Source organism: Enterobacter sp. MGH 33, assembly GCF_000534535.1.
Taxonomy (GTDB): domain Bacteria; phylum Pseudomonadota; class Gammaproteobacteria; order Enterobacterales; family Enterobacteriaceae; genus Enterobacter; species Enterobacter hormaechei_C.
In genome coordinates this window covers 4,685,638-4,800,980 of sequence record NZ_KI973212.1, presented here as the reverse complement: position 1 = coordinate 4,800,980, position 115,343 = coordinate 4,685,638, and the positions used below count along the sequence as shown (strand labels likewise).

Below are 115,343 nucleotides of genomic sequence, written 5' to 3'. Positions count from 1 at the left end.
CGGGCGCAGGGCGTTACGGTGCGGCAAAGCGCTGGCGTTCTGCATCGGTCAGGCGGGCGGGCGTCAGTTGGTGGCGGGAGAGGGCGATATCCGTCGTGTCGCCCTGCTTATCGTTCAGGCGAATCGATTCCAGATAGATCGCGCCCTTCAAATCAAGGGTGGAGAAAATCTTGTCCAGCGGCGTGGTGACGGGCGTCAGCACCAGTGACCAGCGGCCTTCACCCAGATCTTTGAAATCGACGCGGAAGTTCTCTTCCAGCACCTTGCGGTCGGCCTGGAACAGCGCCCGCAGCAGATGGTTGAACTGGAACATCTGCGGGTTAGTGTCGGCGGTAATGGTCTGCGGCGACTGACCGTTGACGATCTGCACCATCCGTTTGTCATCCAGCAGCAGCGTCATCGGGAACGGCGCTTTTTGATCCCACAGCAGGCCATTGTCACGGGCGATCAGCATCTCCCCCTGCGAGCGCAGGGGCTGCGGCATATCCTTGATCGTGCGGATCTGTTCGAAGTGTGCGCGTACCACTGGTTGCTCCGCAAACCGCTGTTGCAGTTCATCCAGCGTGATCGCGTTCACCAGCGGGCTTACCAGCAGCGCGAGTAGCGTTATCCATTTCATGGCGCGATCCCCATGCGTTCGAACAGAATGGCCGGGCTGACAAAGCACATCTCCCGGCTTGCTTCTTCCACCGCCACCTGAATCGTGTAGCCGGTGGTGGTGCGTTTCCCGGTTTGCGCGTCGAAGATTTGATAGGCGATGCGCAGACGGTTTTCAACCTCTTCAATGTGGGCGCGGACGCGAATGCGCTGCTCGAAGGTCACCGTGTCGCGGTATTTCACCCGGGTATCCACCACCGGCCAGACGTAGCCGGACGCTTTCATCTGGCGATAGCCGTAATCAAACTGGTTGAGCAGCGCTTCGCGGGCAATCTCAAAGTAGCGGAAGTAGTTGCCGTGCCACACCACGCCCATCATATCGACGTCGTGGAACGGAACGGTGATTTCAACTTCAGCCGTAAAGCGGGGATCGGTCAGCACCCTTTACTCCTTCTCGTTGACCTCTGGCAGCTGCCAGAAATCGAAAAAATTAAACCAGTCGAGCGGCGACAAGAGCGCGTAATGCTCCAGCCGCTGCGCATAGCGGTCGACGGTCTGCTGTAGCGCCTGCTGGCGTTCGCCGCGCGGCAGCAGCAGCGGGTCGGCAAACGGCTCGCAGTGCAGGGTCAGCTTTCCCTGCTGACAGAGGGCAAAAATCAGCACCACCGGGCAGCGCAAAATGGACGCCAGGATAAACGGCCCCTGCGGGAACGGCGCGGGCTGGCCCATAAATTCGCTCCATATCACCCGCCAGCTACCGCCGCGCTGCGGGGTGACGGCGATGCGATCGCCCACGATCGCCACCCATTCGCCGCGATCCAGCTTCTCTTTAATGAGGATCGCAGTCTCCGGGCCAATGTCGGTGACCGGCATCAGGTGAATGCCCGCCTGCGGTGCCATCTCCTCCATCACCTGCTTAAAGCGTCTGGCGTTGTCGCTAAAGACCAGCGCGTTGATGGTTTTTGCCCCTTCGCGCTGGGCCAGCGCCCGACAGGCTTCCACATCGCCAAGATGCGACGCGAGCAGCAGTTTGCCCTGAGGATCGTCGAGCCCCAGCGCCTCCTGCGCGCCTGGCGCAAAGACCAGATCGCGATGGAGTTTCATTTCGCCGCGCCAGCTGGCCACTTTATTCAGCATGGCATGACCGAAGCGCAGGAAGTGGGAAAAACTGTTTAGCCGCGCGAGGGGCGGCATTTGCCGCTGTGCCATCACCGTTTTAACCCGCGCCAGCCACTGCTGCGACGCCTGACGCGCAGAGCGGGCGGTCAGCCAGTAGACGGCGGTAACCGGCCACAGCAGGGCGGTAAACGCCTTTCGCCCCAGCAGCTGCCAGACGCGCAGCATCAGGCGCATGCCCCATAATCCTTTCACCTCCTGCTGCTGCGCCCAGTGCTGCGAGCGGCGACGCATCAGCAGGGAAGGAATGCGCGGCAGCATGCCGAGAAACAGACGGGTATGCATCAACGAGATGCGCACGTTGTCTTTCAGGGCATCGAAATGGGATACCCCGTCCGGCGGATAGGTTACGCGGGTGGGCAGAAAATAGCTGGTGTTGCCCTGCCAGTAGAGGCGCACCATCACTTCGGTATCAAAATCCATTCGCCTGCCGAGCGGCGTGGTTGCTGCAAGGCGCAGAACCGGGGCTATCGGGTAAACGCGAAACCCGCACATGCTGTCTTTCAGTTGCAGGGAGAGGGTTTCAATCCAGACCCAGACGTGCGTTATCCAGCGCCCGTACAGGCGCGAACGGGGGATCGAGTCATCGTAAACGGGCTGCCCGGAAATGAGCGCATCGGGATGACGCCCGGCCAGCGCCAGCAGTTTGGGAATGTCCTCGATAGCGTGCTGGCCGTCAGCGTCCACCTGAACGGCGTGGGTGAAGCCGCGATCGGCGCAGGCTTTCAGCCCCTGCATCACCGCCGCGCCTTTGCCGCTGTTTTCGGCCAGCCGCAGCAGCGTAACCTGCGGACGATCCGCCGCCAGCGCTTCAAGCGTGCGGCGCGTGGTTTCATCGCTGCCGTCGTCCACCACCAGACAGGGCAGATCGAAAGGCGCCAGGCGCGCCAGCACCGAAGCCATCATCGCCCCGTGGTTGTAGCAGGGGATCAGCACGCAGGGACGGAAGGTTACTGACATAAGCGAATCTTCCCGCTGCTGGCGGTGTGGCGCTCGTTACCTGCATGGCGCTGGTAGCTAAAGGTCAGCATCTGGCGTTCAGGCTGCCAGGCAAGGAGCAGCGTGACCGTGTTCTCCGGCAACAGCGGGGCGGCGAACTTCACGTTCTGAATACTGTGAAAACGGTAGCCCGGCGCCAGCGCGGCGGCGTAATGCATCACCCAGTCGAGCTGGGCCACGCCCGGCAGCAGCGGCTGTACGGCGAAATGTCCCTTAAACCAGAGCAGGTCAGGATCAAGATAAAGGATTATCTCCAGATGCTGTGGATCGGGCTGGAGGCGCCCGATTTCAGGGATCTTCATGAAACAACTCCTGTAGCTGCGCAGTCACGCGCTTGTTCATGCTGTTGACCGGGATTTCATCAACGATCCGCCAGTAGCGCGGTACGGCAACCGGTTCAAGCCAGGGGCGAAGGGCGCGTCGCCAGGCGAGCTCCTGCGCTGTTTTGCTCTGTTCGTGTTGCTGACGCACCGCTTCATTCAGCACCAGCAATACGCCAATGCCCTGACGCCCGCCGCGCGTCACCGTCAGCGCGGCGGCCTCCCGGATGCCGTCCAGCGCCAGCAGGCGGTGCTCAATGTCATCGAGTGAAATGCGCTTATCTTCAATTTTGACCACCCGACCACGACGCCCGACGAGGCTGAACTGCCCGTCAGCCGTGAAGTGCAGGATATCATCCAGCAGGACCCCCTCCGCCTCGGGGATCAGCGGCGATATCACGCGATCGCCGTGAAACGTCACGCCGGTAAAAGGCTGCCAGCGCGTGCTTTCCTCCTGACGGTAGCGCCAGGCCATTACGCCCGTTTCCGTGCTGCCGTATATTTCATCCGGCCAGACGTTGAGCCAGGCCTGAACCGCGGCGACCTCCTGCCAGGGCAGCGCGCCGCCGGCGGAGACGAGCAGGTTAACGGGGGGCGGCGTCAGCGACGCGTCCAGCCGCTTGAGAAACGCCGGACTGCTGATGAAAAGGTAGCGTTTATCGTCGGGAAGGGCAGAGAGTTGCTCGGCATAGTTGAGCAGGCTGGCATGCAGCGGCAGGCCGAGCGCCATGGGTAAGACGACACGAAACGTCAGGCCATACAGGTGGTGCAGCACCACGGAAGCCACGACGTGACAGCCCGCCAGACGCTCGCCAAAATGCGCCGCCAGCAGACGAGCCTCACGATCAAGGCTGACCACCGGCTTACTTACCCGCTGCGGCGTGCCGGTCGAGCCGGAGGTGTAAAGCTCGATCGTGCGCATCTCACCGATGGCAGGCAGCGGTGAAAAGGGATGGCCTGCCCGCTGCGCGGAAGCCACCCGCAGCTGTCGCCCCTGAAAATCGAGCGTGGTGTCGCTCAGGACGCCGCTGAACAGCGCCCGCTGTTCGTTAAGCTGCGCCGCCCGGCTGTGCCCGGGGAGGACCGGCGTTTTACCCGCATGCAGCGTCGCCAGCAGCGCGACAATAAACAGATAACCGTTTTCGATGCACAACGCCCAGCGCTCGCCATCTTCACGACGCAGCGTGTCGACCAGCTGAGTGACGTCGTGGCGCAGATCGCCAAGCGTCCAGAGATGGTCGTCCTGCCAGGCGACAGGGGTGTCGTCAGGGCGGGGCGCACTGAGCCACTGGCTAAGCGGAAGAGGGTTAAGCATCGTTTTTCATCACCCGTTGTCGCACCAGCCACTCGCCAGCCATCAGCGTGCCCATCAGGAGATAGGCAATCATCCCATTCCACAGCGTCCACAGACGGATATCGGCGTGTAATACGGTAAACAGCGCGATCGCCCCGTTGATAATAAAAAAGCCGCACCAGACCTGGGTAACCCGGCGCGTGTAACGTACCCCGACGGGGGAGAGATCCGGTTCACGCAGGCGCGCCAGCCGTTCAACGACAGGCATTGCCGTCCACAGCGAACCGCCAAACACCACCAGCATCACCAGATTCACCACCACCGGATATAACAGCACCCACTGGTGCGCGTGCAGGACGTAGCTCGCCGCGCAAAGCGCTATGCCAGCCAGCGCCACGCTCACGAACAGATAACGCAGGGGGCCGCCCTGCCGACGGGCCTGGCAGACGCGCAACAGCAGCACCAGCGCCATCACGGGCAGTATCCCGTGCAGGCTATTATTCGCCAGCCCGAAGCCGATCAAAAACGGCCATGCCAGCAGCATCAGCCCCGTCAGGGCGGGAAGAACTGGAATCGAACGCACGTTACGCGTCGCGCTGAAGCTGTTCCACAACGTCCACGACGTCCTGCACCGTGCGCACCGCTTTGAAGGTTTCGGGCTTGATTTTATGGCCCGTTTTCTTTTGCAGGTGCACCACCATATCGACGGCATCAATGCTGTCGAGATCCAGATCCTCGTAAAGACGTGCCTCAGGGGTAATATCCTCCGGGGCGATTTCAAACAGCGTAATAAGAAGCGCAGAGACTTCCTGATAAATCGTTTGTTGTTCTGTCATAGCGGTCATTCTCAGGCGCGTTGTTGATGGATAAAAGCCGCGAGCGTGGCAACGGAATAGAAGTGCTGACGCATCTCGTCACTTTCGGCAGAAAGCACTACGCCGTACTGATTTTTTACCGCCAGCCCCAGCTCAAGGGCGTCGATTGAGTCCAGACCGAGGCCGTCGCCAAAGAGCGCGGCGTCTGTATCAATATCCTCTGGGGTAAGTTCTTCCAGATTCAGCGTAGAGATAATGAGATTCTTAATTTCAAGATAGAGCGCTTGCATCTTTCGTTCCTGACAAAGATTGAAGACCGGTTGTTAACTGATGCTGCATATGCCGGTTTAAATGCCTTGCTGCCAGCGCGGGTTCGTGCTGACTCGCATCATAAAAATCATGAATGTTGATGCGTTCGCGAACATCCACGGTGAAAACAGGTTTGTTGGGGGGCACGTTATACCAGCTGCTCTGTTTATCCAGCATCCGTTCGCTACAGTGGATCACCACCACGCGCACGGCGCTGTTGCAGCGAACGGCGATATTCGCCGCCCCACGTTGCAGGGTCATGGCTTCCCCCACCCGGGTGCGGGTGCCTTCAGGGAAGATAAGCAGGGTATCGCCCTGGGCCAGACGCTGCTGGCTTGCGGCAAGCAGCGTGTCGGCTTCGCTGTTAATCAGATAGTCAGCCGCGCGGATCACGCCGCTGACGAACGGGTTACGAAGCAACGCGCTTTTCACCAGACAGTCGGTTTCGTTCATCACCGACGCCAGCAGAACGTAGTCCAGCAGCGAGGGATGATTCGCAATCACCAGACAGCCCCGCTCGGCGCGCAGAACGTCCAGGTTGTTGAAACGGTAATCCAGTACCCCTGCACCGCGTACCACCGCGAGGAACAGGCGAAAACTGGCAGAAATAGTGCGGCGTGCCAGGCGGCGACGTTGAGTGCGGTCGCGCTGGAAAATCAGCAGCAGGTTAAACCACACCAGCGACAGCGTCAGCCCGCCGAGGCCGAACAGGACGAAGCACAATCCGGTCATCAGCATCCGCCATATCCGATCGAGGCGGGAACGTAACCCTCTCATTGGCGCGTCCATTGCCACAGCAGGCGCTCGCCCGGCAGGGTAAACTGGCGCTCGTCCCGCAGGTAATGGCGCAGGAACTGGAGGCTTTGCGGCAGCGCGGGCTCTTCAGGCGTGCGGTTGATGTGCGTTTCACAGCTGAGCGTATTTCCCGCCTCAATCACCAGCGCCAGCGCGTAGGGCCAGACGGGCATCTGCGGCGGCAGCCCGGCGTGATAAAAATCAGGCAGCAGACCGTCGAAATCCACCAGCAACACGCGGGAGTAGCCCGCATGCAGCAGGCTCAGCACGTCGCACAAGCTCTGCTGGAAGGTATCCATACCGGCGGAAACCGACGAAGAGACAACAGGCTGACGCGCGGCGATAGTGAGATTGCCGACCGCCGAGTTGTGTACCGACATGGCAAAATCGGTGGGGGAAACGGGCTGTTCTGCCGCCAGGGCCTGGAGAATACGGAAATTGCGCTCCAGCTCCCCATGACGGCTGCTGTAGACGACGGCATCGATGCGGTGTTTGCGCAGCATCATCAGGCCAAGATCGACGGCCAGCCTGCTGCCTGAATTCAGGCGGCGGGCGGTCATCATCGGCAGATCGGTCAGTTTCGCCAGCGGTGCAGCGGGATCGATGGCGTCAGACCGGCGTGACCATGCCTGCCATTCGTCGGCATCGCTGAGTCCTGGCGCTCTTGCCTGCCAGTCGATAAGGGTAAGTGTAAATTTCATCTACGCGCGTCCGCGATAAACCTGTTTCTGTGACTTTTTCTTCGCCAGCGCGATTTGCTGCGCACATCGTACAATGTTGTCGTCGCGCTGGCGAATAAACGTCACTTTTGACCCTTTCCACCCGGTTATCCCGGCAAACGGCTTTTTGGCCGACCCGGACCCAGAAGAATGGCGAGTTTACTGCCTCCTTTCGTGGTTTCCATCCAGATTTTACAGACGCTGGTGAGCGGCACGGAGAGCAGCATGCCCACCGGACCCAGCAGCCATCCCCAGATCAGTAACGATAAAAACACCACCATCGTCGACATGCCCAGACGGTGGCCCATCATGCGCGGCTCGAGAATGTTACCCAGCACCATATGCACGACAAGGAACAGCGCCCCTACCAGCATGCACTCATAAAAACCGTTAAACAGGAACGCCTGGATCATCGGCGGAACGGCGGAAAGCACCGCGCCGATATTGGGTACGTAGTTCAGTAAAAACGCCAGCACGCCCCACATCAGCGCGAACTGCACGTCCAGCAGTACCAGCCCCAGCCAGACGATCACGCCGGTCCACAGGCTTAACAGCGTTTTCAGCGCCAGATACTTGGATACGCCCTTCAGCGCGCGGTGCAAGCCGGCAATGTGGATCTGAGGATTGTTCAGGGCAAAACGCAGTTTATACGGCACGTGGCGCACTTCGAACAGCATAAACACCACCGTCATCACCAGCAACAGAATGCTGGCCATTGCCCCGGAAAGCCCGGTCATCAACGTGGTGGCGTAGGTCATCACCTTCTCGGAATCCATCCGACGCAGCATCCGTTCCGGTGAGATATGCAGATTCACGAACGGCAACGTGCGCTGAAGATCGACCAGCTTGCGCGTCAGCTCTTTATTGTACTGCGGCAGCATGGTGGAAAATTCACTCAGCGAGGCGGCGAGCACGCCGAACAGCGCCGTCAGGACAACCAGCATCACCATCACCACGATGGTAATCGCGACCGGGCGGCTGATGCCCCGGCGTAAAAACCATGTCACTAGTGGGTTGAGCACAATGGCGAAAAACAGCGCCAGCAGAAGCTGAACAATGATATCCGCCGCCGCGTGGATACCCGCAAGGATAACCACCAGACAGGCAAGTTTTAATAAAATATGAAGTCCGGCTTTGTCGGGCGGGCTGGCAGTCATAAGAATTCCTTTTTCCGGGGGGCGTGTTAATTGTAGTGCGCCGGATGGGCTTCGTCTGGCGTGTTAGTCTGAAAGTCGTGGCAAAAAAATGGCCCCCGGCGCAAGCGACGGAGGCCACGGCATCCTGGTGAACGATTACTGGATCACAAGGGTGTTAATGATGTTTTCAGCGGCGGTCTGCGCTTTCTGCTGATTGTCTGCCGGCAAGGTGATCTGCATGGTCAGCAGTTTATTGTCCACCTTGCCGAGCACCACGGAGGAGTACGCGGTCTGGCCTTTGGCAGAGATGATGCTGTCCAGCTGTTGCAGCGTGTGGCCTTTCAGTTCAACAGACTTGTTGGTGACCACCTGAAGCTGCGGGTCGCGGCTGCGCTGCTGATCTTCCAGGCGTTTGGCCAGCACGCCCAGATCTTCGCTGGTATCGTCACCGACGATCACAATCACCGCTTTTTGGCCGGTGGCATCGGAATAGACGTGCATATTGTTCGCCTGGGTGCCCAGCTTACCGCTCTGGTCGGTCATGTCCGCAGGCAGAGAGAAACTGAGTTTGCCATCCATCAGGCTCACCGGCTGACCGGTGGCGTTGCTTTCTGCTGACGCGCCCTGAGCAGGCGTTTTGGTGTCGCTGTTATCACAGGCTGCAAGGCCAACAACCAGCAGGCCAATCCCGACATATTTAACCAGATTGCGCATTGACTTCTTCCTTTCGATAAACGGCCATAACGGCTCATTCGTTCATCTTATCACAACTGATAAAGCGAACCCTTAACCTGCCTGCAATGCGGAGATTTCAGATTTATCTGCCAGCCTTTTCAGCAGCATATTCAACAGTACGCCGTACATCGGCAGGAAGAAAACCAGGCTGATAAGCACCTTAAAGGCGTAGTCCACCAGAGCAATTTCCATCCAGTGTTCTGCCATGAAGGCGTCCGGGCTGCGCCAGAAGGCGATGAAGAAGAAGGCCAGCGTATCGCTCACGTTACCGAACAGCGTGGAGGCCGTTGGTGCCATCCACCAGCGATGGTTTTGACGCAGACGGTTAAACACGTGGACATCGAGGATCTGCCCCAGGGCATAAGCCATAAAGCTGGCGGTGGCAATACGCGCGACGAACAGGTTGAAGTGCGTCAGCGCTTCGAAGCCCTGCCAACTGCCCATGTAAAACAGCGAGGAGATGGCGTAGGAGACAAACAGTGCCGGGATCATCACCGCAAAAATAATCCGCCGCGCCAGCGGTGCGCCAAAAATACGCACGGTTAAATCCGTCGCGAGGAAAATAAACGGGAAACTGAACGCGCCCCAGGTGGTATGGAAACCAAAGATGGAGATCGGGAGCTGTACCAGATAGTTACTGGAGATGATCACCAGCAGATGAAATAGCGAAAGCCAGAACAACGCCTTGACGCGTTGCGATTGTGTAAAGGAGTTCATATTGTACCTTTTTGATTAATATTTGGGGTGAGGGAACCCAATAAAGCCGCCGCATGATACTGCTTTGACGACACTTTGCAATGGCTAATTTTCACGCAATCGTTAACCTGGTTTGCATTGGCGATAGCGGGGCGTAAACTACAGCCGTTTTTACCTGAACGAGAAGAAAATGACCGACCTGTTTTCCAGCCCAGACCACACGCTTGATGCTCAGGGCCTTCGTTGCCCGGAGCCGGTAATGATGGTGCGTAAAACCGTCCGTAACATGCAGAGTGGCGAAACGCTGCTGATCGTCGCCGATGACCCGGCTACCACCCGTGATATCCCCGGCTTTTGTACCTTTATGGAACATGAACTGGTGGCGCAGCAAACCGAGACCTTGCCGTACCGGTATTTGATTCGTAAGGGGTAAGTGCGGCCTGACGCCCGGCGGCGCTTCGCTTGCACGGGCCTACGGGTGTAGTAGGTCGGGTAAGGCGCAGCCGCCACCCGACAAGTACTCATCACAATTTCGAACCATCGTTTCAAAATTTCGCGCTTTTGTGAGGCGCTTCACCCTCCCTTTTCCAGCCGTAGTCTAATTTTTAAGCGTCAAAAACTAAAACACCGTTTTAACGCTTATCTCACTACCCTGGAGTTGACTCAATGAAAACGACCCTCAAGCCGTTACTGGCCGCGCTGTGCCTGTCTGCTTTTGCCTGCACCGTTTCTGCCCAGACCATCAAAGCCGCCGATGTGCATCCCGAAGGCTACCCGAACGTGGTGGCGGTTCAGCACATGGGTGAAAAACTCAAACAACAAACCGATGGCAAGCTGGAGATTAAGGTCTTCCCCGGCGGCGTGCTGGGGGATGAAAAGCAGATGATTGAGCAGGCGCAGATGGGGGCGATCGACATGATCCGCGTCTCCATGGCGCCGGTGGCTGCCATTCTGCCGGATATCGAAGTGTTTACGCTGCCCTACGTATTCCGCGATGAAGACCACATGCACAAGGTGATCGACGGGGATATCGGCAAGCAGATCGGCGACAAACTCACCGCCAACCCGAAATCGCGTCTGGTCTTCCTTGGCTGGATGGATTCCGGCACCCGTAACCTGATCACCAAAGAGCCGATCGTCAAACCGGACGATCTGAAAGGGAAGAAAATCCGCGTGCAGGGCAGCCCGGTGGCGCTGGCCACGCTGAAAGCGATGGGGGCGAACTCGGTGGCGATGGGCGTCAGCGAGGTTTACAGCGGCATGCAGACCGGGGTGATCGACGGCGCGGAGAACAACCCGCCAACCTTTATCGCCCACAACTATATGCCGGTCGCCAAAAACTACACGCTGAGCGGCCACTTCATCACCCCGGAAATGCTGCTCTATTCCAAAGTGAAATGGGACAAGCTCAGCGCTGACGAACAGCAAAAGATCCTGGTGCTGGCCCGCGAAGCGCAGTTCGAGCAGCGCAAGCTGTGGAATGCGTATAACGACCAGGCGCTGGCGAAAATGAAGGCCGGCGGGGTGCAGTTCCACGACATCGATAAAACGGTGTTTATCAAGGCGACAGAGCCGGTGCGCGCGCAGTATGGCGATAAGCATCAGGATCTGATGAAAGCCATCGCTGACGTCCAGTAAACCGGAGTACGTATGTCCGAACTCTACCTGAAGTGGATGGACCGTCTGTACCTGTTCGCCATGGCGGTGGCAGGTATTTCGCTGTTGGTGATGACGATTGTCATCCCCATCGGCATTTTTTCACGCTACGTGCTTAATCGCGGCGAATCCTGGCCGGAGCCGATCGCCATTATCTGCATGGTGACGTTTACCTTTATCGGCGCGGCGGTGAGCTACCGCGCCGGGTCGCATATTGCGGTCAACATGCTCACCGACCGCCTGCCCGCGTCGCTGCAAAGAGTGTGCGCGCGGATGGTGGATCTGCTGATGCTGCTGATTTCAGGCCTGATGTGCTGGTACAGCTACTGGCTGTGCGTCGAGCTGTGGGAGCAGCCGGTGGCGGAGTTTCCGCTTCTGACCTCCGGCGAAAGCTATCTGCCGCTACCTGTCGGGTCGGCCATTTTGATCCTGTTTGTGCTTGAACGCCTGCTGTTTGGCTCGCAGGAAAACCGTCCGGTCGTGCTGATCGGCAATCACAGTTAAGGGGTGAACAATGGATGCGTTTGTTTTGTTATTCACCCTCGCCATTTTGCTGGCGCTGGGGATGCCGGTGGCCTTCGCCGTCGGCTTAAGCGCCGTGGCGGGCGCGCTGTGGATTGACCTGCCGCTGGAGGCGCTGATGATCCAGATCACCAGCGGGGTGAATAAATTTACCCTGCTGGCGATCCCGTTCTTCATTCTTGCCGGGGCGATCATGGCGGAAGGGGGCATTGCCCGACGGCTGGTCAACTTCGCGTACGTTTTTGTCGGCTTTATTCGCGGCGGGCTGTCGCTGGTGAACATCGTGGCATCAACGTTCTTCGGCGCGATTTCCGGCTCGTCGGTGGCGGATACGGCGTCTATCGGCAGCGTGATGATCCCGGAGATGGAGAAGAAGGGCTATCCGCGCGAATACGCGGCGGCGGTGACGGCCAGCGGGTCGGTGCAGGCGATCCTGATCCCGCCCAGCCACAACTCGGTGATTTACTCCCTGGCGGCAGGGGGAACGGTCTCCATCGCCACGCTGTTTATCGCGGGCGTGCTGCCGGGCCTGCTGCTGGGCGTGAGCCTGATGGTGCTCTGCCTGTGCTTCGCCCGCAAGCGCGGCTATCCGAAAGGGGACAAAATCCCGTTCAGGCAGGCGCTGAAAATCATGCTCGATGCTCTGTGGGGGCTGATGACGGTGGTGATTATCCTCGGCGGGATTTTGTCCGGGATATTCACGGCGACCGAATCTGCCGCCGTGGCCTGCCTGTGGGCGTTCTTCGTCACCATGTTCATTTACCGCGATTACAAGTGGAATGAACTGCCGAAGCTGATGTGCCGTACGGTGAAAACCGTCACCATCGTGATGATTTTGATTGGCTTTGCCGCGGCGTTTGGCGCGGTAATGACCTACATGCAGCTGCCGATGCGCATCACCGAATTCTTCACGTCGCTCTCCGATAACAAATACGTGATCCTCATGTACCTCAATATCATGCTGCTGTTGATTGGCACGCTAATGGACATGGCGCCGATCATCCTGATCCTGACCCCGGTACTGCTGCCGGTGACCAACTCGCTGGGGATCGATCCGGTGCATTTCGGAATGATCATGATGGTGAACCTGGGGATTGGGCTGATCACGCCGCCGGTCGGGTCGGTGCTGTTCGTGGCGAGCGCGGTGAGTAAGCAGAAGATCGAGCACGTGGTGCGGGCGATGCTGCCGTTTTACGGTATGTTGCTGGTGGTGCTGGGGATGGTGACGTACATCCCGGCGATATCATTGTGGTTGCCGGGGGTGCTAGGGATGCAGTGACGCCGTTTTATGCCGGGTGACGGCTACGCCTTACCCGGCCTACGGTTACGGTTCGGAGATGTTGTAGGCCCGGTAAGGCGTAGCCGCCACCGGGCATTTTTACCGACGGCGCAACAGCCGCAACGCGTTCGCCGTAACCAGCACCGTCGCCCCCGTATCCGCCAGCACCGCCAGCCACAGGCCGGTCATGCCGAGCAGCGTGGTGACGAGGAATATCCCCTTCAGCCCCAGCGCAATCCCAATGTTCTGGCGGATGTTGGCGCGCGTCGCCCGCGCCAGGCTAATCATCTGCGCCAGCCCGGTCAGGCGGTTGTGGGTCAGCGCCGCATCCGCCGTCTCCAGCGCCACATCGGTGCCGCTGCCCATCGCAATGCCGATGGTGGAAGCCTTCATTGCCGGGGCGTCGTTTATCCCGTCCCCGACCATCGCCAGCGGGGCATGACCGTTCAGCTCGGTTACCGCGCTGACTTTATCCGCAGGCAACAATCCGGCCTTAAACTCCAGCCCCAGCTCGCCAGCAATCGCCGCCGCCGCACGCGGGTTATCACCGGTCAGGATCACGCCCTGTACCCCCAGCCTGTGCAGCGCGTCGACGGCGTCTTTCGCATCGTCACGCAGGGTGTCGCGCAGCGCCAGCATGCCCATCGGTACACCGTCCTGCATCACGGCAACGACCGTCTGCCCGGCCTGCTCTAATGTCTCAACCTGTGGATTCGCGAACGCGCCTGCCGCGGCGATCAACACTTTTTTGCCTCCGACCACAGCCTCAATCCCTGACCCGACCAGCGCTCGCTGGGCGGTTGCCGGAGGGATGTTCAGCCCGCGCCCCTTCGCTTCACGCACGATCGCCTGCGCCAGCGGGTGGGTGGAGCCCTGCTCCACGGCGGCGGCCAGCGTCAGCAGGGCGTCTTCACTGATGTCCTGCGGATACACGCCGGTCACCTGCGGCTTGCCGACGGTCAGCGTGCCGGTTTTATCGAAGGCGATGTGCTGAACCTGGCTCAGCTGTTCCAGCGCCGCGCCGCCCTTAATCAGCGCCCCGCGACGTGCCGCCGCCGCCAGCCCTGAGGTAATCGCCGCCGGGGTGGAGATCACCAGCGCACACGGACAGCCGATCAGCAGCAGCGTCAGCCCTTTGTAAATCCAGCCCTCCCACGGCGCGCCGAAGAACAGCGGCGGCACGACGGTGACCAGCAGCGCCACCAGCATGATGGCGGGGGTGTAAATCCGGCTGAAGCGATCGATAAAGCGTTCTACCGGCGCGCGGCGCTCCTCGGCTTCTTCTATCAGCCTGAGGATGCGGTCGATGGCGCTGTCGCCCGGTTCGGAAAGGACCGTCAGCAGCACCAGTCGGTCGACGCTGGTGGCGCCCGCAGGCACCTTCTCGCCTGCCGCGCGCGCTACCGGGATGGATTCCCCGGTCAGGGCGCTTTCGTCAAAGCTCGCGGTGGCGGTAATGAGGGCCCCATCGGCTGGCAGACGTCCGCCTGCTGGCACTTCAATCACGTCGCCCGGGCGCAGGGTATTGATGGCGACCGTTTCACGCTGACCATGAATAACCCGCGTGGCGGTTTCCGGCTTCAGCGCCATCAGCGCGCTCACCCCTTTACGCGCCCGGCTCGCCGCCCAGCCCTCAAGGCGTTCGCCAATTAAGAACAGCAGCAGCACCATCGCCGCTTCGGCCGTCGCGCCAATAAACAGCGCCCCGATAGCCGCCACGCTCATCAGCGTTTCGATGGCAAACCAGCTGCCGCTTCTCATCAGACGCAGCGCCTGACGCGCAATAGGGAACAGGCCAACCAGCGTGGTGGCGATAAACGCCAGGTTGCCGAACGGGTGGTTGATTTGCTCCAGCCCCCAGCTCAGGGCCATCATGATGATGAGGGTAATGAGCGGCAGATTTTCTTTTAGCGGGGACGTTTTTTCTGCGGGCGCCGTTTCGCTGCGCAGGGTATAACCCGCTTTGCTGACGGCGGCTTCAACCTGTCTGCTGACGTCGTTTTCGGCGCTGACCAGCAGCTTTTCGGTAGCGAACAGCACCTGAACGTGTTTCACACCCGGCACCTGCTTCACCGCATTTTCCACTTTGCGGGCGCAGGCCGCGCAGTCCATGCCGTTGACCACCCAGCTATAGTGATTGCCGTTTTCAGGCAGCGCTTCGGTCTGGGTTTCGCACGCGACCTCGCAGCAGCAGTCCTCTTTTGGCGGAACCGGGCTGAGCTTAAGTGCCGAGAATTGGGGAACTTTTTTAGGTATTTCTGGAGTCGACATGGCAGTCTCCGGTAATGATAATTTTCTCATTAACCGCAGCATACACTCTGGAGTCGACTCCAGAGTCAAGCGTTATTTAGATATACAGCGAACGTACAATCAGGAAGTGTCCGGCAAAGTAACAGGCGGCGGAAATCGCATTATCCGCACGGAAGCGGCGGCGATAGTGGCTGCCCAGCCAGACGATATTACCCAACAGCAACAGTGCGGCACCAAAGAACGCAGACATTGCCGGAGCGGTCGGACGGAAGAACCACAGCTCGCCCGCCAGCCACACCATCACCAGCGTCATGGCGATAAACGTACAGACCGGGAGACGCATCTCTTCCAGACGCGACCAGATCACCGCGATCAGCAGGGCGCCAATCACCAGCAGCACCAGCGGCAGCGGCCAGAAGAAGGAGAGCGTCATCTGGCTGGCAAAGTAGATGGTATAGAGCAGATGCGACAGGAAGAACGCCCCCACGGCGTACAGCAGGCGCTGGCGCGGCAGCAGGGTTAAGGCATCGCCAATCAGGGAAGCACACAGCCCCGCGAGGACAAGATAGCTAACGGCGTTAAACATCGGGGCCTGCCAGGCAAGCAACAGCAGGAGTAATAGCGTGACGGGTTTAAACAACCAGCGCTGCCAGGCTGGGCCACGGTAAGACGCATCGACGTAAAGCCATGCGGAAAAACAGACAGCGATAAATGACCAAAGCATATTAACTCCCTGTAACTGTTGAGGCTGAATGATCAGTTCCTGATCCAGTGTAGTGACGCGAGCGGGCGTTTGGCAATGCCGGGGCAGGCGAGGTATCCTGAATTCCGCATAATCTGATGGGATTTTTCAATGAGCAAGATGCCGCTGTTTTTCATTATCGTGGTGGCGATTATCGTCATTGCCGCCTCGTTTCGCTTCGTGCAGCAGCGCCGTGAGAATGCCGACAATGACGCCGCGCCGCTGATGCAAAAGCGCGTGGTGGTGACGAACAAGCGTGAGAAGCCGCTTAACGACCGCCGCTCCCGCCAGCAGCAGGTGACGCCAGCGGGCACAATGATGCGCTATGAAGCGAGCTTTAAGCCGGAAACCGGCGGGCTGGAGATGACCTTCCGCCTGGAGGCGCAGCAGTACCACCAGCTGACGGTGGGGGAGAAAGGCACGCTGAGTTACAAAGGGTCGCGGTTTGAAGGTTTTACACCTGAGCAGTAATGCCGGGCGGCACTGCGTTTGCCCGGCCTACGGGGTTACGTAGGCCCGGATCGCTGCGCGCCACCGGGCAATAGCGCACCTTACTTCTTCACCTGCGCCTTAAACTTCTTCATCCACACCAGCAGCTCAAACACGCCGAAAATAAACACCCGCAGCTGCTGCCAGCCGGTCATCGGTGGGCCATCTTTAGGCAGACCGTTTTTCAGCATCACCATCTGCAAGGCATGCATGAACGCGGTAAAAATCAGCGCCACGTTAATAAAGATATTCAGCGGACGCGGGAACGGGTGCACCAGATTCAAAATCAAAAATGCCCAGACGCACAGCATCAGCACGCGCCCTACGTTAATCAGTACTGGCATCGGATCCTCCTTGTGCCTGACGGTGATACAGACGATAAGCCACCTGGCCGGCGACCTTCTCGCGGTGTAGATCCCAGTGAACGGGAACGGGCGGCAGGCCATTTTCCACTTCGCTTTCAACGTAAATCAGCGCGTCGTCTGCCAGCCAGCCATTTTTTTCCAGCAACGATAATGTCTCTTCCAGCAGCCCTTTACGGAACGGCGGGTCAACAAACACCACGTTGAACGGCGTCCCCTGTTGGGCGAGGAAGCTCAGCGTGTTGGTATTCACCACTTTCGCGTTGGTTGCCTTCAGCGTAGCCAGATTTTGCTGCAATGTCTGCGCGACGCCGCGCTCCATCTCCAGCAGCGTGGCGCTGGCGGCATAACGCGACAGCGCTTCCAGCCCCAATGCACCGCTTCCGGCGAAGCAGTCCAGGCAGTTGGCGTCTACCATAGACGGGGCGAGCCAGTTAAACAGCGTCTCGCGAACGCGGTCCGTGGTGGGGCGTAAACCGGGGCTGTCCGGCACCGGTAATTTCCGGCCTCGCCACTGACCGCCGATAATGCGAATTTGACCGGCCGGGGCGCGGGTGGGTTTCTTCATCTCAGGAAAGCTCTGTTAACCATTGCCCTGCGATTGCGGGCGGTGATGTCAATTAAGTAAAGTGTTAGACTATTTCATCATTTTTTTAGCTTCCCTGTATATAGCGCCGCGAGGAGTGTAGTCGCAGATGGCAAAACAAAAAAAACGTGGCTTCTTTTCCTGGTTGGGTTTCGGTGAAAAAGAGCAAGAAACAGAACAGAAAACCGAAGAACAGCAGGTTGTAGAAGAGCCGTCACAGCCTGAAACGCCTGTCGAAACCGCTGCGGTTGTCGAAGCGGAAGAGCCAGCCCACAGCAAAGAAGAGATTGAATCCTTTGCCGAAGAGGTGGTTGAGGTTACTGAACAGGTTCAGGAGAGCGAAAAACCAGAGCCGGTTATCGTTGAAACCCTTAACGAAGCGCCGCAGGCCACTATCGAACACGAAGAGCTGCCGCTGCCGGAAGAGGTGAAAGCTGAAGAGGTTTCTGCCGAAGAGTGGCAGGCCGAAGCGGAAACCGTTGAAATTGTTGAGGCGGTGGAAGAAGAAGCGGCCCTTGAGCCAGAGTTGACCGACGAAGAGCTGGAAGCCCAGGCGCTGGCGGCGGAAGCGGCTGAAGAAGCGGTCATCGTCGTGCCGGTGGAAGCGCAGGCCGAAGAAGAGATCGTTCAGGAGCAAGAAAAACCGACCAAAGAAGGTTTCTTCGCGCGCCTGAAGCGCAGCCTGCTCAAAACCAAAGAAAACTTAGGTTCCGGATTTATCAGTCTGTTCCGCGGCAAAAAGATCGACGACGATCTGTTTGAGGAGCTGGAAGAGCAGCTGCTGATTGCGGACGTGGGCGTGGAAACCACCCGGAAGATCATCGCCAACCTGACCGAAGGGGCGAGCCGCAAACAGCTGCGTGACGCCGAGGCGCTGTACGGCCTGCTGAAAGACGAGATGGGTGAAATTCTCGCAAAAGTTGACGAACCGCTTAATATTGAAGGCAAAATGCCGTTTGTTATCCTGATGGTTGGCGTCAACGGCGTGGGCAAAACCACCACCATCGGCAAGCTGGCGCGCCAGTTTGAGCAGCAGGGCAAATCGGTGATGCTGGCGGCGGGCGATACCTTCCGTGCGGCAGCGGTGGAACAGCTTCAGGTGTGGGGCCAGCGCAACAATATTCCGGTTATTGCTCAGCACACCGGCGCGGATTCCGCGTCCGTGATTTTCGATGCCATCCAGGCGGCGAAGTCGCGTAACGTGGACGTGCTGATTGCGGATACCGCAGGGCGTTTGCAGAACAAATCGCACCTGATGGAAGAGCTGAAGAAAATCGTTCGCGTCATGAAGAAGCTGGACGAAGATGCACCGCATGAAATTATGCTGACTATCGACGCCAGCACCGGACAGAACGCCATCAGCCAGGCGAAACTGTTCCATGAAGCGGTAGGACTGACCGGGATCGCGCTGACCAAGCTGGACGGGACCGCGAAAGGCGGGGTGATCTTCTCCGTGGCCGACCAGTTCGGCATTCCTATCCGTTACATCGGTGTGGGCGAGCGTATTGAGGATTTACGTCCGTTTAAAGCGGACGACTTTATTGAGGCACTATTTGCCCGAGAGGACTAACAATGATTCGCTTTGAACACGTCAGCAAGGCCTATCTCGGCGGGAGACAAGCGCTACAGGGGGTGACATTCCACCTCCAGCCAGGCGAGATGGCATTCCTGACCGGCCATTCCGGCGCGGGGAAAAGTACCCTGCTCAAGCTGATCTGTGGGATCGAGCGGCCAAGCGCCGGGAAAATCTGGTTCAGCGGCCATGAAATTAGCCGTCTTAAGAACCGTGAAGTGCCGTTCCTGCGTCGTCAGATTGGCATGATTTTCCAGGATCACCACCTGCTGATGGATCGCACGGTTTTCGATAACGTCGCGATCCCGCTGATTATTGCTGGCGCCAGTTACGATGATATCCGCCGTCGCGTTTCGGCGGCGCTGGATAAGGTCGGGCTGCTGGACAAAGCGAAGAACTTCCCGATCCAGCTCTCCGGCGGTGAGCAGCAGCGCGTGGGTATCGCCCGCGCGGTAGTGAACAAGCCTGCCGTTTTGCTGGCGGATGAACCGACCGGTAACCTGGACGATGCCCTCTCTGAAGGGATCCTGCGTCTGTTTGAGGAATTTAACCGCGTGGGGGTCACGGTACTGATGGCGACGCACGACATGGGGCTGATCTCCCGCCGTTCGTACCGCATGCTGACCCTGAGCGACGGGCATTTGCACGGAGGCCACGGTGAATAAGCGTGATGCAATGAACCAGATTCGGCAGTTCAGCAACCGGTTTGACCGTTTCCGCAAGCCTCAGGGCGGCGGGGACGGCAATCGCAATGCGCCTAAGCGTGCCAAAACGGCACCGAAACCGAACTCCCGCAAAACCAACGTCTTTAACGAGCAGGTGCGGTACGCCTTCCAGGGCGCGTTGCAGGATCTGAAAAGCAAACCGCTGGCGACGTTCCTGACGGTGATGGTGATTGCCATCTCCCTGACGCTGCCCAGCGTCTGCTACATGGTTTACAAAAACGTAAACCAGGCGGCGTCCCAGTACTATCCGTCGCCGCAGATCACCGTTTATCTGGATAAAGCCCTCGACGATAACGCGGCGGCTCAGGTGGTGGGGCAGATTCAGGCCGAGCAGGGCGTGGAGAAGGTGAACTATCTTTCCCGCGATGAAGCGCTGGGTGAGTTCCGCAACTGGTCCGGATTCGGCGGCGCGCTGGATATGCTTGAAGAGAACCCGCTGCCCGCGGTGGCGGTGGTGATCCCGAAACTCGATTTCCAGGGCACGGATTCGCTCAACACCCTGCGCGACCGCATTACCCGCATTAACGGGATTGATGAAGTGCGCATGGACGACAGCTGGTTTGCCCGTCTTGCCGCCCTGACCGGGCTGGTAGGACGCGTGTCGGCGATGATCGGCGTGCTGATGGTGGCGGCGGTGTTCCTCGTCATCGGTAATAGCGTGCGCCTGAGCATCTTCGCCCGTCGCGATACCATCAACGTGCAGAAACTGATTGGCGCAACGGATGGTTTCATCCTCCGCCCGTTCCTTTACGGCGGCGCGTTATTAGGTTTTTCTGGTGCATTTCTTTCATTGATATTGTCAGAAATTTTGGTGATGCGGCTGTCGTCTGCCGTGACTGAAGTGGCGCAGGTTTTCGGAACTAAGTTTGATATCAGTGGCTTAGGGTTCGATGAGTGCCTGCTGTTGCTGCTGGTGTGCTCCATGATCGGCTGGGTGGCGGCATGGCTGGCAACGGTTCAACATTTACGCCACTTTACTCCCGACTAATAAAAGCGTGATATAATCTTTCCCTGCACCGAGATGTTCGCTTGCAGGGAAAGCGTCCCTGTTGTCTCTTCCCCTGTAATCATCTTCATGTCACATTTTGTGCGTAATTTATTCACTGTTGCACCTGGAACTTGTGGATAAAATCACTGTCTGATAAAAGAGTGAATGCTAATCTCGTTGCTCAAACGCTTTGGCATGGTTGTTGCCTGACGGGGACAACCTGGACCAGAAGAAACATTGAGAGGAATGAATGACCAAAGAAATGCAAACTTTAGCTTTAGCCCCTGTTGGTAACCTGGAATCTTACATCCGGGCTGCGAACACCTGGCCGATGTTAACGGCTGAGGAAGAAAAGGAGCTTGCTGAAAAGCTGCATTACCAGGGCGATCTGGAAGCAGCTAAAACGCTGATCCTGTCTCACCTGCGCTTTGTTGTTCACGTTGCTCGTAATTATGCGGGCTACGGCCTGCCGCAGGCGGACCTGATTCAGGAAGGTAACATTGGCCTGATGAAGGCGGTACGTCGCTTTAACCCGGAAGTGGGTGTGCGACTCGTCTCCTTCGCCGTGCACTGGATCAAAGCGGAAATTCACGAATACGTCCTGCGTAACTGGCGTATTGTGAAAGTCGCCACGACGAAAGCGCAGCGCAAACTGTTCTTCAACCTGCGTAAAACCAAGCAGCGTCTGGGCTGGTTCAATCAGGATGAAGTGGAAATGGTGGCGCGCGAGCTGGGCGTTTCCAGCAAAGACGTCCGCGAGATGGAATCCCGTATGGCCGCGCAGGACATGACGTTTGATATGTCTGCCGACGATGACGCGTCCGACAGCCAGCCGATGGCCCCGGTTCTGTATCTACAGGATAAAACCTCTAACTTTGCTGACGGCATTGAAGAGGATAACTGGGAAGACCAGGCGGCGAACAAGCTGACCTTCGCGATGGAAGGCCTCGACGAGCGTAGCCAGGATATTATTCGTGCCCGCTGGCTGGACGAAGATAACAAGTCCACGTTGCAGGAACTGGCCGACCGCTACGGCGTCTCCGCTGAACGTGTGCGTCAGCTTGAGAAAAACGCCATGAAAAAACTTCGCGCCGCTATCGAAGCGTAATTTCCGCGAAGTACACCGAGAACCCTCGAATGCAAATTCGGGGGTTTTGTTTTTTTAGCGCCCGCTCTGGCGAATTTCTTCCCCCTGGCAAACACTTACTGATGCGCTAAGCAGGCGACTTTCAGAGGGTGACAGGGTGAAAAATAACGAACTGAACGACCGGCGTTTACAGGCGACGCCGCGCGGTATCGGCGTCATGTGTAACTTCTATGCCGATAAAGCCGAAAACGCCACGGTGTGGGACGTGGAAGGTAACGAGTATATTGATTTTGCCGCCGGGATCGCCGTGCTGAATACCGGGCATCGTCATCCTAAAGTTATCGCCGCCATCGAAAAACAGCTTCACGCCTTTACCCATACCGCTTATCAAATCGTCCCCTATGAAGGTTATGTGGCGCTTGCCGAGCGCATCAACCAGCGCGTACCCATAGAGGGGCCAGCCAAAACCGCCTTCTTCTCAACGGGGGCGGAAGCGGTCGAAAACGCGGTGAAAATCGCCCGCGCGTACACCAGACGTCCCGGCCTTATCACCTTCGGCGGCGCGTTCCACGGCCGTACCTTTATGACCATGGCGATGACCGGCAAAGTGGCGCCCTATAAGCTCGGCTTCGGCCCGTTCCCCGGCTCGGTGTACCACGCGCAATTCCCCAACAGCCTGCACGGGGTTAGTACCGCCGAAGCGCTAAAAAGCCTGGAGCGCATCTTCAAAGCCGATATCGCGCCCGATCAGGTGGCGGCAATCATTATTGAACCGGTTCAGGGCGAGGGCGGGTTCAACGTCGCGCCCGCTGATTTTATGCAGGCGCTGCGTGCCCTGTGCGATACCCACGGGATTTTACTGATTGCCGACGAAGTGCAAACCGGCTTCGCGCGTACCGGCAAGCTGTTCTCCATGGAAAATCACTGCGTGAAGCCCGATCTGATCACCATGGCGAAAAGCCTGGCGGGCGGGATGCCGCTCTCTGCCGTCTCTGGCCGGGCGGAGGTGATGGATGCGCCCGCGCCGGGTGGGTTGGGCGGCACCTACGCGGGTAACCCGCTGGCGATTGCGGCGGCCCATGCGGTGCTGGATGTGATTGACGAGGACGATCTCTGCACCCGCGCGGCGCATCTCGGGCATCATCTGGTCGAGGTGCTGAATAAAGCGAAGGATGGCTGTCCGTATATCGCCGATATCCGTGGGCAGGGCTCGATGGTGGCGGTAGAATTTACCGATCCGCAAACCGGACAGCCGTCGCCCGAATTTACCCGTCAGGTTCAGGAGCGCGCGTTGAACGAAGGGCTGCTGCTTTTGAGCTGCGGCGTTTACGGCAACGTTATTCGCTTCCTCTACCCGCTCACCATCCCCGAAGTGCAGTTCCGTAAAGCGCTGGATATTATTTCCGCCTCGCTGACACGATAAAGCCAAAAGCCCGGCTGAAATGACAGTTGGGCTTATCATATTTTCATTTCAAATTAGCTATTCCAAAATCATAAAAATGGGGTATGTTTTAGCAGAGTATGCTGAAAAAGCGCGAACAGCACGCCTATAACTGAAATAAAGCGCTACACAACAACATCACAACAATCGTTATAACCATAATAATGGGGAATCTCAGGATGAACATGAAGGGTAAAGCGTTACTGGCAGGATGTATCGCGTTGGCATTCAGCACTATGGCCCAGGCCGATATTAAAGTGGCCGTGGTGGGCGCGATGTCCGGTCCGGTAGCACAGTACGGCGACCAGGAATTTACCGGCGCGGAACAGGCGGTTGCAGACATTAATGCTAAGGGCGGCATCAAGGGCGAAAAGCTGCAAATCGTAAAATATGACGATGCCTGTGACCCGAAACAGGCGGTCGCGGTGGCGAACAAAGTGGTAAACGACGGGATCAAATACGTTATCGGTCACCTGTGCTCCTCTTCCACCCAGCCCGCGTCTGACATCTACGAAGACGAAGGCATTCTGATGATCACGCCGGCCGCGACGGCGCCAGAGCTGACCGCGCGCGGCTATAAGCTGATCCTGCGTACCACCGGTCTGGACTCCGATCAGGGGCCAACCGCCGCGAAATATATCGTGGAAAAAGTGAAGCCGCAGCGCATCGCGATTGTTCATGACAAACAGCAGTACGGCGAAGGCCTGGCCCGTGCGGTGCAGGATAACCTGAAAAAAGCGAACGCCAACGTGGTGTTCTTTGACGGTATCACCGCCGGTGAGAAAGACTTCTCGACCCTGGTCGCGCGTCTGAAGAAAGAAAATATCGATTTCGTTTACTACGGCGGCTACCACCCGGAAATGGGGCAGATCCTGCGCCAGGCGCGTGCGGCGGGTCTGAAGACGCAGTTCATGGGGCCAGAAGGTGTCGCGAACGTTTCCCTGTCTAATATCGCGGGTGAATCCGCTGAAGGGCTGCTGGTGACCAAACCGAAGAACTACGACCAGGTGCCTGCGAACAAACCTGTTGTCGATGCCATCAAGGCGAAGAAACAGGATCCAAGTGGTGCGTTCGTCTGGACCACCTACGCAGCGTTGCAGTCTCTGCAAGCGGGCCTGAACCAGTCAGCCGATCCGGCGGAGATTGCCACCTGGCTGAAAGCGAACTCGGTGGAAACCGTGATGGGGCCGCTGTCCTGGGATGAGAAGGGCGATTTGAAGGGCTTCGAGTTCGGCGTGTTTGACTGGCATGCCAACGGCACGGCGACTGACGCAAAATAAACGCAAAAAGGCAACGCAAGTTGCCTTTTTTAATGTTTTCTCCCTCTCCCCGTGGGAGAGGGCCGGGGTGAGGGCATCAGCCCGCTCAGCCCTCTTTTGCCCGGTGGCGCTTCGCTTACCGGGCCTACTATGAGCACCTCGCAGCCGCCACCCGGCTTTCTTTTAGCGCTTCTCCCACCCGTTCGCCTGCGCCGTAAACCCTAACGCCTGCATAAACGCCGCCATCACGCCGCGATCCTCTACGCCCACGTCGGCCATCCACCAGGAGGTTACGCTCGGGTTTTCGCGGATCACCTCTTCAATCAAATACTGCCCGACCCCGCGACGGCGGGTCACGTCGCGCACGCGCAGGGAGTCCAGCGCCCCTTCCGTGCCGCTCAGCGTTACGCGGACGGCGGCCAGCAGACGTTCATTAAAACGCGCGGCATAGATGCGGTGGTTTTCATCGACGGCCAGCGATGAAGGGGAATATTCCGGCCAGATCTTGCCCAGGTCGATACGATCCTGGTCGCTAAAGGTCACCAGACGCACGATAGTCAGTTTCATTAGCTGCTTGTCCAATTCAAAAAGAGTAGGGCCAGTGTACTCAATTTATTTGCTCAGGCGCTTTCTCTTTTTCTTCCCATTTACCAGGTGATTAGTTTTTTGGCAGCGCGATGGGCAGTTTGAAAACACATGGATCGAAAAATAAGCAGAATTTTAGCCTGAAGGGCAGTGATTTATTCGGCGCTTTGTACCGTTATTTTATGCTGCAAACCGCGCTTTTATTTGTTTATCTCCGCCTGATTTCAGAATATTATCTTTGCTTAATCGCCTGAAAAATAGAGATTTTAGTCTGGTTTTTGACAAAAAACTGCGCTAAACCATTAAAGGCACTGGTAAAAATAGCGTTGTTCATAAAAAGTACAGAATGCTTTTTAACCATAATAAAACAAAATATAAACATGACATCACGAATGGGGATTCAGAGATGAAAAGGAACGCGAAGACGTTAATCGCGGGGATGGTCGCACTGTCGATCTCGCATGCCGCTATGGCAGACGACATTAAAGTTGCGGTAGTGGGGGCGATGTCCGGCCCTGTTGCCCAGTGGGGTGACATGGAGTTCAACGGCGCGCGTCAGGCCATCAAAGATATCAACGCCAAAGGCGGCATCAAAGGCGACAAGCTGGTAGGCGTGGAGTATGACGACGCCTGCGATCCTAAACAGGCCGTCGCGGTCGCCAACAAAATCGTTAACGACGGTATCCAGTACGTCATCGGGCACCTGTGTTCTTCCTCCACGCAGCCTGCGTCTGATATCTACGAAGACGAAGACATTCTGATGATCACCCCGGGTGCCACCAACCCGGAACTGACCCAGCGCGGCTACCAGCACATCATGCGTACCGCCGGTCTGGACTCCTCTCAGGGGCCAACCGCCGCCAAATACATCCTCGAAACCGTTAAGCCGCAGCGTATCGCCATCATTCATGATAAGCAGCAGTACGGCGAAGGCCTGGCGCGTTCCGTGCAGGATGGCCTGAAAAAAGGCGGCGCAAACATCGTCTTCTTCGACGGCATTACCGCTGGTGAGAAAGACTTCTCCGCGCTGATCGCCCGCCTGCAAAAAGAGAATATCGACTTCGTTTATTACGGCGGCTACTACCCGGAAATGGGGCAGATGCTGCGCCAGGCGCGCGCCACCGGCCTGAAAACCCAGTTTATGGGGCCAGAGGGCGTCGGTAATGCCTCCCTGTCCAACATCGCGGGCGATTCTGCCGAAGGCATGCTGGTGACGATGCCAAAACGCTATGACCAGGATCCGGCGAATAAGGCTATCGTGGATGCGCTCAAGGCGCAGAAGAAAGATCCGAGCGGTCCGTACGTCTGGATCACCTACGCGGCCGTGCAGTCTCTGGCCACCGCGCTGGACCGTACCGGCAGTAAAGAGCCGCTGGACCTGGTGAAAGATTTAAAAGCACACGGGGCGAACACCGTGATTGGGCCGCTGAACTGGGATGAGAAAGGCGATCTGAAGGGATTTGAGTTTGGTGTCTTTAAGTGGCACGCCGACGGGTCTTCCTCGGTCGCCAAATAATCATCCCACCGCCCGGCTCACCGGGCGGGTATAAAAAGGTTTTCTTATGTCCGAGCAGTTTCTCTACTTCTTGCAGCAGATGTTTAACGGCGTCACGCTGGGAAGCACCTACGCGCTGATCGCCATCGGCTACACGATGGTTTACGGCATTATCGGCATGATCAACTTCGCCCACGGCGAGGTGTACATGATCGGTAGCTACGTCTCCTTTATGATTATCGCCGCGCTGATGATGATGGGCATCGACAGCAGCTGGCTGCTGGTGGCCGCCGGGTTTGTCGGCGCGATTGTGATCGCCAGCGCCTACGGCTGGAGTATTGAACGGGTGGCCTACCGGCCGGTGCGCAGCTCCAAACGCCTGATCGCGCTGATCTCCGCCATCGGTATGTCCATTTTCCTGCAAAACTACGTCAGCCTGACCGAAGGTTCACGCGACGTAGCGCTGCCAAGCCTGTTTAACGGCCAGTGGATTGTGGGGGCCAGCGAAAACTTCTCTGCCACCATCACCACCATGCAGCTGGTTATCTGGGTTGTGACCTTTATTGCCATGCTGGCCCTGACCCTGTTCATCCGCTACTCCCGCATGGGACGCGCCTGCCGCGCCTGCGCGGAAGATCTGAAGATGGCGAGCCTGCTCGGGATTAACACCGACCGCGTGATTGCCCTGACCTTCGTGATCGGCGCAGCGATGGCGGCGGTGGCTGGCGTGTTGCTCGGCCAGTTCTACGGCGTAATCAACCCGTACATCGGCTTTATGGCCGGGATGAAAGCCTTCACCGCGGCGGTACTGGGCGGCATCGGCAGCATTCCAGGCGCGATGATCGGCGGCCTGATCCTGGGCGTGGCCGAAGCGCTCTCCTCGGCGTACCTGAGCACCGAATATAAAGATGTGGTGTCGTTTGCCCTGCTGATTCTGGTTCTGCTGGTAATGCCTACCGGTATTCTGGGCCGTCCGGAGGTAGAGAAAGTATGAAACCGATGCATTTTGCGATGGCGCTGCTCTCTGCCGCCATGTTCTTCGTCCTGGCGGGCGTCTTTATGGGCGTCCAGTTAGGACTGGACGGCACGAAGCTGGTGGTGGATACCGCTCCCGACATCCGCTGGCAGTGGGTGTTTATCGGCACCGCGGTGGTGTTCTTGTTCCAGCTGTTGCGTCCGCTGTTCCAGAAGACGCTGAAAAACGTCTCCGGGCCGAAATTCGTCCTGCCGGCGATCGACGGTACAACGGTGAAACAGAAGCTGTTCCTGGTGGCGCTGCTGGTGGCTGCCGTGGCGTGGCCGTTTATGGTATCGCGCGGGACGGTGGATATTGCCACCCTGACCATGATCTACGTGATTCTGGGGCTGGGTCTGAACGTGGTGGTGGGGCTGTCTGGCCTGCTGGTGCTGGGCTACGGCGGGTTCTACGCCATCGGCGCGTACACCTTCGCGCTGCTGAACCACTATTACGGCCTCGGCTTCTGGACCTGTCTGCCGCTGGCGGGGCTGGTCTCTGCCGCGGCGGGCTTCCTGCTCGGCTTCCCGGTGCTGCGCCTGCGCGGTGACTATCTGGCGATTGTGACCTTAGGCTTCGGCGAAATCGTCCGTATTCTGCTGCTCAACAATACCGAAGTGACCGGCGGTCCGAACGGCATCAGCCAGATCCCGAAACCGACCTTCTTCGGCCTGGAGTTCAGCCGTACCGCCCGTGAAGGCGGCTGGGATACCTTCAGCAATTTCTTTGGCATCAAGTACGATCCGTCCGACCGCGTGATCTGGCTCTATCTGGTGGCGCTGCTGCTGGTGGTGATTACCCTGTTTGTGATCAACCGTCTGCTGCGCATGCCGCTGGGCCGCGCGTGGGAAGCGCTGCGCGAAGATGAGATCGCCTGCCGCTCCCTGGGCCTGAACCCGACCCGCATCAAGCTGACCGCATTTACCATCAGCGCCGCGTTTGCCGGTTTCGCCGGGACGCTGTTTGCCGCACGTCAGGGCTTCGTCAGCCCTGAATCGTTCACCTTTGCCGAATCCGCCTTTGTGCTGGCGATTGTGGTGCTCGGTGGAATGGGCTCGCAGTTCGCCGTGATCCTCGCGGCTATCCTGCTGGTGGTCTCCCGCGAGCTGATGCGCGACTTTAACGAATACAGCATGTTAATGCTGGGTGGTTTGATGGTGCTGATGATGATCTGGCGTCCGCAGGGTCTGCTGCCGATGACCCGTCCACAGCTGAAGCTGAAACGCACACAGGCGAAAGGAGAGCAGGCATGAAGCCTTTATTATCCGTTAACGGCCTGATGATGCGCTTTGGCGGCCTGCTGGCGGTCAACAATGTGAATCTGGATCTGCACAAGAAAGAGATTGTCTCCCTGATTGGCCCGAACGGCGCGGGAAAAACCACGGTCTTTAACTGTTTGACCGGCTTCTACAAGCCGACGGGCGGCACCATCATGCTGCGCGACCAGCACCTTGAAGGGCTGCCGGGCCAGCAGATTGCCCGCATGGGCGTGGTGCGTACCTTCCAGCACGTGCGTCTGTTCCGCGAGATGACGGTGATTGAGAACCTGCTGGTGGCACAGCATCAGCAGCTGAAAACCGGGCTGTTCTCCGGCCTGCTGAAAACCCCGGCCTTTCGCCGCACGCAGGAGGAGGCGCTCGACCGCGCCGCGACCTGGCTCGACCGTATCGGCCTGCTCCAGCACGCTAACCGTCAGGCGAGCAACCTCGCTTACGGGGATCAGCGTCGCCTTGAGATCGTGCGCTGTATGGTGACCCAGCCGGAGATCCTGATGCTCGACGAACCAGCGGCAGGTCTCAATCCGAAAGAGACCAAAGAGCTGGACGAGCTGATTGCCGAGCTGCGCGATCATCACGACACCACCATCCTGCTGATTGAGCATGACATGAAGCTGGTGATGGGCATTTCGGACCGTATCTACGTGGTAAACCAGGGCACGCCGCTGGCGAACGGCACGCCGGAAGAGATCCGCAACAACCCGGACGTGATCCGCGCATACCTTGGTGAGGCATAAGATGGAAAAAGCGATGTTAACGTTCGACAAGGTCAACGCGCACTACGGCAAGATCCAGGCGCTGCACGACGTCAGCCTGCACATCAATCAGGGCGAAATCGTCACCCTGATTGGCGCCAACGGCGCGGGTAAAACCACGCTGCTCGGCACCCTGTGCGGCGACCCGCGCGCCACCAGCGGGCGGATTGTGTTTGACGGCAAAGATATTACCGACTGGCAGACGGCTAAGATCATGCGTGAAGCGGTGGCGATTGTCCCGGAAGGGCGCCGCGTATTCTCCCGCATGACGGTGGAAGAGAACCTGGCGATGGGCGGTTTCTTCGCCCATCGGGATGAATTCCAGACCCGCATCAAGTGGGTGTACGAACTCTTCCCGCGCCTGTGGGAGCGTCGTATTCAGCGAGCGGGCACCATGTCCGGCGGCGAGCAGCAGATGCTGGCGATTGGCCGCGCGCTGATGAGCCAGCCGCGTCTGCTGCTGCTGGACGAGCCGTCGCTTGGCCTGGCGCCGATCATTATCCAGCAGATCTTCGATACCATCGAGCAGTTGCGCAAAGAGGGGATGACCATCTTCCTCGTCGAGCAGAACGCTAACCAGGCGCTGAAGCTCGCTGACCGTGGCTATGTGCTGGAAAACGGGCGCGTGGTGCTCTCCGATACCGGCGATGCGCTGCTGGCGAACGAAGCGGTGCGGAGCGCGTACCTGGGCGGCTGAGCCGTCTGTATTGCCCGGTGGCGCTTACGCTTACCGGGCCTACGGATACCATGTAGGCCGGGTATGGCGCAGCCGCCACCCGGCTTTTTTCATATTAACCCCCCCTTCACACAACCATCATCCCCCTGACGCCTGGCTGTCACTTATCTGTAAACAAACAGTTATTTTTCTGTCATTCGAGCATGTCATGTTACCTCGCGAGCATAAAACGCGTGATATCGCGCATCCGGCACAATAAGAGAGATGACAATGACATCGTTACGACACACAGCTTTGGGTCTGGCACTGGGTCTGGCTTTTGCGACAAACGCAATGGCTGTGACCACCATTCCGTTCTGGCATTCCATGGAAGGGGAGTTGGGTAAAGAGGTTGACTCCCTGGCGCAGCGTTTCAACGACACCCACCCGGATTACAAAATTGTGCCGGTGTACAAAGGCAACTACGAGCAGAGCCTGAGCGCGGGCATCGCCGCCTTCCGTACCGGTAACGCGCCTGCGCTGTTACAGGTTTATGAAGTGGGCACCGCGACAATGATGGCCTCCAAAGCCATCAAGCCGGTGTACGAGGTGTTCAAAGAGGCGGGCATTAACTTTGACGAATCCCAGTTCGTACCGACCGTAGCGGGTTACTACACCGATTCCAAAACCGGCCATCTGCTGTCCCAGCCGTTTAACAGCTCCACGCCGGTGCTGTATTACAACAAAGACGCCTTCAAAAAAGCCGGTTTAGATCCGGAGCAGCCGCCAAAAACCTGGCAGGATCTGGCGGAGTACACCGCGAAGCTGAAAGCGGCGGGGATGAAGTGCGGCTACGCCAGCGGCTGGCAGGGCTGGATCCAGATTGAAAACTTCAGCGCCTGGCACGGGCTGCCGGTTGCCACCCAAAATAACGGCTTCGACGGTACCGACGCGGTGCTGGAGTTCAACAAGCCGGAGCAGGTGAAGCACATCGCGCTGCTGGAAGCACTCAACAAGAAGGGCGACTTCAGCTACTTCGGGCGTAAAGACGAATCCACCGAGAAGTTCTACAACGGCGACTGTGCCATTACCACCGCCTCGTCCGGCTCGCTGGCGGATATACGTCACTATGCCAAATTCAACTACGGCGTGGGCATGATGCCGTACGACGCTGACGTTAAAGGCGCGCCGCAAAACGCTATCATCGGCGGGGCGAGCCTGTGGGTGATGCAGGGTAAAGACAACGGCACCTACAAAGGCGTGGCCGAGTTCCTCGACTTCCTGGCGAAGCCGGAAAACGCCGCCGAGTGGCACCAGAAGACCGGCTATCTGCCGATCACCAAAGCCGCGTACGACCTGACCCGCGAGCAGGGCTTCTATAGCAAAAACCCAGGCGCAGACATCGCGACGCGCCAGATGCTGAACAAGCCGCCGTTGCCGTTCACCAAAGGCCTGCGTCTGGGCAACATGCCGCAGATCCGCACCATCGTCGATGAAGAGCAGGAAAGCGTGTGGACCGGTAAGAAAACCCCACAGCAGGCGCTGGACGCTGCGGTAGAGCGCGGAAATCAGCTGCTGCGCCGCTTTGAGCAGTCGACCAAATCGTAAAAAAATGCCCGGTGGCGCTGCGCTTACCGGGCCTACGGGGATCGTGCGGGCTGATGCCCTCACCCCAACCCTCTCCCACGGGGAGAGGGAGAAATATTTGTAGGCCGGGTAAGGCGTAGCCGCCACCCGGCAATGTTCAGGAACCTAATCTCAATGTCCTCATCCCGTCCGGTGTTCCGTTCCCGCTGGCTGCCGTACCTGTTGGTCGCACCGCAGCTGGTCATCACCGTTATCTTCTTTATCTGGCCTGCGGGCGAAGCGCTGTGGTACTCGGTACAAAGCGTCGATCCGTTCGGGCTTTCCAGCCAGTTTGTCGGGCTGGACAACTTTACCGCGCTGTTCCACGACAGCTACTACCTGGACTCCTTCTGGACGACGATCAAATTCAGTGCGCTGGTCACCGTGAGCGGTCTTGTCGCGTCGCTGTTTTTCGCCGCGCTGGTGGATTACGTGGTGCGCGGTAGCCGTCTGTATCAGACCCTGATGCTGCTGCCCTACGCCGTGGCTCCTGCCGTGGCCGCCGTGCTGTGGATCTTCCTGTTTAACCCAGGGCGCGGGCTGATTACCCACTTCCTGGGCGAGTTTGGCTACGACTGGAACCACGCTCAGAACAGCGGTCAGGCGATGTTCCTGGTGGTGTTCGCCTCGGTGTGGAAGCAGATCAGCTATAACTTCCTGTTTTTCTTTGCCGCGCTACAGTCTATCCCGCGTTCGCTGGTGGAGGCCGCCGCCATCGACGGCGCAGGGCCGGTGCGCCGCTTCTTCCGGCTGTCGCTGCCGCTGATCGCCCCGGTGAGTTTCTTCCTGCTGGTGGTTAACCTCGTGTACGCCTTCTTCGACACCTTCCCGGTGATTGACGCCGCCACCGCGGGCGGCCCGGTGCAGGCGACCACCACGCTGATCTACAAGATCTACCGCGAAGGCTTTGCGGGGTTGGATCTCTCCGCTTCTGCCGCGCAGTCGGTGGTGCTGATGTTCCTCGTCATCATCCTCACGGTGGTGCAGTTCCGCTATGTCGAAAGTAAGGTGCGCTACCAATGATTGAGAACCGTCGCGGGCTGACGATTTTCAGCCATACCATGCTGATTTTAGGGATTATCGTCATCCTGTTCCCACTGTACGTGGCCTTCGTCGCCGCCACGCTGGACACCAAAGCGGTGTTCGACACCCCGATGACGCTGATCCCGGGCGGACACCTTTTCGAAAACATGAAGACCATCTGGACCCAGGGCGTGGGCGCCAACAGCGCGCCGTTCTGGCTGATGATGCTCAACAGCTTCATCATGGCGTTTGGCATCACCGTCGGCAAAATTACGGTGTCGATGCTCTCAGCGTTCGCCATCGTCTGGTTCCGCTTTCCGCTGCGTAACCTGTTTTTCTGGATGATTTTCATCACCCTGATGCTGCCGGTAGAGGTGCGTATCTTCCCGACGGTGGAGGTGATCGCCAACCTGAAGATGCTCGACAGCTACGCGGGCTTAACCCTGCCGCTGATGGCCTCGGCGACCGCCACCTTCCTGTTCCGCCAGTTCTTTATGACCCTGCCGGACGAGCTGATTGAAGCCGCGCGCATCGACGGGGCCTCGCCGATGCGCTTCTTCCGCGACATCGTGCTGCCGCTGTCGAAAACCAACCTCGCGGCGCTGTTTGTGATCACCTTTATCTACGGCTGGAACCAGTACCTGTGGCCGCTGCTGATCGTTCAGGACGTCAACCTCGGCACCGCCGTGGCAGGCATCAAAGGCATGATCGCCACCGGCGAAGGCACCACCCTCTGGAACCAGGTGATGGCGGCGATGCTGCTCACCCTTATCCCACCCGTAGTCATTGTTTTAGCCATGCAGCGCGCGTTTGTCCGCGGCCTGGTCGATAGCGAGAAATAAGATGGCAGGTTTAAAATTACAGGCAGTAACCAAAAGCTGGGACGGTAAAACCCAGGTCATTCAGCCGCTGACGCTCGACGTGGCGGACGGGGAATTTATCGTGATGGTCGGCCCGTCCGGCTGCGGCAAATCCACGCTGCTGCGTATGGTGGCGGGGCTGGAGCGCGTAACGTCCGGGGATATCTGGATTGACCGCCAGCGCGTCACCGAGATGGAACCCAAAGATCGCGGCATCGCGATGGTATTCCAGAACTATGCCCTCTATCCGCACATGAGCGTGGAAGAGAACATGGCCTGGGGGCTGAAAATCCGCGGTATGGGCAAAGGCCATATCGAGGAGCGCGTGAAAGAGGCCGCGCGCATTCTGGAGCTGGACGGCCTGCTCAAGCGCCGTCCGCGCGAGCTTTCCGGCGGCCAGCGTCAGCGCGTGGCGATGGGGCGCGCCATCGTGCGCGATCCGGCGGTATTCCTGTTCGACGAACCGCTGTCAAACCTCGACGCCAAACTGCGCGTGCAGATGCGCCTTGAGCTACAGCAGCTGCATCGCCGCCTGAAAACCACGTCCCTCTATGTGACCCACGATCAGGTTGAAGCCATGACCCTCGCCCAGCGCGTGATGGTGATGAACAAAGGCATCGCCGAGCAGATTGGCACCCCGGTGGAAGTCTACGAAAAACCGGCCAGCCGTTTTGTGGCGAGCTTTATCGGCAGCCCGGCGATGAACCTGCTGGACGGGCGGATCAATGCGGCGGGAACCCACTTCGAGCTGGAAAGCGGGATGGCGTTGCCGATCAACTGGTACTATCGTGGCTACGCCGGGCGTAAGATGACGCTCGGTATCCGCCCGGAGCATATTGGTTTGACGTCTCAGGCGGACGGCGGCGTGCCGCTGGTGATGGACACGCTGGAGATGCTGGGCGCAGACAACCTGGCGCACGGGCGCTGGGGCGAGCAAAAGCTGGTGGTGCGTCTGCCGCACCAGGAGCGCCCGAAGGCAGGCAGCACGCTGTGGCTGCATATGCCGGAAAATCACCTGCACTTATTTGACGGTGAAACAGGACAACGAGTATGAGCAACTGGCCTTACCCCCACATCGTCGCCCACCGTGGCGGCGGTAAACTGGCGCCGGAAAACACCCTGGCGGCAATTGACGTTGGCGCGCGCTACGGCCACACGATGATCGAGTTCGACGCGAAGCTGTCCAAGGACGGCGAAATTTTCCTGCTGCACGACGACAATCTCGAACGCACCAGCAATGGCTGGGGCGTGGCAGGTGAACTGCCGTGGCGTGACCTGCTGAAGGTGGACGCCGGAAGCTGGTACAGCGGCGAATTTAAAGGCGAGCCGCTGCCGCTGCTGGCGGAAGTGGCGGACCGCTGTCGTCAACACGGCATGATGGCCAACATCGAAATCAAACCGACCACCGGCACCGGGCCGCTGACGGGTAAAGTGATTGCCCTCGCCGCGCGCGAACTGTGGGAAGGGATGACCCCGCCGCTGTTGTCGTCGTTTGACATCGACGCGCTGGAAGCCGCACAGGCTGCCGTACCGGAGTTGCCGCGCGGGCTGCTGCTGGATGAGTGGCGAGAAGACTGGCGCGCGCTGACGACCTTCTTAGGCTGCGTGTCGATCCACCTCAACCATAAGCTGCTGGATGAAGCGCGCGTGACGCTTTTGAAGGAGGCCGGTCTGCATATCCTGGTGTATACCGTCAATAAACCCCAGCGTGCAGCCGAGCTGCTGCGCTGGGGCGTGGACAGCATCTGTACCGATGCGATTGACCAGATTGGGCCGAACTTTATTTATTAAGCATACTGCCGTTCTGCTGGGTCGGCAGCATGTGCTGCTGACCGCTGCTTTGCGACACCCCGCCCCCTAACATCCCACCGTTTGAGTTTGGCAGCGGCTGCTCCCGCATCTGGCCCTGCTGCACGCGCTGGGTGTTGGTATTCATCTGGTTTTGCAGGTGCTGCTGCTGCACCTGGGTCTGCGTTTTTAACTGCTGATCGAGCATCCCTTTCTGCTGCTGTTGCTGGCTCATCATCTCCGTCTGCATACGCTGCTGGCTCGGAATGACGTAGCCCGGCTGGTTCGGGTTGTTCAGGGTGTTGATTGGCTGTGCGAGCGCGGCGAACGGAAGCAGCGCGGTCAGGATCAGTAATCGTTTCATGGTTATCTCCTCCTTTGAGGCTTCTCTTAAGTTTACCCTGATTCCGGCATAACGATGATTTTTTAAGAGTTGTGAACCAGGCTTAAGCGGGGAATATGGGCCCCTTCACCTGGAGAACAATAATGATGAAACCAACCTTTTTGCGCTGGGTCGCCATCGCTGCGCTGATGGCAGGCGGCACATTTACCGTGGCGGCCAACCCGCCAGCCGCTCCTCCGGTCTCTTACGGCGTGGAGGAGGATGTTTTTCACCCCGTGCGGGCGACGCACGGCATGGTGGCCTCGGTTGACGCGCTGGCAACGCAGGTGGGCGTCGATATTCTTAAGCAGGGCGGTAACGCGGTGGATGCGGCGGTCGCGGTGGGATATGCGCTGGCGGTGACGCATCCACAGGCGGGGAACCTGGGCGGCGGCGGGTTTATGATGCTGCGCACCAAAGACGGTAAAACCACGGCCATCGACTTCCGTGAGATGGCGCCGAACCAGGCCTCCCGCGATATGTTCCTCGACGATCAGGGCAATCCGGACAGTAAAAAATCTCTGACCTCGCACCTTGCCTCCGGCACGCCGGGCACCGTTGCGGGCTTCTCGCTGGCGCTGGAAAAATACGGCACGCTGCCGCTGAATAAAGTGGTGCAGCCTGCCATCAAGCTGGCGCGCGACGGCTTCGTCGTCAACGACGCGCTGGCGGACGACCTCAAAACCTACGGCAGCGAAGTTATTCCCAATCATGAGAACAGCAAGGCTATCTTCTGGAAAGACGGCGAGCCGCTGAAAAAGGGCGATAAGCTGGTGCAGAAGAACCTCGCAAAAAGTCTCGAACTGATTGCCGAAAACGGTCCGGACGCCTTCTATAAGGGGCCGATTGCCGATCAGATTGCCGATGAGATGCAGAAGAACGGCGGGCTGATCACCAAAGCGGATCTGGCGGAATATAAGGCGGTGGAGCGCGAGCCGATCAGCGGCACCTATCGCGGCTACGAGGTCTTCTCCATGCCGCCGCCGTCCTCCGGGGGCATTCACATCGTGCAGATCCTCAATATTCTGGAAAACTTCGATATGCATAAGTTCGGCTTCGGTAGTGCCGATGCCATGCAGGTGATGGCGGAGGCGGAGAAGCGCGCCTACGCTGACCGCTCGGAATACCTTGGCGATCCGGACTTCGTGAAGGTGCCGTGGCAGGCGCTGACCAACAAAGCCTATGCCAAATCGATTGCCGACGAGATCGACATCAACAAGGCGAAGCCGTCGAGCGAGATCCGCCCCGGCAAGCTGGCGCCGTATGAAAGTAACCAGACCACCCATTTCTCGGTGGTGGATAAAGACGGTAACGCGGTGGCGGTGACCTACACGCTTAACACCACTTTCGGCACCGGGATTGTGGCGGGCAACAGCGGTATTTTGCTGAACAACGAGATGGATGACTTCTCCGCCAAACCGGGCGTGCCGAACGTCTACGGGCTGGTCGGCGGCGATGCGAATGCGGTCGGGCCGAAGAAGCGCCCGCTGTCGTCCATGTCGCCCACCATCGTGGTGAAAGACGGCAAAACCTGGCTGGTGACCGGCAGCCCTGGCGGGAGCCGGATTATCACAACCGTGCTGCAAATGGTGGTGAACAGTATCGACTTTGGGATGAACGTCGCCGAAGCGACCAATGCGCCGCGTTTCCACCACCAGTGGCTGCCGGACGAGCTGCGCGTGGAGAAGGGCTTTAGCCCGGACACCCTCAAGCTGCTTGAGCAGCGCGGGCAGAAGGTGGCGGTGAAGGAGGCGATGGGCAGCACCCAGAGCATTATGGTCGGGCCGGACGGGGCGCTGTTTGGCGCATCGGACCCGCGTTCGGTGGATGATTTAACGGCGGGGTTTTGATTTTTTTGCCCGGTGGCGCTGCGCTTACCGGGCCTACAACGGCACGAACGTAGGCCGGGTAAGGCGAAGCCGCCACCCGGCAACAAACTACTTCATACGCGCCATATAATACGCATCCACATACTCGCCGTTGCGCAGGGCGTAGCGCCTGCCGGTGCCTTCAATCTCAAACCCGTGCTTTTTGTACACCGCGATTGCCGGTTCGTTATCCACAAACACCGTTAACTCGATGCGGTCGACGCGCAGCCAGTTGTCGCACATATCGATCATGGTGCGAATCAGTGCGCTGGCCACGCCGCGGTTATGCCACTGCGCGCCAACGCAGATACCGAAATCTGCAACGTGGCTGCGGCGTGGTCGCTGGGCGACATCAATGGTGAGGTGGCCGACCACGATATCATCAATGCAGGCAACCAGCTGTTTAATGCCCGGCTGCTCGCCTAGCCGCATTTGCCACATTTCTATTGAAGGATGAGGAACCTGTAGCGTGTTGTGGTACACCTCCGGCTGGGCGTGGATCTGACGAATGGCGTCGTAATCTTTCGGTTCAGCGTGGCGTATCACTATTTCACTCATTCCTTGTTCCTCAGTCAGTTAAAAGTCCCCTCCAACATCAGTGACTTTAAAAGTTGAGTCAATCGCTATTTTTTGCAAAAAGTGTTGGACAAGTGCGAATGAGAATGATTATTATTGCTCTGCATTCAGGAAGACCTCCTACGGGAACCTGAAAGCACGACATTGCTCACATTGCTTCCAGTATTACTTTAGCCAGCTTCTCGCTGGCTTTTTTTTTGCCCTTTTTCTCCCTCTCCCTGTGGGAGAGGGCTGGGGTGAGGGCAAAACATGCGCTATGGTAAAACCCAGTAACCTTCCAAAAGGACTGAGCCATGACACTACATTGTGCATTTATTGGATTTGGCAAAAGCACCACGCGTTACCACCTTCCGTATGTTCTTAACCGAAAAGAGACCTGGCACGTGGCCCATATCTATCGCCGCCGCGCGAAGCCAGAAGAGCAGTCTCCGCAGTATTCCCATATTCATTTCACCAGCGATCTTGATGAGGTGCTTAACGACCCGCAGGTGAAGCTGGTGGTGGTCTGTACCCACGCTGACAGCCACTTTGACTACGCGAAACGCGCGCTGGAAGCAGGTAAAAACGTGCTGGTGGAAAAGCCGTTCACCCCGACCATCGCCGAAGCGAAGGAGCTGTTCGCGCTGGCGAAAAGCAAAGGGCTGACCGTCACGCCGTACCAGAACCGTCGCTTTGACAGCTGCTTCCTGACGGCAAAAAAGGCAATTGAAAGCGGCAAACTCGGCGAGATCGTGGAAATCGAAAGCCACTTCGATTACTACCGCCCGGTGGCGGAAACCCAGCCCGGACTGCCGCAGGACGGATCTTTCTACGGTCTCGGTGTGCACACCATGGACCAGATCATCTCCTTGTTTGGCCGCCCGGACCACGTGGCGTATGACATCCGCAGCCTGCGCAATAAGGCCAACCCGGACGATACCTTTGAAGCGCAGCTGTTCTACGGCGACCTGAAAGCCATCGTAAAAACCAGCCATCTGGTGAAAATCGACTACCCGAAATTTATCGTTCACGGCAAGAAAGGCTCCTTTATCAAGTACGGTATTGACCAGCAGGAGACCAGCCTGAAGGCCAATATCATGCCGGGTGAACCGGGCTTTGCGGCAGATGATTCCGTGGGCGTGCTGGAGTACGTGAACGACGAGGGCCTGACGGTCAGGGAAGAGCTGAAGCCGGAAACGGGAGACTATGGACGCGTCTACGATGCGCTGTATGACACCCTCGCCACCGGCGCGCCGAATTATGTCAAGGAATCTGACGTTCTGACCAACCTGGAAATCCTTGAACGGGCCTTCGAACAGGCTTCTCCTGCCACGGTAACCCTCGCCAGATAAGCAAAAATGGCTCCTCTGCGCTTGTTCTAAATTTTTGAACAGAGGAGTCAATTTTCACCCTCTATGATCCCAGGGCGTTTGCGTCCACACTTACTCCATCGAAACGAACTGAGGGTGAAAACAATGATCTACTTACGCAAAGCAAACGAACGTGGTCACGCGAATCATGGCTGGCTGGACTCATGGCATTCATTCTCGTTTGCCGACTACTACGACCCGAACTTTATGGGCTTCTCCGCACTGCGCGTGATTAACGACGACGTGATTGATGCAGGCCAGGGCTTCGGTACCCACCCGCACAAAGACATGGAAATCCTGACCTATGTGCTGGAAGGGGCGGTTGAGCACCAGGACAGCATGGGCAACAAAGAGCAGGTTCCGGCGGGCGAGTTCCAGATTATGAGCGCGGGTACCGGGGTGCGTCACTCTGAGTACAACCCGAGCAAAACGGAAAAACTGCACCTGTATCAAATCTGGATCATTCCAGAAGAGACCGGCATCACGCCACGCTACGAGCAGCGCCGCTTCGACGCGAAACAGGGCAAACAGCTGGTGCTGTCCCCGGATGCGCGTGAAGGTTCCCTGAAAGTGCATCAGGATATGGAGCTGTACCGCTGGGCGCTGGCGAAAGATGAACAGTCTGTACACCAGATTGCCGCTAACCGCCGCGTGTGGATCCAGGTGGTGAAAGGTGAAGTGTCCATCAACGGCACCAAAGCGACAACCGCCGATGGCCTGGCAGTCTGGGATGCGCAGGCGCTCTCCGTGCATGCCGACAGCGAAAGTGAAATTCTGCTGTTTGACCTGCCGCCGGTCTAAATAATTTCTCAACCTTCCCTTTAAACGGGGAAGGTTGAGCTTTGTCCGTGATAAACTGAGCAAATCTCTCACTTCAAGATTTCTCAGGACGATGAAAAAGAAACGCCCCGTACTTCAGGATGTCGCCGATCGCGTCGGTGTGACCAAAATGACGGTCAGCCGTTTTTTACGTAACCCGGAACAGGTTTCCGTGGCGTTGCGTGGCAAGATTGCCGCCGCCCTTGATGAACTGGGTTATATCCCCAACCGCGCGCCCGATATTCTCTCCAATGCAACCAGCCGTGCGGTGGGCGTCCTGCTTCCTTCCTTAACCAACCAGGTATTCGCCGAAGTGCTGCGTGGCATTGAAAGCGTCACCGATGCGTTTGGCTATCAGACCATGCTCGCCCACTACGGGTACAAGCCGGAACTGGAAGAGGAACGTCTTGAATCGATGCTTTCCTGGAACATCGACGGCCTGATTTTAACGGAACGTACTCACACCCCGCGCACGCTGAAAATGATTGAAGTGGCAGGCATTCCGGTGGTGGAACTGATGGACAGCCAGTCGCCGTGCCTCGACATCGCCGTGGGGTTCGATAACTTTGAAGCGGCGCGTCAGATGACGGCGGCGATCATCGCCCGCGGTCATCGCCATGTGGCCTATCTGGGTGCGCGTCTGGATGAACGTACTATCATCAAACAGAAGGGATACGAGCAGGCGATGCTCGACGCCGGTTTAACCCCGTACAGCGTGATGGTGGAGCAATCTTCTTCTTACACGTCGGGTATTGAGCTGATGCGTCAGGCGCGACGCGAGTATCCGCAACTGGACGGTATTTTCTGCACCAACGATGACCTTGCGGTCGGCGCCGCGTTTGAGTGCCAGCGTCTGGGTTTAAAAATCCCGGATGATATGGCGATTGCCGGCTTCCACGGCCACGACATTGGCCAGGTGATGGAGCCGCGTCTGGCGAGCGTCCTGACCCCGCGTGAACGCATGGGCCGCATTGGCGCAGAGCGCCTGCTGGCGCGCATTCGTGGTGAGTCAGTTACCCCGAAAATGTTAGATTTAGGTTTCACCTTGTCACCGGGTGGATCTATTTAATCCGACAAATTTGAAGTAGCTCACACTTATTCACTTCGCGCACGTTTGGATATTGCTTCTCTTATGCCCCGGCAGGACAATGTTACCGATAACTGTTACCCGTAACAATTGACTGAGGGACACCCTTTGAGCACGACTAATCACGATCACCACGTTTACGTCCTGATGGGCGTGTCCGGTAGCGGTAAATCTGCCGTGGCGAGCGAAGTGGCGCATCAACTCCAGGCTGCGTTTCTTGATGGTGACTTCCTCCATCCGCGCAGCAACATCATGAAAATGGCTTCCGGCGAGCCGCTGAACGACGACGACCGCAAACCATGGTTGCAGGCGCTGAATGACGCCGCGTTCGCGATGCAGCGCACCAATAAAGTCTCCCTGATCGTCTGTTCCGCACTGAAAAAAACCTATCGCGACCTGTTGCGCGACGGCAACCCGAACCTCTCTTTCATCTACCTGAAAGGTGATTTCGGGGTGATTGAAAGCCGCCTGAAGGCGCGTAAAGGCCACTTCTTCAAAACCCAGATGCTGGTAACGCAGTTCGAAGCGTTGCAGGAGCCGGGAGCTGACGAACAGGATGTCTTAGTGGTTGATATCGATCAGCCGCTGGAAGGTGTTGTTGCCAGCACCATCGAGGTTATTAATAAAAGGCAGTAAGTTTTGAGTACATTAACGCTAGTTTTGACAGCAGTGGGCTCCGTATTGCTGCTGCTGTTTTTAGTGATGAAGGCGCGTATGCACGCCTTTGTGGCTTTGATGGTGGTTTCTATTGGTGCCGGTCTCTTTTCCGGCATGCCGCTCGACAAAATCGCGGCGACGATGGAAAAAGGGATGGGCGGCACGCTCGGCTTCCTGGCCATTGTGGTGGCGCTGGGCGCGATGTTTGGCAAGATTTTGCACGAGACGGGCGCGGTCGATCAGATTGCGGTCAAGATGCTGAAATCCTTCGGGCACAGCCGTGCGCACTACGCGATTGGTCTGGCCGGTCTGATTTGCGCGCTGCCGCTGTTCTTTGAAGTGGCCGTTGTGCTGCTGATTAGCGTGGCGTTCTCCATGGCGCGGCATACTGGTACCAACCTCGTGAAGCTGGTCATTCCGCTGTTTGCGGGCGTGGCGGCGGCGGCGGCGTTCCTGCTGCCGGGGCCTGCGCCGATGCTGCTGGCCTCCCAGATGCATGCTGACTTTGGCTGGATGATCCTGATTGGCCTGTGCGCGGCAATTCCGGGGATGATTATCGCTGGTCCGCTGTGGGGCAACTTCATCAGCCGTTACGTTGAGCTGCACATTCCGGATGACATCTCCGAGCCGCACCTGGGCGAGGGCAAAATGCCGTCCTTCGGCTTCAGCCTGTCGCTGATCCTGCTGCCGCTGGTGCTGGTGGGCCTGAAAACCATCGCTGCGCGCTTTGTGCCGGTGGGGTCAACCGCTTACGAATGGTTCGAATTTATTGGTCATCCGTTCACCGCGATCCTGGTGGCGTGTCTGGTAGCAATTTACGGCCTGGCGATGCGTCAGGGCATGCCGAAAGACCGCGTGATGGAGATCTGTGGTGCCGCGCTGCAACCGGCGGGGATTATCCTGCTGGTGATCGGGGCGGGCGGCGTGTTTAAGCAGGTGCTGGTGGATTCCGGCGTTGGTCCGGCGCTGGGCGAAGCGCTGACCGGGATGGGGCTGCCGATTGCAGTCACCTGTTTCGTGCTGGCCGCGGCGGTACGTATCATTCAGGGCTCCGCGACCGTAGCGTGCTTAACCGCCGTGGGTCTGGTGATGCCGGTGATTGAACAGCTGAACTACTCCGGTGCGCAGATGGCGGCGCTCTCTATCTGTATCGCGGGTGGCTCGATTGTGGTTTCTCACGTGAACGACGCGGGCTTCTGGCTGTTCGGTAAATTTACCGGCGCAACCGAAGCGCAAACCCTTAAAACCTGGACGCTGATGGAAACCATCCTCGGCACGACGGGTGCGGTTGTCGGGATGATTGCGTTTACGCTGCTGAGCTAATCCCGGTTTTCTCCCTCTCCCCGTGGGAGAGGGCTGGGGTGAGGGCATCAGGCCGCAGAGGGCGTATTTTGTCGGGTGGCGGCTTCGCCTTACCCGACCTACAAAAAACTTAGGTCCCGTAGGCCGGGTAAGCGCAAGCGCCACCCGGCTTTTTTACAGCGGCACGATGCCTTCCTTTGTGCGCAACCAGCGCGGCGCTTTCAGCGTATCACTGTAAAACCCCACTAAATCCTGCAACAAATCTCCTGCGACTCTTTCATCGCTCGCCGAGAGCGTTCGAGCCAACAGCATTTGCGTTAGCAACTGGCAATACCGTCCTAACTGATCCACTTCCGGCTCGAAGACCGGCACGTCCAGCGGCAGGTCATCCACCGTCAGGCTGGCTTTTAGATATTCCGGAACAGGTTCAAGCAGCGTGGGCTGGAGCAGGGCGAGGCAGGCGGAAAGCCGTCCGCATAGCGCCATCTTTTGTGCTGAATCGTCACATTCAACCAGCACGTCTACGAATCGCTCGCAATTGTCTGCCAGTTCGGTGAAATCGGTAGTGTGATCGAACGGGGTAGTAAATAAAGTGTGAGAAAAGTTAGGGGGAGTAGTCATAAGACAGCCTCTAATGAGTTGAGTTGACCATCTTTGGAGGGACCAACCTCACTGGTGATGGACTGAACGGAGTTGGTCCTACCGGCCTCATCAGCTACCGGCGCGCCTTGCGGCGCCACCGTCCAGCCCACCATTGAAGTGTAACTGACTGCGCGATAAAAAGAGATTCATCGCGGATGAGGATAACAGGGGACCAACCCTGACGCCTGATTTTGCAGGCGCGGCAAGAAGATACTGCGTTAGGGGCGGAGTGGCAAGAGAGGCTCTGGAAGGCGGCTCGCAAAACGAATGAATATTTTTAATGGTAGAGGCATCAGGTCCCGTAGGCCGGGTAAGCGCAAGCGCCACCCGGCTTTTTTACATCTTCACCCTTTCATCCATGCCCGGATCCCGTCCAGGAACATCTGCGTCGCCATCATCACCAGAATCAGCCCCATCAGGCGCTCCAGGGCGTTTACCCCTTTCTCACCCAGCAGGCGCAGGAACAGCGACGACTGCAACAGGATAATAAACGTCCCGCCCCAGGCGATCAGCAGGGCAATCACCAGATGGCTCATCTGATTCGGATACTGATGCGACAGCAGCATCAGCGTCGCCAGAATCGTTGGCCCGGCGACCAGCGGAATTGCCAGCGGCACGATAAACGGCTCTTCACCCGCAGGCAGGCCGCTGCTGCTGCCCTCCGCGCTCGGGAAAATCATCTTAATAGCAATCAGGAACAAAATGATCCCGCCGGAAATGGAGACCGTTTCGGCGCGTAAGTTCAGGAAAGCGAGGATTTTTTCACCGGCGAACAGGAAGATAAACATCACCAGCAGGGCGATGAGCAGCTCGCGGATCATGATCGCCCGGCGGCGCTTCGGCTCGGTATGCTTCAGCACTGACATGAAGATCGGCAGATTACCGAGCGGATCCATAATCAGGATCAATAAAACCGCTGCGGAAATGATTTCACTCATCTTAAATTATCCCTGATACTTATTGTGGTCATTGCGATGATTAGCACTTTTTCTGATTGCCGGGCAATCATCGATTAATTTCGCTTGCGACTTTGGCAGCATTTTGTAATGTGAAGCATATCCCAGTTCAATACTGGCTTGCACAATCAGCACACACCCCTTGCAGGAAAAAAATGCTATGAAAAACGTTGGTTTTATCGGCTGGCGCGGTATGGTCGGCTCTGTACTCATGCAACGCATGGTTGAAGAGCGCGATTTCGACGCCATCCGCCCGGTCTTCTTCTCCACTTCCCAGCTCGGCCAGGCTGCACCGTCCTTTGGGGGTACCACAGTCACGTTGCAGGATGCTTACGATCTGGAAGCGCTGAAGGCACTCGACATTATTGTGACCTGCCAGGGCGGCGATTATACCAACGAAATCTATCCGAAGCTGCGTGAAAGCGGCTGGCAGGGCTACTGGATTGATGCGGCCTCTTCGCTTCGCATGAAAGACGATGCCATCATTATTCTTGACCCGGTTAACCAGGGCGTCATCACCGACGGCCTGAACAACGGCGTGAAAACCTTTGTTGGCGGTAACTGCACCGTCAGCCTGATGCTGATGTCCCTCGGCGGCCTGTTCGCACAGGATCTGGTGGAGTGGGTCTCCGTGGCGACCTACCAGGCGGCGTCCGGCGGCGGCGCGCGTCATATGCGTGAGCTGCTGACCCAGATGGGCCAGCTGCACCAGAGCGTCGCTGCCGAGCTGGCAGACCCGGCGTCCGCCATCCTCGACATCGAGCGTAAAGTCACTCAGCTCACCCGCAGCGGCGAGCTGCCGGTGGATAACTTTGGCGTACCGCTGGCCGGTGGCCTGATCCCGTGGATCGACAAACAGCTGGATAACGGCCAGACCCGCGAAGAGTGGAAGGGCCAGGCTGAGACCAACAAAATCCTCGGCACCGCGAACACCATTCCGGTTGACGGTCTGTGCGTGCGTATCGGCGCGCTGCGCTGCCACAGCCAGGCCTTCACCATTAAACTGAAAAAAGATGTGTCTATTCCGACCGTGGAAGAGCTGCTGGCCGCACACAACCCGTGGGCGAAAGTGGTGCCAAACGATCGCGATATCACCATGCGCGAACTGACCCCGGCAGCCGTTACCGGCACGCTGACCACCCCGGTTGGTCGTCTGCGCAAGCTGAACATGGGGCCGGAGTACCTCTCCGCGTTCACCGTTGGCGATCAGCTGCTGTGGGGTGCAGCCGAGCCGCTGCGCCGTATGCTGCGCCAGCTGGCGTAATAATTTGTTAAACACGGGGGGTGATTGTCACCCCCTTTTTTTGCGTACTACATGGAGTAAAACGCAGATGTCTTATTTTTTATCAGGAGGACCCACGACGTTGGCTATGCTTTAAGGAAGATTTATTTCTCACCTGAGGGTAGGGCGGAGCAGAGAGGATTAACTGCACCGTTTAGGTCACATTAAAAGTCGTCCCGGAGCGCGTAAAAAGGGCGACATAAAAAAACAGGATGAACACCATGTCCGATCGTATTTCGAGAGACGTGATTAATGCGCTTATTGCGGGTCACTTTGCCGACCCCTTTTCTGTGCTAGGGATGCACCGTACAGAGGCCGGACTGGAAGTTCGGGCGCTGTTACCGGATGCAACAGAAGTGTGGGTTATCGAACCCAAAACCGGCCGCAAGGTAGGTAATCTGGAATGCCTCGACTCGCGTGGCTTCTTCTCGGGCGTCATGCCCCGCCGTAAAAATCCTTTTCGTTATCAGCTTGCCGTTATCTGGCACGGTCAGCAAAACCTGATTGACGATCCCTATAGCTTCGGCCCGCTCTTAAAAGAGATGGACGCCTGGCTGCTGTCCGAAGGGACCCATTTACGCCCCTACGAAACGCTGGGTGCCCATGCAGATACCATGGACGGTATCACCGGCACGCGTTTTGCCGTATGGGCGCCAAACGCCCAGCGCGTCTCCGTCGTCGGGCAGTTCAACTACTGGGACGGTCGTCGTCACCCCATGCGTCTGCGCCGGGAAACCGGCATCTGGGAGCTGTTTATCCCCGGCGCGCACAACGGTCAGCTCTACAAATTCGAGATGATCGATGCCAACGGCAAGCTGCGCATTAAATCTGACCCGTACGCCTTTGAGGCAGAGCTACGCCCGAATACCGCCTCGCTGATTTGCGGCCTGCCGGAGAAGGTTGTCCAGAGTGAGGAGCGCAAGCAGGCCAACCGCTTTGATGCGCCAATCTCCGTCTATGAAGTGCATCTCGGCTCGTGGCGTCGCCACACCGATAACAACTTCTGGCTGAGCTATCGCGAGCTGGCGGACCAGCTGGTGCCGTACGCCAAATGGATGGGCTTTACCCATCTGGAGCTGCTGCCGATCAACGAACACCCATTTGACGGCAGCTGGGGCTATCAGCCAACCGGGCTGTATGCGCCCACGCGCCGCTTCGGCACGCGCGATGACTTCCGCTATTTCATCGATGCCGCGCACGCCGCCGGGCTGAACGTGATCCTCGACTGGGTGCCGGGCCACTTCCCGTCGGATGATTTTGCGCTGGCAGAGTTCGACGGCACAAAGCTGTACGAGCACAGCGACCCGCGCGAAGGCTATCACCAGGACTGGAACACGCTGATCTACAACTACGGTCGCCGTGAAGTATCGAACTACCTGGTCGGGAACGCGCTGTACTGGATCGAACGCTTCGGCATTGATGCCCTGCGCGTGGATGCGGTGGCGTCGATGATTTACCGCGACTACAGCCGCAAAGAGGGGGAGTGGATCCCGAACGAGTATGGCGGCCGTGAAAACCTCGAAGCGATTGAGTTTCTGCGCAACACCAACCGCATTATCGGCGAGCAGGTGGAAGGCGCCGTGACCATGGCGGAAGAGTCCACCGACTTCCCGGGCGTTTCCCGTCCACCGGCAATGGGTGGTCTGGGCTTCTGGTACAAATGGAACCTCGGCTGGATGCACGACACGCTCGACTACATGAAGCTCGACCCGGTTTATCGTCAGTATCACCACGATAAGCTCACCTTCGGGCTGCTCTATAACTACACCGAAAACTTCATGCTGCCGCTGTCGCACGATGAAGTGGTGCACGGCAAGAAATCCATTCTCGACCGCATGCCGGGCGACCCATGGCAGAAGTTTGCCAACCTGCGCGCTTACTACGGCTGGCTGTTTGCTTTCCCGGGTAAAAAGCTGCTGTTTATGGGCAACGAGTTCGCTCAGGGCCGCGAATGGAACCACGATAGCAGCCTTGACTGGCATCTGCTGGAAGGTGCGGACAACTGGCACCACGGCGTACAGCGTCTGGTCCGTGACCTGAACCTGACCTATCGCCACCACAAAGCGCTGCACGAGCTGGACTTCGATCCGTACGGCTTTGAGTGGCTGGTGGTGGACGACCACGAGCGCTCGGTGTTTGTCTTTGTGCGCCGCGACAAGGCGGGTAACGAGATCATTGTCGCCAGCAACTTCACGCCGGTGCCGCGCGAACACTACCGCTTCGGCATTAACCAGCCGGGCAAATGGCGCGAAATTCTCAATACCGACTCCATGCACTACCACGGCAGCAACGCGGGTAACGGTGGCCTGGTGCAGAGCGATGCCATTGAAAGCCACGGCCGTCCGAACTCCCTGAGCCTGACGCTGCCGCCGCTTGGCACAATCTGGCTGGTGCGGGAGGGTGAATGACGCAGCTTACGGCAGGTAAACCCGAACCGCTCGGGGCGAGTTTTGACGGAAAGGGGGTGAACTTCACGCTCTTTTCCGCCCATGCGGAGCGGGTGGAACTCTGTGTGTTTGACGGGGAAGGTAACGAGCACCGTTACGATTTACCGGCGCGCACGGGGGATACCTGGCATGGCTACCTGGCCGGAGGACGGCCGGGGATGCACTACGGTTTTCGCGTACACGGCCCCTGGGAGCCCTCTCAGGGGCACTGGTTTAACCCGGCGAAGCTGCTGATTGACCCGTGCGCGCACCGCGTGGACGGTGAGTTTAAAGATGACTCGCTGTTCCACGTTGGCTACGGCGAACCTGACCACCGCGACAGCGCGCCCGTCGCGCCCAAAAGCGTGGTGGTGCACGATCTCTACGACTGGGAAGACGATGCCCCGCCGCGCACGCCGTGGGGCAACACCGTTATTTATGAAGCTCACGTTAAAGGGCTGACATATCTGCACCCGTCAATCCCTAAAGAGATGCGCGGCACCTACAAAGCGCTTGGGCATCCGACGATGGTCGCGTACCTGAAGCACTTAGGGATCACCGCGCTGGAGCTATTGCCCGTGGCGCATTTCGCCAGCGAGCCGCGGCTACAGCGTCTTGGGTTAAGCAACTACTGGGGCTACAACCCGCTGGCGATGTTCGCCCTCGACCCGCGCTACGCGGTGCAGCCGGAGAAGGCACGGGATGAGTTTCGCGATGCGGTGAAGGCGCTTCACGCGGCGGGTATCGAGGTCATTCTGGACGTGGTGCTGAACCACAGTGCGGAAAGCGATCTTGACGGCCCGACGCTCTCACAGCGCGGAATCGATAACCGTAGCTATTATTGGATCAGGGACGACGGCGATTACGAGAACTGGACCGGGTGCGGTAACACCCTCAACCTCAGTCATCCGGCCGTTACGCATTACGCGTACGAGTGCCTGAAATACTGGGTTGAGACGTTCCACGTGGACGGTTTTCGCTTCGACCTGGCGCCGGTGATGGGGCGCACCCCGGCGTTCAGCCAGCAGGCGCCGCTGTTTGAGGCCATCAAAAACTGCCCGGTGCTCTCAAAGGTTAAGCTGATCGCGGAGCCCTGGGACATCGGAGAGGGCGGTTATCAGGTGGGGAATTTCCCGCCGCTGTTTGCCGAGTGGAACGACCACTTCCGCGATGCCATCCGCCGCTTCTGGCTGACGCGCGATCTGTCGCTGGGGGAGTTTGCCGGTCGCTTTGCCGGCTCCAGCGATCTCTTCAAGCGTGACGGCAAACGTCCGTCGGCCACCATTAACCTGCTGACGGCACACGACGGTTTTACGCTGCGCGACTGCGTTTGTTTCAATCAGAAACACAATGAGGCAAACGGCGAGGAGAATCGCGATGGGACTAACAATAACCATAGCTTCAACCATGGTATAGAAGGGTTAGGCGGAAGTCTGGATGTGATCGAGCGGCGACGCGCCAGCGTTCATGCGCTGCTGACGACGCTTTTGTTGTCGCAGGGCACGCCGATGCTGCTGGCGGGCGATGAGCACGGCCACAGCCAGCACGGCAACAACAACGCCTATTGCCAGGACAACACCCTGACCTGGCTCGACTGGGGAGAAGCGAACAGCGGGCTGACCCATTTCACCGCGGCGCTGATCCATCTTCGCCAGCGCATCCCCGCGCTCACCGCCGACCGCTGGTGGGAAGAGGGCGACGGAAACGTTCGCTGGCTGAATAAAGACGCGCAACCGTTAAGCGCGCAAGAGTGGCAACACGGCATACCCTGTCTGCAAATCCTGCTTTCGGATGCGTGGCTGGTGACGCTGAACGCGACGGATGACGTCGCAGAGATTGTTTTACCTGACGGGGAATGGCGAGCCATTCCTCCCTTTGCCGGAGCGGATAATCCGGTTGTTATGGCTGTCTGGCACGGGCCTGCGCACGGAGTGTGCGTATTCCAAAGATGATAAAAAAGGAGTTAGTCATGGTTAGATTAGAGAAGAACGATCCGTTAATGTTGGCGCGCCAGCTACCATTAAAAACAGTTGCCCTGATACTCGCGGGCGGGCGTGGTACCCGTCTGAAAGATTTGACCATCAAGCGCGCCAAACCGGCCGTTCACTTTGGTGGTAAGTTCCGTATTATCGATTTTGCACTTTCCAACTGCCTGAACTCAGGCATTCGCCGTATTGGCGTCATTACCCAGTATCAGTCGCACACGCTGGTGCAGCACATTCAGCGCGGCTGGTCATTCTTCAGCGAAGAGATGAACGAGTTTGTCGATCTGCTCCCGGCGCAGCAGCGCGTTCACGGGGAGAACTGGTACCGCGGCACGGCGGATGCCGTGACCCAGAACCTCGACATCATTCGTCGCTACAGCGCGGAATACATCGTTATCCTCGCCGGGGACCACATCTACAAGCAAGATTACTCCCACATGCTGATCGACCACGTCGAAAAAGGGGCGCGCTGCACCGTGGCGTGTCTGCCGGTGCCTGTTGCGGAAGCAACCGCGTTTGGCGTGATGCATGTAGATGGCGACGACAAGATTATCGACTTTGTCGAAAAACCGGCGAACCCGCCAACCATGCCGGGCGACGACACCAAATCGCTCGCCAGCATGGGGATTTATGTCTTTGATGCCGATTATCTTTATGAACTGCTGGAAGAAGACGACAAAGACGAAAACTCCAGCCACGACTTCGGTAAAGACATCATCCCGAAAATCACCAAAGCTGGCATGGCGTATGCACATCCCTTCCCGCTGTCCTGCGTGCAGTCCGATCCGAATGCGGAGCCTTACTGGCGCGATGTGGGAACGCTGGAAGCGTACTGGAAAGCCAACCTCGATCTGGCGTCCGTCACGCCTGAGCTGGATATGTACGACCAGAACTGGCCGATTCGCACGCATATGGAATCGTTGCCGCCGGCGAAGTTCGTTCAGGATCGCTCCGGCAGCCACGGCATGACGCTCAACTCGCTGGTCTCTGGCGGCTGCATTATCTCCGGTTCGGTGGTGGTGCAGTCCGTGCTGTTCCCGCGCGTGCGTATAAACTCATTCTGTAATATCGATTCGGCAGTTCTGCTGCCGGATGTCTGGGTAGGACGCTCATGTCGTCTGCGTCGCTGCGTTATCGATCGTGCCTGCATCATTCCCGAAGGGATGGTGATTGGGGAAAACGCGGAAGAAGATGCGCGTCGTTTCTACCGTTCGGAAGAGGGGATCGTGTTAGTAACACGGGAAATGTTGCGGAAGCTGCAAATCAAACAGGAGCGATGATGCAGGTTTTACACGTATGTTCTGAGATGTTCCCGTTGTTAAAAACGGGCGGCCTGGCGGATGTTCTTGGTGCATTACCAGCGGCGCAAATCGCCGGAGGGGTGGATACCCGCGTGTTGTTGCCCGCTTTTCCGGATATCCGGCGCGGTATTCCCGATGCAAAGGTTGTTACCCGTCGCGAGACCTTCGCGGGACGTATCACCCTGCTGTTTGGACATTACAATGGCGTAGGGATTTACCTGATTGATGCCCCGCATTTATACGATCGACCCGGCAGCCCGTATCACGATACCAACCTGTACGCCTATACCGATAACGTGATGCGCTTTGCCCTGCTCGGCTGGGTGGGGGCGGAAATGGCCGTCGGACTGGATCCGTTCTGGCGTCCGAACGTGGTGCACGCGCATGACTGGCATGCGGGGCTGGCTCCTGCGTATCTGGCGGCGAAGGGGCACCCGGCCAAATCGGTGTTTACGGTGCACAACCTGGCGTATCAGGGCATGTATTACGCGCATCATATGAATGACATCGATCTGCCATGGTCGTTCTTTAACATGCACGGACTGGAGTTTAACGGACAGATTTCGTTCCTGAAGGCCGGTCTGTACTACGCCGACCACATCACGGCGGTCAGCCCAACCTACGCGCGGGAAATTACCCAGCCGGAGTTCGGTTACGGTATGGAAGGGCTGCTGCAACAGCGCCACCGTGAAGGTCGCCTGTCGGGCATTCTGAACGGCGTGGATGAACAGATCTGGAATCCGGAAACGGACCTCCTGCTGGCGGCGCGCTATGGTCGCGACTCCGTGGAGGACAAAGCGGAGAACAAGCGCCAGCTACAGATTGCGATGGGGCTGAAGGTCAACGACAAGGTGCCGCTGTTTGCGGTGGTCAGCCGCCTGACCAGCCAGAAAGGGCTGGATCTGGTGCTGGAAGCGCTGCCGGGATTACTGGAGCAGGGCGGCCAGCTGGCGCTGCTCGGCGCGGGCGACCCGGTATTGCAGGAAGGTTTCCTTGCGGCCGCGGCGGAACATCCGGGGCAGGTGGGCGTGCAGATTGGCTATCACGAAGCGTTCTCGCACCGCATCATGGGCGGCGCGGACGTGATTCTGGTGCCGAGCCGCTTCGAGCCCTGCGGCCTGACGCAGCTCTATGGTCTGAAATACGGCACGTTGCCGCTGGTACGCCGCACGGGCGGGCTGGCGGATACGGTGTCTGACAGCTCCCTGGAAAACCTGGCGGACGGTATCGCCAGCGGGTTTGTTTTCGAGGACAGTAATGCCTGGTCGCTGCTTCGGGCGATCCGGCGTGCTTTCGTCTTGTGGTCCCGTCCATCCCTGTGGCGTTACGTACAACGTCAGGCGATGTCCATGGACTTTGGCTGGCATGTTGCGGCGCAGTCCTACCGCGACCTTTATCAACGCTTGATGTAACGAGGCGAAGTTACTGATATGAATGCTCCATTTAGCTACTCTTCCCCCACGCTCAGCGTTGAGGCGTTGAAACACTCCATCGCCTATAAGCTGATGTTTACCATTGGGAAAGATCCCGTTATTGCCAACAAACATGAGTGGCTGAACGCCACGCTGTTTGCGGTGCGTGACCGTATGGTCGAACGCTGGCTGCGCTCCAACCGCGCCCAGCTTTCGCAGGAGACGCGACAGGTGTATTACCTGTCGATGGAGTTTCTGATTGGTCGCACCCTCTCCAATGCGCTGTTATCGCTCGGGATTTATGACGACGTCAAAAACGCACTGGAAGAGATGGGGCTGGATTTAGAAGAGCTGATTGACGAAGAGAACGACCCGGGGCTGGGTAACGGTGGTCTCGGGCGTCTTGCCGCCTGTTTCCTCGATTCACTGGCGACGCTGGCGCTGCCGGGGCGCGGCTACGGTATTCGCTACGACTACGGTATGTTCAAGCAGAACATCGTGGATGGTCGTCAGAAAGAGTCTCCAGACTACTGGCTGGAGTACGGTAACCCGTGGGAGTTCAAGCGCCACAACACGCGCTACAAGGTGCGTTTTGGCGGGCGTATTCAGCAGGAAGGGAAAAAATCCCGCTGGGTGGAAACCGAGGAGATCCTCGCCGTGGCCTATGACCAGATCATCCCCGGCTACGACACCGATGCGACCAATACGCTGCGCCTGTGGAACGCGCAGGCCAGTAGCGAGATCAACCTGGGTAAATTCAACCAGGGTGACTACTTCGCGGCGGTGGAAGATAAAAACCACTCCGAGAATGTGTCACGCGTCCTGTATCCGGATGACTCGACCTACTCAGGCCGCGAGCTGCGCCTGCGTCAGGAGTATTTCCTCGTCTCGGCAACGATTCAGGATATCCTTAGCCGTCACTATCAGCTGCACAAAACCTATGCGAATCTGGCGGAAAAAACCGCCATTCACCTTAACGATACCCATCCGGTGCTGTCGATCCCTGAGCTGATGCGCCTGCTGATTGACGAGCATAAGTTCAGCTGGGATGACGCGTTTGAAGTAACCTGCCAGGTGTTCTCGTACACCAACCATACGCTGATGAGTGAAGCGCTGGAGACGTGGCCGGTGGATATGCTCGGCAAAATTCTGCCGCGCCATCTGCAAATCATCTTCGAGATCAACGACTACTTCCTCAAGACCTTGCAGGAGCAGTACCCGAACGATACCGGTCTGCTGAGCCGCGCCTCGATCATTGATGAATCCAACGGGCGTCGCGTACGCATGGCCTGGCTGGCGGTGGTGATCAGCCACAAGGTGAACGGCGTGTCAGAGCTGCACTCGAACCTGATGGTGCAGTCCCTGTTTGCGGACTTTGCGAAGATCTTCCCGACGCGTTTCTGCAACGTGACCAACGGCGTCACCCCGCGCCGCTGGCTGGCGCTGGCGAACCAGCCGCTCTCCGATGTTCTGGATGAGAACATTGGCCGCACCTGGCGCACCGATTTGAGCCAGCTGAGCGAGCTGGAGCAGCACATTGATTTCCCGACGGTGAATAAAGCGGTACGGGAAGCCAAGCTGCTGAACAAGAAGCGTCTGGCGGTCTGGCTGGCGATGCATCTGAACGTGGTGGCGAACCCGAAAGCGCTGTTCGACGTGCAGATCAAACGTATCCACGAGTACAAGCGTCAGCTGATGAATGTCCTGCACGTTATTACCCACTACAACCGCATTAAGGCTGACCCGACGGCGGAGTGGGTGCCGCGCGTGAAAATCTTTGCCGGTAAGGCGGCGTCCGCGTACTACATGGCGAAGCACATCATTCATCTCATCAACGATGTGGCGAAGGTGGTGAATCACGATCCGGACATTGGCGATAAGCTGAAGGTCGTGTTTATCCCGAACTACAGCGTAAGCCTGGCGCAGCTGATTATTCCGGCGGCGGATCTCTCTGAGCAGATTTCCACGGCGGGGACGGAAGCATCCGGCACCAGTAACATGAAGTTTGCCCTGAACGGCGCGCTGACTATCGGCACGCTGGACGGCGCAAATGTCGAAATGCTGGAGCATGTGGGCGCGGAGAATATCTTTATTTTCGGGAATACGGCGGAAGAGGTGGAGGCGCTGCGCAAGCAGGGCTACTCGCCGCGTGAGTATTATGAAGAGGATGACGAGTTACGCCAGGTGCTGACGCAAATCGCCACCGGCGTGTTTAACCCTGAGGAGCCCGGACGCTATCGCGATCTGGTGGACTCGCTGATTAACTTTGGCGATCACTATCAGGTGCTGGCGGATTACCGCAGCTACGTGGATTGTCAGGATAAGGTGGACGAACTGTACCGTCAGCAGGAGAAGTGGACCAGCGCCGCGATGCATAACATCGCCAACATGGGATACTTCTCGTCGGACAGAACCATCAAAGAGTATGCCGAGAATATCTGGCATATTGATCCGGTGCGGTTGTAAAAACAAAGCCCGGTGGCGCTGCGCTTACCGGGCCTACGGGATCGAGTAGGCCGGGTAAGGCGGAGCCGCCACCCGGCTTTTTTTCAATTACGACGCCAACGACAATTCACGCTTTCCCGCATGTTGTTGCAACCATTGCGCCACGCGAGACTGCTGCTCGGCATTCAGCCACATCCCTTCTTTAGTACGACGCCAGATAGCATCGTCCAGACGGCGCACCCACTCGTGTTCCACCAGGTAGCGCAGTTCCGCTTCGTACAGCTCATGGCCAAAATGTTCGCCCAGATCGGCAATCTCTTTCGCCTCGCCGAGGAACAGTTCGGTGTTGCTGCCGTAGGTGCGGGCATAGTGGCGCGCCATTCCTTCGGTAATGAACGGGAAGCGGCGACGCAGCTTCGCGGCGTAATCGTCGCGGTTATCGCCGATATCGCCGCCAGGCAGCACGGCGCCTTTCGTCCACGCCGGGCCGATGCCTTTGTAATACGGCGCCAGTTTCTCCAGCGCGTGCTCCGCCAGTTTACGGTAGGTGGTGAGCTTACCGCCAAATACCGACAGCAGGGGCGCCTGACCGTCCACGTCATGAATATCAAGCGTATAGTCACGGGTGATGGCCTGCGGTGAGTCAGACTCGTCATCACACAGCGGACGCACGCCGGAGTAGGTCCAGACCACGTCATCGCGCGCCAGCTGTTTCTTAAAGTGCGCGTTGTACACTTTCAGCAGGTAGCTGACTTCACTCTCGTCGATCTCTACGTTTTTCGGATCGCCTTTGTACTCTACGTCGGTGGTGCCGATGATGGAGAACTCGTCCATCCACGGGATCACAAACACAATGCGCTTGTCTTCATTTTGCAGGATATAAGCCTGTTTCTGGGTATGCACGCGCGGCACCACAATGTGGCTGCCCTTGATCAGGCGGATGCCGTACGGAGAAGGCAGGTGCATACCGTCATCGAAGAACTGTTTTACCCACGGGCCGGTGGCGTTCACCAGGCCGCGCGCTTTCCAGCTAAACTTCTCACCGGTATCCACGTCTTCCGCTTCCACAATCCACAGGCCGTTTTCGCGGCGTGCGGCGGTCGCGCGGGTACGGGTTTTCACCTCGCCGCCTTTCTTCTCGACCATCTGCGCGTTAGCCAGCACCAGACGCGCATCGTCCACCCAGCAGTCGGAATATTCGAAACCGCGCACGATTTCAGGTTTAAGAACCGACTCTGAGCCAAAACGCAAACCTGTCGAACCCGGCAGGCTGGTGCGTTTACCCAGATGATCGTACATAAACAGACCAATGCGGATCATCCACGCCGGACGCAGATGCGGGCGATGAGGCAGACGGAAACGCATCGGGATCGCCAGATGCGGAGCCATTTTCAGCAGTACTTCGCGTTCAGCCAGCGCTTCGCTGACCAGGCGAAATTCGTAGTGTTCCAGGTAGCGCAGGCCACCGTGGATCAGCTTGGAGCTGGCGGACGACGTCGCGCAGGCGAGATCGTTAGCTTCCAGCATCAGCACGGATAAACCGCGTCCTGCGGCATCAACCGCAATACCGGCACCGTTGATGCCACCGCCTATCACAATCAGATCTTTGGTTTCCATAACACCCTCATGCACTTTCGTTAAAGCTCAAAAATGTTCGATATCGCTCATAATAGCAAAGGAACGCGCTTTTGGTAACATCAAAAAAACAATTTAGAGTGATATGGATAACATAATGGCGTTTACCCGCCGCCAGGACGTACACTACGGGGTAAAATAGTGCGGTCTGATGCCCTCACCCCAGCCCTCTCCCACGGGGAGAGGGTGATCCGTTTCCCTCTCCCTCCGGGAGAGGGTAGGGTGAGGGGAAAACCGCACCACACCTGAATATAAGATGAGAACACCATGGATCAGTTTGAATGTATTAACGTAGAAGAAGCCCATCAGAAGATGCACCAGGGAAAAGCGGTGCTGGTGGATATCCGCGATCCGCAGAGCTTTGCGATGGGCCACACGCCGGGCGCGTTCCATCTCACCAACGACACGCTGGGCGCGTTTATGCGCGATAACGACTTCGATACCCCGGTGATGGTGATGTGCTATCACGGCAACAGCAGTAAAGGCGCGGCGCAGTATCTGCTCCAGCAGGGTTACGACGCGGTGTACAGCGTCGATGGCGGCTTCGATGCCTGGCATCGTCATTTCCCGGCAGAAGTTGAATACGCGTTTGAGCGCTGATCCCGCTATACTGTCCCCTTTTGTGTGGAAATAAGCGACCGCTGCCCATGTTGATGATCACCTCTTTTAGCAACCCGCGCGTCGCCCAGGCGTTTGTCGACTATATGGCGACGCAGGGCATTATCCTGACTATTCAGCAGCATACACAGACGGATGTCTGGCTGGCAGACGAAAGCCAGGCCGGCCGCGTGAACGACGAGCTTGCGCGTTTTCTGGAAAACCCGGGCGACCCGCGTTATCTGGCGGCAAGCTGGCAATCCGGCCAGACCGGCAGTGGCCTGCACTATCAACGTTTTCCGTTTCTCGCCACCCTGCGCGAGCGCGCAGGACCGTTTACGCTGCTTTTGATGGCAGCCTGCATCATCGTCTTCATTATTATGAGCGTGGTGGGCGACCAGAGCGTGATGATTGCCCTCGCATGGCCGTACGATCCCTCCCTGCAATTTGACGTCTGGCGCTACTTCACGCATGCGCTGATGCACTTCTCGGTGATGCATATCCTCTTTAACCTGCTGTGGTGGTGGTATCTCGGCGGGGCGGTGGAGAAGCGGCTCGGCAGCGGCAAGCTGATTGTGATCACCCTTATCAGCGCCCTGTTAAGCGGCTACGTGCAGCACAAATTCAGCGGTCCATGGTTTGGCGGGTTATCCGGCGTGGTGTACGCCCTGATGGGTTACGCCTGGCTCAGAGGCGAGCGCGACCCGGATAGCGGCATCTATTTACAACGTGGATTAATAACCTTTGCGTTAATATGGCTTATTGCCGGATGGTTTGATCTGTTTGGTATGTCTATCGCCAATGGTGCGCACGTTACCGGCCTGGCGGTTGGGCTGGCGATGGCGCTGGCCGATACGCTCCATGCGCGAAAACGAACATAATTCCCAGGGATATTTCATGAAACAAACACAACGTCATGACGCCATTATCGAACTGGTAAAAAAACAGGGATACGTCAGTACTGAAGAGCTGGTGGAGCAGTTTGCCGTCAGCCCGCAAACCATCCGTCGTGACCTCAACGACCTGGCCGATCAGAACCGTATTTTGCGTCACCACGGCGGCGCCGCACTGCCGTCCAGCTCGGTGAACACCTCATGGCATGACCGTAAGGCGACGCAAACGGCAGAGAAAGAGCGTATCGCCCGTAAAGTGGCGAGCCAGATCCCGAACGGCGCGACGCTGTTTATTGATATCGGCACCACCCCGGAAGCGGTCGCCCATGCGCTGCTGAACCACGAGAACCTGCGCGTGGTGACCAACAACCTGAACGTGGCCAACACGTTGATGCAGAAAGACGATTTCCGCATCATCCTCGCGGGCGGCGAACTGCGCAGCCGCGACGGGGGCATTATCGGCGAAGCGACGCTCGATTTTATCTCTCAGTTCCGCCTCGACTTTGGCATTCTGGGGATCAGCGGCATCGACACCGACGGCTCGCTGCTGGAGTTTGATTACCACGAAGTGCGCACCAAGCGCGCGATCATTGAGAACTCACGCCATGTAATGCTGGTGGTGGATCACTCCAAGTTTGGTCGTAATGCGATGGTGAACATGGGCAGCATCAGCATGGTGAATGCGGTCTACACCGACGTGATGCCGCCGGCGGGCGTCATGCAGGTGATTAAAGATAATAATGTGCAGTTAGAGTTGTGTTGAAAAGCCGTTCTCCCTCTCCCTGTGGGAGAGGGCCGGGGTGAGGGCATCAGACCGCAGAGGATCTACACTCCATATCCCATCATCTTCAACAGCTGCTGCGCATGCTGCACCGCATCCTGACGGTGCGCCACGCCCAGCTTCTGATACAGATTGCGAATGTGCGTTTTGATGGTGGTCGCCGCCACCGCCAGCTCACCGGCAATCTGCTCGTTGCTGTAGCCTGAGTAGATCAGCCCCAGCACCTGCCATTCACGCTGGGTGAGCGGGCTGGTGCGGATAAGCTCCGGCACTTCTGGATGGTTCAGCAGACGTTCAACAAAGTTCTCATCGAAGTGCGCAAACTTGTGGCGATGATGCTGGTTAATCTCGCGCAGAATGCGCTGGGCGCGATGCTGATCGAGTTCTGGCAGTGTGTTGAGCTGAATCAGCTGGCGCAGCTGCTGGGCCATCACTTCACCCTCAATCACAAAGTGGCTGATAAACCCGGTGCGGTTCGCCAGCTGTAACGCTTCCAGCAGTACGCGCTGGGCATCGTTTTTACGGCCCGCCTGCCAGTAAAGCTGGTTTAACAGCAGCAGGTTGCGGTTTAAATCGCTCATCAGGCGCAGGCTGCGGGCGTTTTCGTTTAACTCTTCCAGCACAATCTCGGCAGGCTCAAAGTCACCCAGCAGGATCTGCACGCGAGCGATGTTGCGCCACTGGCTTTGCAGGAAGTGGTTATTGGCAAATTCCGGTTTAGGCGTATGACGCAGCCAGTTGGCGGCGGACTTTTTATCGCCGGTCATCTGCCAGTAAATCACCCGGACCTTATCGGCGTTGGATACCCAGTCGCTATGGTACTGCCCGTTGCCGAGCAGGTTTTCCAGGCGGTTAAGATGGTTGCGGGCATTATCCAGGTCGCCGCGCGCCAGCGAGCACTGCACCAGCAGAGCCAGACACTGGAGCTGCTGCTGCGGCTGGAAGCTTGAAAGAACATTCAGACCCTGGCGGGCGCTGCTTTCTGCTTCATCCAGACGCGACCATGCCCACAGCAGCTGAGCGCGAATACGCAACAGGAACTCGTGCATCGGCAGCTGTTCCAGATGCTGTTCACGGATCAGCTGGAACGCTTTCTCCTGGTTTTCCCAGGCGGCTTGCAGGAACCCCTGAGCAAATAAAATCTCGCTTTGCTGGATCAGGCTCCACAGGGCGTAATGCCAGACATCGTGGCGGCGCGCCATCTGTTCGGTTTGCTGCATGAGTGAAAGCGAACGCGTGAGATCGCCCTTACAGTGCAGCACTTCGCCGTGTACCGAGGTGGCCACAATACGGCTGTAAAAATTCGCCAGCGGCAGCTCATCCAGCGCGACCATCGCCAGCCGTTCGGCTTCCTCAGGGTCACCGTCGTTAATCGCCACCTGCGCACGCAGGGCGTTAAATTCGCCATGCAGGGTGGTATCCATCTCGCTTTCCATCTCCTGCTCGGCGCGCGCCAGCAGGGTGTTCACTTCGCTGTAGCGATGCTGGCTCTGCATCAGCCAGGCCTGGAGCAGCACCAGACGCGGATTTTCCAGCAGGCTTTCCCACGGCAGCGCTTTTAACGACTCTTCCAGCAGCGTCAGTTCACTGTGGTTGAACAGTCCCCACGCGTGGTTGAGCAGAATATCGCGCAGCATACCGGCATCCCCGGCGGCCAGCGCATGGTGGATAGCCTCGCTCGGGAAACCTTGCGCCATCCAGCTTTCGGCGGCGGCGCGGTGAATGTCAGGCAGCTCTGCGGCCAGTTCCCACTGGCAACGCTGGCGCAGGAAGCTGCCAAACAGCGGATGGTAGCTAAACCATTCGCCGGGATCGTCCATGCGCGTCAGGAACAGACCCTGACGTTCAATCTCTTCGAGCTGAAGCTGCCCGTTTTCAATGCCGGTGACGCGTACAATCAGCGCATCGTTCATGGAACGCAGCAGGGAGCTTTTCAGCAGGAAATGGCGGGTGGAGAGGTCAACGCTGTCGAGTACCTCATCCACCAGATAATCCGACAGGTGGCTGGCGTTGATGCCCGCCAGGCGGCGCGCGGACTGATGCGTCGGGCTGTTGTTTTGCCGCGCGGAGAGGGCAATCAGCTGAAGCGCCGTGGCCCAGCCGGCAACGTCATCGCACAGGCGGCTGCTTTCCGACGCCTCAATCGGAGACGTCAGGCGGCAGTCAAAGAACTGCTTCGCTTCCTGATGGGTAAAGGCCAGCTGCTGACTGCCGATTTCCAGCAGCTGATCGCGCACGCGCAGGTTGGCAATGCCCAACTGCGGAAGGTTACGCGACAGGACAACCAGCGTCAGGTTTTCCGGCTGATGGCGCAGGAAGAAACGCATGGACTCGTGAATAACCGGGTTGGTGATCAGATGATAATCATCAATCACCACATACAGCGGGCGATGCCATTCGGCCAGCTCGATAAACAGCTGGGAGAAAAGAGAGGACAGGCTGGCGTACTGGCGCTTTTGCACCATCACCTCGCTGGTGACGCAGTGTCCGTTGGTTGCCTGCTGAATCGCGGCAATTAAATAGCTGGCAAAACGCTCCTGCTGGTTATCCCCTTCATCCAGGGAGTACCAGCCAAGATCGCTTTTACCTGCCGCCCATTGCGAAATGAGCGTTGTTTTTCCATAACCCGCAGGACTCGTAACCAGCGCCAGTCGGAAATTATGCGCACCGGAAAGTTTAGCCAGCAGGCGCTCGCGGACCACAGTATGGTCAAGACGAACCGGGCGACTTAATTTGGACGGAATCAACATAGTTTTCACTTCACTGTGGGGAACGAGAGAATTTATTTTTTTTGCGCTTCGTAATTAATATCTATAAGTTCGGCCAATCGAGGAACTATTGCAAGTTATGTCTGGGTTTGGAGGCTCTGAATTTGCACTCTGTCACAAAACATTCTCATCACTGATGGAACTTTCCGTAAATGGCTGGATGCCGCGCTGCTTCTGGCTTGTGTGCATAAGTCGCGGTTGCGCTGAAACTGGTTTCAGAAAGAGATAATGACGCTGAAGTTAATTAACTTCGGGGAAAGTTGCATCGGCTTAATAGGGGTGCTGAATAATCGCGACGCGCGGAAATATTATTCTACGTAAGTAATCATTTCAGCGATGATTAATTTCCTCCGAAACTGCATTTCATTTCTTTGACGCTCTTCCGGGATCGCTTTTTCAGCGAAGCGCACACTCACACAGTGGCCTCGATCACACTTTTATGCTCATCCCCGCTACTCCTCCCTGTCTAATCCCCGACAGGAGGAGGAAGAGGCGCAATGAGCCAGGCACACTAGCGTTAAATGTTTTTACTCTCTACAGGATGCCGATTCCCTATGTCACAGCCTACTTTCAACAAAGCTCAATTTCAGGCTGCCCTGACGCGTCAGTGGCAGCGTTTTGGCCTTCATGCTGCAAACGAAATGACGCCTCACCAGTGGTGGCAGGCGGTGAGCGGGGCGCTCGCAGAGCAGCTGGACGCTCAGCCTGTGACGAAGCCCGTGAAAGGCCAGCGTCACGTCAACTACATTTCAATGGAGTTCCTGATTGGCCGTCTGACGGGTAACAATCTGCTGAACCTTGGCTGGTATCAGGAGGTCGGTGACGTGCTGAAAGAACACGACATCAACCTGACCGATCTGCTGGAAGAAGAGATTGATCCGGCGCTGGGTAACGGCGGTCTGGGACGTCTGGCAGCCTGCTTCCTGGATTCCATGGCAACCGTGGGCCAGTCGGCGATTGGCTATGGCCTGAACTATCAGTACGGCCTGTTTCGTCAGTCATTTGCCGACGGCCATCAGATGGAAGCGCCAGACGACTGGCACCGCAATACCTATCCGTGGTTCCGCCACAACGCGCAGCTGGATGTGCAGGTCGGGATTGGCGGGAAAGTCACGAAGCAGGGACTCTGGGAACCGGCGTTCACCATTACCGGTGAAGCCTGGGATCTGCCGGTACTCGGCTACCGTAACGGCGTGGCGCAGCCGCTGCGCCTGTGGCAGGCGAAGCACGCGCATCCGTTTAACCTGACCAAATTCAACGACGGTGATTTCCTGCGCGCCGAGCAGCAGGGGATCGACGCCGAGAAGCTGACCAAAGTCCTCTACCCGAACGATAATCATCTGGCGGGTAAAAAGCTGCGTCTGATGCAGCAGTACTTCCAGTGCGCCTGCTCCGTGGCGGATATTCTGCGTCGCCACCACCTGGCGGGCCGCAAGCTGGCTCAGCTGCCGGACTTCGAAGTTATTCAGCTTAACGACACGCATCCGACCATTGCCATCCCGGAACTGCTGCGCGTGCTGATCGACGAGCATCAGCTGAGCTGGGACGACGCCTGGGCCATCACCAGCCGCACCTTCGCCTACACCAACCACACCCTGATGCCGGAAGCGCTGGAGTGCTGGGATGAGAAGCTGGTGAAAACGCTGCTGCCGCGCCATATGCAGATCATCAACAAGATTAACGACCAGTTCAAAACGCTGGTGGAGAAAACCTGGCCGGGCGATAAGGCCGTCTGGGCGAAGCTGGCAGTGGTGCACGACAAGCAGGTGCGCATGGCGAACATGTGCGTGGTCAGCGGCTTTGCGGTGAACGGCGTGGCCGCGCTGCACTCGGATCTGGTGGTGAAAGATCTCTTCCCGGAATACCACCAGCTGTGGCCGACCAAATTCCATAACGTGACCAACGGCATCACGCCGCGTCGCTGGATTAAGCAGTGCAACCCGCTGCTGGCCGGCCTGCTGGACAAGACCCTGAAGAAAGAGTGGGCCAACGACCTGGACCAGCTCATCAACCTGGAAAAACAGGCCGACAACGCGAAGTTCCGCGAGCAGTACCGCGCCATTAAGCTGGAGAACAAGGTTCGTCTGGCCGAGTTTGTGAAAATGCGCACCGGAATTGAGATCAACCCGAATGCGATTTTCGATATCCAGATCAAACGACTGCACGAGTACAAACGTCAGCACCTGAACCTGCTGCACATTCTGGCGCTGTACAAAGAGATCCGCGAGAACCCGCAGGCCGACCGCGTCCCGCGCGTGTTCCTGTTCGGTGCGAAAGCGGCGCCGGGCTACTACCTGGCGAAAAACATTATCCTTGCCATTAATAAAGTGGCGGCGGCGATCAACAGCGATCCGAAAGTGGGCGACAAGCTGAAGGTGGTGTTCCTGCCGGACTACTGCGTTTCTGCGGCTGAAATGCTGATCCCGGCGGCGGATATTTCCGAGCAGATCTCTACCGCCGGTAAAGAAGCGTCCGGTACCGGCAACATGAAGCTGGCCCTGAACGGCGCGCTGACCGTCGGCACGCTGGACGGTGCGAACGTCGAAATCGCCGAGAAGGTCGGCGAAGAGAACATCTTTATCTTCGGCCATACTGTTGAAGAAGTGAAAGCCATCAAAGCCAAAGGGTACGACCCGGTGAAATGGCGTAAAAAAGATAAAGTGCTGGATGCGGTGCTCAAAGAGCTGGAAAGCGGGAAGTACAGCGACGGCGACAAGCACGCGTTTGACCAGATGCTGCACAGCATGGACAAACAGGGCGGCGACCCGTACCTGGTGATGGCTGACTTCTCGGCTTACGTTGAAGCGCAGAAGCAGGTCGACGTGCTGTATCGCGACCAGGATGCCTGGACCCGCGCGTGTATCCTGAACACCGCGCGCTGCGGTATGTTCAGCTCTGACCGCTCAATCCGTGATTATCAGACTCGTATCTGGCAGGCAAAACGCTAAGGAAGCGCGATGGAGAGTAAACGTCTGGACAGTGCCGCGCAGGCGGCGGGAATTAGCCTCAGTTACATCAATGCGCACGGCAAACCGCAGTCTATTGGTGCGGACACCAAAAGACGTTTGCTGGATGCCATGCACAAAACCGACGCGAAAGCGTCGGGTGCGCCGGTGCCGAACGTGAAGGTCTTTACCGCGGGCAAAAAGATGCCGCTGGCGGTGGAAGGGCGCGGCGAGTTCAGCTGGCTGCTCACCACCGAAGAGGGGCATCAGCACAAAGGCCATGCCACCGGCGGCAAAACCCTCAACCTTCCGGCGAAGCTGCCGGAGGGCTACCACACGCTTACGCTGACCCGGGACGACCAGCGTTTTCACTGTCGGGTGATCGTGGCGCCAAAGCGCTGCTATGAGCCGAAGGCGCTGCTTGAAGGCAAAAAGCTGTGGGGTGCCTGCGTGCAGCTCTACACCCTGCGCTCGGACAGCAACTGGGGAATCGGCGATTTCGGCGATCTGAAAAAGATGCTGGCATCTGTTGGGGAGCGCGGCGGCGCGTTCATCGGCCTTAACCCGATCCACGCGCTCTATCCGGCCAACCCGGAAAGCGCCAGCCCGTACAGCCCCTCTTCCCGCCGCTGGCTGAACGTGATTTACATCGACGTTAACGCGTTAGACGATTTCAAAAACAGCAAAGAGGCGCAGGCGTGGTGGAAGCTTGAGACCACGCAGCAGATGCTGAAGCAGGCCCGCGAGGCGGACTGGGTGGATTATGCCTCCGTGACCGCGCTGAAAATGGCGGCTTTGCGTCTGGCATGGAAGGGCTTTGCGAAGCGTGACGACGAGCAGATGGCAGCCTTTCGCCAGTTTGTAATGCAGGAGGGCGAGAGCCTTTACTGGCAGGCGGCGTTTGATGCGCTGCATGCGTATCAGGTTCAGGAGGACGAGATGCGCTGGGGCTGGCCGGTGTGGCCGGAAGCCTATCAGTCCGTGGATACCCCGGAAGTGAAGGCGTTCTGTGAGACGCATGCCGACGAGGTGGATTTCTATCTCTGGTTGCAGTGGTTGGCGTACAGCCAGTTTGCCGCCTGCTGGCAGGTGAGCCAGGGCTATAACATGCCGATCGGGTTGTATCGCGATCTGGCTGTCGGCGTGGCGGAAGGCGGGGCGGAAACCTGGTGTGACCGCGAGCTTTACTGCCTGAAAGCTTCTGTGGGGGCGCCGCCGGATATTCTGGGCCCGCTTGGTCAGAACTGGGGCTTACCGCCGATGGATCCGCACGTGATGGCGGCGCGTGCCTACGAGCCGTTTATCGACCTGCTGCGCGCTAACATGCAGAACTGCGGCGCGTTGCGTATCGACCACGTGATGTCCGTGCTGCGCCTGTGGTGGATCCCGTACGGTGAAACGGCTGACCACGGGGCGTACGTGCAGTATCCGGTGGACGATCTGCTCTCAATCCTCGCGCTGGAGAGTAAACGTCATCAGTGCATGGTGATTGGCGAAGATCTCGGTACCGTGCCGGTGGAAATTGTCAGCAAGCTCCGCGACAGCGGGGTTTACTCCTACAAAGTGCTCTATTTTGAAAACGACCATGAGAAAACCTTCCGCGCGCCGAAAGCGTACCCTGAACAGTCAATGGCAGTCGCGACGACGCATGATCTTCCTACGCTCAGAGGCTACTGGGAAAGCGGTGACCTGACGCTCGGCAAAACGCTGGGTCTCTACCCGGATGAAGAGGTTCTGCGTGGGCTGTATCAGGATCGCGAGCTGGCGAAGCAGGGGCTGCTGGATGCGCTGCATAAGCATGGCTGTCTGCCGAAGCGCGCCGGGCATAAGGCGTCGCTGATGTCGATGACGCCAACGCTTAATCGTGGCTTACAGCGCTATATTGCCGACAGCAACAGCGCGTTGCTCGGTCTGCAACCGGAAGACTGGATTGATATGGCGGAGCCGGTAAACATCCCCGGCACCAGCTATCAGTACAAAAACTGGCGTCGCAAGCTGTCCACAACGCTTGAAGCGATGTTCGCCGATGACGGGGTGAACAGGTTGATTAAGGATTTGGATAAACGGCGAAAAGCAGCCGCGAAGAAGTGATAAAAAACCCGCCAGTGGCGGGTTTTTTATTGCCCGGTGGCGCTAACGCTTACCGGGCCTACGTGCATTAAGTAGGTCGGGTAAGGCATAGCCGCCACCCGACTTAATACATCAAACCACCATATTCAACAGCAGAACCCCGACCAGGCCGCACACCGAAATAATGGTTTCCAGCGCGGACCAGGACTTGATGGTTTCACCGATGGTCAGGTTGAAGTACTCCTTGAACAGCCAGAAGCCCGGATCGTTCACGTGGGAGAAAATCACGCTCCCGGAACCAACCGCGATAACCATCAGCTCAGGGCTTACGCCCGTGGTCGCAATCAGCGGCGCAACGATACCGCCCGCGGTAATCGCCGCAACGGTCGCAGAGCCCAGCGCGATACGCAACACCGCGGCAATAGACCATGCCATCAGCAGCGGGGAGACGTTGGTTTCATGCATCATGGCCGCGATGTATTTATCCACGCCGCTGTCGACCAGCACCTGTTTGAACGCGCCGCCACCGCCGATGATCAGCAGCATCATGGCAATGATTTTGATGGAAGAAGTCAGCGTGTCGTTGATCTGATCCATGGAACGGCCACGGTTAAGACCGAAGGTGAACATGGCGATCAGGACCGCAATCAGCGTCGCCATCACCGGGTCGCCCAGGAACTCCGCAACGGACAGGAACGCGTGACCTTTCGGCAGAACCATCTCTGCTATGGCACGCATCGCCATCAGGATCACCGGTACCAGTGAGGTCCAGACGCTGACGCCAAAGCCTGGCATCTCTTCTTCAGTAAAGGTTTTGGCGCTGTACAGCCCTTCCGGGATAGGCTTATCAATGCCTTTCAGGAAGCGCGCATACACCGGGCCTGCCAGAATCACCGTCGGGATCGCCAGAATCGTACCGAACAGCAGGGTTTTACCCATATCGGCATGGAAGATGGTGGCGATAGCCGTTGGGCCCGGGTGCGGCGGCAGGAAACCGTGGGTGACGGACAGCGCCGCAGCCATCGGCACACCCACGAACAGCAGCGGGATGTTGGCGGCAGCGGCGATGGTGAACACCAGCGGCAGCATCAGCACGAAGCCCACTTCATAGAACAGCGCGAAACCGACGGTAAAACCGGTTAAAACCACCGCCCATTGAATGTTCTTCTTACCAAATTTGTCGATCAGCGTGGTGGCAATACGCTGTGCGCCACCGCAGTCCGCGAGCATTTTACCGAGCATGGCGCCGAAGCCCATGATCAGCGCCAGGCTGCCGAGCGTACCGCCGACACCGGCTTTAATGGAGCTGATAACTTTAACCAGCGGCATTCCCTGCATCAGACCGACTGCAAGTGCCACCAGAACCAGAGCGATAAATCCGTTCATTTTGAAGCGGATCATCAAGAGCAGTAATAACACAACACCGATAGCGACGATGACTAATGGCATGATTGACCTGGCCTTTGAATTGTTATGGGTAACGTCATTGTTTCAACGACAAATTCCGGTTGTCCCAACTGGGAACAGAGTGTTAACGGCACTCATACTGATGCCTGCGAAACCATTAAGTTTAGTCGGCTGTTATAAGGGTGTTGAGTGCCCACGAGAATGATACGGGTAACATGATGTGATTGAGAATCACCCAGGGAGGCAAAATTTGAATTATGAGACGCAGGTCAACATACAGAGGGGGGGGGCAAGAAAAAGTAGGCCCGGTAAGCGCAGCGCCACCGGGCAATACAGACGGGTACTGAATCAGTAGTAAGAGTGCTCGCCGCGCTGGTGCTCGGTCAGATCGCGCACGCCTTTCAGTTCCGGGAATTCGTTCAGCAGCTGCTTCTCGATCCCTTCTTTCAGGGTTACATCAACCATGGAGCAGCCGTTACAGCCGCCGCCGAATTGCAGGATCGCCAGACCATCTTCGGTGATTTCCATCAGGGAAACACGTCCCCCGTGGCCGGCCAGCTGCGGGTTGATCTGCGATTGCAGCAGATATTCCACACGCTCCATCAGCGGGGCATCGTCAGAGACTTTACGCATCTTCGCGTTTGGCGCCTTCAGCGTCAGCTGAGAACCCAGCTGGTCAGTGACGAAATCAATCTCCGCATCTTCAAGATACGGCGCGCTCAGCTCATCAACGTACGCGGTGAGCTGTTCAAATTTAAGGGCAGTGTCAGTTGCTTCCACAGCATCCGGAGGACAATAAGAGACACCACATTCTGCATTCGGAGTGCCTGGATTGATCACAAACACGCGGATCTGCGTCCCTTCTTCCTGATTTGCCAGCAGTTTGGCAAAGTGCGCTTGTGCAGAATCGGAAATACGGATCATAGCTTTGGCCTAATAGTTGACTAAATTACCTGGGTATAATCATACGCCCATTGAAGAAGGGCTACAAGGTACGGCACAGACACCATACCTGAACTGACGCGGCGCCGCTTTGCAAAAGCAGTCGGGAAAGTTCAGCCACGGTACTGCCCGTGGTGACGACATCATCCACAATCGCGATATGGAGGCCGTTGACCGGCAATTCAAGGCGAAAGGCGTTTTTCAGGTTCCTTTTGCGTGACCGGGCGTTGAGCCGGTGCTGAACGGCAGTGGCATGAGTACGTTTCAGCGCAGAGGCGGGGTACCGGCAACCCAGCCAGCGGGCAAGCGGACGACACAGCAGGTCGCTCTGATTGTATCCCCGCCGCCAGTGCCGACGCTGAAACAGTGGCACGTTCACAAGCGTGTCGACCGGCGGCAGTCCTCGCGTTCTTCGCGCCTGTAATACCGCCAGTAACAACAGGCGTGCCAGGGGCTGCGCCAGTGCAGTCTGGCTGGAAAACTTAAACTGATGAACCAGACGACTCAGCGGCAAAACGTAATCGTCCACCGCCACCAGCGCGCTCCACGGCGGCGCTTTTTTCAGGCAACGGCCGCAGGGGAGCGTCTGGCTTACGGCAGGCAAGCCGCATTGCGGACAGCCCTTCAGGTAACCCAGCGCTCGCGTGCAAACGGAACAGACGCCCCACGCGCTCATCGCAAGTGGCATTCGGCATAGCCAGCACAAGCCGGGCACTGTTAGCATACGCAACCTCCATGTGAAAAAAGAGAACGTTAACTGATGAAGACGCTGTGGTGGCAGACCGTTGGGACGGGAAATTGTCATCTTGTGCTGCTGCACGGATGGGGACTGAACGCCGAAGTGTGGCGTTGCATAAGTGAGGAACTGGCCTCGCAATTCACGGTACACCTGGTGGATCTACCGGGCTATGGCCGCAGCCACGGCTACGGCGCGATGACGCTCGACGACATGGCGGAGCAGGTTCTGGAAGCGGCGCCGCAAAAAGCCGTCTGGCTCGGCTGGAGCCTGGGCGGGCTGGTGGCAAGCCAGATTGCGCTGCACCATCCTGAACGGGTCCAGGCGCTGATCACCGTTGCCTCATCACCCTGTTTCAGCGCCCGCGAGGCGTGGCCGGGCATCAAACCTGAGGTGCTGGCCGGGTTCCAGCATCAGCTGAGCGAAGACTTCCAGCGGACGGTGGAGCGTTTCCTGGCATTACAGACGATGGGAACAGAAACCGCCCGTCAGGATGCGCGGACGCTGAAGCAGACGGTGCTTTCTCTGCCGATGCCGGAGGTTGAGGTGCTGAACGGAGGGCTGGAAATCCTGAAAACGGCCGATCTGCGCGAGCCGCTGGCGTCGTTAACGGTGCCGCATCTGCGTATTTATGGCTATCTGGATGGACTGGTTCCGCGCAAGGTGGTTCCGCTGCTGGATGCGCTGTGGCCGGAGAGTAAATCAATGGTGGTTGCCAAAGCGGCACATGCGCCGTTCATCTCTCATCCTGCTGAGTTTTGTTCGGCGCTGTCCGGTTTTATCAGCGAAGCGTCCACCACTCCCTGAGACAGGCTTTACCTTCAGGACAACTCTTACAACTGCCGGACAGACAACCGTCCGGCTCTTCCTGAATGCGCACGGCTTTCCCCATGGCCTCCAGCCTTTCCAGCATGGCATCGATCATCGGCTGCGGCGTATGCAGGCTGAGGCTGAGCTGCTTCGCCTCCATTCGTCCCTGTAACGCCAGTAAGTCACGAACCTGAATCAACGATGCCATCTTTTTTCCCCTCAGTGACAGTCGCCCGCAGGGCTGCTACAGCAGGTCGTCGGGATTTTGCGCGTTGCCAGCAGGTTAACGTCAACGCGGCTACGCGCCCGGCGCAGCAGGCCAATCACCATCACGTTAAACAGGATCACCGCGAGGATACAGACCAGGCTGTAGCGCGGATGCTGGCTGTAATTGACGGCCTGATAAAACACGGTCGCCAGCGAGTAGGCAATGTTCAGCCCCCACAGAATGGAGAAGCCCATCCAGCCGCGGCTGGACTCACGGGCAATGGCGCCCATGACCGAGATGCACGGAATATAGAGCAGGACGAAGATCAGGTAGCTGTAGGCCGCCGACGCGCTGCCAAATTTCTGGCCCATCACGCCCATTGCTCCGGTCGCCATTTCGCCGTCGCCTTTGCTGGCTTCAATCGGGTTCGCCAGTACGCTCAGGCTGAAGGTGTCTTTCAGGCTCTGCCAGGTTTCTTCCACCGCGCCAAGCAGTTCATCGCCGAGGTTGAACGCTGCCGGATTAAACTCCTCTTCCTGGATGTTTTCCGCGGTGTAAAGCGTGTTCAGGGTGCCGACAACCACCTCTTTTGCCATCGCGCCGGTGAACAGGCCCACGGTTGCCTGCCAGTTGTCTTCCTGAACGCCAATCGGTTTGAAGACCGGCGTAATGATCCGGCTGACGGAGGCCAGGGCAGAGTCATTAATGTTGTCCGCGGCCTGGCCGCTCAGAGTGAAGCTGTTCAGGGCGCTCAGGAAAATGCTGACCACCACAATCACCTTACCGGCGCGCAGAACGAAGCCCTTCAGGCGCTGCCATGTCTGAATAATCAGGCTTTTCAGATGCGGAACGTGATAAACCGGCAGTTCCATCACGAACGGCGACGCTTCGCCACGCATGATGGTGTGCTTCAGCATCAGGCCGGTGAGAATAGCCATCACGATACCCAGCACATACAGGGAGAAGACGGCCAGCGCCCCTTCCTGACCAAAGAACGCCGCGGCAAAGACCGCGAAGATCGCCAGCCGCGCGCCGCAGGACATGAACGGCGCCATCATGATGGTCATCAGGCGTTCGCGCGGGGCATCCAGCGTACGCGCGCCCATGACTGACGGCACGTTACAGCCAAAGCCGACAATCAGCGGCACGAAGGATTTGCCCGGCAGCCCCAGCGCCTGCATCAGGCGGTCCATCACGAAGGCGGCGCGCGCCATGTAACCGGAATCCTCAAGGAAGGAGAGGAACAGGTACATCATGCCGATCTGCGGCACCAGCGGCAGGACGGTATTGATCCCGCCGCCGATCCCCTGCGCAAGGAAGATGGTCAACCATTCCGGGAAGTGGAGGGTGTAGCCCAGCCACTGAATACCGTGCACGAAGATAGCGACAGAGCCGCCATCAAAGATAGGTTGTAATGCACCGCCGATGTTAATGGCGAGCAGGAACATCACATACATCACCAGTAAAAAGATCGGTAAACCGAGGAAGCGGTTGAGCACAATTTTATCCACGGCGGCGGTGAAGCGGCTGGGTTCAGCGGTTAATGCATTGCTGACCACGTCACAGATAGCGGCGATGGCCTGATAGCGCGCATCCGCAATGTGCAGGGCCGGGTCATCCAGCTCGTCGCTAAGGCGAGCCTGTGCGACATCCAGCTTATCCGCCGCATCGCCTGCGTAGGCGCGGCTGTAGATATCGCCTTCCAGCATTTGCAGGCCAAGCCACAGACGTTGTCTGGCGGGCATGCTGTTATCCATCTCCTGCGCCAGCTGCCCGGCTTCGCGCAGCAGCGGCTGGGCGTAGTGCACCAGTTCGACGTCGGCATTGCCCGTGTGGCGGTCAATCGCCAGCTTCAGGGCGTCAATGCCGCGCGCGCGGGTGGAAACCAGCGGAACCACCGGGCAGCCCAGACGGGCGGAGAGGGCATCGACGTCGATGCGCAGCTTTTGCTTCTCCGCGATGTCGAGCATGTTAAGCGCCACGATGCAGGGAATACCCAGCTCCAGCAGCTGTAACGTGAGATACAGATTTCGTTCGAGGTTAGAGGCATCCACCACGTTGATAAGCAGATCCGCGTCGCCGCTCAGAATATAGTGGCAGGCAATTTGCTCATCGAGAGAGGTCTGGGATGAAATCGTGGTGAGGGAATAGGTCCCCGGTAAATCAACCAGCGTGACCTGATTATCTGTCGTGGTGAACTGGCCTTCTTTGCGTTCCACCGTCACGCCTGCCCAATTTCCCACACGCTGGCGTGCGCCGGTTAACTGATTAAATAAGGTTGTCTTGCCGGAATTAGGATTGCCAATTAAGCCAATAGTTAATTTTTTCATTGTAATAGACTCACTGAAACCGCTGGCTTGTTAACGGGATAAAGATTCAACTTCAATTAATGCGAGGTCTTTTTTACGCAGAACCAGATTAACGCGTCGGGTTTCGATATGAACTGGATCGCCCAACGGCGCAACGCGCACAACCTGGAATGATGAGCCGGGTAGCATGCCCAGTGACAGGAGCTTCTGCCGATAGGCCGGGCTTATCTCACGGGTAAAACCGATAATTTTCCACGCACTGTCTGGAGTGAATTGCATAGCGCCTGATTCCACGATAGGTTAAATAATCTACACTGCGATGATAATGAGAATAGTTTTTATCAGCAATAATAAAAATGTGACGGGATGTTGTTAATCGTATTAATTTGCGGTCTGCTTGACCTTGCTCAATATTTTCGAAATTGAGGTGAAAATAAAAAGAGGGCTATTTGTTAATGAGGTGATAATTCGTGGTTTAAATATGGATACAACATATTTATTTTAATTCCCTGCGGCCTGCTTGCCGGGCGGCACTGCGTTTGCCCGGCCTACAAAACCGTAGGCCCGGTAAGCGTCGCGCCACCGGGCATTTACAGCATTAGCGTTTCTTACCCATCGCCGCTGCCAGCGCATCCATCATCGCGCTGTTGCCCGCCGGCTGTGCGTCACGTCCGCGTGGCTTCGCGGCTTTCGCTGCCGGACGCTGCTGTTCACGGCCACCGCCATTACCGCCACGGCGCGCGTTAGTGTCGCCCGGCTGCTCGTCCAGACGCATGGTCAGGGCAATACGCTTGCGCTGGAGATCCACTTCGAGCACTTTCACCTTCACGATGTCGCCCGCTTTGACCACGGTGTGCGGATCTTCAACGAACTTGTCGGCGAGGGAAGAGATATGCACCAGACCATCCTGATGCACGCCGATATCCACAAATGCGCCAAAGTTGGTGACGTTGGTTACCGCCCCCTCCAGCACCATGCCCGGCAGCAGGTCGTTCATGGTTTCTACGCCCTCAGCAAAGGTCGCGGTTTTAAACTCAGGGCGCGGATCGCGGCCCGGTTTTTCCAGCTCTTTGATGATGTCAGTGACCGTCGGCACGCCGAACTGTTCGTCGGTGAAATCCACCGCTTTCAGGTTACGCAGCGCGCTGCTGTCGCCCATCAGGTCTTTCAGCGCTTGCCGGGTGGCGGCCAGGATGCGCTCAACAACAGGGTACGCTTCCGGGTGAACGGTAGAGGCATCCAGCGGGTTATCGCCGTGGTTGATGCGCAGGAAGCCCGCGCACTGCTCAAATGCTTTTGGCCCCAGACGGCTCACCTTCAGCAGCTGCTGGCGGTTCTGGAACTGACCGTTTTCATCACGCCAGGCGACGATATTCTGCGCCATCATACGGGTCAGGCCCGCCACGCGGGTCAGCAGGGGCACGGAAGCGGTGTTCAGGTCCACGCCGACGGCGTTAACACAGTCTTCCACCACCGCATCCAGCTTACGCGCCAGCTGCGTCTGGCTCACGTCGTGCTGATACTGGCCCACGCCGATGGATTTCGGGTCAATCTTCACCAGCTCCGCCAGCGGATCCTGCAAACGACGGGCGATAGAGACCGCACCGCGCAGGGAAACGTCCAGATCCGGGAACTCCTGCGCTGCCAGTTCCGAGGCGGAATAGACAGATGCCCCCGCTTCACTGACGATCACTTTCTGCGCCGTCACTTTCGGGAACTGCTTCTGCACGTCGAGATAGAAACGTTCAGTTTCGCGGGACGCCGTACCGTTACCGATGGCAACCAGCTCAACGTTGTACTTCTCGCACAGCGCGGCGACGACGACAGCCGCTTTCGCTGCCTGACCAGTGTGCGGGTAAATGGTGTCGGTGGCAACCAGCTTGCCGGTGCCGTCAACCACGGCCACCTTCACGCCGGTACGCAGACCCGGATCGAGACCCATGGTGGCGCGCAGGCCAGCTGGCGCCGCCATCAGCAGGTCGTGCAGGTTACGGGCGAAGACGTTGATCGCTTCGTCTTCGGCGCGCTCGCGCACGGTGCCCATCAGCTCGGTTTCGAGGTGCATCAGCACCTTGATGCGCCAGGTCCAGCTCACCACGCCTTTGCGCCAGCTGTCCGCCGGGGCGTTGTTCAGGCGCAGGCCCAGATGGTCGATAATGATCTGCTCGCAGTGGCTCTCTTTTGGCGGCTCGTCAAACTGTGGATCGGCATTCAGGGAGAGTTGCAGCACGCCTTCGTTACGGCCGCGGAACATCGCCAGCGCGCGGTGAGACGGCGCGGTAGAAATGGGTTCGTGGTGATCGAAGTAGTCGCGGAATTTCGCGCCTTCTTCCTCTTTGCCGGACACCACGGTGGAGACGATATGCGCGTTCTTCCACAGGTAATCACGCACTTTGGCCAGCAGCGCCGCGTCTTCGGCGAAGCGCTCCATCAGAATGTAGCGAGCGCCGTCCAGCGCGGCTTTGGTGTCTGCTACGCCTTTATCGGCGTCGATAAATTTGGCGGCTTCGGTTTCCGGATCGTGGGACGGTTCGTTCCACAGCAGATCGGCCAGTGGCTCAAGGCCGGCTTCGATCGCAATTTGCCCGCGCGTGCGGCGCTTCGGTTTGTACGGCAGATAGAGGTCTTCGAGCTCGGTTTTACTCAGGGTACCGTTAATGGCTTTTTCCAGGTCACTGGTCAGCTTGCCCTGCTCGCCGATAGATTTGAGGATCGCCTGACGTCGGTCTTCCAGCTCGCGAAGATAGCCCAGACGGGTCTCCAGGTTTCGCAGCTGCGTGTCATCCAGACCGCCGGTGACTTCCTTACGATAACGTGCAATAAACGGCACGGTGTTCCCTTCATCAAGCAGGCGAACGGCAGCTTCTACCTGTTCGGCTCTGGCCTGAAGTTCACCCGCAATAATGCGGCAGAGCGACTCTTTCATCATGGTCAGTTCATCTTGTGGATCGAAAATCAGGGGGATAGTTATACGGGCTGACACCAAAAAATGCCAGCCGGGGAGGGCGCTCTCGGACTATTTAACATACTCGATTTCGTTGACGTACCAGCTTGCTTCACCCGCAGGCGTCTGGACAACGGCTAAATCGCCTACCTCTTTTTTCAGCAGGGCGCGGGCCATGGGTGAGTCGATAGAAATGTAATCCTTACGACCGAAAATTTCATCGTAGCCGACGATACGAAAACGCAGGGTGTCGCCGCTGTCGTTTTCAATTTCGACCCACGCGCCGAAGAAGACTTTACCTTCCTGCTGCGGGGAGTAATCGACAATTTTGAGATTCTCGAGGCACTTCGTCAGGTAGCGTACCCGGCGATCGATTTCGCGCAGCCGCTTTTTATTGTACTGGTAGTCCGCATTCTCGCTGCGGTCGCCCAGGCTTGCTGCCCAGGTGACTTTTTTGGTCACTTCCGGACGCTCTTCGCGCCACAGGTAATCCATCTCTTTTTTGAGTTTCTCGTACCCTTCACGGGTGATCAGAGGCGTTTTCATGGTGCAGCCTTTAATGCCGGTTAACTGTCTTTGCGCACAATACGTAGCGCACAGTGTAACAGACAAGATTAATAATGATTTATGTGATGAAATGAACAGATAAGCTGCTGTTAAATATGCTTTGTAACAATTTCGTCTAGAATTTATACCAGAATTTGCTGGTCGAACCCGTGCACTTTTTTAGAATACGCTGTTCCAGGCTTATCCGAACCTTTGGGAGTACACACAATGCAAGAGAACTACAAAATTCTGGTCGTAGATGACGACATGCGCCTGCGTGCGCTGCTGGAACGTTATCTGACCGAGCAGGGCTTCCAGGTTCGTAGCGTCGCGAACGCGGAACAGATGGATCGTCTGCTGACGCGTGAATCTTTCCACCTGATGGTGTTGGACCTGATGCTGCCTGGCGAAGACGGGCTCTCTATTTGCCGCCGTCTGCGCAGCCAGAGCAACCCGATGCCGATCATCATGGTGACGGCGAAGGGTGAAGAAGTTGACCGCATTGTCGGCCTTGAGATCGGCGCTGATGACTACATTCCAAAGCCGTTCAACCCGCGTGAACTGCTGGCGCGTATTCGCGCCGTGCTGCGTCGTCAGGCGAACGAGCTGCCGGGCGCGCCATCTCAGGAAGAGGCCGTCATTGCATTCGGTAAGTTCAAGCTGAACCTCGGCACCCGTGAAATGTTCCGTGAAGATGAGCCAATGCCGCTCACCAGCGGCGAGTTCGCGGTGCTGAAAGCGCTGGTCAGTCACCCGCGTGAGCCGCTCTCCCGTGACAAGCTGATGAACCTGGCGCGTGGTCGTGAATACTCCGCGATGGAGCGTTCTATCGACGTGCAGATCTCTCGTCTGCGCCGCATGGTGGAAGAAGATCCGGCGCATCCTCGTTATATTCAGACCGTGTGGGGTCTGGGCTACGTGTTTGTTCCGGACGGCTCTAAAGCATGAGGCGAATGCGCTTCTCGCCGCGAAGTTCGTTTGCCCGCACGCTGTTATTGATCGTCACCCTGCTGTTTGTCAGTCTGGTGACGACCTACCTGGTGGTGCTGAACTTTGCAATCCTGCCGAGCCTTCAGCAGTTTAATAAGGTGCTGGCATACGAAGTGCGTATGCTGATGACCGACAAACTGCAACTGGAGGACGGCACGCAGTTGGTTGTTCCCCCGGCGTTCCGTCGGGAAATCTACCGTGAGCTGGGCATTTCTCTCTACTCGAACGAAGCGGCGGAAGATGCCGGCCTGCGCTGGGCGCAGCACTATGAATTCCTTAGCCAGCAGATGGCGCAGCAGCTTGGCGGCCCGACGGAAGTGCGCGTTGAGGTCAATAAAAGCTCGCCGGTTGTCTGGCTGAAAACCTGGCTGTCACCCAACATCTGGGTGCGCGTTCCGCTCACCGAGATTCATCAGGGCGACTTCTCGCCGCTGTTCCGATACACCCTGGCGATCATGCTGCTGGCCATCGGTGGCGCATGGCTGTTTATTCGTATCCAGAACCGACCGCTGGTCGACCTGGAGCATGCGGCATTGCAGGTCGGTAAAGGTATTATCCCACCGCCGCTGCGTGAGTATGGCGCATCGGAAGTGCGCTCGGTAACGCGTGCGTTTAACCACATGGCGGCAGGCGTTAAACAGCTGGCGGACGACCGTACGCTGCTGATGGCGGGGGTCAGCCATGACCTTCGCACCCCGCTGACGCGTATCCGGCTGGCAACAGAGATGATGGGCGAGCAGGATGGTTATCTTGCAGAGTCCATCAACAAGGATATCGAAGAGTGTAACGCCATCATCGAGCAGTTTATCGACTACCTGCGCACCGGGCAGGAGATGCCGATGGAGATGGCGGATCTGAATGCGGTTCTGGGCGAAGTGGTTGCCGCCGAAAGCGGCTACGAACGTGAAATTGCGACCGACCTTCAGGCAGGTGAGATTCAGGTACGTATGCACCCGCTCTCCATTAAACGCGCGGTGGCGAATATGGTGGTCAACGCGGCGCGCTACGGCAACGGCTGGATCAAAGTCAGCAGTGGTACGGAACTCAACCGCGCCTGGTTTCAGGTGGAAGACGATGGTCCGGGCATCAAGCCTGAGCAGCGTAAGCACCTGTTCCAGCCATTTGTGCGCGGCGACAGCGCGCGCAGCACCAGCGGAACCGGCTTAGGCCTGGCGATTGTGCAGCGTATTGTTGATAACCATAACGGACTGCTGGAAATTGGCACCAGCGAGCGGGGCGGTTTGAGCATTCGTGCGTGGTTACCGGTGCCGGTTTTACGGGGGCAGGTGAAAGAGAGTTAAAAAAGGGGGGCCTGATGCCCTCACCCCGGCCCTCTCCCACGGGGAGAGGGATAAAACATTAAAAAAGGCAACTTTCGTTGCCTTTTTGCTTTTACCTTGGTCCCGCACTCACCAGCGCAGCACCGGCCGGGGTGTCGGTGTACTTCTCGAAGTTTTCGATAAACAGTTTCGCCAGCGATTCAGCCTTCTCACGCCACTGTTCCGGTGAACCGTAGGTGTTACGCGGATCCAGGATACGTGTATCCACGCCCGGCAGCGCTGTTGGGATCGCCAGATCGAACATCGGCAGCGTAAAGGTCTCAGCGTTATCCAGCGAACCATCCAGAATCGCGTCGATGATGGCGCGTGTATCTTTGATGGAGATACGTTTGCCCGTACCGTTCCAGCCGGTGTTCACCAGGTACGCCTGGGCGCCGGATGCCTGCATGCGTTTCACCAGCACTTCCGCGTACTGCGTTGGGTGCAGCGACAGGAACGCCGCGCCGAAGCAGGCGGAGAAGGTTGGGGTTGGCTCGGTCACACCGCGCTCGGTACCCGCCAGTTTAGCGGTAAAGCCGGAGAGGAAATGGTACTGCGTCTGGCTGGCGGTCAGGCGGGAAACCGGTGGCAGCACGCCGAACGCATCCGCGGTCAGGAAAATCACCTTCGTGGCATGACCCGCCTTCGATACCGGCTTGACGATGTTCTCGATGTGGTAGATCGGGTAAGAGACGCGGGTGTTTTCCGTTTTCGAGGCATCGTCGAAGTCGATAGAACCATCAGCACGCACGGTGACGTTTTCCAGCAGCGCATCGCGGCGAATCGCGTGGTAGATATCCGGCTCTGCCTCTTCCGACAGGCGAATGGTCTTCGCGTAGCAGCCGCCTTCAAAGTTAAACACGCCGTCATCATCCCAGCCGTGTTCATCGTCGCCAATCAGACGACGTTTTGGATCGGTGGACAGCGTTGTTTTACCGGTGCCGGAAAGGCCGAAGAACACTGCTACATCGCCTTTTTCCCCGACGTTCGCCGAGCAGTGCATGGAGGCGATACCGCGCAGCGGCAGCAGGTAGTTCATGACCGAGAACATCCCTTTCTTCATTTCGCCGCCGTACCAGGTACCGCCGATCAGCTGGATACGCTCGGTCAGGTTGAAGGCGATGAAGTTTTCGGAGTTCAGACCCTGCTCTTTCCACTGCGGGTTGGTGCATTTCGCGCCGTTCATCACGATAAAGTCAGGGGTGAAGTCTTGCAGTTCTTCATCGGTCGGACGAATGAACATGTTCTTCACGAAATGCGCCTGCCAGGCCACTTCAGTAATGAACCGTACGGAGAGACGGGTGTCGGCGTTAGCGCCGCAGAACGCATCAATAATAAACAGACGCTTGCCGGAAAGCTGATGGGTGACAAGTCCTTTCAGATGCTGCCAGGTTTCCGGGGAGAGCGGTTTGTTATCGTTCTTCCCTTTGCCCTTATCAGCCCACCACAGCGTATCGCGGGTGGTGTCGTCTCGGACGATATACTTATCTTTAGGCGAACGACCGGTAAAAATACCCGTATCGACGGCGATAGCACCCAGGTTCGTCAACACACCGCGCTCGTATCCTTCCAGTGCCGGATTGAGCTCTTCCTGATACAGCGTATCGTAATCGGGGTTGTAGACCACTTCCTGGACGTCGTGAATACCATAAGCCTTGAGATCTTGCGGGGTTAAACCATTAACACGCATATCACTGCTCCTTAGCCAATATGTACTACCTGAAATTGTAGGGTTTTTCTGGGGATGTTAACCGCGACGGGGCTCATAGATTTACGTATCTGGTCAAAACCCTTACTAACGGAAAACGCTGCGACTCCAGTCACAGGGCGGGCAGATTATCGCAGGAATCGCTTTTTGGATGGGGAAAATGTTCTTAAAAGGTTAATCTCTGGTGAATTTATCCAGAAGAATGTGAATGTAATCGCATACATGTAAGAAAATTACGTAAGGGTTACATTGGGAAAACGATTCAGCTTGGGTGGCGTTTTTTACCCCTCACCCAAAGGGGTGAGGGTGTTCAAGTTCCCTCTCCCCGTTGGGGAGAGGGTTAGGGTGAGGGGAAAGAGGTTTAGTGAACCTGCGGGTCCGCTGGAGAGGCGTTATTGCGGATCTCCGCGATATCCATGGAATTGAACACGTAGTGCGTACCGCAGTAATCACAGTGCATATCGATCTCACCGTCTTCCGCCATGATGCTGTCGATCTCTTCATCCGGCAGCGTTTTCAGGGCGCCAGCACAACGCTCGCGAGAGCAGGTGCACTTAAATTCCACATCCTGCGGATCGTAAACCGTCACTTCTTCTTCGTGGTACAGACGCCACAGCACGTCGGTCGCCGACAGGGTGAACAGCTCTTCCGCTTTGATGGTTTCCGTCAGCGTTGCCAGATGCTCGAAATCATTGGTCTGCGCATCCTGCGCAGGCAGAACCTGAAGCAGCATACCACCGGCAGCAGGCTGACCATCCACTTCACCGGTGCGGATGAACAGGCGGGTTGGCAGCTGTTCGGAACGCATGAAGTAATCTTCCAGGCAGGCGGCAAGCGTGTCGCCTTCCAGACCGACAACGCCCTGATAGCGCTCACCCTCTTCAGGCGAGATCGTGATAACCAGATAGCCATTTCCGACCAGCGTTTTCAGATCCGCATTTTCAGGGATATCGCCCTGAACGCGCGCCACGCCGCGCATCTGCTGCTGGTTATTGCCGTTGATCACCGCCAGCGACATCGGGCCATCACCCTGCAACTGAACGGTAATATCGCCAGCGAACTTCAGCGTGGCGGTCAGCAGGCTGGTGGCAACCAGCAGTTCGCCCAACAGGGTTTTCACCGGCAGCGGGTAGTTGTGGTTTTCCAGAATCTGTTTCCAGGTTTCGGATACGGTGACCAGCTCGCCGCGCACGGCGAATTGTTCAAACAGATAGCGGTGTAATTGGTCGTGTTGGGCCATTTTCATCTCTCGTGCAGGTGAGGGTTACTCGCTCTCACCGTGTTTAAATTTCATCAGATCGCGGCGCTCTTTTTTATCCGGTCGCCGGTCCGGGTGAGGCATGGTCAGCGCATTCATCTTGCGCGCCAGCGCGGTTTTCTCGCGCTTCTCTATGCTTTCGGCCGTCTCTTCATACAGCAAAACGGCTTCGGTTGCGGGCCGCCGCTGCTCGGTAATGGCTTTCACCACCACCGTTTTCTCATCGTTGCCCTGGCGAAGCGTTAGCGTGGCATTCAGTTCAACCAGTTTGCTCGGTTTGCTGCGCTGACCGTTGTAATGCACCTTTCCGCCATCAACCATTTCACGGGCAAGGGCGCGCGTTTTGTAAAAACGGGCGGCCCACAGCCATTTATCCAGTCTTACCCCATCAGAGGGTTTTTCTTTCATGGCGTCTCCTTCACAGTGAGTGAGGGGATCATCCGGCGATAGTCGTTCAGCCCCGGATGTCGCAGATAGCTTTTTTCAGCCAGGCCGGAATCCGGATTAGTCACGCCCAGACAATAGCGAATGCCAAAAGCGGCCGCAGAATCCAGAATCGGCTCGCTGTCGTCAATAAACAGCGTGCGTTCCGGCTGTAAACCGGTCTCTTCCACCACGGCATGCCACAACCGCTGATCCTCTTTCGGATAACCAAATGTGTGGGTGGAAAGCAATAAATCAAGGTGTGAAGCAAGACCGGTATGTTCCAGCTTCACGGCCAGGTTATGGGGATGCGCATTCGTCAGCAAAATGCGGCGCTTACCGCAGGCTTTCAGCGCATCCAGGAACGGGACCGTATCGTCGCGCAGTACAGCGCGTGCGCCCTGGGCGGTGGTCATGGCACAAATATCCAAACCGAGTCGCTCGCTCCAGTAGTCAAGACAGTACCAGTTTAGCGTATGCTGCACCGCGCTATATTGCGAACGAATGAATTCCTGCGCTTCCGCCGGGGAGATCCCCTGCTGTTCACCGTATGTTTCCGGGACCAGCTTTTGCCAGAAATAGTTATCAAAGGCGAGATCAAGCAGCGTGCCGTCCATATCAAGCAGGACGGTATCGACCGCCTGCCAGTCGATATTAAGATGCATAAGGGGGAACTCCAGCCAGAAGAAACGTGCGCGACAGGGTAGCACAACTTGTCGCGCAGGGACGTTATCCGATCAGGCTCTCGGAAGAGGAGATCAGTTTCGGGTTAAGGCAATTTTCGTAGTAGGCCTGGATTTCTGCCAGCCGCGTGCGGGAACGCTGATAGCGGCGTACGGCCTGATAACCGTTCCAGACAATGCACGCCAGCATTGCAATCAGCAGCAGGGATGTCCCTATATAGCGCCACAGGCCAGCGCTATCCGGCATACGGTGCAGGCCAATATGACGCGTGCCGTTGGCGTCGGTAAAGAGGGTGGTGACGATCCCTTCCGCGCTGAATGGCGTCTGCATCAGCATCTGCGCCAGACGCTGGAATTCGCTCCACTGCTCCTGGGCAGGATAGTCATAGAGCGAAACCTGCGGATAAGGTTGATCCACCAGGTCGCTGCCTTCATCGCTGGCAATTACAAAACCGCCGGGCGCCGGGCTGTTAAGCGCCTGGGCGGCACGGGTGGTTTCACGCATCACGAAGGGGGCGGTAGAGGTCGCCACCAGGTTATCCAGCGACTCGGCGCTGACCGGACGCAGAAGCACGTTCACACCGTCCAGGCGTCCCGCTTCGGCGCGTTTCACCAGCGCGTCCCAGTCTTTGCTGTTGCCGAGGTTGACCAGCGCGTTCTTGAGCCGGATACAGTCATCCTGGGCGGAACAGAGATCCTCTGTTTTCAGGACGATTTCGCCAAAGTCATCCAGCAGTACCATGCCCGACTTCTGAATAGCCGAACGCAGGGCAGGGCTGACGCGAGAATCATCATCCGGTTTTGGATGGAGCTGGCGATTAATCGTCTGGGTGAGCGCAGTGGCCTTGTTGACCACATCTGATTCCGGCAGCGGCAGCGGAGAGGCGTCATTCCAGATGATCTGAGAGCAGTCGAACGGCGCGAACGGCGAGTTCTGGCGCGTGTTCCAGGCGCCCGGCGTGTGGATATTACACATCCCGGTGCCTTTGAGGCGCAACGTATCTCCCACGCGTACACCCGCTTCTTCGAGCTGCTGTACGCTGGTGGCTTCCACAGTTTGCGCCCCTTTGATCCACGACAGGGTAAATTTAATCGGCATATCCAGCGGCACGAAGAGCAGCAGCATGACGAAGATTAACGCGGCACCACCGGCAATCACCGCGCTGCGGAGCCAGTGCTGAAGCGGGAAGTTTTTCACTTCGTCGTGCAGGGATAAGTAGCGCCCCTGGCGTACAACGTGGCGGTCGAGATAGATATCAATATCCGTTTTGTGGCCAAGGTCCTGCGCTATCCACGGCTGCCAGTGGCGCGGATAGATAAGATCGATGATCCCGAGCGAGATATTGTTGATATGTTCCTGATCGTTCTCACCGAACAGTCCCCAGCGTTTTGGGGTTCCGCGCAGGCAGTGAATTTCGCGTAATGACGTTTTTGCCGGCGGAGCAAATATGCCCCACAGCCCGGCGGCCAGAAGCAGTACTGCGCCACCCGCGAGCCACGGAACAAACACGTCCGGCGTCAGCAGGCAGATGAAAAAGAGCAGGAACGAGGCGACAATCAACACCGCTTCGCGAATGCCATCCGGGCGGCTCAGGACGTACTCTTCATGCGTCTCCTGGCGGATGTTCAGCAGTTCGATCTGCTCAGTCTCTTCACCACGAATAGAGGCCTGCGTTCCGCTTGCGCGTTCCAGCGCAAAGCGTGGCGCTTCCTGATCATATTCGCTCAGAGTATGACCATTGAGGGAGATAACCAGCGGCAGCGTATCGGTATGGATGAGCTCGACGCTGTTTTCGTCGTTAATATACTGCTCCCAGAAGGGAGGCAGGTGCACTTCAACAGAGTCGAGATAGTAACGCCACTTGTTGGGATCGTCGGTTGTAATACCGTAGCGGGTAATGGAGCGCGTTACGCACAGAACGGTGTCACTTTGGGCGTTCAGGTTGAGCGATACGGGGGCGGCGCTGGCGCCGGTAGGGCCAGGCGAAAGCCGGGATCGGTTCAGCGTGTCGAGATACTGCTCAACGGTGCTGCGTTCCTCTGGCGAAAGCTTGCGCGTGTTTGCCCCGGCAAACGCGTTCAAAAAGGGCAGCCGATAACGGCGATGTACGCGGCGCCTGAATACCCACACCGCAATCGACGCGCAGGCCAGCACAGCAGCGAGAAAAATCAAAATGGTGCTCATGCTTTCCCCATCTTACTTATCTTCTTACAGGTGTTGTCAGTCGCACCTTTTGTACAATGAATGAGATTCTGTGGTCGGCTATCGGCAAGTATGGAGTCTAACTTGAGCATGTTGACGCGCATCCCAGTGACCGGTAATGATAACAAAGCCTGTTCCGGCGCGATATCAGCAAATTCCTGGAAACATTTCAACCTCTTGACATTTGTTTTGAAATGAGAATCGCCAACAGTTACGTTGCATAAATGTAAATAAAGAGCAATTGACATTGCCGAAACCGTGCGGCGTATCGCACAATAAAGCCAGTTCACCCAGCAAAGACCCGTCAAGATGACCAAACCCTTACAAAAGCCCACCATTCTGAATGTTGAAACCGTCGCGAAATCGCGTCTGTTTAATGTCGAAAGCGTGGATCTGGAGTTCAGCAACGGTGTGCGTCGTGTTTATGAGCGTATGCGCCCCTCCTCGCGTGAAGCGGTGATGATTGTGCCCATCGTCGACGAGCACCTGATCCTCATTCGTGAATACGCCGTTGGCACAGAATCCTACGAGCTGGGCTTCTCCAAAGGACTGATCGACCCGGGCGAAACGGTGTTTGAAGCGGCAAACCGGGAGCTGAAAGAAGAGGTCGGTTTTGGCGCGAAAGAGCTGACGTTCCTGAAAAAGCTGAGCATGGCACCGTCCTATTTCTCCAGCAAAATGAACATCGTTGTCGCGGAAGATCTCTATCCTGAATCGCTGGAAGGAGACGAGCCGGAACCGCTACCGCAGGTTCGCTGGCCGCTGGCTCATCTGATGGATTTGCTGGAAGATCCTGACTTTAACGAGGCGCGCAACGTGAGCGCACTGTTCCTGGTGCGGGAGTGGCTGAAGGGACAGGGGCGTTTGTAGCGCCAACATTAAAAACGGCAACCGAAGGTTGCCGTTTTGCATTGACGTTGTAGGCCGGGTCAGGCGTAGTCGCCACCCGGCTTTTTTGTTGGCGTCAGAACAGCTCGTGCGTTTCGCCGTTATCAATCAATTCCGTACCCACCTCATGCACTGCCTGCGTGGTTGGCTGAGTGCCCTCGATGAAATACTCGGCACGGCTGTTACCGCCATTCGCGAGCTGTCCGGTACTGCGGTCGATATTCACCGTCACCACGCCCGGTGGAGGCGTTAGCGGCTGCTCTGGTACGCCCTCGAGAACGGCCTTCATGTATGCATCCCAGGCAGGTTGCGCACTCTTCGCGCCGCCTTCGTAACCGGAAATCTGATCTTTAATCGCGCCAGAGGCGGTCGTGCGCCCCAGATCGCGGCGGTGATCGTCAAAACCAATCCAGACGGAGGTGACAACCCCCGGGCCATAACCTGAGAACCAGGCATCTTTTGAACTGTTGGTTGTCCCGGTTTTTCCGCCGATGTCGTGGCGCTGCAAATCGCGGCCCGCTCGCCAGCCGGTGCCTTGCCAGCCCGGTTCACCAAAGATGTTGGTGTTCAGTGCGCTCTTAATCAGGAACGACAGCGGCGTGCTGATCACGTGCGGGGCATACTCCTGCGCGCCACTCTGGGCGACCAGCGCCTGATTGGCCTGTTCCAGCTGCGGCTGCGGCACCGCCAGATTCTGACGTTCCTGAGAGATCGCCACATCTTCCATATCCTTGTTTTCCAGGACATTGGATTTTGGCGTGTCGCCGTAAATCACCGGAATATCGCATTCAGGGCAGGCAATTTTCGGTTTCGCTTCAAACAGTACGCCGCCCTGATCGTTCTCTATTTTGCTGATGAAATACGGATCGACCAGGAAGCCGCCGTTCGCCATCACCGAGTAGCCTCGCGCAACCTGGAGCGGCGTAAAGGACGCGGAGCCGAGCGCCAGAGATTCAGTATGAACGATGTTTTGCGCCGGGAAGCCAAAGCGTTGCAGATACTCTGCCGCATAATCCACGCCCATCGCACGCATCGCGCGAACCATGACCACGTTCTTCGACTGGCCAAGGCCCTGGCGCAGACGGATAGGGCCAGCGTATTGCGCCGGAGAGTTCTTCGGCTGCCAGTCAGAGCCCGCACCGGCATCCCAGCGGGAAATTGGCACGTCGTTGAGAATGCTGGCGAGAGTCAGCCCCTTATCCATCGCCGCGGTATACAGGAACGGTTTGATGTTCGAACCAACCTGACGCAGCGCCTGGGTCGCGCGGTTAAATTTGCTCTGGTTGAAATCGAACCCGCCAACCAGCGCCATCACGGCGCCGTTCTGCGGATTGATGGAGACCAGCGCAGAGTTTACGTCCGGCACCTGCGCCAGCCACCAGGCATCACCGACCTGACGCACCCAGATTTGTTGTCCGGTTTGTACGACATCGGTCACTTTACGTGGCGTAGGCCCCTGAAGGGTGTCAGAGCGGTATGGACGCGCCCAGCGGACACCCTCCATGCGCAGCGAAACGGATGTGCCATCGGCCATCATCGCCACTGCTTCCTGTGGATCGGCCTGGGTGACGACCGCCGGACGCAGCGGGCCATAGGTCGGCAGCGCTTTCAGGGAATCCGTGATTTTTTTACTGTCCCATGCGCCTTCACCCACTTTCCACAGCACGTTGGACGGGCCGCGATAGCCGTGACGCATATCGTAATCCATCACGTTATTACGCACCGCCTGCTGGGCAGCCTGCTGCACCTTGCGGGTCACGGTGGTATAGACGCGATAACCATCTTCATACGCTTTATCACCGTAGCGACTCACCATCTCCTGGCGAACCATTTCAGTAAGATACGGTGCAGAGAAGGCGATTTCCGGCGCATGGTAATTGGCGTCAATAACGTCGCTGCGCGCCTTATCGTACTCAGACTGGCTGATATAGCCTTCGCTCAACATACGCGACAGCACCACGTTACGGCGCGCGGTGGCGCGGTCCAGCGAGTAGAGCGGGTTAAACGTGGATGGCGCTTTTGGCAGGCCGGCAATGGTCGCCATTTCGCTCAGCGTGAGCTGATCGATCGGCTTACCAAAATAGACCTGAGCCGCAGCCCCTACGCCATAGGCGCGGTAGCCCAGATAGATCTTGTTGAGGTAAAGCTCAAGGATCTCGTCTTTGCTCAGCAGTTGCTCAATGCGGATCGCGAGGAACACCTCTTTGATCTTACGCATCAGCGTCTTTTCCGGGCTGAGGAAGAAGTTACGCGCCAGCTGCTGGGTAATGGTACTTGCCCCCTGAGAGGCATGACCGGAGAACAGCGCCACGCTTGCCGCACGGAAAATACCGACCGGATCGACACCGTGGTGCTCGTAAAAACGGCTGTCCTCGGTGGCGATAAAGGCCTTCACCATCACGGGTGGAATTTGATTTAAGGTCAGAGGGATACGACGTTTCTCGCCGTATTGCGCCATCAGTTCACCATCGGCGCTATAGACCTGCATAGGGATCTGAAGCCGCACATCACGAAGCGTGGCGACATCAGGGAGTTGCGGCTCGACATATTTGTACAAACCAATAATCGAGCCTGCTCCCAGCAGAATGCAACAGACTGCAAGGATCAATAAATACTTTACGAACTTCACCGGAGATTTCCCATTTGGTTTAGCCTGGGCAGTTTCTAAACAATCGCGCGGTAGTATAAAGGCAAGCCTGATTCATTGATATAGCCGTCACTCCGACGGGCGATAAGGAGATCGTGAAGCATGGCTTTTAAAACGTGGCAGACAGGCGTTCATATTCAACAGGATAAGGTGGTTGCGGTAGCGCTGACCAGAGAGCGGGCCGGCTGGCGGTTACGGCGCTGGTGGGCGGTGCCGCTGTCGGACGGCGTTATCGGGGAAGGCAAAATACTTAAGCCAGAACAGCTGGTTAATGCATTACGTGGCTGGCGGAAAACATTGCCGCACTCGCATCGGGTATTTCTCTCATTTCCGGCGACGCGCGTTCTGCAACGCGCGTTGCCCTGTCCATCCGTTACCTTGCGTGACAGCGAACAGCTCACCTGGGTAGGCGCCGCATTAGCACGTGAGCTGGAGATGCCCGCCGATACGCTCTGTTTTGACTACGCGCAGGATACGTTCAGCAACACTTTTCAGGTTACCGCAGCGCAAAACAGAGAGGTCGATACCCTGTTGACGCTGGCGAACGCGCTGCGTTTGCGTCTGGCAGCAATCGCCCCGGATGCCGGCGCGCTGGCTAATCTTCTCTCTGCTGTTGCCCCCGCCCGGTGCGTCGCCTGGAGAGATCAACACCAGTGGCTATGGGCGATGCGTCACCAGTGGGGGCGGCGCTACACCACAGAAGCGGCGACGGTGAATGAACTGGCGGCGCTGCTTGCGCTTTCTCCTTCTGATATCGCCGTGTTTGATGCTGGCCGCGAACCCTGGGAAGCGGTGACGCTGTGCCAGCCGCCGCTGCCGGAATGCGGTGCTGATTACACCGTCGCCCTGGCGCTGGCCATGAGCGAGGCGCCGTAATGAGCATACCCAATCTTTTACCCTGGCGTCGGCAGCAACGTAATCAGCGCCTGCGTTTCTGGGGGCTGCTGTTTGCTGGCTCACTGCTGGTGATGCTGGCGGGAGGTATCAGCCTGCGGGCGACGCAGTCTCTCGCGTTACAGGCGTTGCAGAGCGAACTGGCGGGGACGCGTGCAGTGCAGAAGGTATTGAAAGCCCGTCAGCCGCAGTCAGCGGGGCAGAAAACCCCTTCGCCGCCGTCTGATCCGGCCTGGCAACCTGCGCTGGAGTCCCTTGCCAGCGCAATGCCCCGGCAGGCGTGGCTGACGGCGCTGCGTTATCAGCCACCCTCGCTGACCCTGACCGGCTATACCACCTCACTGCCAGCGCTCTCCGCCATGACCGATGCCCTGAAAAGGGTGACGGGATTTAACCCCGGACCGGCAGGCGAAATGCAACAGGATAGCCAGGGGCGATGGATGTTCTCTTTTCAACTACATAGCCGGAGGTAGCAGGTGGGTATCTGGTATCAACGCTGGACTGATGCACGTCCTTCCCGGCGCGTCCTTTGCTGGTTGATCGCATCGGGGCTTGTTGCGTGGGCAATTTGGGGACTGCTGCTCAGGCCCGCTGCTCTGCGTTACGCCGATATTCAGGCGCAGGCCATCAGTGCGAAGCGAATCAACGCCTCGCTGTGGCCAGAGGCCGGACGGCGAGTAGTGGTTACGCAAGTGACGCCCTCGCAGCCCTTTTCTCCCCTGGCTTTTCAGCGTGAGGGCGCAAGGCTGGTGTACTGGAAGCCGCAGCAGCGTGGGGGAGAGCTGGCGCTGGATGCCTCCTGGGGCGCGGTTCCGGCGCTCTTTTCCCGGCTGGCGCTTGAGAACGCGCGGGTGAGTGCGTTTTCCATCACCCCACAGGGCAAACGCCTACGCCTCAGCCTGCAACTGGAGATCGGTCATGCGCAGTAAAGCCCGTTTGCTGATCCTGCTTTCTCCGCTTTTCCTGACCGGAATGCGGGATCCCTTCTCTGTGCCGGAAGAGCGTTGCGCAGCCGGGCAGCTCAGCCAGTGGCGGTATCAGGGGGTAGTCAGCGGCAGCAGGGATATCGGCCTTATACAGGACGGGCAGAAACGCTGGCACCGGGTAAAAACGCAGATGCGGTTACCGACAGGCTGGCGGGTGAGCGCGATAGATAAACAACAACTGACTGTTGATGTCGGCGACATGTGCGAGCCGAAGCGATGGACATGGCAACGAGAAGGAACGAAAAAAAGTGAAGATAAGGATAGGGCTGTTACTGGCGGCACTCAGCCAGCCCCTGTGGGCCGCGACGCCAAAACCGGTCACCCTGCTGGTGGATGATGTCCCGGTGGTGCAGATATTACAGGCGCTGGTGGGGCAGGAGGATCGCAATCTGGTGGTGTCGCCGGATGTCAGCGGTTCGCTTTCGCTGAATTTAACGCGGGTGCCCTGGAGACAGGCGCTTCAGACAGTAGTGAACAGCGCCGGGCTGGTATTGCGGGAAGAGGGCGGCATTTTTTATGTGCATACGGCGGCCTGGCAACGGGAGCAACAGACGCGTAAAGAGCAGGAGCGGGCCCAGCGTCTGCTTGACGCCCCGCTGCACTCTCACAGCATTCCGTTTGCTTATGCGGATGCAGCCGAATTGCAAAAAGCGGCAGAAAAGCTCTTAAGCCCGAAAGGCAGTCTCTCCGTCGACAAGCGCACCAACCGTTTCCTGGTCAGGGATAACCAGACGGTGGTGGATATGCTCCAGCGCTGGGCTGTGCAGATGGATCTGCCCGTCGAGCAGGTGGAACTGGCGGCGCAGATTGTGACCATCAGTGAAAAAAGCCTGCGTGAACTGGGGGTGAAATGGAACCTCGCTGACGCAACGGAGGCCGGTAAGGTGGGTCAGGTCACGACGCTGGGGGCGGACCTGTCGGTGGCCAGTGCAACCACCCACGCAGGGTTTAACATCGGGCGCATCAACGGCAGGATGCTGGATCTTGAGTTGTCGGCGCTTGAGCAAAAGCAGCAGGTGGATATCATCGCCAGCCCGCGGCTGCTGGCGTCGCACATGCAGCCGGCCAGCATCAAGCAGGGCAGCGAAATCCCGTATCAGGTTTCCAGCGGCGAAAGCGGGGCGACATCCGTTGAATTTAAAGAAGCGGTATTAGGCATGGAGGTCACGCCGGTGGTCCTGCCGGGTGGTCGCGTGCGCCTGAAACTGCATATCAGTGAAAATATGCCCGGCCAGGTGCTGCAACAGGCAGACGGCGAAACGCTGGCGATCGATAAGCAGGAGATCGAAACGCAGGTAGAGGTAAAAAGTGGGGAAACGCTCGCGCTGGGCGGGATCTTTTCGCAAAAGAATAAAACCGGACGCGACAGCGTGCCCGTGCTGGGCAACATTCCGTGGCTGGGTCAGCTGTTCCGCCATGACGGAAAAGATAACGAACGGCGCGAGTTAGTGGTGTTTATCACGCCACGTCTGGTCAGTATTCAGTAATGGGTAACGATCCCCGCAATGATTTTGCATTCAGTTTGTTGCAGATGTTTGACGTGGGGCATGAATTAGCATACAAGGAGTACCGATTTGAGTTGGACTTACGTCTTATTTCCTTATGCGCCGGGAACGGTGATTTAATCAGTTGCCAAACAAGCCGGAGTATTGAGATAATTTTTCGTCTGACTCTCGCTCTATTGCAAATGAGGTTTCAGTTCATGTCCTGCTACGCCGGGTGTCTGCGCAGCGGGGATTACCATTAACGAATAGTCTTAGTAGTACCGAAAAAATGGCAGAGAAACGCAATATCTTTCTGGTTGGGCCTATGGGTGCCGGCAAAAGCACTATTGGGCGTCAGTTAGCTCAACAACTCAATATGGAATTTTACGATTCTGATCAAGAGATTGAGAAACGAACCGGAGCGGATGTGGGCTGGGTCTTCGACGTAGAAGGCGAAGAAGGTTTCCGTGACCGAGAAGAAAAAGTGATCAACGAACTCACGGAAAAACAGGGCATTGTGCTGGCAACTGGCGGCGGCTCTGTAAAATCTCGCGAAACCCGCAACCGTCTCTCCGCCCGTGGCGTAGTGGTCTATCTTGAGACGACCATCGAAAAACAGCTGGCACGCACGCAGCGTGATAAAAAGCGCCCGTTGTTGCAGGTTGAAACACCGCCACGTGAAGTTCTGGAAGCTTTGGCCGATGAACGCAATCCTCTGTACGAAGAGATTGCTGATGTGACCATTCGTACTGACGATCAAAGCGCTAAAGTGGTTGCAAACCAGATTATTCATATGCTGGAAAGCAACTGATTCTGGCTTTATATACACTCGCCTGCGGGTAAAAGCATTTAAGGTGGATGTCGCGTCATGGAGAGGATTACAGTTACTCTCGGGGAACGTAGTTACCCTATCACCATCGCGGCTGGTTTGTTTAACGACCCAGCTTCCTTCTTACCACTGAAAGCGGGTGATCAGGCGATGCTGGTCACCAACGAGACGCTGGCTCCGCTTTATCTCGACCGTGTACGTCACCTGCTTGAGCAGGTGGGCGTGAAGGTCGACAGTGTGATTCTGCCCGATGGCGAGCAGTACAAAAGCCTGACGGTACTGGATACCGTCTTTACCGCACTTCTGCAAAAACCGCACGGTCGTGATACAACACTGCTTGCCCTGGGCGGCGGCGTTGTGGGCGATCTGACCGGTTTTGCAGCCGCCAGCTATCAGCGCGGCGTGCGCTTTATTCAAATTCCAACCACGTTGCTCTCACAGGTCGATTCTTCTGTGGGCGGTAAAACGGCGGTTAACCATCCGCTCGGCAAAAACATGATTGGCGCGTTCTACCAGCCTGCCTCGGTGGTGGTGGATCTCGACTGTCTGAAAACCTTGCCAGCGCGCGAACTGGCGTCCGGCCTTGCAGAAGTGATCAAATACGGCATTATTCTTGACGGGGAATTCTTCACCTGGCTGGAAGAGAATATGGATGCGCTGCTGCGCCTCGACGGGCAGGCAATGGCCTACTGTATTCGCCGTTGTTGTGAGCTGAAAGCAGAAGTCGTTGCCGCAGATGAGCGTGAAACCGGCTTACGTGCTTTACTGAATCTGGGGCATACGTTTGGTCATGCGATCGAAGCCGAAATGGGCTACGGTAACTGGCTTCACGGTGAAGCTGTCGCTGCCGGAATGGTTATGGCGGCGCGAGCCTCTGAACGTCTGGGGCAGTTCAGGCCGGAAGAGACAGCACGTATCATCGCGTTGCTTAAACGTGCTGGCTTGCCGGTGAGTGGTCCGCAGGAAATGTCTGCGCAGGCGTACCTTCCCCACATGATGCGCGATAAAAAAGTATTGGCAGGTGAGATGCGTCTGGTACTCCCGCTTGCAATAGGGAAAAGTGAAGTGCGCGGCGGAGTGCCGCACGAAGTCGTACTTGGCGCTATTGCTGATTGTCAGCAGGCGTAACAACTAGAAAGGTCAGACCGCTGTAACAGGTGGTCGTTTTAGCTTCAGGTAAATGCAGAGTCGTTGGCAGAAGCCTTTGAGTGGGGTGTTAAATGGATGAATTCAAACCAGAAGACGAGCTGAAACCCGATCCCAGCGATCGTCGTACTGGTCGTTCTCGTCAATCTTCAGAACGTGATAACGAGCCGCAGATCAATTTTGACGATGTCGAACTGGATGCAGACGATCGTCGCCCTTCGCGTAGCCGTAACGCGCGAAATGAGCGAGAAGACGAGGAGTATGAATCCGAAGAAGAGTTAATGGATGAACAGCCTGTTGAACGTCGTCCGCGCAAACGTAAAAAAGCGGTAGCGGCAAAACCGGCCTCCCGTCAGTACATTATGATGGGCCTTGGCGTTCTGGTGCTGGTCTTGCTGATTGTCGGCATTGGGTCCGCGCTAAAAGCACCTTCTACCAATTCTACCGAGCAGACGGCGTCTGCCGAGAAGAGCATTGACCTGTCTGGTAACGATGCGAGCAACCAGGCGAATGGCGCTCAGCCTGCGCCGGGCACCACTTCCGCAGAGCAGACCGCAGGTAACACCAGCGCTGGCCAGGATATCTCTCTGCCGCCTGTCTCTGCGACCCCGACTCAGGGCCAGGCGCCTGCGACGCCTGAAGGTCAGCAGCGTGTTGAAGTTCAGGGCGATCTGAACAATGCGCTGATGCAGCCGCAGAATCAGGAGCAGGTTAACGCTGCCGTGGAGAACTCCACGCTGCCAACTGAACCAGCCACCGTTGCGCCAGTTCATGGCAGCAATGCCCAGCAGCAAACGGCGACAACGGAAACCAAACCGCGCCAGACGCAGACTGCGCCACGCCAGGAGCGTAAGCAGGCTGTGATTGAGCCGAAGCGTGAGACGAAACCGCAAACCGTGGCAAAAGCGCCAGAAACGAAAGCGCCAGCGCAGACCAAACCTGCTGTGAGCCAGCCGGTTAAAGCGCCAACGCCTGCGGCAACCACTGCACCGAAAGCAACGGCGACCACAACCGCGCCTGCTGCAACAACACCTTCTGCAACAACACCTGCGGCTCCCGCAGCCAAAACGGGCGCTGCATCAGGTAAAACGACGGGCAACGTGGGTTCTTTGCAGTCGGCCTCTTCCAGCAACTACACCCTTCAGCTGAGCAGTTCGTCTAACTATGACAACCTCAACGCCTGGGCGAAGAAATCGAATCTGAAAAACTACGTGGTTTATCAGACGACCCGTAACGGTCAACCGTGGTATGTGCTGGTGAGTGGTATTTATGCTTCCAAAGATGAAGCAAAACGTGCCGTTTCCACGCTGCCAGCCGACGTGCAGGCGAAAAACCCGTGGGCGAAGCCGATTCATCAGGTGCAGGCCGATCTGAAGTAATGTTTAAAGCGCAGGATGCTGTCGGAGCTTTCTCCACAGCCGGAGAAGGTGTAATCAGTTAGTCAGCATGAAAAAAAATCGCGCTTTTCTGAAATGGGCAGGGGGGAAATACCCCCTGCTCGACGATATTAAAAAGCACCTGCCGAAAGGCGAGTGTCTTATCGAGCCCTTCGTGGGTGCTGGATCGGTGTTCCTGAATACCGATTTTTCTCGTTATATCCTGGCGGATATCAACAGCGACCTTATCAGCCTCTATAACATCGTCAAACTGCGTACCGATGAGTATGTGGAAGAGGCGCGGAAGCTGTTTACGCCAGAGAACAACAACCCGGACGTCTACTATCAGTTCCGCGCTGAGTTTAATCAAAGCCAGGATCCGTTCCGTCGCGCGCTGTTGTTTCTTTATCTCAACCGCCATGGTTACAACGGTCTGTGCCGGTATAATCTGCGTGGCGAGTTTAACGTGCCGTTTGGCCGCTATAAGCGTCCCTACTTCCCACAGGACGAGCTGTATCACTTTGCTGAAAAAGCGCAGAATGCCGAGTTCTACTGTCTCTCCTATGAAGAGTGCATGGATCTGGCGGGCGTAAACTCGGTGGTCTACTGCGACCCGCCTTACGCGCCACTGTCTGCCACGGCAAATTTCACCGCCTACCACACCAATAGCTTCAGCCCGGCCGAGCAGGCTCGTCTGGCTGAGATGGCGGAAAAGCTGGTCAGCAAAAGAATTCCGGTGTTAATTTCGAATCACGACACGCCTGATACGCGCGAATGGTACAAAGCCGCGAAGCATTTTCAGGTAAAAGTGCGGCGTAGCATTAGCAGCAACGGCGGCACACGTAAAAAGGTGGACGAACTTCTGGCGCTTTATCGACCCTGAGCCTTTGCCCGCCGGTAAACACATTTCAAGGAGATGCGGATGAAACAGTTTTTGATTGCCCCCTCAATTCTGTCGGCCGATTTTGCCCGCCTGGGTGAAGACACTGCCAAAGCTCTCGCGGCTGGCGCGGATGTCGTCCATTTCGACGTTATGGATAACCACTACGTTCCCAACCTGACCATCGGTCCGATGGTGCTTAAAGCGCTGCGTAACTACGGGATCACCGCGCCCATTGACGTGCATCTGATGGTGAAACCGGTTGACCGCATCGTGCCTGATTTCGCCGCGGCGGGTGCCAGTATCATCACTTTCCACCCGGAAGCCTCCGAACACGTTGACCGCACGCTACAGCTGATCAAAGAGAACGGCTGTAAGGCGGGACTGGTCTTTAACCCGGCGACCCCGCTGAGCTATCTCGACTACGTGATGGACAAGCTGGACGTGATCCTGCTGATGTCCGTTAACCCGGGCTTTGGTGGTCAGTCATTTATCCCTCAGACCCTCGACAAACTGCGTGAAGTGCGCCGCCGTATCGATGAGTCTGGCTATGATATTCGTCTGGAAGTGGACGGCGGCGTGAAGGTCAATAACATTGGTGAGATTGCGGCGGCAGGGGCGGATATGTTCGTCGCAGGCTCCGCCATCTTCGATCAACCGGATTACAAAAAAGTCATTGATGAAATGCGCCGTGAACTGGCGAAGGTAAGTCATGGATAAATTGCAGGCTATTCGGGGTGTAGCATTTGACCTCGACGGCACGCTGGTCGACAGCGCGCCAGGATTAACCCGCGCCGTCGATCAGGCGCTGTATGCCCTTGAACTCCCCGTTGCAGGCGAAGAGCGCGTGGTGACGTGGATTGGTAACGGTGCAGACGTGCTGATGGAGCGCGCGCTGACCTGGGCTCGTCAGGAGCGTGCCTCTCAGCGTTCCGCGCAAGGTAAACCGAGTGTTGACCACGCGGATATTCCCCAGGATGAGCAGCAGCGTATTCTGCGCAAACTGTTCGACCGTTTCTACGAAGAGACCGTCGAAGAGGGTAGCTTCCTATTCCCGGATGTCGCTGAAACGCTGAGCGCGCTACATGCCAAAGGCATCCCGCTGGGACTGGTGACTAACAAGCCGACACCGTTCGTTGCGCCTCTGCTGGAAGCGCTGGATATCGCGAAATACTTCTCCGTAATTGTGGGCGGCGATGACGTGCAGAATAAAAAGCCGCATCCGGAACCGCTATTGCTGGTGGCAGGAAAATTATCCTTAGCGCCTGCGGAGCTGCTCTTTGTCGGGGATTCCCGCAATGATATTCTGGCTGCCAGAGCGGCAGGTTGCCCGTCGGTTGGGTTGACCTACGGCTACAACTACGGTGAAGCCATTACGCTGAGTGAGCCGGACGTTGTGTTCGACCACTTCAAAGATTTGTTGCCCGCACTCGGGCTCTCGCACAGTGAACATCAGGAATTGAATAATGACTAAGCCCATCGTTTTTAGTGGCGCACAGCCTTCAGGTGAACTGACCATTGGTAACTACATGGGTGCGTTACGTCAGTGGGTGAGCATGCAGGATGACTACCACTGCATTTACTGCATCGTGGATTTGCATGCTATCACCGCGCGTCAGGATCCCGAGAAGCTGCGCAAAGCAACACTTGATACGCTGGCGCTGTACCTGGCGTGCGGTATCGATCCAGAGAAGAGCACCATTTTCGTTCAGTCTCACGTGCCAGAGCACGCGCAGCTGGGCTGGGCGCTGAACTGCTACACCTATTTCGGCGAGCTGAGCCGCATGACCCAGTTCAAGGATAAGTCTGCCCGCTACTCTGAAAACATCAACGCCGGTCTGTTTGACTATCCGGTGCTGATGGCGGCCGACATTCTGCTGTACCAGACCAACCAGGTGCCGGTGGGTGAAGACCAGAAGCAGCACCTGGAGCTGAGCCGCGATATTGCCCAGCGCTTCAATGCGCTTTACGGTGACGTGTTCAAAGTGCCTGAGCCGTTTATTCCGAAATCCGGTGCGCGCGTGATGTCGCTGCTGGAGCCGACCAAAAAGATGTCCAAGTCTGACGATAACCGCAACAACGTTATCGGCCTGCTGGAAGATCCGAAATCGGTGGTGAAAAAGCTCAAGCGTGCGGTGACCGACTCCGACGAGCCGCCAGTGGTGCGCTACGATGTGCAGAACAAAGCGGGCGTGTCTAACCTGCTGGACATTCTCTCCGGTGTGACCGGACAGAGCATCCCTGAGCTGGAAAAACACTTTGAAGGCAAGATGTACGGCCACCTGAAAGGCGAAGTGGCAGACGCCGTTTCCGGCATGCTGACCGAGTTGCAGGAGCGCTATCACCGTTACCGTAACGACGAAGCTTTCCTGCAAAAAGTGATGAAAGAGGGCGCGGAAAAAGCCAGCGCGCGCGCCTCCGAAACTCTGAAAGCGGTGTACGACGCGATTGGGTTTGTGGCGAAACCTTAAGCCGCTTTGTCGGGTGGCGCTTACGCTTACCCGGCCTACGGGACCGTGCAGGTCGGGTAAGGCGGAGCCGCCACCCGACAAAACTGACGAAACAAAAAAACCGGGACATCCCCGGTTTTTTTACGCCTGAAAAACGCTTACTGCTGTGCCGCCGGGCCGCAACCGCCGATGATCTTCGAAATGGAGATCGCCGGGTGAAGCAGGTAATCGTAGCTGCAATTATTTTTAGTATTTTGAACGTGACCGGTGCAGGCCGTCAGAGTTGATAACAGGCCGACCAGAACGGCAGCTTTTGCCAGTTTGAACATACGCATTCCTTGTCAAAAAATCAAAAATTGGATGTAACACGAGGGAATAAATGGAAAAGTTCCATTATGCGGGCGGTATGTTATCGACTGAGGTAAGAAGGGAGTAGTCCGCTTAAAGACTACTCACGGGAGAGATTATGCGTTAGTGGCTGGAGAACCAGTTCAGTTTTTCGCGCAGGGCAACCACGCGACCCACCACGATCAGCGCCGGGCTTTCAACCTGCTGCGCCAGCTCGCCCAGCTGCGTCAGCACGCCATCGATCACGCGTTGCGTAATGGCGGTGCCGTTTTCCACCAGTGCGACCGGCATATCTGCTTCCATGCCGTGCTCCAGCAGTTTCGCCTGAATAGTGGCTGCCTGATTTAGCCCCATATAGAACACCAGAGTCTGCTTTTCAGCGGCCAGATTATGCCAGTCCAGTTCGCTGCCGGTTTTCAGGTGGCCCGTCACCAGGCGCACGCTCTGGGCATAGTCGCGATGGGTTAACGGAATGCCGGAATAGGCAGAACAGCCGGACGCCGCCGTAATGCCCGGCACCACGGAGAACGGAATACCCGCGTTGCACAGGGTTTCCAGCTCTTCGCCGCCGCGACCAAAGATAAACGGATCGCCACCCTTCAGGCGCACCACGCGCTTACCTTTTTGCGCTTCCCGCAGCAGGATCTGGTTGATCTCCTCCTGCGGCACGCAGTGATAACCTGCCCGTTTGCCGACGAACACGCGGTCAGCATCCCGGCGTACCAGGTTCATGATGTCATCAGAGACCAGACGGTCATACACCACGATGTCCGCCTGCTGGATCTGCTGGAGACCCTTCAGCGTCAGCAGGCCCGCATCGCCGGGACCTGCGCCCACCAGCACCACTTCACCGCGATGGTCCAGCGGCTCGCTCAGGAGCTGTTCGGTCGTCTCTTCAACGGCTTTGGTGTCCTGATTGGCAAGGGACTGCGCCAGCCTGTCGTTGACAAAGAACTTCTCCCAGAAGCGACGGCGTTCGCCCACGGTTGCGAAGGTTTGCTTCACGCGGGAGCGCAGCTCTCCGGCATATTGGGCAATCTGACCAAGATGCTGCGGCAGCACGGCTTCCAGTTTTTCCCGCAGCAGACGGGCAAGAACGGGCGAGCGCCCGCCGGACGACACCGCAATCATCAGCGGTGAACGGTCAATAATCGACGGCATGATAAAGCTCGCCTCTTTCGGCGCATCCACAACGTTACAGAAGATGCGGCGCGCTTCGCAGGCGTCGCTGACGCGCTGGTTAACGTCATCGTTATCCGTTGCGGCGATGGTCAGCCAGCAGGTATCCAGCAGGGATTCATCAAATTCGCCCTGCACCTGGGTGAGCATCCCTTCCTGCGCCCAGACGTCAAACTGTGGGGCAAAGGTGAGGGCGTTGACGGTCAGCCGGGCACCCGCCTCTAACAGCAGGCGTGCCTTGCGTTCAGCCACATCGCCGCCGCCCACGAGCAGGCAGTCGCGGTTGCGTAATTGACAAAAAATCGGCAGGTGATCCACGACGTTACCTCACAGCATTCATGGCGGGGGAAGAATTGACGTCAGGATAACAGCAGGAATCGTACAGAACATACGGTTTTTCCTGCCGTTACCCATAAGGGGTCATAAGCCTTTCCTATTGAAAAGGCGAGGGGTTACGCTTTCAGCTGCACCTCGCCGTCCTTCACGCGGACGTCGTAGTGTTTGACCGAGAAGCTTTCATCTTCCATGCAGAGTCCGTCGGTTAAGCGGAAGCGCTGCTTTTTCAGCGGGCTGGCAACCCACAGCTCGCCCTGGTGCTCCGCAATCAGACCGCGGGAGAGCACGCTGGCCTCGAAGAACGGGTCGATATTGCTGATGGCATAGACCTGTTCATCGTGGCGAGGGCGGAAAATCGCCACCTGCTCGTTGCCCAGCAGGGCACAGACGCCGGTTGCTGGCAGAATGTCGTTAATATTGCAGATGTTTACCCACTGGCTCATGCGTTTTCCTCCACCAGCATCACCGGAATACGTTCATACGGGGTCGCTGGACGATGCTGTTCGCGCTCCGGCACCACCTGCACGTTCGGGTCGCGCTGGGTGCTGTTGATAAAGTGTTTGAAGCGCGTCTGCGCTGCTGGCGTGTTCACGGTTTCGGTCCACTCGCAGATCACCGCCTCGCGCAGGCGAGTCATCTCGGATTCCAGCTGTTCATTCAGACCCAGCTTGTCGTCGATAATGACCGACTTCAGGTAGTCGATGCCGCCTTCGAGATTATCCAGCCAGGACGCGGTACGGGTCAGCTTATCGGCGGTACGAATGTAGAACATCATGAAGCGGTCGAGGTATTTGATCAGCGTATCGCGATCGAGATCGGCGGCCAGCAGATCCGCGTGGCGAGGTTTCATCCCGCCGTTACCGCACACGTACAGGTTCCAGCCTTTCTCCGTGGCAATGATACCCACATCTTTCCCCTGTGCTTCCGCACATTCACGGGTACACCCTGAGACGCCGAACTTCATTTTGTGCGGCGTACGGATGCCTTTGTAGCGGTTTTCCAGCTCTACGCCGAAGCCCACGCTGTCGCCCACGCCGTAGCGGCACCAGGTGCTGCCCACGCAGGTTTTCGCCATGCGCAGCGCCTTGGCGTACGCGTGACCGGTTTCAAAGCCCGCTTCAATCAGCTGACGCCAGATTTCCGGCAGGTCATCTTTCTGCGCTCCGAACAGGCCGATACGCTGGGAGCCGGTGATTTTGGTGTACAGGTTAAACTCACGGGCGATACGGCCCACGGCGACCAGCCCTTCCGGGGTAATCTCCCCTCCGGCAGAACGCGGGATCACCGAGTAAGTCCCGTCTTTCTGAATATTGGCCAGGAAGTTATCGTTGGTGTCCTGAAGCGGAGTGTGTTCTGGTTTGAGCACATATTCGTTCCAGCAGGACGCCAGCAGGGAACCGACGGTTGGCTTACATACTTCACAGCCATAGCCCTGGCCGTGTTTCTCCAGCAGTTCGTCGAAGGACTTAATGCCTTCCACGCGGATCAGGTGATACAGCTCCTGGCGAGAGTAAGCGAAGTGCTCGCACAGGTTGTTGTTCACTTCAATGCCCTGTTTTGCCAGCTCGGCGTTCAGCACCTGGGTGACCAGAGGAATACATCCGCCGCAGCCGGTCCCGGCTTTGGTTTCCGCCTTCAGCGCCGCAACGGTGTGGCAGCCTTTGTTAATGGCGGAGATCAGCATGCCTTTGGTCACGTCGAAGCAGGAACAGATTTGCGCGCTGTCCGGCAGTTTATCCACGCCGATGGACGGCTTACCGCTGGAGGCGTGCGCCGGGAGGATTAGCGCGTCCGGGTTCTCCGGCAGCTCAATGGCGTTCAGCACCAGCTGGAGCAGGTTACCGAAGTCGCTGGTATCACCCACCAGCACCGCCCCGAGCAGGGTTTTGTTGTCCTGGCTGACGATGAGACGTTTGTAGACTTCTTTGCTTTCGTCCAGATAAACATAGCTGCGGGAGTTCGGGGTGCGGCCATGCGCATCACCAATACCGCCCACGTCCACGCCCAGCAGCTTCAGCTTGGCGCTCATGTCTGCGCCGGTGAAGGCGTTTTCGCTGCCGAGGATATGGTCAACGGCGACCTGCGCCATTTTGTACCCTGGTGCAACCAGACCGTATACGCGGTTATTCCAGCTGGCGCATTCGCCGATGGCGTAGATATCCGGATCGGAGGTCTGGCAGGTATCGTTGATCATGATCCCGCCGCGCTGCGCAACGGCCAGACCGCACTGGGTGGCCAGCTTATCGCGCGGGCGAATACCGGTGGAGAAGACGATGAAATCCACTTCCAGCTCGCTGCCGTCTGCAAAGCGCATGGTTTTACGCGCTTCGGTGCCTTCCTGCACGATCTCTTTGGTGTTCTTGCTGGTGTGAACCTTCACGCCCATGCTTTCGATTTTACGGCGTAGCTGGTCGCCACCCATATGGTCCAGCTGTTCCGCCATCAGCATCGGGGCAAATTCGATGACGTGGGTTTCAACGCCGAGGTTTTTCAGCGCGCCTGCCGCTTCCAGACCCAGCAGACCACCGCCGACAACCGCGCCGCGTTTGCTTCGACGTGCGCAGGATTCAATGGCGTTGAGGTCTTCAATGGTACGGTAAACGAAGCAATCCTGGGTTTCCGACCCTTTAATAGGCGGGATCCACGGATACGAGCCCGTCGCCATGATCAGCTTATCGTAAAAAACCGTACGTCCGGCGCTGGAGTGGATCACTTTCTCCTGACGGTTGATGGTGATAGCGCGTTCGCCCACCAGCACTTTTACGCCATGCTTCTCGTAGAACCCTTCACGCACCAGAGAGAGCTCTTCGGCGGTATGGTGAGAGAAGTAGGAAGACAAGTGCACACGGTCGTACGCCTTGCGGGGTTCTTCACAGAACACGGTAATATCGAACTGCTCAGCATCGGCTTTATCGAGAAGATCCTCAATAAAGCGGTGGCCGACCATGCCGTTACCGATGATAGCGAGTCTGACTTTGCTCATTTTTGCCTCGATTTCTTTTCTATTACTGCCTACCTTAACGATTCAGCAGGGGCACTTATTGATGCAAATCAAATACGCCTTCACCTACCCCTTAGTGGGTATATCTATGATTTGTCAGGATTTTTATAAGTGACGGATATTGTTTGATTTTTGTGCTTGCTCGTTTTTCGCACAAATTTAGTGGGGTTTTTACCCATCGGCGGGAAGGGCGGGTGAGCAGGGGAAAACCCCTTTGCAGTACGCAAAGGGGTTACGGCGATTAGTGGGTAGCTGTTGCCGGGTTGTGTTGACGGTGACGGGTCACAAAGCCCAGCACGAAGCACATGATGAATACCACTGCATACAGACCGTTAGCGGTATGCAGCGCCGCCAGCGGGCCGCTGTGCGCAACAATCGGGCCCGTGACCACGAAGGTCAGCATGGTGCCGATGGTGCCGCAGGTCAGCACGAAGTTCACCAGCTTTGGCGAGGCCACTTTGGTCTGAAGAGAGCCAAGGGTGATGATCGAGGTATAAATCGCGCTGGAGAAGAAGCCCAGGGTCAGGATGAACCACGGCATATGCTCCGGGGAACCGTTGATGAACAGATACATCAGCACGGTTGCCAGACCCGCCAGAACGGTCAGGATCCGTTGCAGGTCGAAGAAGCGCAGGATAAAGCTAAACGCCCACATGCCGAACATGTAAGACATCCAGAAATCGCTCACCAGTTTACCCGCGTCGTTCAGGCTCATGCCCAGACCTTTCGCGTATTCAGGAACCCAGGAGATAAAGCCCAGCTGGCCGAGGATGTAACACAGCGCGGCGATGGAGAGGAACAGTACGCCGATACCCCATTTTTCTTTCGCAACCGGCTCGGACGTAGTCTGCGCTTTTTTGCCCAGCACCGGGAACTCGCAGCCGAAGGTGAGAACAAAGATCGCGACATAAACCAGACCAATGCAGGCGTACACCCAGTACCACTCAATGCTGCGCGCCAGAAGATACGCGGCGACCATCGGGAAAATCATCCCGGCCATGCTGAAGAAGGAGTCGGTGAACAGCAGACGCGCGCCGCGCTGGCGGCCTTCATACATATGCGTAATCAGGAATGTACCGATCGACATGGTGATCCCGCTCACCAGACCCAGCACGAACATGGCGGCAGAGAAGAGGGCGATGCTGTGGCTCAGCATCAGGCCCGCCACGGCGGCAACCATCAGCACGAAGCCGAAACGCAGCTGCGTTTTCAGCGGCACGATTTCCATCAGCCAGGCATTAAGGAAAATAGAGATCAGGATCCCCGCGTTCAGGAAGGTGAAGGTGTTACTCATACTGGAAACGGGCAGCTGGAAGTAGTCTGCGATATTTCCCATCACCATCCCGGTGACGATCACCAACGCGCCGGTCAGGGCGTAAGAGAAGAAGCTGATCCATGTGAGCTTGATGCGATTGCTGTTAGTCATGTCTGGCCTGTTAAAAGTAAAGAAAAACGCAATGACTGCGTTTGAGCGGGCAGATTTTAGTCGCGAAAGTGATCTAATTAAATCTTTTCAGAAAATTTTGAGCACAATTGCAGGTTTTTACGTGATGCAGATCACATTACGTTGCGGGGTGAACAATCGTTTGCGCGGTAATAATTGTTTCAATTTGGTAAAATTAGGTAAAAGACTGGTCTGGGTTCATACTGCTCTTTAGAATCAAGCCATTCGCTTTTTATACTGCGCTTTGTTAAGGAATTCTCATGCTCAAATCAACACTGGCGGCTGTCGCAGCTGTGTTTGCTCTTTCTGCCGTTTCCCCTGCTGCGCTGGCAGCCAAAGGAGACCCCCACGTCCTGCTGACTACCTCTGCGGGGAATATTGAGCTGGAGCTGGATAGCCAGAAAGCCCCTGTTTCGGTGAAAAACTTCCTCGACTACGTGAACAGTGGTTTTTATAACAACACCACGTTCCACCGCGTGATCCCGGGCTTTATGATTCAGGGTGGCGGTTTTAACGAGCAGATGCAGCAGAAACAGCCCAACCCGCCCATCAAAAATGAAGCAGACAACGGCCTGCTGAACAAGCGCGGCACCATCTCCATGGCGCGTACGGCGGACAAAGACAGCGCCACCAGCCAGTTCTTCCTCAACGTGGCTGATAACGCCTTCCTGGACCACGGTCAGCGCGACTTTGGCTACGCGGTGTTTGGCAAAGTGGTGAAAGGCATGGACGTTGCGGATAAGATCTCTCAGGTTCAGACTCACGATGTCGGTCCATACCAGAATGTGCCGTCTAAGCCAGTCGTCATTCTCTCCGCGAAAGTGCTGCCGTAATCGTTCCCCCACACGGGCACATCTTGCCCGTGTCTTTCCACCCTCCCTGCGAAAGCGCGTTTTGCTGCTTATACTTGTGGCAAACGGACTATTCAGGGAGGCGTAGTGAAAAAACTCACCGACAAGCAAAAATCCCGTCTCTGGGAGCAACAACGTAAGGTCAATTTTCAGGCCAGCTGCCTCCTTGAAAAAGGTAAGGGTCCCGCTGAACCCGATATCGAGACGCTGGAACTGGGGCCTTCCGCACCGGGTTTACCCCATCTGTGTCTTATTCACCGCCATTTATTCCGCAACGAAATGAAAGGCGCGGGCGAGCTGCGCACCGCCGATATTTCTAAGGGCGACATTCCTTTTTGCCATTTCGAGTACATCGAGAAAGTGGGTAATGAGCTGATGGCTTCGCTGGAAAGTGATAAATATCTGGTGGGCCTTCAGAAAGCAGAGTTTACAGACAGAATCAGTCATTACTACTGTGAAATCAACATGCTACATCCGTTTATGAGCGGTAATGGCGTGGCCCAGCGGATCTTCTTTGAACAACTGGCTATTCATGCGGGCTATGTGCTGAACTGGCAGGGGATCGACCCGAACGACTGGGCAGCCGCCAATCAGAGCGGGGCAATGGGGGATTTGACAGCCCTGAACGCCATCTTTGCCAAAGTTGTGAGCGAAGCGCGGGAATCTGCGTAAAATAGGGCGGCCATTTTTTCAGGAGCCGCCATGATTCTGCTGATTGATAACTACGATTCCTTTACCTGGAACCTTTACCAGTATTTTTGTGAGCTGGGGGCAGAGGTGGTTGTCCGCCGTAACGATGAGATCGCGCTGGCTGACATTGACGCGCTGGCGCCCCAGAAAATCGTGATTTCGCCGGGGCCGTGTACCCCTTCGGAGTCTGGTATCTCGCTGGAGGCGATCCGCCATTATGCGGGCAAACTGCCGATTCTGGGCGTCTGCCTGGGTCATCAGGCCATTGCGCAGGTCTTTGGCGCCACCATTGTCCGTGCCGCGAAAGTCATGCACGGCAAAACCTCTCCGGTCACGCACACCGGTACCGGCGTATTCCTGGGGCTAAACAATCCGTTAACCGTGACGCGCTACCATTCTCTGATCATTGATCCGCCGACCCTGCCGGCCTGCTTTGAGGTCACCGCCTGGAGCGAGACGCAGGAGATCATGGGCATTCGTCACCGTGAGTACGATCTGGAAGGCGTGCAGTTCCACCCGGAAAGCATTCTCAGCGAACAGGGGCACGCGCTGCTGGCCAATTTCCTTAATCGCTGAATATCTGTTGCCTTGTTGTGATTTTTTATGCATATTTTGTGATTATATTTTCACAATCAATGTGACATAAAAATGGATGGTCATGACATGGCAACTGAACAACCAGCAATTACCCGCGCGACATTCGATGAAGTGATCCTGCCGATTTATGCACCGGCTGAGTTTATCCCGGTGAAAGGGAGAGGCAGCCGCGTCTGGGATCAGCAGGGCAACGAGTATGTTGATTTCGCAGGCGGTATTGCGGTGACGGCGCTGGGCCATTGCCATCCTGCGCTGGTGGACGCGCTGAAAACGCAGGGCGAAACGCTGTGGCACACCAGCAACGTGTTCACCAACGAACCGGCGCTGCGTCTGGGGCGTAAGATCATCGATGCCACCTTCGCCGAACGCGTGCTGTTTATGAACTCCGGCACCGAAGCCAACGAAACCGCCTTTAAGCTGGCGCGCTACTACGCAACCACGCGTCATAGCCCGTACAAAACCAAAATCATCGCCTTCCATAACGCCTTTCACGGACGCTCCTTCTTTACCGTTTCCGTTGGCGGCCAGCCGAAGTATTCCGACGGCTTTGGTCCGAAACCTGCGGATATCATCCACGTGCCGTTTAACGATCTCCACGCCGTTAAAGCGGTGATGGACGATCACACCTGTGCCGTGGTGGTCGAGCCCATTCAGGGGGAAGGCGGCGTCACGGCGGCCACCCCGGAATTTCTGCAAGGGCTGCGCGAGCTGTGCGACGAGCACCAGGCGCTGCTGGTGTTTGATGAAGTGCAGTGTGGGATGGGGCGTACCGGAGACCTGTTTGCTTATATGCACTACGGCGTAACACCGGATATTCTGACCAGCGCGAAAGCGCTCGGCGGCGGTTTCCCGGTCAGTGCGGTGCTCACCACCCAGGATATCGCTTCCGCATTTCATGTGGGCTCACACGGCTCCACCTACGGCGGTAATCCGCTGGCGTGCGCCGTGGCGGGTGCGGCGTTCGACATCATTAATACGCCGGACGTCCTGAATGGCGTGAATGCGAAACGCGACCTGTTTGTGAAACATCTCCAGCAGATTGACCAACAGTTTGATGTCTTCAGCGACATCCGCGGGATGGGGCTGCTGATCGGCGCCGAACTGAAGCCGCAGTACAAAGGCCGCGCGCGCGATTTCCTGCACGCCGCCGCGCACGAAGGCGTCATGGTGCTCAACGCCGGGCCGGACGTGATGCGCTTTGCGCCATCGCTGGTGGTGGAAGACAAAGACATCGAAGACGGATTAACCCGTTTTGCCGCGGCGGTCGCGAAGATCGTCAGCGGCTAATACGCGGTTCGTTTTAACCGGCGCGTTAACCAAATCCCGTGATGCGGGCGCTGACGCCATGCCACCGACGAAATGGTGTGCATGGTGTTCAGATGCCCCAGCACGCGCTGCAAATGCTGCTCAAGGGTGCTCATCGGCCCGTGGGTCAGCGTCTCCGGCGCTTCCAGAATGTTCGAATCCCCTGACTCGCCCGGCGCGTCATACTCCAGACGCTGCTGACAGCGCTGCAACGCAATTTCACACGACTGCAAATAGCGCTGCGCCAGATCCGTCGTCAGCATCGTGTGCTCCCGCGCCAGCGTCGTCATGGCATTGATGTGCTCGACGATAAACTGGCTGTGCGTGACCCACAGCTTCATGTCAGCCAGATAGTGCGCGTTAAAGCCCGGCTCCTGCATGGCCTGGTTAAGGGAGTTGAACAGGGCGTTATGCGCCTGGTTGACCTTCATGCGCTCGTAGGCCAGCGGAGAGGGCTGCGGGTCATCGCTCAGAATAAGACGAATGGCCTGCTGGTCAGCTTCGAGCGCGTCGTGGGCGTTCTGCCTGAGCAGCCCGCTTTGCCACTGCGGCCACAGCCAGACCATGCCGCCAAAGGCGATCAGGCAGCCAATTAGCGTATCGACCAGCCGGGCAATAATAAACTGTTCCCCGTTAAGCGTGAGCAGTTGCAGGGTATACACCGCCGTCACCGTAAAGCCCACCATCGCCCAGCCGTAGTTTTTGCGGATGATCAGGTAGCTCACCAGCGTGATTGCCAGCATACCGGCCAGGGTATAGCCTTCCGGCACGTGGAAGTGCAGCGTCACGCCCGCGATAATCAGCCCCGCCATCGTACCGCCCGCCCGATGCAGAATGCGCACCCGCGTGGCGCCATAGCCGTTCTGGGTGACAAACAGCACGGTCATTAAGATCCAGTAGGGTTTCGGCAGGTGCAGGGCCATTCCCATCAGGCTGGCGATGCTCAGCATCACACTGATCCGCGCGGCATTGCGCAGGGCGGAAGATTTCAGTGATAGATAGCTTTTGAGCGCGGGCAGCAGCGGCAGCCGTTTTTGCTTATCGGCCATCAGGTCCCGGGCATAAAGCGGGCGCTGGGTGCGTAACACCCGGGCGATGCGGCTGAAATGCCAGGCAGCAAATTGCCCGACCGGGTTATCCGCGTGCTGACGCGCAATCTTTTCCAGCGCGCCGAGCTGTTTGTCCATGTTAAAGCGCGTCGGGTAGCGGTGATAGAGGATATCGTCAGCCAGCACCCGCAGGCGGGCCGCGACGGTCTGCGCGTTCCAGCGGATCACCGCTTCCGCATGGCTGCGCTCCACCAGCTTTTGCACCTCTTCCGGATTATGAAGGCTGACGGAGATATGCTCCTGCAAATCCAGCCCGACCTGGAAGGTTCGCAGCAGCCGCTTGTATTCATGATTTTTGTTGGCGGCAAGCATGTGCAACTGCTGATAGCACTGGCTGATCAGATCCACCACTTTTTGCTGGCGCGCCAGCAGCGGCGGCAGGGATTTTTCCGGGTCGGTATGTTGAGTGAGCAGGGTGTATTTTGCTTCGCAGTATTCAGCAAGCTGCACGTAGAGCAGGCTCAGGGATTCGCGCAGCGGCTGTTCCCGCCACAGCCAGAACCAGAACCAGTTAAACAGCCCATACCACAGCGTGCCGAGGGCGTAGATCAGCAATGGCTCCCACACCGGCATATTGCCCGCAAGGCTTAAGGTGAAGATGGCGGCAATCAGCGACGCGGGAAGCAGGCGGGCGTGCAGCGAGCTGATTTCGGCGGTGACGCCGAGCGTCATCGCCAGCACGGTCAGGATCAACGGCAGAGGAATGTCGCGGGCCAGTAAAAGTTGTACGGCAAGGCTACAGCCGGCAAACAGGCAGCCGCCAATAATCAGACGTTTAAAAAAGCGTTTATGCGGCGTATCCAGACCGGCAATGTTGCAGCAGGCGGGCACGAGGGAAAACAGCAGGCCTTGCTGAAGATGTCCGAGGATCAGGCCCACGGCCACGGGAAGACACAGCACCAGCGTTTGTCGTAGTGCGTAGTTAACTTCCGGGTGATAGATCAGCCTGCGCCACATGAGGAGTAGAGACAAAAACGGCGTGCCACCCTGCGGCGGCACGCCGTTTGACCGAAATTAACGGGTTCCGTAGACCACGATAGTTTTACCGTGGGCAGAGATCAGGTTCTGGTCTTCCAGCATCTTCAGGATACGGCCCACTGTTTCACGGGAGCAGCCGACGATCTGACCGATTTCCTGACGGGTAATTTTAATTTGCATACCGTCAGGGTGGGTCATGGCGTCTGGCTGTTTCGCCAGGTTCAACAGCGTCTGCGCGATACGACCGGTCACGTCCAGGAAGGCGAGGTTACCCACCTTCTCAGAGGTCACTTGCAGACGGCGTGCCATCTGGGAAGAAAGACGCATCAGGATGTCAGGGTTGACCTGAATCAGCTGACGGAATTTCTTGTAAGAAATTTCAGCCACTTCACATGCTGTTTTTGCACGAACCCAGGCGCTACGTTCCTGGCCTTCTTCAAACAGGCCCAGTTCACCGATAAAATCGCCCTGGTTCAGATAAGAAAGGATCATCTCTTTCCCTTCTTCATCTTTGATCAGCACGGCCACCGAGCCTTTAACGATGTAATACAACGTTTCCGCTTTTTCACCCTGGTGAATCAGCGTGCTCTTTGATGGGTACTTATGAATGTGGCAATGAGACAAGAACCATTCGAGAGTCGGGTCTGTTTGCGGTTTGCCAAGCACCATGCGCTGTTATCCTCTGTTATAAGCTGTCACCAGAGTCATAAGATGCATCCGGACTCTGGGGTTGCAATCGAATTCTTACCCATACCTGGGAAGTCGGCTGTCGTAACGTTTCGCAGCCAGTAAAGTTTGATGTCCTCTGCATACATGTGTAACGTCAATGTATTACTGTAGCATCCAGAGTGTTTTAGCATAGCTTTCGCCGCGTGTCTCCTGGTGTCTCGCTTCAGCATGACGCAGGTCGCCTTCCGTTGCGAGAAATGTAACGTACACGTAATCTGTCATAAAAAATGCAACGTTGGAGTGAGTGAATATGCAAGCGCGTGTGAAATGGGTTGAAGGGTTAACGTTCCTGGGCGAGTCTGCTTCCGGGCACCAGGTTTTGATGGATGGCAACTCCGGCGATAAAGCGCCAAGCCCGATGGAAATGGTGCTGATGGCGGCAGGCGGATGCAGTGCGATCGACGTGGTGTCGATCCTGCAAAAAGGCCGTCATGACGTGACCGATTGTGAAGTGAAGCTGACGTCGGAACGTCGTGAAGAGGCGCCCCGCCTGTTCACGCATATTAATCTGCACTTTATCGTCACCGGCAAAGAACTGAAGGATGCGGCGGTCTCGCGTGCGGTTGACCTGTCTGCGGAGAAATACTGCTCTGTGGCGCTAATGCTGGAGAAAGCGGTAAAAATCACCCATTCGTATGAAGTGATCGCGGCTTAATTTTTGGCGGGTGGCGCTTCGCTAACCCGCCCTACCAAAGCTACAACTGCACGAACGTAGGCCGGATAAGCGAAGCGCCATCCGGCAACAGGCGTCACGCGATCTGCTTTCCTTCCATTAGCCGCTGCACCAGCGGTGTCATGATCAGCTCCATTGCCAGCCCCATTTTTCCCCCGGGCACTACTACCGTATTCATGTGCGAAATAAACGAACCCTGTAGCATCGCCAGCAGCCAGGGGTAATCAATGCCTTCCAGGTTGCGGAAGTGGATCACCACAAAGCTCTCGTCCAGCGACGGGATGCTTTTTGCAGCGAACGGGTTGGAGGTGTCCACGGTGGGGACGCGCTGGAAGTTAATGTGGGTTCGGGAGAACTGCGGCGTCAGGAAGTTGATGTAATCTTCCATGGAGCGCACCACCGAGTCCATGACCGCCTCTCGCGAATGGCCGCGCTCGCTCATGTCACGCGTCAGCTTCTGGATCCACTCAAGGTTAACAATCGGCACCACCCCCACCAGCAAATCCACGTGGCGCGCCACGTCGTGCTGAGGCGTCACCACGCCGCCGTGCAATCCTTCGTAAAACAGCACGTCAGTCGGTTCCGGCAGCGGCTGCCAGGGCGTGAACGTGCCGGGGACCTGGTTCCAGGGCACGGCTTCATCGTAGGTGTGGAGATACTTGCGGGACTGCCCGGTACCGCTTTGCCCGTATTCACGGAAGGTTTGCTCCAGCAGGCCGAAGTCATTCGCCTCCGGGCCGAAGTAGCTGATGTGTTTACCCAGATCGCGCGCCTTGCGGATGGCCATATCCATCTCCGGGCGCGTGTAGCGGTGAAAGCTGTCGCCTTCTACCTCTGCCGCCCGTAAGTTAAGCTGGGCGAAGATCTTGCGGAAGGCGAGGCTGGTGGTAGTGGTTCCCGCCCCACTCGAACCCGTAACGGCAATAACCGGATGTCTGGCAGACATAGCAACTCCCTGGCTGGAAAAGTGTAAAGATCAGCCGTGAAACGCGTTGCGTGGCATGATATTGACCGTCTCATGCAGTTCGGACCATACCAGCACCACGTCGCCGCTTTTAAGCTGGCGCTTAACATCGTTGACCTTTTGTTCAAGCGAACGTTCATGTTCACCATAATCGGTGCCTTCGCGCAAGACAAAGCTTTCAATCAGATTATCGAGCGTGTCGGGAGAGAGATCCTGCCAGGGAATAATCATTATTTACCGTCCAGATAAGCCGTTAACCAGTCGGGAATACGCGTCTCAAGCCACATTTTTGGCCGACGCAGCGTGCCGCCGACAAAGCCGACGTGTCCCCCGAATTGGGTGAGCTGATACTCCACGTTGGCCGGCAGATGATCGGGCGCCGGAATCGAGTGGTGATCCATAAACGGATCATCTTTGGCGTGGATAATCAGCGTAGGTTTCGTGATTTGGTTCAGTAAAGGCATGGCGCTGCACTGACGGTAATAGTCAATCGCATCGGCAAAGCCGTGAATTTTCGAGGTGATCAAATCATCAAACTCGCGCAGGCGCTTCACGCGTTTGAGCTGTTGCAGCGTTATAGGCAGCGTATCCGGATAGGCCTTCAGCTTGCGCGCGGCGTTGGCTTTCAGCAGGTTGAGCAGGTAGCGCTGGTACACTCGCGAAAACCCCTTTTCCATATGATAGCTGCACTGCTCCAGCATAAAGGGCGCAGAGACGATCACCGCCGCATCCAGCGGTACGGCGTCGCTCTCCTTCGCCAGCAGGCAGGCCAGCATATTGCCGCCCAGCGAATACCCCACCGCTGCCGTTGGCGCCTCGCCGAAATTGTCTCTTAGCCAGCGCAGGAACCAGGTACCGTCCTCGGTTTCACCCGAGTGATAAATACGTTTCTGACGATTAGGCTCGCCGCTGCATCCGCGAAAATGCATCACTACCCCAAGCCAGCCGCGGGCTTTCGCCGCCTCAATGAGACCGTGTGCGTAAGGGCTGTGCAGGCTGCCTTCCAGACCGTGAAACACCACCAGACGGGGTTTATGTCTGGCCCGATCCGGATCTTCGCTCCAGGCGAGATCCAAAAAGTCGCCATCCGGCAAATCCAGCCGTTGCCAGTGCGGGGTGAACTGTACCTTGCGGCGGATCAGGCGCGGTAGCATGGTTTGCAGGTGAGGGTTAGCCACACCGCGCATGGGCACGAACTCTGCGCTCTCTTCGGCTGCAATGTCGAAGTCTGAGGGAATGATTTGGGTCATAAGGGCGATGCTGATT

General features: G+C 57.4%; 108 protein-coding genes (1 of these 108 running past the window's edge). 59 read left to right on the top strand and 49 right to left on the bottom strand.

Annotated features, from left to right (window positions below; all coding sequences use genetic code 11):
- From L379_RS01615 to L379_RS01680, 14 genes are all read right to left on the bottom strand, one after another.
- On the bottom strand, positions 1–45 hold the start of the coding sequence (locus L379_RS01615) for an MMPL family transporter (RefSeq protein ID WP_032655420.1). Its footprint begins 2,277 nt before the window's first position; 45 of the gene's 2,322 nt are visible here — the first part of the coding sequence; it begins with the start codon at positions 43–45; the stop codon falls past the left edge of the window.
- The gene (locus tag L379_RS01620) at positions 14–619 is read right to left on the bottom strand and encodes an outer membrane lipoprotein carrier protein LolA (RefSeq protein ID WP_023295558.1); all 606 of its coding nucleotides are present in this window, start codon (positions 617–619) and stop codon (positions 14–16) included. The genes L379_RS01615 and L379_RS01620 overlap by 32 nt, the downstream gene beginning before the upstream one ends.
- Positions 616–1,038: an acyl-CoA thioesterase gene (locus L379_RS01625; RefSeq protein WP_032655417.1), complete on the bottom strand. Its 423-nt coding sequence runs from the start codon at positions 1,036–1,038 to the stop codon at positions 616–618. The genes L379_RS01620 and L379_RS01625 overlap by 4 nt, the downstream gene beginning before the upstream one ends.
- A gap of 3 nt (positions 1,039–1,041) precedes the next feature.
- Positions 1,042–2,733, bottom strand: coding sequence for a glycosyltransferase family 2 protein (locus tag L379_RS01630; protein WP_032655414.1), 1,692 nt, complete (start codon positions 2,731–2,733; stop codon positions 1,042–1,044).
- Positions 2,724–3,074: an ApeI family dehydratase gene (locus L379_RS01635; protein ID WP_032655411.1), complete on the bottom strand. Its 351-nt coding sequence runs from the start codon at positions 3,072–3,074 to the stop codon at positions 2,724–2,726. Before L379_RS01635 ends, L379_RS01630 begins: the two co-directional genes overlap by 10 nt.
- The gene (locus L379_RS01640) at positions 3,061–4,407 is read right to left on the bottom strand and encodes an AMP-binding protein (protein ID WP_032655408.1); all 1,347 of its coding nucleotides are present in this window, start codon (positions 4,405–4,407) and stop codon (positions 3,061–3,063) included. Before L379_RS01640 ends, L379_RS01635 begins: the two co-directional genes overlap by 14 nt.
- A complete protein-coding gene (locus tag L379_RS01645) occupies positions 4,400–4,999 on the bottom strand; it encodes a COG4648 family protein (RefSeq protein ID WP_017693837.1) in 600 nt (199 codons plus the stop codon). The genes L379_RS01640 and L379_RS01645 overlap by 8 nt, the downstream gene beginning before the upstream one ends.
- Positions 4,971–5,222, bottom strand: a complete 252-nt coding sequence (locus L379_RS01650; RefSeq protein WP_003861262.1) for an acyl carrier protein — start codon at positions 5,220–5,222, stop codon at positions 4,971–4,973. The genes L379_RS01645 and L379_RS01650 overlap by 29 nt, the downstream gene beginning before the upstream one ends.
- Positions 5,223–5,233: 11 nt before the next feature.
- Complete coding sequence (locus L379_RS01655) at positions 5,234–5,491, bottom strand: phosphopantetheine-binding protein (protein ID WP_003861263.1); 258 nt, start codon at positions 5,489–5,491, stop codon at positions 5,234–5,236.
- On the bottom strand, positions 5,472–6,287 hold the full coding sequence (locus L379_RS01660) for a lysophospholipid acyltransferase family protein (RefSeq protein ID WP_032655404.1): 816 nt from the start codon (positions 6,285–6,287) through the stop codon (positions 5,472–5,474). Before L379_RS01660 ends, L379_RS01655 begins: the two co-directional genes overlap by 20 nt.
- Positions 6,284–7,006 (bottom strand): beta-ketoacyl synthase chain length factor, encoded by a 723-nt coding sequence (locus tag L379_RS01665; protein ID WP_032655402.1) that lies wholly within the window; start codon positions 7,004–7,006, stop codon positions 6,284–6,286. Before L379_RS01665 ends, L379_RS01660 begins: the two co-directional genes overlap by 4 nt.
- 125 nt (positions 7,007–7,131) lie before the next feature.
- A complete protein-coding gene (locus L379_RS01670) occupies positions 7,132–8,181 on the bottom strand; it encodes an AI-2E family transporter (RefSeq protein WP_032655401.1) in 1,050 nt (349 codons plus the stop codon).
- 135 nt (positions 8,182–8,316) lie between these two features.
- Positions 8,317–8,874, bottom strand: coding sequence for a DcrB family lipoprotein (locus L379_RS01675; RefSeq protein ID WP_003861272.1), 558 nt, complete (start codon positions 8,872–8,874; stop codon positions 8,317–8,319).
- Positions 8,875–8,946: 72 nt separating this feature from the next.
- Positions 8,947–9,612, bottom strand: a complete 666-nt coding sequence (locus tag L379_RS01680; RefSeq protein ID WP_003861274.1) for a 7-cyano-7-deazaguanine/7-aminomethyl-7-deazaguanine transporter — start codon at positions 9,610–9,612, stop codon at positions 8,947–8,949.
- 169 nt (positions 9,613–9,781) lie between these two features.
- Here L379_RS01680 and tusA point away from each other — a divergent pair, with 169 nt between their 5' ends.
- From tusA to L379_RS01700, 4 genes are all read left to right on the top strand, one after another.
- The gene (tusA, locus tag L379_RS01685; protein WP_000130627.1) at positions 9,782–10,024 is read left to right on the top strand and encodes a sulfurtransferase TusA; all 243 of its coding nucleotides are present in this window, start codon (positions 9,782–9,784) and stop codon (positions 10,022–10,024) included.
- Between the two features lie 233 nt (positions 10,025–10,257).
- Entirely contained in the window at positions 10,258–11,229 is a 972-nt protein-coding gene (locus tag L379_RS01690; RefSeq protein ID WP_015571483.1) for a TRAP transporter substrate-binding protein, read from the top strand.
- Between the two features lie 12 nt (positions 11,230–11,241).
- Positions 11,242–11,751 carry a TRAP transporter small permease gene (locus tag L379_RS01695; protein WP_015571482.1) on the top strand — a complete coding sequence of 170 codons (510 nt, stop codon included), beginning with the start codon at positions 11,242–11,244 and terminating at the stop codon, positions 11,749–11,751.
- 10 nt (positions 11,752–11,761) lie between these two features.
- Positions 11,762–13,048, top strand: a complete 1,287-nt coding sequence (locus L379_RS01700; protein WP_015571481.1) for a TRAP transporter large permease — start codon at positions 11,762–11,764, stop codon at positions 13,046–13,048.
- Between the two features lie 99 nt (positions 13,049–13,147).
- On the opposite strand, the gene zntA is transcribed toward L379_RS01700, so the two are convergent.
- Complete coding sequence (zntA, locus tag L379_RS01705; protein WP_032655397.1) at positions 13,148–15,319, bottom strand: Zn(II)/Cd(II)/Pb(II) translocating P-type ATPase ZntA; 2,172 nt, start codon at positions 15,317–15,319, stop codon at positions 13,148–13,150.
- A gap of 76 nt (positions 15,320–15,395) precedes the next feature.
- Entirely contained in the window at positions 15,396–16,022 is a 627-nt protein-coding gene (locus L379_RS01710; RefSeq protein ID WP_003861515.1) for a lysoplasmalogenase, read from the bottom strand.
- 129 nt (positions 16,023–16,151) lie between these two features.
- Here L379_RS01710 and L379_RS01715 point away from each other — a divergent pair, with 129 nt between their 5' ends.
- Positions 16,152–16,511, top strand: a complete 360-nt coding sequence (locus tag L379_RS01715) for a DUF2500 domain-containing protein (RefSeq protein WP_032655394.1) — start codon at positions 16,152–16,154, stop codon at positions 16,509–16,511.
- A gap of 80 nt (positions 16,512–16,591) precedes the next feature.
- Here L379_RS01715 and L379_RS01720 read toward each other — a convergent pair whose 3' ends face one another.
- Both L379_RS01720 and rsmD read right to left on the bottom strand, forming a co-directional pair.
- The gene (locus tag L379_RS01720) at positions 16,592–16,873 is read right to left on the bottom strand and encodes a DUF1145 family protein (protein ID WP_017384124.1); all 282 of its coding nucleotides are present in this window, start codon (positions 16,871–16,873) and stop codon (positions 16,592–16,594) included.
- Entirely contained in the window at positions 16,857–17,459 is a 603-nt protein-coding gene (gene rsmD / locus L379_RS01725; protein WP_015571477.1) for a 16S rRNA (guanine(966)-N(2))-methyltransferase, read from the bottom strand. The genes L379_RS01720 and rsmD overlap by 17 nt, the downstream gene beginning before the upstream one ends.
- 127 nt (positions 17,460–17,586) lie before the next feature.
- On the opposite strand from rsmD, the gene ftsY reads away from it, so the two are divergent.
- The 6 genes from ftsY (at position 17,587) to livJ (ending at position 24,571) form a co-directional block, all read left to right on the top strand.
- Positions 17,587–19,047: a signal recognition particle-docking protein FtsY gene (gene ftsY, locus L379_RS01730; RefSeq protein WP_015571476.1), complete on the top strand. Its 1,461-nt coding sequence runs from the start codon at positions 17,587–17,589 to the stop codon at positions 19,045–19,047.
- Positions 19,048–19,049: 2 nt separating this feature from the next.
- On the top strand, positions 19,050–19,715 hold the full coding sequence (gene ftsE / locus L379_RS01735) for a cell division ATP-binding protein FtsE (protein ID WP_006812284.1): 666 nt from the start codon (positions 19,050–19,052) through the stop codon (positions 19,713–19,715).
- Positions 19,708–20,763 (top strand): permease-like cell division protein FtsX, encoded by a 1,056-nt coding sequence (ftsX, locus tag L379_RS01740; protein ID WP_032655391.1) that lies wholly within the window; start codon positions 19,708–19,710, stop codon positions 20,761–20,763. Before ftsE ends, ftsX begins: the two co-directional genes overlap by 8 nt.
- A 250-nt stretch (positions 20,764–21,013) precedes the next feature.
- Complete coding sequence (rpoH, locus tag L379_RS01745; protein ID WP_000159624.1) at positions 21,014–21,871, top strand: RNA polymerase sigma factor RpoH; 858 nt, start codon at positions 21,014–21,016, stop codon at positions 21,869–21,871.
- Positions 21,872–22,007: 136 nt separating this feature from the next.
- Complete coding sequence (locus tag L379_RS01750) at positions 22,008–23,273, top strand: 4-aminobutyrate--2-oxoglutarate transaminase (protein ID WP_032655388.1); 1,266 nt, start codon at positions 22,008–22,010, stop codon at positions 23,271–23,273.
- 197 nt (positions 23,274–23,470) lie between these two features.
- Positions 23,471–24,571, top strand: a complete 1,101-nt coding sequence (gene livJ, locus L379_RS01755; RefSeq protein WP_015571474.1) for a branched chain amino acid ABC transporter substrate-binding protein LivJ — start codon at positions 23,471–23,473, stop codon at positions 24,569–24,571.
- A 162-nt stretch (positions 24,572–24,733) separates the two neighbouring features.
- Here the strand turns inward: livJ and panM are convergent, their stop codons facing one another.
- Positions 24,734–25,117: an aspartate 1-decarboxylase autocleavage activator PanM gene (gene panM / locus L379_RS01760; RefSeq protein WP_015571473.1), complete on the bottom strand. Its 384-nt coding sequence runs from the start codon at positions 25,115–25,117 to the stop codon at positions 24,734–24,736.
- Between the two features lie 424 nt (positions 25,118–25,541).
- On the opposite strand from panM, the gene livK reads away from it, so the two are divergent.
- The 10 genes from livK (at position 25,542) to ugpQ (ending at position 35,632) form a co-directional block, all read left to right on the top strand.
- The gene (gene livK, locus L379_RS01765; RefSeq protein ID WP_032649748.1) at positions 25,542–26,651 is read left to right on the top strand and encodes a high-affinity branched-chain amino acid ABC transporter substrate-binding protein LivK; all 1,110 of its coding nucleotides are present in this window, start codon (positions 25,542–25,544) and stop codon (positions 26,649–26,651) included.
- 46 nt (positions 26,652–26,697) lie between these two features.
- A complete protein-coding gene (gene livH / locus L379_RS01770) occupies positions 26,698–27,624 on the top strand; it encodes a high-affinity branched-chain amino acid ABC transporter permease LivH (RefSeq protein ID WP_015571470.1) in 927 nt (308 codons plus the stop codon).
- Positions 27,621–28,898, top strand: a complete 1,278-nt coding sequence (locus tag L379_RS01775; RefSeq protein ID WP_003861542.1) for a high-affinity branched-chain amino acid ABC transporter permease LivM — start codon at positions 27,621–27,623, stop codon at positions 28,896–28,898. The genes livH and L379_RS01775 overlap by 4 nt, the downstream gene beginning before the upstream one ends.
- Positions 28,895–29,659, top strand: coding sequence for a high-affinity branched-chain amino acid ABC transporter ATP-binding protein LivG (gene livG / locus L379_RS01780; protein WP_003861544.1), 765 nt, complete (start codon positions 28,895–28,897; stop codon positions 29,657–29,659). Before L379_RS01775 ends, livG begins: the two co-directional genes overlap by 4 nt.
- A 1-nt stretch (position 29,660) precedes the next feature.
- Positions 29,661–30,374 (top strand): high-affinity branched-chain amino acid ABC transporter ATP-binding protein LivF, encoded by a 714-nt coding sequence (gene livF / locus L379_RS01785; RefSeq protein WP_015571469.1) that lies wholly within the window; start codon positions 29,661–29,663, stop codon positions 30,372–30,374.
- Positions 30,375–30,623: 249 nt separating this feature from the next.
- Positions 30,624–31,940 carry a sn-glycerol-3-phosphate ABC transporter substrate-binding protein UgpB gene (gene ugpB, locus L379_RS01790; protein ID WP_032655381.1) on the top strand — a complete coding sequence of 439 codons (1,317 nt, stop codon included), beginning with the start codon at positions 30,624–30,626 and terminating at the stop codon, positions 31,938–31,940.
- Positions 31,941–32,093: 153 nt separating this feature from the next.
- Positions 32,094–32,981, top strand: a complete 888-nt coding sequence (gene ugpA / locus L379_RS01795; protein ID WP_003861551.1) for a sn-glycerol-3-phosphate ABC transporter permease UgpA — start codon at positions 32,094–32,096, stop codon at positions 32,979–32,981.
- Positions 32,978–33,823: a sn-glycerol-3-phosphate ABC transporter permease UgpE gene (gene ugpE, locus L379_RS01800; protein WP_015571468.1), complete on the top strand. Its 846-nt coding sequence runs from the start codon at positions 32,978–32,980 to the stop codon at positions 33,821–33,823. Before ugpA ends, ugpE begins: the two co-directional genes overlap by 4 nt.
- Before the next feature lies 1 nt (position 33,824).
- Positions 33,825–34,895, top strand: a complete 1,071-nt coding sequence (locus tag L379_RS01805) for a sn-glycerol-3-phosphate import ATP-binding protein UgpC (protein ID WP_022649656.1) — start codon at positions 33,825–33,827, stop codon at positions 34,893–34,895.
- Entirely contained in the window at positions 34,892–35,632 is a 741-nt protein-coding gene (ugpQ, locus tag L379_RS01810) for a glycerophosphodiester phosphodiesterase (RefSeq protein WP_023295543.1), read from the top strand. Before L379_RS01805 ends, ugpQ begins: the two co-directional genes overlap by 4 nt.
- Here ugpQ and L379_RS01815 read toward each other — a convergent pair.
- Positions 35,622–35,993, bottom strand: coding sequence for a DUF2756 family protein (locus L379_RS01815; RefSeq protein ID WP_032655376.1), 372 nt, complete (start codon positions 35,991–35,993; stop codon positions 35,622–35,624). The two genes, ugpQ and L379_RS01815, sit on opposite strands and share 11 nt — an antisense overlap.
- A 122-nt stretch (positions 35,994–36,115) precedes the next feature.
- On the opposite strand from L379_RS01815, the gene ggt reads away from it, so the two are divergent.
- Positions 36,116–37,861: a gamma-glutamyltransferase gene (ggt, locus tag L379_RS01820; RefSeq protein WP_074174261.1), complete on the top strand. Its 1,746-nt coding sequence runs from the start codon at positions 36,116–36,118 to the stop codon at positions 37,859–37,861.
- Positions 37,862–37,948: 87 nt separating this feature from the next.
- On the opposite strand, the gene yhhY is transcribed toward ggt, so the two are convergent.
- Positions 37,949–38,437 (bottom strand): N-acetyltransferase, encoded by a 489-nt coding sequence (yhhY, locus tag L379_RS01825; protein ID WP_017384133.1) that lies wholly within the window; start codon positions 38,435–38,437, stop codon positions 37,949–37,951.
- A gap of 311 nt (positions 38,438–38,748) precedes the next feature.
- Here yhhY and L379_RS01830 point away from each other — a divergent pair, with 311 nt between their 5' ends.
- The 5 genes from L379_RS01830 (at position 38,749) to gntU (ending at position 43,690) form a co-directional block, all read left to right on the top strand.
- Positions 38,749–39,786, top strand: coding sequence for an oxidoreductase (locus tag L379_RS01830; RefSeq protein WP_032655374.1), 1,038 nt, complete (start codon positions 38,749–38,751; stop codon positions 39,784–39,786).
- 123 nt (positions 39,787–39,909) lie between these two features.
- Positions 39,910–40,605 (top strand): pirin family protein, encoded by a 696-nt coding sequence (locus L379_RS01835; protein ID WP_032655373.1) that lies wholly within the window; start codon positions 39,910–39,912, stop codon positions 40,603–40,605.
- Positions 40,606–40,696: 91 nt separating this feature from the next.
- Positions 40,697–41,692: a gluconate operon transcriptional repressor GntR gene (gntR, locus tag L379_RS01840; protein WP_032655371.1), complete on the top strand. Its 996-nt coding sequence runs from the start codon at positions 40,697–40,699 to the stop codon at positions 41,690–41,692.
- A 126-nt stretch (positions 41,693–41,818) separates the two neighbouring features.
- The gene (gene gntK, locus L379_RS01845) at positions 41,819–42,346 is read left to right on the top strand and encodes a gluconokinase (protein WP_003861569.1); all 528 of its coding nucleotides are present in this window, start codon (positions 41,819–41,821) and stop codon (positions 42,344–42,346) included.
- A gap of 3 nt (positions 42,347–42,349) precedes the next feature.
- The gene (gene gntU, locus L379_RS01850; RefSeq protein WP_017693851.1) at positions 42,350–43,690 is read left to right on the top strand and encodes a gluconate transporter; all 1,341 of its coding nucleotides are present in this window, start codon (positions 42,350–42,352) and stop codon (positions 43,688–43,690) included.
- A gap of 153 nt (positions 43,691–43,843) precedes the next feature.
- On the opposite strand, the gene L379_RS01855 is transcribed toward gntU, so the two are convergent.
- Positions 43,844–44,290, bottom strand: a complete 447-nt coding sequence (locus L379_RS01855) for a hypothetical protein (RefSeq protein WP_032655370.1) — start codon at positions 44,288–44,290, stop codon at positions 43,844–43,846.
- Between the two features lie 365 nt (positions 44,291–44,655).
- A complete protein-coding gene (yhgN, locus tag L379_RS01860) occupies positions 44,656–45,249 on the bottom strand; it encodes an NAAT family transporter YhgN (RefSeq protein ID WP_003861574.1) in 594 nt (197 codons plus the stop codon).
- Positions 45,250–45,427: 178 nt separating this feature from the next.
- On the opposite strand from yhgN, the gene asd reads away from it, so the two are divergent.
- From asd to glgP, 6 genes are all read left to right on the top strand, one after another.
- Positions 45,428–46,531 (top strand): aspartate-semialdehyde dehydrogenase, encoded by a 1,104-nt coding sequence (gene asd / locus L379_RS01865; protein ID WP_032655368.1) that lies wholly within the window; start codon positions 45,428–45,430, stop codon positions 46,529–46,531.
- A gap of 239 nt (positions 46,532–46,770) precedes the next feature.
- Complete coding sequence (gene glgB, locus L379_RS01870; RefSeq protein WP_023304556.1) at positions 46,771–48,957, top strand: 1,4-alpha-glucan branching enzyme; 2,187 nt, start codon at positions 46,771–46,773, stop codon at positions 48,955–48,957.
- Entirely contained in the window at positions 48,954–50,927 is a 1,974-nt protein-coding gene (gene glgX, locus L379_RS01875; protein ID WP_017384138.1) for a glycogen debranching protein GlgX, read from the top strand. Before glgB ends, glgX begins: the two co-directional genes overlap by 4 nt.
- A 17-nt stretch (positions 50,928–50,944) precedes the next feature.
- Complete coding sequence (glgC, locus tag L379_RS01880) at positions 50,945–52,240, top strand: glucose-1-phosphate adenylyltransferase (RefSeq protein WP_017384139.1); 1,296 nt, start codon at positions 50,945–50,947, stop codon at positions 52,238–52,240.
- Positions 52,240–53,673, top strand: coding sequence for a glycogen synthase GlgA (gene glgA / locus L379_RS01885; protein ID WP_017384140.1), 1,434 nt, complete (start codon positions 52,240–52,242; stop codon positions 53,671–53,673). Before glgC ends, glgA begins: the two co-directional genes overlap by 1 nt.
- Positions 53,674–53,691: 18 nt before the next feature.
- Positions 53,692–56,139: a glycogen phosphorylase gene (gene glgP, locus L379_RS01890; RefSeq protein WP_015571454.1), complete on the top strand. Its 2,448-nt coding sequence runs from the start codon at positions 53,692–53,694 to the stop codon at positions 56,137–56,139.
- Between the two features lie 87 nt (positions 56,140–56,226).
- Here the strand turns inward: glgP and glpD are convergent, their stop codons facing one another.
- Positions 56,227–57,735 (bottom strand): glycerol-3-phosphate dehydrogenase, encoded by a 1,509-nt coding sequence (glpD, locus tag L379_RS01895; protein WP_015571453.1) that lies wholly within the window; start codon positions 57,733–57,735, stop codon positions 56,227–56,229.
- 285 nt (positions 57,736–58,020) lie between these two features.
- On the opposite strand from glpD, the gene glpE reads away from it, so the two are divergent.
- Genes glpE through L379_RS01910 form a run of 3 tightly spaced genes read left to right on the top strand, consistent with a single transcriptional unit; the run spans position 58,021 to position 60,006 of the window.
- On the top strand, positions 58,021–58,353 hold the full coding sequence (glpE, locus tag L379_RS01900) for a thiosulfate sulfurtransferase GlpE (protein WP_008503062.1): 333 nt from the start codon (positions 58,021–58,023) through the stop codon (positions 58,351–58,353).
- Positions 58,354–58,400: 47 nt separating this feature from the next.
- A complete protein-coding gene (glpG, locus tag L379_RS01905; RefSeq protein ID WP_015571451.1) occupies positions 58,401–59,231 on the top strand; it encodes a rhomboid family intramembrane serine protease GlpG in 831 nt (276 codons plus the stop codon).
- Positions 59,232–59,247: 16 nt separating this feature from the next.
- Entirely contained in the window at positions 59,248–60,006 is a 759-nt protein-coding gene (locus tag L379_RS01910; protein WP_032655365.1) for a DeoR/GlpR family transcriptional regulator, read from the top strand.
- Positions 60,007–60,068: 62 nt separating this feature from the next.
- Here the strand turns inward: L379_RS01910 and malT are convergent, their stop codons facing one another.
- Positions 60,069–62,774: an HTH-type transcriptional regulator MalT gene (gene malT, locus L379_RS01915; protein WP_017384142.1), complete on the bottom strand. Its 2,706-nt coding sequence runs from the start codon at positions 62,772–62,774 to the stop codon at positions 60,069–60,071.
- A 572-nt stretch (positions 62,775–63,346) separates the two neighbouring features.
- On the opposite strand from malT, the gene malP reads away from it, so the two are divergent.
- Positions 63,347–65,740, top strand: coding sequence for a maltodextrin phosphorylase (gene malP, locus L379_RS01920; protein WP_032655362.1), 2,394 nt, complete (start codon positions 63,347–63,349; stop codon positions 65,738–65,740).
- 9 nt (positions 65,741–65,749) lie between these two features.
- Positions 65,750–67,828 carry a 4-alpha-glucanotransferase gene (gene malQ / locus L379_RS01925; RefSeq protein ID WP_032655359.1) on the top strand — a complete coding sequence of 693 codons (2,079 nt, stop codon included), beginning with the start codon at positions 65,750–65,752 and terminating at the stop codon, positions 67,826–67,828.
- Between the two features lie 111 nt (positions 67,829–67,939).
- Here the strand turns inward: malQ and gntT are convergent, their stop codons facing one another.
- The 3 genes from gntT to gntX form a co-directional block, all read right to left on the bottom strand.
- The gene (gntT, locus tag L379_RS01930) at positions 67,940–69,256 is read right to left on the bottom strand and encodes a gluconate transporter (protein WP_017384145.1); all 1,317 of its coding nucleotides are present in this window, start codon (positions 69,254–69,256) and stop codon (positions 67,940–67,942) included.
- 306 nt (positions 69,257–69,562) lie between these two features.
- A complete protein-coding gene (gene nfuA / locus L379_RS01935) occupies positions 69,563–70,138 on the bottom strand; it encodes a Fe-S biogenesis protein NfuA (protein WP_003861601.1) in 576 nt (191 codons plus the stop codon).
- Positions 70,139–70,199: 61 nt separating this feature from the next.
- Positions 70,200–70,880, bottom strand: a complete 681-nt coding sequence (gntX, locus tag L379_RS01940) for a DNA utilization protein GntX (RefSeq protein ID WP_023304553.1) — start codon at positions 70,878–70,880, stop codon at positions 70,200–70,202.
- Positions 70,881–70,916: 36 nt separating this feature from the next.
- Between gntX and bioH the strand changes: the two genes are divergently transcribed.
- The gene (gene bioH, locus L379_RS01945; protein ID WP_032655357.1) at positions 70,917–71,699 is read left to right on the top strand and encodes a pimeloyl-ACP methyl ester esterase BioH; all 783 of its coding nucleotides are present in this window, start codon (positions 70,917–70,919) and stop codon (positions 71,697–71,699) included.
- Here bioH and feoC read toward each other — a convergent pair.
- The 5 genes from feoC to greB all read right to left on the bottom strand — a co-directional run bounded on the left by feoC (position 71,674) and on the right by greB (position 77,709).
- Positions 71,674–71,910 (bottom strand): [Fe-S]-dependent transcriptional repressor FeoC, encoded by a 237-nt coding sequence (feoC, locus tag L379_RS01950; protein ID WP_017384148.1) that lies wholly within the window; start codon positions 71,908–71,910, stop codon positions 71,674–71,676. The two genes, bioH and feoC, sit on opposite strands and share 26 nt — an antisense overlap.
- Positions 71,911–71,921: 11 nt before the next feature.
- Positions 71,922–74,240: a Fe(2+) transporter permease subunit FeoB gene (gene feoB, locus L379_RS01955; protein ID WP_032655354.1), complete on the bottom strand. Its 2,319-nt coding sequence runs from the start codon at positions 74,238–74,240 to the stop codon at positions 71,922–71,924.
- Positions 74,241–74,270: 30 nt separating this feature from the next.
- Positions 74,271–74,498 (bottom strand): ferrous iron transporter A, encoded by a 228-nt coding sequence (gene feoA, locus L379_RS01960; protein WP_003861611.1) that lies wholly within the window; start codon positions 74,496–74,498, stop codon positions 74,271–74,273.
- 319 nt (positions 74,499–74,817) lie between these two features.
- Entirely contained in the window at positions 74,818–77,148 is a 2,331-nt protein-coding gene (locus L379_RS01965; RefSeq protein WP_015571440.1) for a Tex family protein, read from the bottom strand.
- An 87-nt stretch (positions 77,149–77,235) separates the two neighbouring features.
- Positions 77,236–77,709 (bottom strand): transcription elongation factor GreB, encoded by a 474-nt coding sequence (gene greB / locus L379_RS01970; RefSeq protein WP_017384149.1) that lies wholly within the window; start codon positions 77,707–77,709, stop codon positions 77,236–77,238.
- Positions 77,710–77,937: 228 nt separating this feature from the next.
- Between greB and ompR the strand changes: the two genes are divergently transcribed.
- Together ompR and envZ are read left to right on the top strand one after the other, a co-directional pair.
- The gene (ompR, locus tag L379_RS01975; protein WP_001157751.1) at positions 77,938–78,657 is read left to right on the top strand and encodes an osmolarity response regulator transcription factor OmpR; all 720 of its coding nucleotides are present in this window, start codon (positions 77,938–77,940) and stop codon (positions 78,655–78,657) included.
- A complete protein-coding gene (gene envZ, locus L379_RS01980; protein WP_003861615.1) occupies positions 78,654–80,000 on the top strand; it encodes a two-component system sensor histidine kinase EnvZ in 1,347 nt (448 codons plus the stop codon). The genes ompR and envZ overlap by 4 nt, the downstream gene beginning before the upstream one ends.
- A gap of 91 nt (positions 80,001–80,091) precedes the next feature.
- On the opposite strand, the gene pckA is transcribed toward envZ, so the two are convergent.
- The 5 genes from pckA to L379_RS02005 form a co-directional block, all read right to left on the bottom strand.
- On the bottom strand, positions 80,092–81,708 hold the full coding sequence (pckA, locus tag L379_RS01985) for a phosphoenolpyruvate carboxykinase (ATP) (protein ID WP_015571439.1): 1,617 nt from the start codon (positions 81,706–81,708) through the stop codon (positions 80,092–80,094).
- A 379-nt stretch (positions 81,709–82,087) separates the two neighbouring features.
- Positions 82,088–82,966 carry an Hsp33 family molecular chaperone HslO gene (hslO, locus tag L379_RS01990; RefSeq protein ID WP_023304550.1) on the bottom strand — a complete coding sequence of 293 codons (879 nt, stop codon included), beginning with the start codon at positions 82,964–82,966 and terminating at the stop codon, positions 82,088–82,090.
- A gap of 24 nt (positions 82,967–82,990) precedes the next feature.
- Complete coding sequence (hslR, locus tag L379_RS01995) at positions 82,991–83,392, bottom strand: ribosome-associated heat shock protein Hsp15 (RefSeq protein WP_003861618.1); 402 nt, start codon at positions 83,390–83,392, stop codon at positions 82,991–82,993.
- Positions 83,389–84,072 carry a GMP/IMP nucleotidase gene (gene yrfG / locus L379_RS02000; RefSeq protein WP_000550486.1) on the bottom strand — a complete coding sequence of 228 codons (684 nt, stop codon included), beginning with the start codon at positions 84,070–84,072 and terminating at the stop codon, positions 83,389–83,391. The genes hslR and yrfG overlap by 4 nt, the downstream gene beginning before the upstream one ends.
- A gap of 64 nt (positions 84,073–84,136) precedes the next feature.
- Positions 84,137–86,275, bottom strand: coding sequence for an intracellular growth attenuator family protein (locus L379_RS02005; protein WP_032655351.1), 2,139 nt, complete (start codon positions 86,273–86,275; stop codon positions 84,137–84,139).
- A gap of 327 nt (positions 86,276–86,602) precedes the next feature.
- Here L379_RS02005 and nudE point away from each other — a divergent pair, with 327 nt between their 5' ends.
- Complete coding sequence (gene nudE / locus L379_RS02010; RefSeq protein ID WP_003861622.1) at positions 86,603–87,163, top strand: ADP compounds hydrolase NudE; 561 nt, start codon at positions 86,603–86,605, stop codon at positions 87,161–87,163.
- Positions 87,164–87,257: 94 nt separating this feature from the next.
- Here nudE and mrcA read toward each other — a convergent pair whose 3' ends face one another.
- On the bottom strand, positions 87,258–89,810 hold the full coding sequence (gene mrcA / locus L379_RS02015; RefSeq protein ID WP_017693864.1) for a peptidoglycan glycosyltransferase/peptidoglycan DD-transpeptidase MrcA: 2,553 nt from the start codon (positions 89,808–89,810) through the stop codon (positions 87,258–87,260).
- A gap of 120 nt (positions 89,811–89,930) precedes the next feature.
- Between mrcA and pilM the strand changes: the two genes are divergently transcribed.
- From pilM to trpS, 12 genes are all read left to right on the top strand, one after another.
- Positions 89,931–90,704, top strand: coding sequence for a type IV pilus biogenesis protein PilM (gene pilM / locus L379_RS02020; RefSeq protein ID WP_032655348.1), 774 nt, complete (start codon positions 89,931–89,933; stop codon positions 90,702–90,704).
- Positions 90,704–91,195, top strand: a complete 492-nt coding sequence (locus L379_RS02025) for a PilN domain-containing protein (protein ID WP_023304548.1) — start codon at positions 90,704–90,706, stop codon at positions 91,193–91,195. The genes pilM and L379_RS02025 overlap by 1 nt, the downstream gene beginning before the upstream one ends.
- Before the next feature lie 3 nt (positions 91,196–91,198).
- Positions 91,199–91,651, top strand: a complete 453-nt coding sequence (locus L379_RS02030; protein WP_023304547.1) for a HofO family protein — start codon at positions 91,199–91,201, stop codon at positions 91,649–91,651.
- Positions 91,641–92,045, top strand: a complete 405-nt coding sequence (locus L379_RS0124360) for a HofP DNA utilization family protein (RefSeq protein ID WP_032620992.1) — start codon at positions 91,641–91,643, stop codon at positions 92,043–92,045. Before L379_RS02030 ends, L379_RS0124360 begins: the two co-directional genes overlap by 11 nt.
- Positions 91,957–93,195, top strand: coding sequence for a DNA uptake porin HofQ (gene hofQ, locus L379_RS02035; RefSeq protein WP_023304546.1), 1,239 nt, complete (start codon positions 91,957–91,959; stop codon positions 93,193–93,195). Before L379_RS0124360 ends, hofQ begins: the two co-directional genes overlap by 89 nt.
- 286 nt (positions 93,196–93,481) lie before the next feature.
- A complete protein-coding gene (aroK, locus tag L379_RS02045; RefSeq protein ID WP_003861630.1) occupies positions 93,482–94,003 on the top strand; it encodes a shikimate kinase AroK in 522 nt (173 codons plus the stop codon).
- A 57-nt stretch (positions 94,004–94,060) separates the two neighbouring features.
- Positions 94,061–95,149, top strand: coding sequence for a 3-dehydroquinate synthase (gene aroB / locus L379_RS02050; RefSeq protein ID WP_032655345.1), 1,089 nt, complete (start codon positions 94,061–94,063; stop codon positions 95,147–95,149).
- A 92-nt stretch (positions 95,150–95,241) separates the two neighbouring features.
- Positions 95,242–96,546, top strand: coding sequence for a cell division protein DamX (gene damX, locus L379_RS02055; RefSeq protein WP_032655342.1), 1,305 nt, complete (start codon positions 95,242–95,244; stop codon positions 96,544–96,546).
- Positions 96,547–96,613: 67 nt separating this feature from the next.
- Entirely contained in the window at positions 96,614–97,426 is an 813-nt protein-coding gene (gene dam / locus L379_RS02060; RefSeq protein WP_015571432.1) for an adenine-specific DNA-methyltransferase, read from the top strand.
- Between the two features lie 39 nt (positions 97,427–97,465).
- Positions 97,466–98,143 carry a ribulose-phosphate 3-epimerase gene (rpe, locus tag L379_RS02065; protein WP_003861634.1) on the top strand — a complete coding sequence of 226 codons (678 nt, stop codon included), beginning with the start codon at positions 97,466–97,468 and terminating at the stop codon, positions 98,141–98,143.
- Complete coding sequence (gph, locus tag L379_RS02070) at positions 98,136–98,897, top strand: phosphoglycolate phosphatase (protein WP_017384158.1); 762 nt, start codon at positions 98,136–98,138, stop codon at positions 98,895–98,897. Before rpe ends, gph begins: the two co-directional genes overlap by 8 nt.
- Positions 98,890–99,894: a tryptophan--tRNA ligase gene (gene trpS / locus L379_RS02075; RefSeq protein ID WP_015571430.1), complete on the top strand. Its 1,005-nt coding sequence runs from the start codon at positions 98,890–98,892 to the stop codon at positions 99,892–99,894. The genes gph and trpS overlap by 8 nt, the downstream gene beginning before the upstream one ends.
- Positions 99,895–100,031: 137 nt before the next feature.
- Here the strand turns inward: trpS and L379_RS02080 are convergent, their stop codons facing one another.
- The 5 genes from L379_RS02080 to tsgA form a co-directional block, all read right to left on the bottom strand.
- Positions 100,032–100,202, bottom strand: a complete 171-nt coding sequence (locus L379_RS02080) for a YhfL family protein (RefSeq protein WP_008503029.1) — start codon at positions 100,200–100,202, stop codon at positions 100,032–100,034.
- 142 nt (positions 100,203–100,344) lie between these two features.
- Positions 100,345–101,718, bottom strand: coding sequence for a siroheme synthase CysG (gene cysG / locus L379_RS02085; RefSeq protein ID WP_032655340.1), 1,374 nt, complete (start codon positions 101,716–101,718; stop codon positions 100,345–100,347).
- Between the two features lie 134 nt (positions 101,719–101,852).
- Positions 101,853–102,179 carry a nitrite reductase small subunit NirD gene (gene nirD / locus L379_RS02090; RefSeq protein WP_015571429.1) on the bottom strand — a complete coding sequence of 109 codons (327 nt, stop codon included), beginning with the start codon at positions 102,177–102,179 and terminating at the stop codon, positions 101,853–101,855.
- On the bottom strand, positions 102,176–104,719 hold the full coding sequence (nirB, locus tag L379_RS02095; RefSeq protein ID WP_017384160.1) for a nitrite reductase large subunit NirB: 2,544 nt from the start codon (positions 104,717–104,719) through the stop codon (positions 102,176–102,178). The genes nirD and nirB overlap by 4 nt, the downstream gene beginning before the upstream one ends.
- Positions 104,720–104,978: 259 nt before the next feature.
- A complete protein-coding gene (gene tsgA / locus L379_RS02100) occupies positions 104,979–106,163 on the bottom strand; it encodes an MFS transporter TsgA (protein ID WP_015571426.1) in 1,185 nt (394 codons plus the stop codon).
- A 278-nt stretch (positions 106,164–106,441) separates the two neighbouring features.
- Between tsgA and ppiA the strand changes: the two genes are divergently transcribed.
- From ppiA to L379_RS02120, 4 genes are all read left to right on the top strand, one after another.
- Positions 106,442–107,014 (top strand): peptidylprolyl isomerase A, encoded by a 573-nt coding sequence (gene ppiA, locus L379_RS02105; protein ID WP_000920483.1) that lies wholly within the window; start codon positions 106,442–106,444, stop codon positions 107,012–107,014.
- A 105-nt stretch (positions 107,015–107,119) separates the two neighbouring features.
- On the top strand, positions 107,120–107,704 hold the full coding sequence (locus L379_RS02110) for a putative adenosine monophosphate-protein transferase Fic (protein ID WP_023295530.1): 585 nt from the start codon (positions 107,120–107,122) through the stop codon (positions 107,702–107,704).
- A gap of 30 nt (positions 107,705–107,734) precedes the next feature.
- Positions 107,735–108,298: an aminodeoxychorismate synthase component 2 gene (pabA, locus tag L379_RS02115; protein WP_017384162.1), complete on the top strand. Its 564-nt coding sequence runs from the start codon at positions 107,735–107,737 to the stop codon at positions 108,296–108,298.
- Positions 108,299–108,385: 87 nt separating this feature from the next.
- Positions 108,386–109,606 carry a bifunctional acetylornithine/succinyldiaminopimelate transaminase gene (locus L379_RS02120; RefSeq protein WP_023295528.1) on the top strand — a complete coding sequence of 407 codons (1,221 nt, stop codon included), beginning with the start codon at positions 108,386–108,388 and terminating at the stop codon, positions 109,604–109,606.
- Here the strand turns inward: L379_RS02120 and L379_RS02125 are convergent.
- Together L379_RS02125 and crp are read right to left on the bottom strand one after the other, a co-directional pair.
- On the bottom strand, positions 109,603–111,690 hold the full coding sequence (locus L379_RS02125; RefSeq protein WP_032104001.1) for a YccS/YhfK family putative transporter: 2,088 nt from the start codon (positions 111,688–111,690) through the stop codon (positions 109,603–109,605). The genes L379_RS02120 and L379_RS02125 overlap by 4 nt on opposite strands.
- A gap of 57 nt (positions 111,691–111,747) precedes the next feature.
- Positions 111,748–112,380 (bottom strand): cAMP-activated global transcriptional regulator CRP, encoded by a 633-nt coding sequence (gene crp / locus L379_RS02130; RefSeq protein WP_000242758.1) that lies wholly within the window; start codon positions 112,378–112,380, stop codon positions 111,748–111,750.
- Between the two features lie 310 nt (positions 112,381–112,690).
- Here crp and L379_RS02135 point away from each other — a divergent pair, with 310 nt between their 5' ends.
- Positions 112,691–113,095, top strand: a complete 405-nt coding sequence (locus L379_RS02135) for an OsmC family protein (RefSeq protein ID WP_015571423.1) — start codon at positions 112,691–112,693, stop codon at positions 113,093–113,095.
- Positions 113,096–113,189: 94 nt separating this feature from the next.
- On the opposite strand, the gene L379_RS02140 is transcribed toward L379_RS02135, so the two are convergent.
- From L379_RS02140 to L379_RS02150, 3 genes are read right to left on the bottom strand one after another with little or no spacing between them, the layout of a single operon-like run.
- A complete protein-coding gene (locus L379_RS02140; protein WP_032655336.1) occupies positions 113,190–114,059 on the bottom strand; it encodes a phosphoribulokinase in 870 nt (289 codons plus the stop codon).
- Between the two features lie 30 nt (positions 114,060–114,089).
- Complete coding sequence (locus L379_RS02145; RefSeq protein WP_014171926.1) at positions 114,090–114,308, bottom strand: YheU family protein; 219 nt, start codon at positions 114,306–114,308, stop codon at positions 114,090–114,092.
- The gene (locus L379_RS02150; protein WP_032655333.1) at positions 114,308–115,327 is read right to left on the bottom strand and encodes a hydrolase; all 1,020 of its coding nucleotides are present in this window, start codon (positions 115,325–115,327) and stop codon (positions 114,308–114,310) included. The genes L379_RS02145 and L379_RS02150 overlap by 1 nt, the downstream gene beginning before the upstream one ends.
- Between the last annotated feature and the right edge of the window lie 16 nt (positions 115,328–115,343).

What these genes read in the sequence shown, in the direction of transcription:
- L379_RS01620 (WP_023295558.1), bottom strand. Translation starts at nt 619, where the DNA reads ATGAAATGGATAACGCTACTCGCGCTGCTGGTAAGCCCGCTGGTGAAC.
- L379_RS01630 (WP_032655414.1), bottom strand. Translation starts at nt 2,733, where the DNA reads ATGTCAGTAACCTTCCGTCCCTGCGTGCTGATCCCCTGCTACAACCAC.
- L379_RS01635 (WP_032655411.1), bottom strand. Translation starts at nt 3,074, where the DNA reads ATGAAGATCCCTGAAATCGGGCGCCTCCAGCCCGATCCACAGCATCTG.
- L379_RS01640 (WP_032655408.1), bottom strand. Translation starts at nt 4,407, where the DNA reads ATGCTTAACCCTCTTCCGCTTAGCCAGTGGCTCAGTGCGCCCCGCCCT.
- L379_RS01650 (WP_003861262.1), bottom strand. Translation starts at nt 5,222, where the DNA reads ATGACAGAACAACAAACGATTTATCAGGAAGTCTCTGCGCTTCTTATT.
- L379_RS01655 (WP_003861263.1), bottom strand. Translation starts at nt 5,491, where the DNA reads ATGCAAGCGCTCTATCTTGAAATTAAGAATCTCATTATCTCTACGCTG.
- L379_RS01660 (WP_032655404.1), bottom strand. Translation starts at nt 6,287, where the DNA reads ATGAGAGGGTTACGTTCCCGCCTCGATCGGATATGGCGGATGCTGATG.
- L379_RS01665 (WP_032655402.1), bottom strand. Translation starts at nt 7,006, where the DNA reads ATGAAATTTACACTTACCCTTATCGACTGGCAGGCAAGAGCGCCAGGA.
- L379_RS01670 (WP_032655401.1), bottom strand. Translation starts at nt 8,181, where the DNA reads ATGACTGCCAGCCCGCCCGACAAAGCCGGACTTCATATTTTATTAAAA.
- L379_RS01675 (WP_003861272.1), bottom strand. Translation starts at nt 8,874, where the DNA reads ATGCGCAATCTGGTTAAATATGTCGGGATTGGCCTGCTGGTTGTTGGC.
- L379_RS01680 (WP_003861274.1), bottom strand. Translation starts at nt 9,612, where the DNA reads ATGAACTCCTTTACACAATCGCAACGCGTCAAGGCGTTGTTCTGGCTT.
- tusA (WP_000130627.1), top strand. Translation starts at nt 9,782, where the DNA reads ATGACCGACCTGTTTTCCAGCCCAGACCACACGCTTGATGCTCAGGGC.
- L379_RS01690 (WP_015571483.1), top strand. Translation starts at nt 10,258, where the DNA reads ATGAAAACGACCCTCAAGCCGTTACTGGCCGCGCTGTGCCTGTCTGCT.
- L379_RS01695 (WP_015571482.1), top strand. Translation starts at nt 11,242, where the DNA reads ATGTCCGAACTCTACCTGAAGTGGATGGACCGTCTGTACCTGTTCGCC.
- L379_RS01700 (WP_015571481.1), top strand. Translation starts at nt 11,762, where the DNA reads ATGGATGCGTTTGTTTTGTTATTCACCCTCGCCATTTTGCTGGCGCTG.
- zntA (WP_032655397.1), bottom strand. Translation starts at nt 15,319, where the DNA reads ATGTCGACTCCAGAAATACCTAAAAAAGTTCCCCAATTCTCGGCACTT.
- L379_RS01710 (WP_003861515.1), bottom strand. Translation starts at nt 16,022, where the DNA reads ATGCTTTGGTCATTTATCGCTGTCTGTTTTTCCGCATGGCTTTACGTC.
- L379_RS01715 (WP_032655394.1), top strand. Translation starts at nt 16,152, where the DNA reads ATGAGCAAGATGCCGCTGTTTTTCATTATCGTGGTGGCGATTATCGTC.
- L379_RS01720 (WP_017384124.1), bottom strand. Translation starts at nt 16,873, where the DNA reads ATGCCAGTACTGATTAACGTAGGGCGCGTGCTGATGCTGTGCGTCTGG.
- rsmD (WP_015571477.1), bottom strand. Translation starts at nt 17,459, where the DNA reads ATGAAGAAACCCACCCGCGCCCCGGCCGGTCAAATTCGCATTATCGGC.
- ftsY (WP_015571476.1), top strand. Translation starts at nt 17,587, where the DNA reads ATGGCAAAACAAAAAAAACGTGGCTTCTTTTCCTGGTTGGGTTTCGGT.
- ftsE (WP_006812284.1), top strand. Translation starts at nt 19,050, where the DNA reads ATGATTCGCTTTGAACACGTCAGCAAGGCCTATCTCGGCGGGAGACAA.
- rpoH (WP_000159624.1), top strand. Translation starts at nt 21,014, where the DNA reads ATGACCAAAGAAATGCAAACTTTAGCTTTAGCCCCTGTTGGTAACCTG.
- livJ (WP_015571474.1), top strand. Translation starts at nt 23,471, where the DNA reads ATGAACATGAAGGGTAAAGCGTTACTGGCAGGATGTATCGCGTTGGCA.
- panM (WP_015571473.1), bottom strand. Translation starts at nt 25,117, where the DNA reads ATGAAACTGACTATCGTGCGTCTGGTGACCTTTAGCGACCAGGATCGT.
- livK (WP_032649748.1), top strand. Translation starts at nt 25,542, where the DNA reads ATGAAAAGGAACGCGAAGACGTTAATCGCGGGGATGGTCGCACTGTCG.
- livH (WP_015571470.1), top strand. Translation starts at nt 26,698, where the DNA reads ATGTCCGAGCAGTTTCTCTACTTCTTGCAGCAGATGTTTAACGGCGTC.
- L379_RS01775 (WP_003861542.1), top strand. Translation starts at nt 27,621, where the DNA reads ATGAAACCGATGCATTTTGCGATGGCGCTGCTCTCTGCCGCCATGTTC.
- livG (WP_003861544.1), top strand. Translation starts at nt 28,895, where the DNA reads ATGAAGCCTTTATTATCCGTTAACGGCCTGATGATGCGCTTTGGCGGC.
- livF (WP_015571469.1), top strand. Translation starts at nt 29,661, where the DNA reads ATGGAAAAAGCGATGTTAACGTTCGACAAGGTCAACGCGCACTACGGC.
- ugpB (WP_032655381.1), top strand. Translation starts at nt 30,624, where the DNA reads ATGACATCGTTACGACACACAGCTTTGGGTCTGGCACTGGGTCTGGCT.
- ugpA (WP_003861551.1), top strand. Translation starts at nt 32,094, where the DNA reads ATGTCCTCATCCCGTCCGGTGTTCCGTTCCCGCTGGCTGCCGTACCTG.
- ugpE (WP_015571468.1), top strand. Translation starts at nt 32,978, where the DNA reads ATGATTGAGAACCGTCGCGGGCTGACGATTTTCAGCCATACCATGCTG.
- L379_RS01805 (WP_022649656.1), top strand. Translation starts at nt 33,825, where the DNA reads ATGGCAGGTTTAAAATTACAGGCAGTAACCAAAAGCTGGGACGGTAAA.
- ugpQ (WP_023295543.1), top strand. Translation starts at nt 34,892, where the DNA reads ATGAGCAACTGGCCTTACCCCCACATCGTCGCCCACCGTGGCGGCGGT.
- L379_RS01815 (WP_032655376.1), bottom strand. Translation starts at nt 35,993, where the DNA reads ATGAAACGATTACTGATCCTGACCGCGCTGCTTCCGTTCGCCGCGCTC.
- ggt (WP_074174261.1), top strand. Translation starts at nt 36,116, where the DNA reads ATGATGAAACCAACCTTTTTGCGCTGGGTCGCCATCGCTGCGCTGATG.
- yhhY (WP_017384133.1), bottom strand. Translation starts at nt 38,437, where the DNA reads ATGAGTGAAATAGTGATACGCCACGCTGAACCGAAAGATTACGACGCC.
- L379_RS01830 (WP_032655374.1), top strand. Translation starts at nt 38,749, where the DNA reads ATGACACTACATTGTGCATTTATTGGATTTGGCAAAAGCACCACGCGT.
- L379_RS01835 (WP_032655373.1), top strand. Translation starts at nt 39,910, where the DNA reads ATGATCTACTTACGCAAAGCAAACGAACGTGGTCACGCGAATCATGGC.
- gntR (WP_032655371.1), top strand. Translation starts at nt 40,697, where the DNA reads ATGAAAAAGAAACGCCCCGTACTTCAGGATGTCGCCGATCGCGTCGGT.
- L379_RS01855 (WP_032655370.1), bottom strand. Translation starts at nt 44,290, where the DNA reads ATGACTACTCCCCCTAACTTTTCTCACACTTTATTTACTACCCCGTTC.
- yhgN (WP_003861574.1), bottom strand. Translation starts at nt 45,249, where the DNA reads ATGAGTGAAATCATTTCCGCAGCGGTTTTATTGATCCTGATTATGGAT.
- asd (WP_032655368.1), top strand. Translation starts at nt 45,428, where the DNA reads ATGAAAAACGTTGGTTTTATCGGCTGGCGCGGTATGGTCGGCTCTGTA.
- glgB (WP_023304556.1), top strand. Translation starts at nt 46,771, where the DNA reads ATGTCCGATCGTATTTCGAGAGACGTGATTAATGCGCTTATTGCGGGT.
- glgX (WP_017384138.1), top strand. Translation starts at nt 48,954, where the DNA reads ATGACGCAGCTTACGGCAGGTAAACCCGAACCGCTCGGGGCGAGTTTT.
- glgC (WP_017384139.1), top strand. Translation starts at nt 50,945, where the DNA reads ATGGTTAGATTAGAGAAGAACGATCCGTTAATGTTGGCGCGCCAGCTA.
- glgA (WP_017384140.1), top strand. Translation starts at nt 52,240, where the DNA reads ATGCAGGTTTTACACGTATGTTCTGAGATGTTCCCGTTGTTAAAAACG.
- glgP (WP_015571454.1), top strand. Translation starts at nt 53,692, where the DNA reads ATGAATGCTCCATTTAGCTACTCTTCCCCCACGCTCAGCGTTGAGGCG.
- glpD (WP_015571453.1), bottom strand. Translation starts at nt 57,735, where the DNA reads ATGGAAACCAAAGATCTGATTGTGATAGGCGGTGGCATCAACGGTGCC.
- glpE (WP_008503062.1), top strand. Translation starts at nt 58,021, where the DNA reads ATGGATCAGTTTGAATGTATTAACGTAGAAGAAGCCCATCAGAAGATG.
- glpG (WP_015571451.1), top strand. Translation starts at nt 58,401, where the DNA reads ATGTTGATGATCACCTCTTTTAGCAACCCGCGCGTCGCCCAGGCGTTT.
- L379_RS01910 (WP_032655365.1), top strand. Translation starts at nt 59,248, where the DNA reads ATGAAACAAACACAACGTCATGACGCCATTATCGAACTGGTAAAAAAA.
- malT (WP_017384142.1), bottom strand. Translation starts at nt 62,774, where the DNA reads ATGTTGATTCCGTCCAAATTAAGTCGCCCGGTTCGTCTTGACCATACT.
- malP (WP_032655362.1), top strand. Translation starts at nt 63,347, where the DNA reads ATGTCACAGCCTACTTTCAACAAAGCTCAATTTCAGGCTGCCCTGACG.
- malQ (WP_032655359.1), top strand. Translation starts at nt 65,750, where the DNA reads ATGGAGAGTAAACGTCTGGACAGTGCCGCGCAGGCGGCGGGAATTAGC.
- gntT (WP_017384145.1), bottom strand. Translation starts at nt 69,256, where the DNA reads ATGCCATTAGTCATCGTCGCTATCGGTGTTGTGTTATTACTGCTCTTG.
- nfuA (WP_003861601.1), bottom strand. Translation starts at nt 70,138, where the DNA reads ATGATCCGTATTTCCGATTCTGCACAAGCGCACTTTGCCAAACTGCTG.
- gntX (WP_023304553.1), bottom strand. Translation starts at nt 70,880, where the DNA reads ATGCTAACAGTGCCCGGCTTGTGCTGGCTATGCCGAATGCCACTTGCG.
- bioH (WP_032655357.1), top strand. Translation starts at nt 70,917, where the DNA reads ATGAAGACGCTGTGGTGGCAGACCGTTGGGACGGGAAATTGTCATCTT.
- feoC (WP_017384148.1), bottom strand. Translation starts at nt 71,910, where the DNA reads ATGGCATCGTTGATTCAGGTTCGTGACTTACTGGCGTTACAGGGACGA.
- feoB (WP_032655354.1), bottom strand. Translation starts at nt 74,240, where the DNA reads ATGAAAAAATTAACTATTGGCTTAATTGGCAATCCTAATTCCGGCAAG.
- feoA (WP_003861611.1), bottom strand. Translation starts at nt 74,498, where the DNA reads ATGCAATTCACTCCAGACAGTGCGTGGAAAATTATCGGTTTTACCCGT.
- L379_RS01965 (WP_015571440.1), bottom strand. Translation starts at nt 77,148, where the DNA reads ATGATGAAAGAGTCGCTCTGCCGCATTATTGCGGGTGAACTTCAGGCC.
- greB (WP_017384149.1), bottom strand. Translation starts at nt 77,709, where the DNA reads ATGAAAACGCCTCTGATCACCCGTGAAGGGTACGAGAAACTCAAAAAA.
- ompR (WP_001157751.1), top strand. Translation starts at nt 77,938, where the DNA reads ATGCAAGAGAACTACAAAATTCTGGTCGTAGATGACGACATGCGCCTG.
- envZ (WP_003861615.1), top strand. Translation starts at nt 78,654, where the DNA reads ATGAGGCGAATGCGCTTCTCGCCGCGAAGTTCGTTTGCCCGCACGCTG.
- pckA (WP_015571439.1), bottom strand. Translation starts at nt 81,708, where the DNA reads ATGCGTGTTAATGGTTTAACCCCGCAAGATCTCAAGGCTTATGGTATT.
- hslO (WP_023304550.1), bottom strand. Translation starts at nt 82,966, where the DNA reads ATGGCCCAACACGACCAATTACACCGCTATCTGTTTGAACAATTCGCC.
- hslR (WP_003861618.1), bottom strand. Translation starts at nt 83,392, where the DNA reads ATGAAAGAAAAACCCTCTGATGGGGTAAGACTGGATAAATGGCTGTGG.
- yrfG (WP_000550486.1), bottom strand. Translation starts at nt 84,072, where the DNA reads ATGCATCTTAATATCGACTGGCAGGCGGTCGATACCGTCCTGCTTGAT.
- L379_RS02005 (WP_032655351.1), bottom strand. Translation starts at nt 86,275, where the DNA reads ATGAGCACCATTTTGATTTTTCTCGCTGCTGTGCTGGCCTGCGCGTCG.
- nudE (WP_003861622.1), top strand. Translation starts at nt 86,603, where the DNA reads ATGACCAAACCCTTACAAAAGCCCACCATTCTGAATGTTGAAACCGTC.
- pilM (WP_032655348.1), top strand. Translation starts at nt 89,931, where the DNA reads ATGGCTTTTAAAACGTGGCAGACAGGCGTTCATATTCAACAGGATAAG.
- L379_RS02025 (WP_023304548.1), top strand. Translation starts at nt 90,704, where the DNA reads ATGAGCATACCCAATCTTTTACCCTGGCGTCGGCAGCAACGTAATCAG.
- L379_RS0124360 (WP_032620992.1), top strand. Translation starts at nt 91,641, where the DNA reads ATGCGCAGTAAAGCCCGTTTGCTGATCCTGCTTTCTCCGCTTTTCCTG.
- aroK (WP_003861630.1), top strand. Translation starts at nt 93,482, where the DNA reads ATGGCAGAGAAACGCAATATCTTTCTGGTTGGGCCTATGGGTGCCGGC.
- aroB (WP_032655345.1), top strand. Translation starts at nt 94,061, where the DNA reads ATGGAGAGGATTACAGTTACTCTCGGGGAACGTAGTTACCCTATCACC.
- damX (WP_032655342.1), top strand. Translation starts at nt 95,242, where the DNA reads ATGGATGAATTCAAACCAGAAGACGAGCTGAAACCCGATCCCAGCGAT.
- dam (WP_015571432.1), top strand. Translation starts at nt 96,614, where the DNA reads ATGAAAAAAAATCGCGCTTTTCTGAAATGGGCAGGGGGGAAATACCCC.
- rpe (WP_003861634.1), top strand. Translation starts at nt 97,466, where the DNA reads ATGAAACAGTTTTTGATTGCCCCCTCAATTCTGTCGGCCGATTTTGCC.
- gph (WP_017384158.1), top strand. Translation starts at nt 98,136, where the DNA reads ATGGATAAATTGCAGGCTATTCGGGGTGTAGCATTTGACCTCGACGGC.
- trpS (WP_015571430.1), top strand. Translation starts at nt 98,890, where the DNA reads ATGACTAAGCCCATCGTTTTTAGTGGCGCACAGCCTTCAGGTGAACTG.
- L379_RS02080 (WP_008503029.1), bottom strand. Translation starts at nt 100,202, where the DNA reads ATGTTCAAACTGGCAAAAGCTGCCGTTCTGGTCGGCCTGTTATCAACT.
- nirD (WP_015571429.1), bottom strand. Translation starts at nt 102,179, where the DNA reads ATGAGCCAGTGGGTAAACATCTGCAATATTAACGACATTCTGCCAGCA.
- nirB (WP_017384160.1), bottom strand. Translation starts at nt 104,719, where the DNA reads ATGAGCAAAGTCAGACTCGCTATCATCGGTAACGGCATGGTCGGCCAC.
- tsgA (WP_015571426.1), bottom strand. Translation starts at nt 106,163, where the DNA reads ATGACTAACAGCAATCGCATCAAGCTCACATGGATCAGCTTCTTCTCT.
- ppiA (WP_000920483.1), top strand. Translation starts at nt 106,442, where the DNA reads ATGCTCAAATCAACACTGGCGGCTGTCGCAGCTGTGTTTGCTCTTTCT.
- pabA (WP_017384162.1), top strand. Translation starts at nt 107,735, where the DNA reads ATGATTCTGCTGATTGATAACTACGATTCCTTTACCTGGAACCTTTAC.
- L379_RS02120 (WP_023295528.1), top strand. Translation starts at nt 108,386, where the DNA reads ATGGCAACTGAACAACCAGCAATTACCCGCGCGACATTCGATGAAGTG.
- L379_RS02125 (WP_032104001.1), bottom strand. Translation starts at nt 111,690, where the DNA reads ATGTGGCGCAGGCTGATCTATCACCCGGAAGTTAACTACGCACTACGA.
- crp (WP_000242758.1), bottom strand. Translation starts at nt 112,380, where the DNA reads ATGGTGCTTGGCAAACCGCAAACAGACCCGACTCTCGAATGGTTCTTG.
- L379_RS02135 (WP_015571423.1), top strand. Translation starts at nt 112,691, where the DNA reads ATGCAAGCGCGTGTGAAATGGGTTGAAGGGTTAACGTTCCTGGGCGAG.
- L379_RS02140 (WP_032655336.1), bottom strand. Translation starts at nt 114,059, where the DNA reads ATGTCTGCCAGACATCCGGTTATTGCCGTTACGGGTTCGAGTGGGGCG.
- L379_RS02145 (WP_014171926.1), bottom strand. Translation starts at nt 114,308, where the DNA reads ATGATTATTCCCTGGCAGGATCTCTCTCCCGACACGCTCGATAATCTG.
- L379_RS02150 (WP_032655333.1), bottom strand. Translation starts at nt 115,327, where the DNA reads ATGACCCAAATCATTCCCTCAGACTTCGACATTGCAGCCGAAGAGAGC.